The sequence below is a fragment of the Amycolatopsis sp. 3B14 genome, assembly GCF_050958625.1.
Classification (GTDB): domain Bacteria; phylum Actinomycetota; class Actinomycetes; order Mycobacteriales; family Pseudonocardiaceae; genus Amycolatopsis_E; species Amycolatopsis_E thermoflava.
Window position 1 is genome coordinate 1 of record NZ_JBHZEN010000066.1, and the last position, 97,698, is coordinate 97,698.

Here is a 97,698-nt window from a genome sequence, read left to right on the forward strand (position 1 = left end):
TGTCAAGGCGGGAAAGCGTGCCTTGACAACCCCGGTCGGCGACTAAAGATCGGCTGTGGATCGGGGGCGGGGGAGGTCTGGTCGGGTGGTCGGTGCTGTTGCGTTGCCGGCTTGCGGCCGGGCCGAACTGCGCGGGCAATGCTGCGCGGCCGCACTCACCCCCAGGAGAGTGCGGCCGCGCAGTTCCGGAAGGTCTACTTGGTCCAGATCAGCGGGGCGTCGCTGTACTCGTCGTCGTCGAACTCGGCTCCGGCGATCTGCGCGCCGTCCTGCGTGGCGGACAGGTCGCAGGCCTCGTACTTGGCGCCCGCCGTCGTGAAGTCCTTCGGGGCGCCGTCGTCGGTGCAGCTGCCCAGCTCGCCGGTGATCACCACGCCGGTCGGTCCGCCGTCGGCCATGGCGAGGCCGAAGTGCGGTGACGAGGCGAAGGCGTGGTCCGCGCCGTCGACGTTCTCCACGGTGTACCGGATGTAGTACGGCGTCAGCCCCTTGGCGCGGTCGCCGTACTGCTGCTCCATCGCGGCCTTGTCACCGGCCTCGACCGCGGTGACGGTGACCGCCGCGGTGCCCTTGTCCCACGAGATGACCGCGCGGTCGCCGACCTTGAGCTTGGTGCCCGGGGCGGTCTTCTCGGCCGCACCGGCGGGCGCCGCCTGCGCCGACGAGCTCGGCGCCGCCGACGACGACGTAGCCGCCGTGGTGGTGACCGGGCTGCTCGGCTCCTCGTCGCCCCCACCACAGGCCGACAGCGCCAGTACAGCGGCGGCGAGAACGGGCATTGCGACGATACGGGTGCTCTTCATGGAGGGGTGCAACTCTCTTTCCGGTGCGTCGGTCCACTTAGGACGTCTTCAGCGTCTGTTGTGGATCCGACGCACCGGAAAGCGGTTCAGTTCCGTCCGTCCAAGGCGGACGGTTCCGCCCTGCGGTAGCCCTGCGGTTCCTGCTGCCCGCCGGTGACGACCGAACCACCCTGCGTCTCGACCTCGAACGCCGTCTGGTCGGTGACCGGAGCCTTCTCGTCCTTGCGGACGACGCGCTTCGCGCGGTCCGCCTGCACGACCGGCTTCGCGTGCCGGTCCGGAGCCGCGACCACGGGCGTGGGCGCCCGCAGCACGTTCGGAACCTCTCCGGACGGCCCGGCGACGTACTCCTGCGCGGAGTACCGCCCGTCGAACACCGACGTCGTGCTCATCGGCAGGTTCGCGACGAACTCCGACTGCTTCCGGCTGCCGCCCTGCGTCTTCCGGCGCTTGCGATCGGCCATCCACTCGCTGAACGTCTTGCCCGGCGCCTTGCGGTGCGGATTGGACAGCACCGGCGGCGCACCGACACCCGGCGGCAGGCCCTCGCGCGTCCCCGTGGGCGCTTCCTTCGCGCTGCCACCGCGGTTGGTGCGCTTCGGATCGTTGTTCAGCACCGGCGCGGTCGACGGCGGCGGCTGGAACGCGGGCGGCTGCTCGGTCAGGTCGCTCATCAGCGGCGCACCGGGACGGCGCCCCGCCTGCACGGCCTGGCTGTTCGGCGACTGCCCGCCGGGCGGCAGCGGCGGCGCCGACCCGGCGTTCGGGCCCATCGCCGAACCCGCGCCCGGCGGCACCGGCGGCGCCGACTGCATGGCCTGGCGGAACTCCGAACTCGCTTCGAGGCTCAGGTGCTCGTCGAAGGGCAGCGAGGTGGTGAACGTGGGCGCGCCGGGCTGGTTGCCGCCCGGCTCCTTCGCCTGCGGCTGCTGCGGCATCTGACCGCCCGGCGGCGGCGTGATCGTGCCCGGTGGATAGAGGCTGTTGCCCTGCTTGAACGACGGTGGGGTACCCGGACCGGCGCCCGGCGTCGGCGTCGACGTGGTGTTGAGGCCGAGCGTCGACGGGACGTTGTTCGGCGCCTTGCCGGAGAACAGGTTGGGCGTGGTGCCGTTGCCACCGAACGAGGGCGCGGCCGGCGCCTTGCCGCCGGTGAACGCGTTCAGCACCGGCGCCGCACCGCCGGCGAGGCCTAGCAGGGCCGGGTTGATGCCGGGTGCGTTCCCCGGCGGCGTGTTCAGCCCGTCGGGCGGGGTCGGCGCGGCCGGCGGCGGACCGGGTGGCGTCGGCGCCACCGGGGCCGGGCCGGGTGTCGGAGTCGGCGTCTCGGTGGCGTTGAACGCCGGGGTGTCCGTGGGTGCGTTCTTCGCGTTGAAGGCAGGAGAATCACCCGGCGGCTTCGGCGCGTTCTGGGGTGCGGTGGGGGCGTTGTCGGGTGCACCCGGAGCGGTCCCAGGGGGAACACCCGGAGACCCGCCCGGCGGCGTGCCGGGCGCACCGGGCGCGTTGAGCTCCGGTGGGCGCGGCATCCCGGTCGCCTCCGGGTGCAGGATCGCGTTGAGGACCTCGAGCTTCGGCCCGTGCGCGGTCTGCAGCTTGTAGATGTAGGGCGCGTACTGGCCGGCGATCTTCTCCGCGAGGTCGCGGGCCTTCTGGTCGTACTCCTCGGTGACCTTGTTGCCCGCCTCGAGCTTGTCCTGCGCGGTTCCCGGCGCAGGGCCGGCCTTCCAGTCCATGGCCGCACCCCGGCTGTGGGTCGCGTTGTCCATCGCGTCTTTCTTCTCGGCCTTGTACTCGTCGTACAGGGCCTGCATCTGGGCCTGCGCCTCGTACATCGTGTTCGACAGGCCGTAGAGCGCGGTGCTGTTGTGCAGCGCGGCGTCCTGCCACTGCCGCAGGTACCCCAGGGTCATGCCGACCTTGCTGAGGAAGACGTCCTTGGCGCCGGGCGACTTCCAGTGGTCGGCCAGCGTCTGCGTCTGCTCGCGCAGGTTGTCCGCCACGGTCTGGATCATCAGCTCGACGTTGCCCCACTGGCGGGCGCGGTCGGCCGTGGTGCCGGGCTGTTCACCCTTCACCACCGCGAGGAAGAGCGATTCGATGCCGTCACCGGAGAAGTCGTAGTTCTTGCAGACCGCGGGGGGCGCGTCCTGCCCGGTGTCGTAGTAGCCCCCGCCGACGCCCGCGCCGATCTTGCTCAGGTCGTACCCGAAGTAGTCGTCGCCCATGCTCGTCTACCCCCCTGTCGCCGCGCGTCGTGCCTGCTCGAGCTCGTCGTAGTTCTGCCGGTAGTCGGCGCCGCTCGGCAGGTCGTGCTGGGTGCTGACCGACCGCTCGTCGGTCTTGACGGGCACCTTCTCCTCGGTGTTGCCGTCGTGGTCGACGTCGTTGACGTCCTTCTGCATCGACTCGCTGTAGTAGTCGCGGGCGTGCGAGCCGTCCTGGAAGTTGTACGTGACGACGTGCTGGCTCGGCGCCGGGCTGTCGGACTTGACCGGTTTCCCGTTCTTGTCGTAGGTCTGCGACGTCGTGACCTGGTGGACGACGTTGGGGTCGGAGTCGACGTCGTGCTTCGTGGTGCGGCGCGTCTCGCCGACCGGGGCGCCGTTGCTGTAGAGCGTGGTGACCGTCGTGTCCTGGCCCTCGCCCTTGGTCGAGGTGATCATGTACTGCCGGACGCCGTTCTTGTCGTCCAGGTACTCGGTGGTCACGCCGCCGTTGGTCTGCACCGTGCGGGTACCGCCGTCCGCGGTGCGGTAGGTCGTGATCGTCATGTTGCCCACGACGATCTGGTTGATCATCGTGTCCTTGCCCGTCTGGGTCACGCCGGTGCCGGGCGGCGGCGTGAGGTCCTTGGCGATGGTGTGCTTGTCGGTCAGCCAGGCCGGCACGTCGCCCGGCTTCTTGGCGCCGTCCATCTGGAAGGCCCACTCGATCGCGTCGACCATCGCCGCGTTGTTGCCGTCCATCTTCTCGAAGACCTCGCCCATGATCAGGGCGACGGACGCGATCGCGGTGACGTTCTTGTACAGGTCGGGGATGAACATCCCCATCTCCTGCGCGTTGCGGTCGGCGAAGGCCTGCATGTCCAGGCCCGGTTCGAACATCGAGGACATCAGCATGTCCTTGCCGCCGGGGCCCTGCAGCGCCGACTGGGCGGACATCGTGTCGCTGCTCAGGTCCTTGCCGACCTGGGCGATGTTCTTGCCGTAGTTGCGGAAGTTCGTCGGGTCCAGCTCGAGCTCGGCTCCGTTGGCAGCCCAGTCCGGGGTGGGAACGGTGCCCGGTTCGTCCGGTATCGGTGCCACGATGTCCCTCCCAAACGTCGTGAAGCGCAGCTCAGGTGGCGGGGGCCCACCGGGGGTAGGGGTCGGCGGACCCCCGCTTCCCTAACCAACCACCTCGAGTCAACCCCGGTGAATCACTTTCCTCAAGCCTGCGGTGGCAGCTCGGCGAGCTGCACCAGCCGGGCACCCCCGCTGCGGGTGATCAGCCAGCCCCGGCCCGCGGGCAGTTTCTGCGGCCGGATGTTGCCCAGCAGCGGACCCTCCTCGCGGTTGCCCGACATCAGGATCCCCGGCGAGGCGAGGTCCCGGATCCGGGCGATGACCGGGTCGAACATCGCCCGCGCGGCACCACCGCTGCGGCGCGTCACCACCAGGTGCAGGCCGATGTCGCGGCCCTGCGTCATGTACTCCAGCAGCGGCGCGAGCGGGTTGTCGTGCGGGTTCGGCGCGACCAGGTCGTAGTCGTCGACCAGGATGAACAGTTCCGGGCCGCTCCACCAGCTGCGCGAGCGGAGTTGCTCCGGGGTGATGTCACCTCCCGGCAGTCGCTTGACCATGGCGTCAACGGTCAGACGCACCATTTCCTGAACGGTTCCGCTGGAGGTCGCATAACCGATCAAGTACTCGTCCGGGATCAGGCCGAGCAGGCTGCGCCGGAAGTCGATCAGGGCGATCTGCGCCTGGTCGGGCGTGTACCGCGCCATCAGGCTGGTGGCCAGCGCGCGCAGGAAGGTGCTCTTGCCGGACTCGACGTCACCGAACAGCACCAGGTGCGGTTCGGCCGCGAAGTCCAGGCTGACCGGCTGCAGGTCGGCCTCGGAGATGCCGATCGGGATGCCGTGCTCGTCCGGGGCGGGCAGCGCGGTGTAGGGCAGCATCGGCGGGAGCAGCCGGACCCGCGGCGCGGGCTCGCCGGGCCAGGCGCTGTTGACCGACGTCACCAGGTGCGCGATGCCCTCGGCCAGCTCGTCCGCGGTCTCCCGGCCGTCGACCCGCGGGACCGCCGACAGGAAGTGCATGCCGTCCGGCGCGAGGCCGCGGCCGGGCGTCTGCTCCGGCACGCCGGCGGCCTGGCGGCGGCCGATCACCGAGTCCACCGGATCGCCAAGGCGCAGTTCGAGCTTGCTGCCGAACATGTCGCGCAGGTTCATGCGCATGTCCATCCAGCGGTTGGCCGCGGCCACCACGTGCACGCCGAAGGCCAGGCCGCGGTTGACCACCTCGGCGACGTCGGCCTCCAGGTCCTCGAACTCGGCCCGCAGCGTGCCCCAGCCGTCCACGACCAGGAACAGGTCGCCGAAGCGGTCCTCCGGGAAGCGGCCCTCGCGCAGCAGCTTGCGGTAGGTCGTCATGCTGTCGATGCCGTGCTCGGCGAAGCGCTGCTCGCGCTCGGCGATCAGCGTGCGCGCCTCGGCCACGCTGCGGCGCACCCGGTCGATCTCCCGCCGGGTCGCGACCCCGCCGACGTGCGCGAGGTCCCGCAGCGCGGCGAGACCGCCACCGCCGAAGTCGAGGCAGAAGAACTGCACCTCGGCCGGGGTGTGGGTGAGGGCGAGGCTCGCCATCACCGCGCGGACGGCGGTGCTCTTGCCGCTGTGCGGGCCACCGACGATCGCGACGTTGCCGCCCGCGCCGGACAGGTCCAGCCAGCACACGTCGCGGCGCTGGTCGGCGGGCCGGTCGATGATGCCGGCGGCGGCGCGCAGCGCCCCGCGGTGCTCCCGGATCCCGGTGGTCAGCCCGCGTACCGGGTCGGTGACCAGCGGCGCGAGCAGCTGGTCCATGGTGGGCGGTTCCTGCAGCGGCGGCAGCCACACCTGGTGCGCCGCCACGCCCTTGCCTTCGAGTCGCTCGACCAGCACGTCCATCAGCGTCTCGCCGAGCTCGTCGGACTCGGCGGGCTTCGGCTGCTCCAGCGGCTTCTCCGCCAGGCGGGGCCGCAGGTACGCCGTCGAGTAGTCCTGCACCGGGTCGATCTGCCGGCCCTCGTCGTCGGTGTGCTGGACCGTGCCGCGCCGGTGCACGCCGGAGACGTAGGCGGCCTTGAACCGGGTCAGCTCGTCGACACCGGTCTTGAGGAAGCCGTTGCCGGGGGAGCGGGGCAGCTGGAACGCGTCCGGCGTGCCGAGCACGACCCGGCTCTCCATCGCGGAGAACGTCCGCAGCGCTATGCGGTAGGACAGGTGCGAGTCCAGCCCGCGCAGCCTGCCCTCCTCCAGCCGCTGCGACGCGAGCAGCAGGTGAACACCGAGCGAACGGCCGACGCGTCCGATCTGGACGAACATGTCGATGAAGTCCGGCCGCGCGGTCAGCAGCTCGGAGAACTCGTCGACCACGATCAGCAGCGCGGGCAGCGGGTCGAGCGGGGCGCCGGCGGTGCGGGCCTTCTCGTAGTCGCGCTGGGAACCGTAGTTGCCCGCCTTGCGCAGCAGCTCCTGCCTGCGCACCAGCTCGCCGCCGATCGCGTCGAGCATGCGGTCCACCAGGTGCAGCTCGTCGGCCAGGTTGGTGATCACCGCGCTGGTGTGCGGCAGCCGGTCGAGCTTGGTGAACGTGGCGCCACCCTTGAAGTCCACCAGCACGAAGTTCAGGATCTCCGAATCGTGCGTGACGGCCAGCGCCAGCACGAGCGTGCGCAACAGCTCGGATTTGCCGGAGCCGGTGGCGCCGACCAGCAGGCCGTGCGGGCCCATGCCGTCCTGTGCGGACTCCTTGAGGTCCAGCTCCATCGGGCGGCCGTCGGCGGTGATGCCGATCGGGACGCGCAGCCGGTCCCGGTTCGACCGCGCCTCCCAGCTCTTCGCGAGGTCGAACTCGTACGGGTCGCCCAGCCCGAGCAGGTCGGTCAGCTCCAGCGAACCGGACAGCGGCTGCTCGCTCGCGGTCAGCGCGGACAACCGCAGCGGCGCGAGGGTGCGCACGAGACCGCGCATCTCCTCGACGTCCAGGCCGTCGGCGGTGCCGATGTTGCCCGCGCCGTCCATGGTGCGGCTGGTGAGGTTGCCTTCGGGCGAGACGTCGAGGACCAGCGTGGCCGAGTCGAGCAGGCGCGGCGGCTCGCCGGAGAGGTCGATGACCGTGACACCCTCGACGCCGCCCTCGATCATCAGGTGCTCGGACCCGCCGGTGTCGCCGCCGTCGACGAACACCACCACGTGCGTGGAGCCCTCGATCGGCTGCGTGCCCGGGTTGAAGCGCGGCCGGTTGGCGAGCACGTCGTCGAGCATGGCCTCCAGAGCGGTGACGCTCGGCGCGACGAGCCGGATCTGGCCGACCGCGTCGGTCTTGGTCGGATGCAGCGCGTGCGGCAGCCACTTGGCCCAGTCCCACAGCTCACGCTCGCGCACGCAGAACGCGGTCAGCACGTCGCCGGGGGCGTGGAAGGTGCCCAGCTGCGCGACCAGCGCCCGCGCCATCGCGCGCTTGCGGTCGTCGTCGCCGGTCAGGTAGATGCGCGAGAACCCGCGCAGCGCGACCGCGACCGGCAGGTCCGGCACCGTCGAATAGGTGGTGACGAACTTCCGCAGCGCCATCGCGCACAGCGGTTCCAGCTCGTCGATCGGTTTGGTCTCCGGCGGCACCAGGGGCGTGGCCAGCTCCTGCGAGCCGAGCCCGATCCGGATGACCGTGAAGTCCCAGTCGCCGGGACGGCGTTCCCACACGCGCGCGCTCTGGGCCGTCGACCACAGCCGCGACGGGTCCGGGTGGCGGTAGAACATCGCCTTGCGCTGCTGGTCGATCGTGTCCCGCACCTGCGCGCGCAGCTGCGAGAGCCGTCGCATGTACCGGCGGCGGTTGGCGATCATCTCCTGCTTGCTCGCGCCCTGCCCGCCCTGGCTGATGATCTGGAACAGGATCATGCCGAGCACCGCGACGCCGTAGAGACCACCGGCGACGTACATCAGCGGACCGGACCGCCCCGCGCCGATCAGCAGGGCCATGCCGCCGGTGCCGGCGAGCATGGGCAGGATCATCAGCACCCGCGACCAGCTCTTGCCCGCGGGCGGCGGGTTCTCCGGTGGCGGGTCGAGCACCACGTCGCCTGATGGCAGGTCAGGCGCGGGCCGCCGGAGTGGCCGCTTGACTATGATCGTTCCCAAGACCGAAAACCTCCCGAGCGCCCGGGTGCGCCAGCATAGAGCTTTCCGCCAGCCTAGTGTCGCGCTTTAATTGATACTCTCCCAGCCGGTCTCGGGGTCCAATTTGGAGGTAGGGGCAGCATGACGTCGGCGATGGGCACGACCCTCGCGAAGGTGAGCATCACGACCCCGAAACGCGGGATCGACGTCGCGCTCCCGGAGAACGTGCCGGTCGCGGAACTGCTGCCCTACATCTTGCGGCACGCGGGCGAGGACGCGCCGGACACCGGCGAGCAGCACGGCGGATGGTCGCTGCGGCGCCCCACCGGCGAACTGCTCGAAGGCAGGCAGACGCTCGCCGCGCAGCAGGTGCGCGACGGCGAGATCCTGCACCTCGTCCCCGGCCCGGTCGACTGGCCCGAGATCGAGTACGACGACCTGGTCGAGGCCATCGCCAGCGGCGCGCGGCGGTACGGCCGCAGCTGGGGCCGCGCGGCCACCCGGCGCGCCGGGCTGGTCGTCGCCGCGGTGCTGTTGTGCGGCGGCAGTCTGGTCTCGCTGTTGTTCGAACCACCGTGGCTGGACGCGGGCCTGATCATGCTGTCCGCCGCGGTGGTCCTGACCGCGCTGGGCATCGTGGTGGCGCGGGCGGTGCCGGACGCGTACGCGGGGGCGGTGTTCGCCGGATCGGCGCTGCCGTACGCCTTCCTCGGCGGGTACCTGCCGACCGCGCCGGACCACCAGGGGCTGTTCTCGTTCGGTTCGGCGCAGTTGCTGCTGGGGGCCATTTCGCTGCTGGTCTTCGGCATCGTGGGCTACCTCGGCGTGGGCGCGATGAGCCGCGTGTTCGTCGCCGCGATCAGCACCGGGTTCCTCGGCGCGCTGGGGGCGCTGTTCGGCGGGTGGATGGACCCGGACGCGGCCGGCGCGCTGGTCCTGACCATCGCGATCGGCCTGCTGCCCGGGTACCCGTGGCTGTCCCTGCGGCTGGGCCGGGTCCCGCTGCCCGCGCTGCCGCAGCGGTCGGCGGACCTGCTCAAGGACGAACCGCATCCGGCCACCCCGGCCGTGTTCGACGCCGCGGCGCGCGCCGACGAACTGCTCACCGGCTTCCTCACCGGCGCCGCGCTGATCAGCGCGTTCTCGTCGATCTTCCTCGCCGCGCACGGCGGTGGCTCGCGGTTGATCATGCTGATCCTCGCGTGCGCGGCGCTGCTGCTGCGGGCCCGGCTGTTCCCGGTGCCGCGCCAGCGGATCCCGCTGCTGGTCGCCGGGCTGTGGGTGTTCGCGCTGCTGGCCGACTGGTGCTTCGGCACCGCGTCCGGCAACGGCGGGATCGGGCTGTTCCTGCTGGCGCTGGTGGTGATCGCGCTGCTGGTCGCGGCCGCCGGGCTGGTCTACAGCCGCAAGAACCCGTCGCCGTGGTTCGGCCGCATCGCGGACATCGTGGACGTCATGGCTATCGTGGCCCTGATCCCGTTCGCGGGATTCATCACCGGATTCTTCGCATACGTCCAGGGCCTGATGGCCTCGATCGGCTGAGGGATAGGCGTGCCCACTCGTCGCGACCAGCTGCAGGCCTACCAGTTCATGATGCAGCGGGTCACCTCCGCGCTCATCGTGCACGAGACCGATCCGGAGCTGACCCCGTTGCGGCGCGGTGTGGGCGCGGTGTTCGCCGGGGTGATGATCGCGGTGCTGGTCGCCGCGGGCTTCGGCGTTTACGGGGTGTTCACCGGAGTCGGTGGCACGTCCTGGAAAACCGACGGCGCGGTGATCATCGAGCGGGAGACCGGCGCGACGTTCGTGTACTCCTCCGGCGAGCTGCAGCCGACCCTGAACTACGCCTCCGCACGGTTGCTGACCAGCGCGGACAAGGCCGGACCGCACCGCGTGGCCGGCAAGGACCTCGCCGGGCTGCCGCGCAAGCCCGCCGTGGGCATCCCCGGCGCGCCGGCCTCGCTGCCGCCCGCGAACCGCGCGACCGCGACGCCGTGGACGATGTGCTCGGTGCTGGGGCAGAACCTGGCCGGCGCACCGCTGACCACGACGACGTTGATGGTCGGGCAGTCGATGCCGGGCGGCGTCCCGCTCGGGCAGCGCGCGATCCTGGCTCGCGACTCCACGGACGGCACCGTCTACCTGGTGTGGAACAACCACCGCTACCGGATCACCGACGCCGCCGTGATCCGCTCGGTGTTCGGCGCTCAAGCCGGCCCCGTCGAAGCGGGCACCGCCTGGCTGAACGGGCTTCCCGTGGGGCAGGACCTCGGCCGCATCGACGTGCCCGGCCAGGGCGCACCGTCCTCTGTACTCAGTGGTTTCCAGGTCGGCGACGTGGTCTACTACCCGCTGTCCCGCGGCGTGCAGTACTACCTGGTCCGGCAGGAGGGACTGGCCCCGCTGACGGAGTTGCAGGTGCGGATCATCTCCGGCCAGTACTCCGTGCAGCCCAAGGAGATCCCCGCCGCGGCCGCGAACGCGGCGCCGACCAGCAACGCGCTGGTGCCGGCCGAGGGCGAGGCGGCCCCGCCGTCGCTGCCGCCGGAGCTGGCCACCGTACCCGACGAGGGCCGCGCCGCCCTGTGCGCGGAGACGCACGACGCCCGCACCGACCCGGTGATCTCGGTCGGCGGTGACCCGAACGCCATGGCCGCGGCCATCACGACCAGCGTGGAGAGCGGCACCGGCACGAAGCTGGCCGACCGCGTGCTGGTCCCGCCGGGCAGCGTCGCGGTGGTGCGGGTGCTGCCGTCGGCCACGGCGACCACGGGTGCGTACACGCTGGTCACCGACACCGGCCTGCGCTACCCGGTGCCCGACGACAAGGTGCTGGGCCAGCTGGGGTATTCCGCGTCCTCGGCGGTCGACATGCCCGCCGCCCTGGTGCAGCGGATCCCCGAGGGCCCGACGCTGAACCCGTCGGCCGCGATGGTGTCGGCCGTCCCGTAGTCGGCCCGCACTTGGCGTCGGTGAAGATCTGACCAAAAGCCTTGACCAGCGGTTTTGGTCCGTGCGAGGGTGGTACGGGGCGACGGGGGGATGTCAGCCGCCGCGCCTACTCTGCTGATAGATGTCCGCACTGTGTTGGTAGTACGTCTCCGACAATGGGGGTGACAGGCGTGGCCCTGAATCTCGATGAAGACCAAGTGACCCGGTTGAACACACTGCTGCGTGACGCCAAGGACCGCGGCGAGGAGCTCTGCCGGAGCATGCAGTCCGACTACGCGAACGTGGTCGGCGCGAACTGGAAGGGCATCGCCTCGATGGCCGCCCTCGGCAAGTCGGACGAGATGCTGCAGTTCTGGAACAGCCAGCTCGCGCCGATCCTGGACAAGCTGATGACCGGCATCGTCGGTACCCAGAACCTGATGGCCGACCACGAAAGCGACGGCCAGAGCAAGATCAACGCCATCACGCCGGGCATGGGCAACTTCAGCCGCCTGGCCTGACTCGTCGACCACACCGGAAAGGGGTAACGGCATGGTTATTCGCTATGACGACATGGTGGGCCAGACCGGGTCGACGAACGTCACCAAGTCGACCGACCTGGCGGACCTGTTCAACGACTTCATGGCCCAGGCCAAGGGAATCCTCGGCACCGACTGGGAGGGCCAGGCCTCGGCCGCCTTCGAGCAGGCGCACGCCGAATGGAACCAGAAGCTGCTGAGCTACTCGGACACGCACAACCAGGTGGGCCAGACGGTCATGCGCACCGCCGAGGAGGCGTTCGCGAAGGACCAGCAGGCGAGGGGCTTCTTCGTCTGACCTCTCTCGTCACCGCCGGTCCCGGAGCGTGTCCGCGCTCCGGGACCGGCTTGTCTCACGCTCGGAAAAGACCAGGGGAGGAACCGGTTGTGCGAGACCAGGTCAGGACCGCTTGGGGCGGTCGCTGAACAGTTCCACCGGCGGCTCGGGACGTTCGTCCTCGGGCCGGTCCTGGGGAACGGGCGCCAGGCCGTTGCGCCAGCCACGGCGACGGCCGAGCGGTCCGAACACGACGATCGCGGTCACCAGCACCACGAGGGCGAAGCCGCCCGCGGCCAGGCCCAGCGCCCATTCGTCGCTGCGGTTCTCGGCGGCCTGCCGCGCCGCGACCTCCGGATCGACGGTGACCGGGGTGAGCGGGGGCAGCGCCACCGGGTTGCCCGCCACGACGTCGTCGGACACCGCCTGGTACGGGTTGACCACGCCGTAGCCGTAGGACGCGCTGCCGGTGCCCTCCGGCGCCGGGGCCGCGGTGGCGTAAAGGCGTTTCGCGATGTCCTGATTGGACAGCTGCGGCCGGTAGGAGCGGACCAGGGCGACGGTGCCCGCGACGTACGCGGCGGCGTATTCGGTGCCGGCCACGGCGCCGAGGCCGCTGTTCGGGTACGTGGTGACAACGTTGGCACCCGGGGCCACCAGGTCGACCGCCTGCGCCCGGGAATCGTCTGCCACCAGCCCGTTCTCGGCGAGCGAGCCGACGCCGATGACGCCGTCGTAGGCGGCGGGGTACGGGACCAGGCCACCGGGTTCGTTCGGGGCGCGTTCGCCGACCGCGGCGACCACCACGATGTTGCGGGACAGCGCGCGCTGCACGGCTCCCCGCAGGGCCGGGCTGTCCTCGTACGTCACGGTCGGCACGGTGATGATCGTGGCGTTGCGGTCGACCGCCCAGTTGATGCCGTTGGCCAGCGTCTGCGGTGCGACGCTCTCCCGCGGTTCGCGGCCCGACGGGTACTGGTCGCCCACGACCTTCGCCGACAGGATCTGCGCACCGGGTGCCATGCCGTGGAATCCCACGACGGTGGTCGGCAACGCGGCGATGATGCCGCTCACACCGGTGCCGGTGCCGAGGCAGTCCGGGCTGCCGCTGGACTGGCCGGTGTCCGGGGGCGCGAACGTCGCCCGTTCGGCCAGACGGCCGGTGAGCTGCGGGTTGTCCGCGGCGCCGGTGCTGACCACGGCGACGCGCTGGCCCGCGCCGGTGCTCAGCGGCCACACCCGATCGGGTGCCAGGAGCTGCTGGGACCACGGAACGGGAACCACGAGGCTCCCGGATACGACACAGTTCTGCTGGGCCTGCGCGGCCGGCGGCGCCACCGTGACGGCGGCGAGGCCGGCGGCCGCGGTGACCAGTGCCGTGCGGAGGCGCTTCGCGTTCACGGCGGCGATGCTAGCGGAGTGACCGGTGATCATGGCAATGTCGCCACTGTGCCGGATGGACGGAGGTAGTCATGAGTTCCCCTTCGGGCCGCGTGAATCCCGCGCTGATCGGCATGCTCGAACAGATCAAGAAGGCCACCGAGGAGCTGCCGAAGGCCAGCCAGCGGATGATGAAGCTGACCGGTGTCGGCTGGTCGCCGGACAAGCTGGTCAAGGTCGTGGTGGGTCCGCGGGGCCAGCTGGCCGACATCGACATCGACCCGCGTGTGTTCCGCAAGCCCGATGCGGCGGCGCTGCAGGCGGCGATCCTGGCCGCGTCGCGGGAAGCCGTCACGGACGTCAACCAGCAGCGCGAGGAGATCATGGCAGGCCAGTTCCCGGCCGACATGGGCTCGCTGCAGCACGAGATGCGCTCCAACGAGAGCGACACCATCGGCAAACTGATGAACCGACTGGACGCCGACATCTACGCGGAAGGGAAGGAAGACCGGTGAGCTACCTGGAGATCAACACCAGCCCGGCGGAGATCCGTTCGCTCGGTGACCAGATCGCGTTGAACGGCAGCGATCTGGCGAACCTGGCGAGCTCGGCCAACGGCGAGCACGATCAGAAGGTCGGCGGCCCGGACATGGCCGTGTTCGGCAATGACGACCTCGGCAAGCAGTTCAAGCCGACCTACCGCGGCACGCCGGGGTCGACCGGGGTGAAGGGGTTCGACGCGACCAACGCCGGGCAGTTCTTCGCGTCGATGAAGCAGATCGGCGACGAGCTGGGCGACCTCGGCGGCGGTCTGCGCTCGGCCGTCGACGGGCAGATGGGCACCGAGCTCGACAACCTCGCCGCCATCAACAAGATCGACCCGCCCGCCTGATCCGCCGCATCCGTCCGTCCGAGAGGTCCGCCAATGGGAGTGCACCGAACCATCGATGATGGTTTCGCGTACTTCGCGCAGCTGTTGGCGGACTTCGGGGACGCGGCGGACAACTTCATTCGGGAGCTCAACGACTGGGTCGGGTTTCCGGTTGCTGCTCCGATCATCCGGATGGCGATCGACGGGTGGCTCGGCGAGTACCCGGAGGCGCACCCGGACGACGTCCAGCCGCTCGTCGACTTCTGGAGCGCCAAGGGACTGGACCTGGCCGACCTGCAGGAGCAGCTCAGCACGCTCACCGAGATGGTGACGCAGGGCTACCAGGGTGCCGCGCCCGCGCAGTTCGCCGCGGCGTCCACGCAGTTCAGCAAGGTCATCCTCAGCGCGGCCCAGAACGCCATGCAGATGGGGATGGGCGTCGGGCAGTTCCAGACCAGCCTCGCGCTGGCGAAGAACAGCTACGAGGTCATGCTGGTCATGACCGTCACGGAGATCGCCGTCTCACTGGCCGCCGCGGTGCCGAGTCTCGGTGGCAGCCTGGCCGGGATCCCCGGCTCGATCACCGCGACCGGGTTCGCGATCCGCGCGCTCTTGCGCAAGGCGGCCGCGGAGATCGCGGAGATCTCCATCAAGCAGGCGATCAAGAAGTTCTCGATCAAGGGCGCCGGCGCGGCGATCGCGCGGGGCTGGCGGATCTACCTCGCGCACACGGCGGGCCGGATCGGGGCGCGTGAGCTCGAGCGCAGCCTGATGCGGATCATGCCGCAGTTCAAGAACCCGGCCATCCGCAGGGAGATCGCCCAGCAGCTCGCGCGCGGATACGGCGGTCGTGAGACGCTCGAGCGGATCACCCAGCGCGCGGTCCAGAAGGGCGGCCTCACGCCGGAGATGCAGCGCCGGCTCGCGGAGGAGGTCGCCACGCACGTCGCGCGGGGCGGTGCGGGCAAGGTCATCGGTCAGCGGTTGTTCGGCTACGGCGTGCGCAGCGGTCTGATGTACGGCGCGGGCGGCTCCCTCGCCGGCGAAGTCCTGACCGACATCGAGATGGGCGACAAGTACCGGGTCAACTTCACCAACGTCGCCGCGGGTTTCATCGGCGCCTCGCTGGGTGGCGGGCCGCTCGCGCTGGCGGCGGGACTTCCGGCGCACGTCATCCTCGGTGCCGCGGGCGGTGTGATCGGCCAGATCGGGTCGGTGGGTTTCACCGCGGGCATGGACAAGCTGATGAACGCCGAGGGCACGCCGCACGACACCAACGCGCGGAGTGCACGCGGTGGCCAGCAGGCGGGCGAGGATCCGCTCAGCTGGGACAACCTCAAGAAGGCCGCGCTCGGTGGCGCCGTCGGCGGTGTGCAGGAGCTCTACGCGGGCGGCACGTCCATCAAGGAGTTCAACAGCCACTTCTCGATGAACCTGGCCGACCGCAGGCTGCTGACGAACTTTCACGCGGGCAACGACTTCTCGAACTTCATCGGGCAGTCGCCGGGGCAGGTGCCCGCGGGTGTCACGTGGAGCGATGACGGTGCCGCGCCCGCCACCGGGCACTTCGGCGGTGGCGGGACGCAGACCGCGACCGGCGGTGCGACCGGCGGTGCGACCGGCGGGTCGTCGTCGGGTTCCGGAGGCGGGTCGAGCAGCGGTGCGGGGTCGGCGGGCCGGGGCGGCACGCCGTCCGGTGCGGGGGGTTCGCACGGGTCTGGCGGTTCGGGTTCGGGCTCGGGCGCGGGGGACGCGTCGTCGCGCAACGGCCGTACCGCACCGTCCGACGGGGAACGCCGGACGACGCCCGACACCGAGCCGCAGCGAGCGGAGACCCCGGACGGCGAGACCACCCCGGCGCCGGAGGAGCAGCGCCGTGTGGCCACCGCGGGCGGCGACCCGGCCACGGGCGCCCGCGACACCGCGACGCAGCCGAGCCGCACCACGACGCCCGATCCCGAACGGTCCACACCGGACACCGGTCAGGCCGCGAACTCCGGGCGCGCCGAAGGCGATTCCCCCGGAACGTCCACTCCCGACGGTGCGACCCCGGATGCGCCGGCACATCAGGAAGGTGGCGCCACTCATAACCCGGACGCACCCGGAAGTCAGGAGGGTGATGCGCGGAATCCGGATGCCGCGGGGCGTCGGGAGGGTGACAGCCAGAGCCCGGACACTGCGGGGCGTCAGGAGGGTGACACCTCTCAGAACCCGGATGCCACGGGGCGTCAGGAGGGTGACACCTCTCAGAACCCGGATGCCACGGGGCGTCGGGAGGGTGACAGCCAGAGCCCGGACACTGCGGGGCGTCAAGAGGGTGACAGCCGGAACCCCGACGCCACGGGCCGACAGGAGGGCGACACCTCCCAGAACCCGGATTCCGGCACCCGCGACGGGAACCCCGACGACACTGGCCGCACCACCGACACCCGTGAGCACCGGCAGCAGTTCACCCCCGACACGCCGCCGGAGAAGGCCGAGCGCGGGCCGGAGACCGCGACGGCCGTCACCGCTCGCACCCTCGACGCCTTGAACGACGCGGGCTACACCGTTCAGGTGGACCGGGAGACCGGCATGTTCAGCGTCATCTCGCCGGACAACCAGACCGCGGAGTTCTTCCTCACCCTCAACGACGAGCTGCCCGCAGGCGCGATGGAGGTGCGCGGCGACGAGGTCCACGTCTCGAGCCTGGTCTCCGAAAGCATGGCCGAGGTCATGCAGCACAACCAGGCCATGATGGGCCAGGTCCTGGAGCACCTGTTCGCCCGCGCCCCGTTGCCCGACGAGTTCACGCCGTCCCTGGTGTTCACCCACGCGGGCACAGTCGCGGGCACGACGACGCCCCAGCCCGGCACGAGGTGGCACGCGCTGCCCCGCACCGTGCAGGCCGGCCCCGACCGAATGCCCTCGACGCCGAGCGCCCAGGACCTCACCGACGCGATCACCCGCCGCCAACAGTCCACCCCGGACAACGACTACGCGAGCCCGCGCATCGCCACCGCGCTGCACGGCACCCCGGGCGAGGGGCCGTTGGTCGTCCAGTACGGCAACGGCAACCGCGTCCTCGTCCAGGTCCTGCTGGACGACCGCGTCCCCGACAACCACGTGCAGGTCGACGCGGGCACCTGGCAGGTGCGGCCCGACGGCTCCGCGCGGCAGACCGGTGAGGCCACGATCCGGATCGCCCGCGGCGACCTCGACGCGCTGCTGGAAGAGGGTCTGCGCACGGTCGCCGACGGCGTGCCCGGGCGCGACCAGCCGCACCAGGCGGTCAACCACCGCGAGCTCTCGCGCGTGCCGCGCGAGCCGGTCAGCGGCTCGGTCACCGTCACGCAGGACACCACCGCGGACAGCGAAGCGGTCGTGCGCGAGTTCGACTCCTTCGCCCGCGGACTGGGCCGGACCACCGCGCCGCAGGCCGTGCTCACCCCGTCCGCACCGTCGCTCGGTGACGCGATCCCGCTGCAGCGCCTCCCCGAATCCGGCGTACGCCTGCCGCAGCGGGTGGAGTTCCACGACGACGTCGTGCGCCTGGTCTACGACGACGTCACGGTCGACGCCGTGCTGGCGGTCGACTCCGAGCTGGCGGCGGGCGAATACCAGGTGGTCTACCCCCGGTTCACCACCGACGGGGTCCAGGCCGAACCCCTGCAGCTGCGGGTGTCGGACCAGACGCTGAGCGACGGCTTCCAGCGCACGATCGCCGAGCGGGTGAAGTGGCGCCACGTCCTCGGCGAGGTCGGGACGACGCTGCGGGGACTGGGCGACCTGACCGACGGCACGGTGGCCCTCTACCGCGACCGCGGCATCGTCCCGCTCGCCAGGACGGTCATGACGACCGTCCGCGGCGCGCGACTGGTGCCGGACCCGCTCGCGCCGCAGACCGCGGAGGGCGGGCCGCGCCACCTCGCGGTGCGGATGCCCGACGCCACCTCGTTCACCCAGGACACCGGCCGGGTGATGGAGGCGCTCGGGAAGGCAGGCCTGCGCCCCGACACCACCGAACTGCAGTGGGACCACGCGGAATCCGGCGTTCCGACCCGCTGGACCAACCCCGTCACCGGTGAGCAGTTCGTGCTGCGGTTCGGCACACCCGACTCGGTCGCGGCCCGCGCCCACGCCGCGCAACTCGACCCGGACTCCGGGCAGCGGGCCGAGATCCTGCGCGGCGTGCTCGAACCGGACCTGAGCACGATCGAGCTGCCGTCGGCGCAGCGCCCCAACGCCTGGGACCTGGCGGGTGTGGCCGACCACGAACACCGGCCGCCGATCGCCGACCTCGAAGTGTCCGGCGACGTGCTCGACCGCCTCGTGCAGCGGCACGGTCCCGAGGCCACCGACCCCACGCAGATCCGCGTCGCCCGCCGCTGGTTCGACGAGGGCGCGAACCCGCGGCTGGCGCTCGGTGAAGTGGTGCGCGACGTCGTCCGGCGGCCCGATGTCGCGACCTACGACGAGGAGTCCGGGCTGTGGGCGGTCCGCGGTGAGCGCAACGGGCTGACCATCGCCGCGGTGGTCGACGCGGAGGGCCACACCGTCCAGGCCGAGCCGCTGCCGGGACCGAACACCGAAGCCGGGCGGCTGCCCGCGGCCGAAGCCGGGCGCGTGCTCGGGCAGTTCCAGGCCGCGGTCGCCGCCACCGACGGCGCGCAGGTGAGGCCGGCGACGCTCGACGACCTGAGCGGAACCGGGCCGGTCCGCTACACCGTGGACCTGACCGGCGCGACCTCACGCGACGCGCTGCTGACCGAGCTGGCCGACCGGGGCTTCGACCTCACCGGCGCCACCGGCGACCAGGTGGACCTGCGGCACGCCGAGACCGGCCAGGCCGTCCAGGTGCGGCTGCACACCGCCGCGGCCACCACCGGCACCACCACGGCTCCCGACCCCGCACCCGGCACCACGCCGGACCCGGAAACCCGGCCGGACCCGATCGCCGACGCGGTCGGCGAGGTGGCCGGCGCCGCGCTGACCGAGGACGGGGACGGGCGGTACACGATCACCATCCCCGCGGACGACTACCTCGTCGCGGGCCTGAGCGTGGCCGACCAGCTGGATGCCCACGGCCTGACGCTGACCGACGTCGACGGCGCGTTCGGCCGCCGGTCGGCGGCGCAGCTCGGCGGCCGCCAGTGGCACGGCTGGCACACCACGTGGACCACCGCCGACGGCCGGACCGTCGAGATCCACCTGACCACCGAAGAGGGCAGGCAGCACGCCGCGCAGGTGGCCGAGATCGCGCGGCAGCGCGACCAGCTGCGCCGCGGCGACCCCCGCCGGTTCTGGCTGGACTCGCAGCTGCGGCGCCTCACCGACAACCCGCCGGTGCCCGCCGACGCCGCACTGACCCCGGAGGTCCGGCGCACGCTGACCAGCGGCCGCCTGGCGCGCCAGGTCGCCGCCGAACTGAACGTCCCGCGGGTGACGCTGAGCAGGCCCGAGGGTGGCCTGCCGGGCCACCTGGTCGCGCGCACCCCGGACGGCACCGAGGTCGCGGTGGTGCGGACGCACACCGACCTCGGCGCGCTCCGCCGCGAGCTGGCCGGCCTCAGCGTGACGCTGGAGCCGGCCCACGTCGGCGAGCTGGGCGGCACCGGCGCCGCGTTCGCGGTAGTGCCGCTGACCGAGGGCGGCACCGTCGCCGAGGTGACCGCCGCCTTCGCCGACACGGCCCGGCCGAACGGCTGGCACCACCCGGACGTCGCCTTCCGCACGGACCGCCCCGCCGAGGACCGGATCCGGCTCGACCAGGACGTGCTGCACGACCACATCCTGGACGGCACCCGTGGCGGCGGGCATCGCCACGGCACCGGGGTCCCCGGCAAGACCGAGTTCCCCGCCCGGTGGAGCGACGACCGGATCGAGGCGGTCATCCGGCAGACCGCGGCACACCCGACCGCCGTCCAGTGGGACGAGGACCACAACTCCTGGATCGTGACCAGGGAGCACGACGGGGTCGTCGTCGCGGTGGTCGTGCTGCCCGACGGCTGGATCGCCACGAGTTACCCGGAGGAGGGCCGCGGGGTCGTCACCAACCCCCGGCCGGTGACGCCGGAACGGCACGAGATCGCGCCCACTCTGCCCGAGGCCGTGCTCGCCCAGCTGGAGAACCTCCGGCACCCGGACCGCCCGGCGCGGCTGCCCAAGTTCCCCGCCGAGTGGTTCGAACCGGGGCGGCTCGAGACCATCCTGACGCGGATCGTGGCCGAGGGGCTGCAGCCGGACGCGCTCGCCGAGACCCCGCTCGAACCGCTGGGGCGCAAGAAGCAGGACTGGGTCTACGGTGAACACGACGGCGTGCGCGTGCGGGTCGCCATCGACCGGAACAACGTCATCCACAGGGCCGAACCGGTCGTGGAGTCCGCGGATGACCAGCGAGAGGGAAGGAGCCGGGACGGTGCAGCTCTCCGAGGCGGAGATCGCGCAGCGGATGGCGGATCTGCCCGACCGGTTCGCGGACCGGCTGGACGAGCAGGCGCTGACGTCGGTGCGCCGGACGCTGGACGTGGGCGAGTGGCCGATGAGCGTGCAGGCGCTGATCCGGGCACTGCGGAGGCTGGACCGGCCGGTGTCGACGCGGGAACGGGCCGAACTGGCGAGCTACCTGGAGATGTTCGACAGCCCGGACGATCCGGAACCGCTGAGGCGGCGGACGGAACAGGTGAAGCAGGACCTCGCGTCGCTGACGGAACAGCCGAGTCTCGACGCGACGGAAGCGACCGCGCTGGCGAAAACGCTGACGGCGACGTTCGCGCCGCGGATCCCGGAGCCCGATCGCGGGGAACTGATCCAGGAGGACGAACTGGAGAACTGGCCGGATCTGACGCTGGCGACGGTCGAACTGCTGGAGCGGCACGCGATTCCGGTGACCCCGGAGGAACACCGGATGCTGCGGCAGCTGCTGGACGCGATGGATCTGACCAGGCAGGGACTGACGGCGATTCCCGTCCGGTAGCGCGGCCGGACGCGCGCACGACGGTCGACCGGCTGGACGACGCGACGCGCGAGCGAATCCTGCGCTTCGCCGACCACCGGCTCGAGGTGGTCGCGCGCGGCCTGGACGTGACGGTGGACGAAGTGCGCCGCCGCCTCCAGGACCGGATAGCCGACGCGTTCGAACTCACCGACGCGGGCCTGGCGGAGGCGTTCGCCGACGATGCCGCTGCCCACGACCGGCTGGTGTGGTACGTCGGCTCGTCCGGCGTGTACGACTGGGCGACCGGGCGGGTGGGCCTGCGGCCCGGCGAGCCGCTGGGCATCGTCGCGACCGCGCTGGTGAAGGAGGTCATCACCTCCTTCCGCACCCCGCCGCACCTGGCGGCCGCGGCCTTCGACGGCCCGCCCGCCGACCTGATGGTGCAGCGGGAGATCGACGACCACGTGCTGCTGCGGGAGTGGCTGCGCGGGCTCGGCGACCCGCTGCCCGCCGAACTCGCCCAGGCGCGCAGCTGGTCGGAGCGGACGCTGGAAGAGGTGCTGCGGTACCGGTACGAGTCCACTGTGGACCACGTGGACCGGTTCACCGTGTCGATCGAGCGCGGCGAACCGGGTGTGGAGCCCAGCCTGGGGCGCGAGAACGATCCGCGCCTGACGCGGATGGCCGACCCGGACGTCGCCGATGCGGTCGCGAGCAGGCTCGGGGAGCCGGCGGTGACGCTGACCCGCGCCGAGGGTGAGACCACCGGCCGGCTGCCGGCGCACTTCGTGGTGCGGGACGGCGACGGTTCCGACATCGCCGTCGTGCGCGTGCACGACAACGCGGACGCGGCACGCGCCGAGCGGGAAGTGCTGGGCCCCGCCCTGCCGGCGACCATCGTCGACCGGCCCGGTCTGCCCGCCATGACCGTGGCGCCGCTGGCGAACGACGCCGGCGACCCGACTCGGACGGTCGCCGAGGTGATCGAGGCCTTCGCCGACGGTGCGCGGCCGAACGGGTGGGACGCCGTCGCCGGGCACCCCGACTTCCCGCCGCCGCACGAGCTGCAGCTCAACGATGCCAGGGCGGAGCACATCCTGGACAGCGACCCCACCGGTGGCGGCCACCGCCACGGACTGGGCAAGCCGAACAAGGACGAGTTCCCCGAGCGGTGGGGCGACGACGCCGCGGTGCGCGACATCATCGAGCGCATCGCCCGGCACCCGGACCGCGTCCTGTGGGAGAAGGGTCCGAAGACCTGGCGCCTCACCGCGGTGCGCGATGGCGTCGAGATGGTCGTGGTGATCCTGCCCGGGCACGGCATCGGCGTCCTCACCGCACACCCGGAGGGCGGTCGCGGCGTCGTGCGCAACCCGCCGCCCGCCGCGCCGCCGCGTTCGGACACGCCCGCGACCATCAGCGACAAGGTGCTCAAGCGGCTCGAGAGCAAGCACGGCCCGAACAGCCGGGCGCCCGGGGTGGCGAAGTTCCCGGAGAGCTGGTTCAACGAGCCGGGCGGGCTCGGCAGGATCCTGACCGAGTCGGCGGACGAAGCGATCCGGGCGGGACGGATCGAGGAGGTCCCGGAGCGGGCCAAGCTCGATCTGCTGCGCGCGGCCTACGCTGGGGCCGAGGTCGACATCTTCGTCACCAAGCAGAACAAGATCGAGGACGCCTCGCCCCGCCCGGGCGGGCCTGGCGTGGTCGTCAACCCGGAACGCGGAGGTGGCGGTGGCAGTGGCGCTGTCCGAGGAACAAGTGGCGGCACGGATGGCGCGGCTGCCGGAACGGTTCGCGGACCGGTTGGATCCGGCGGACCTGAAGGCAGTGCGCCGCAACCGGGACGAGGGGGAGTGGTTCCTGACGGTGCAGGCGCTGATCGGGTCGCTGAGCCGGCTGGCGAGCCCGGTGTCGACACGGGAGCGGGCCGAACTGGAGACGCTGCTGGAGACGTTCGCGGACGCGGCGCGGGCGACCGGCCTGGGGACGCTGCTGGATCGCGTGACGGGGGAGCTGTCGGCGCTGACCGAGGTGACCAGCCTGGCGGAAGCGCAGATCGAGCCGACGGCGAGGACGCTGCGGCCGACGTTCGAGCAGCGGATCCCGGAGACGGACCGCTGGGAGATGGCGGACGCCGAGGACGAGCGGGACTGGCTGGATCTGACGCAGGCGACAGTGGCGCTGCTGCGACGGCACCGGATCCCGGTGACGGCGGACGAACGCCGGACGCTGTGGCAGCTGCTGGACGCGATGGATCTGCCGAAACAGGGGCTGGCGGAGATTCCGCAGCCCTGACACCGGAGAGCGCGGCTCGGGTCGTCACCGCGCTCGACGACGTCACGCGGCGTGAGCTGGCTGCCTTCGGCAAGGCCGGCGCGCAGGCGATCGCCGATGCTCTGCGCCTGCCGGTGTCCGAAGTGGAGCGCCGCATCGACGCGCTCGCCGAGAGCGCGTTCGCCCTCGGTGGGGATGTGAACGCGAACCTCCCTGGCTACGCGGGCCGGGTCGGGTTGCGCACGGGTGAACCGCTCGCGGTGCTGGCGACCGCCTTCGTCCGGGAAGCGATCGGCGTCCTCAACCCGGTGACGCTCACCGAAGCGGTCACCGGGCTGCGCACGAGCGACCCGAGCCGGCTCACGGAGCTGATCCACGACCTGGTGCGGGCGCGGGAGATCGGCGACCGCCAGGTCCTGCGCGCCTGGATGTCCGCTGTGGACGGTGACGGCCGCGGCCTGCTCGACGGCGTGCGCCGGGCCGAGGAGAACGTGCTCACCGCTCTGGCGCTCACCGGCGCCGGCACCGGGCACGCCGCCGCCCCGTCGCTCGCCCTGCCGTCGTTCCCCGCCGCCGTGGTCACGGTGGCCGACCAGGCCGGGTTCGCCGACTCGCTGGAGGGTGTGTTCGCCCGCGCGGGTGCCGGCGCCGAGCGGATCGCGGACGGCGCGGAGACCACGTGGACGATCACCGACCGCGGCGCCCGGTGGCAGCTCACCGTCCGAGTCGACGCGACGGCCACCGAACCCGGGGTCACGGTTCCCCGGCCCCGCCAGGAAGGCGGCCGCTGGGTGCAGGACCCGGTGCGGGTCGTGCTGCCCGCGGTGCCTGCCGGGCCGGAGTGGCGGGTGCAGGTCGCCGAGGCGCTCGGCGTGCGGTTGCTGGCCACGGTCCCGCTCACGGTCCAGGCCCTGGCTGCCGAGACCGGGGCCGAAGTCGTCCCGGCGCCGGTGGTGGCGGACGCCGGAACGGTGCCTGCGCCCCAGGCGGCCGCGGTACTGGAGGTCCCGGGCCGCGAGATCCGGCTCGACCTCTGGCCGGTACCGCCCGGCCTGGTCACGACCGCGGACCCGGCGCTGGCCGCCGACGCGGTCACCCGCGTGCTGCGGACCCTCGATGCGCGCGAGATCGCCTTCGACGGCACGACGGTGTCGGCGGTGCTGGGCGACTTCCCCGTCGCGGTGCGAGTGGACGCGACGGCCACCGGCGCCCGGGTGGACGCGCCCGCCCTCCGGCTGGCCGACGGCGGGACCGAGCACGCGCGGGACGGTCACTGGACGCAGTCCCGGCCGGTCGAGGTCACGCTGCCCGCGCTGCCCGTCGACCCGTACTGGCGGGCCGAAGTGGTCCGGACCGCTCTGTTCGGCGCCGGGGCGGAGGTCGGCTCGCACTTCGTCGAAGCCACCCGGGAGCTGGGGCGGCAGCTGCAGTCCGAGCTTCCGCCGGTGCGCGAGGTCGCGGCGGACCTGCCGGCCGGGGACGACGTGGAGATCGCCGGGCTGCCGTCGGGCGAGCGGACGGTCGTCGTGCTCGACGGCCCGGAGATGCGCACCCGGCACATCCGCATCGAACCGGACGAGGACCTCACCAGCAACGCTCGCACCATCGCGGACACGCTGCGCGGCATGCTGGCAAGCGAGTCGTGGGCCGGCGACATCCAGCCCGACCCTGGCGGTGACGGCACCACGTGGCTGATGGCCGCCCGTGGTGACGGCCCCGTGCTGCGGTTCCGCGTGCGCGTCGACCCGGACGCGGCGGGCACCGCGAAGGTGGTCCTGCCCGGCCTCGAACTGCGCGCGGACGTGGACGCCGCCCGCGACGCCGAACCGGGATCGCGCCTGGCGGACGGACGCTGGGTGCAGACCGCCCCGGCGGACGTCGTCGTGCCACCGCTGCCGTCCGACCCGGCGGAGCGGAGCCGGGCGCTCGTCGAGCTCGCGCTCGACCTCGGACTGTACGCACCGGCCGCGCTCGACCGGGCCGTGAGCGATCTGCGGGGCGAGTGGGCCGACTGGGAAGCCGTCACGCTGCCGCGGATCGGCAACTTGGTCACCGGCGCTCCCGCGGCGTCGCCCGGTCCGGACATCGCGACCGCCGACCCGCAGGCGAGCCCGGATGCGGCCGGCTGGATCACGCAGGAGGACTTCACCCGCCTGCTGGCCGATGCCGTCGACACCATCGAAACCTCGTGGGAGTTCGCCACGCGGGTCGGCGAGCGGATGCTCGGCCGGACCGACGGGATCCTCACCGACGACGAGGTCCACATGGTCCGCGAGGCGCTCCAGCGCATGCGGAACTACCAGCGCGATCTGGAGGAAGCGGACTTCGACGCGGGCCGCGCGGTGGTCGTCCGGCTGCTCCACGACTCGGTCGTGCGGGTGGCGGAGTGGTTCCACCGGTGGGAGCCGGAACTCACGGCGGGCCGGCCCACCCCGCCGGGATCGTCGATGCTGGAGCACCTCCGGCAGCAGCGCGCGCTGGTCGCCTGGATGGACACGACGGGCGCGCCGCTGGACCGCCGGTTCCTGAACCGGGTCTTCGCGAACGGTGTGCTGGCGCAGGCGCACCTCGCGGCCGCTCTCGGCAGGCAGGTGGGGCCCGAGGACCCTTACCGGTGGGCACCGGTCGCGGCGGAACTCCTGCCCGCCGGGGACGACGCCGCCGTGTTCGACGACGGCGTCACGCTGTGGGACCTGACCGAGCTGGTGGCCGAGGTCAACCAGGCGGGGCAGGGCCTCGGGCTGGTCACCCGCGTCGTGGCCGCGGTGGAGGACACGCTGTCGCTGCCCGGCCTGCCCGACGACGCCCGGCAGTTGCTGGACGACGTCGCCGATCGCGCCCGGGAACTGGCCGACAGCACGCGTGGCGGCGAAGTGCGGCCGGTGGCCGAAGCGCTGGCGGGGTTGCGCGAGGCGCTCACCGAACTTAACCAGCGTCACGGGATCGACGTCTCCGCGCCCAGGTGGAGCACCACGGCCGCCGTGCAGGCCGGCGACGGCCCCCTCCTCCCCGGGCGGCCGCCCAAGCCGCGTGTGGGCGAGGATCTCATGGGCGGTGGCTCCGGCGCCTGGGGCAGCGAACGCCCGACGCTGTGGGGCCGCACCCAGCACCTGCTCGGCTACGGCTTCCTCGTCGGCGGGTACGCGACCGGCAAGCCGACCGCCGCGGCGCTGTTCAAGCACTTCCTCGGCAACACCGGCGAAGACTTCGTCGTCGACACCGACCGCATGATGCGGGACATCCCCGGCTTCCACGCCGACGCCACGCGGCAGGTGCGGCACGAGGCGCTGCGCGCCGCACAGGCGGCCGAAGCCCGCGGTGAGACGGGCCGGTTCGAGTTCACCAGCCGCTGGCAGCGTTTCCACAAGTACCGCGTCAAGGAACAGAACAACGACTGGTTCAACGCCGTCGGCACGTTCTACTACGCCGTCAGCGGTGTCGTGACTGTCTCCCCGCCGTCCGTGCCGGGCGGCAGGCCCCAGGTGTCGGTCGAGTACCAGGTGCACGTCCACGACCGCTACAACTGGCACTACGGGATGATGACCTTCTTCGGGCCGAAGATCATCCCGATCACCCGGGCCAACCCGCACACCGGGATGACCACGGCGTGGCAGGCGCCGGTGACGATCAAACACTCGATCTGGCAGATGCTGCACCGGTCGGGGCTGGCCCAGGAGTTCGACATCGTCGGCTCCACCGGGCGCAAGACGCACACCGGCCCGCTGTCGTCGCTCTACGACCTGGAAGTCCCGCTGGAGCCGGGCACCCGGGGCAACCGCCTGGTCGACGGGCTCACCGGGTTCGACCGGCTGCCCTCGCCGGAGGCCGCGAACCGGCTGGCGGACCAGTGGCTCTACTACACCGCCGCCGAGGATCGCGGTGAGGTCTGGATCCAGTTCGCGCCGGCGCGCGCCGGTCTTGTCCTCAGCACGCCGGACGGGGACAGCGAGCTGAGCTTCGACGCAGAGCAGCGCGCCTACGTCGGTGACGGCATTCGCGTCGAGCTGGTGCCGGACACCCAGGGCGTCCCGGACGCCGTGCTGATCACGCGGGCCGGTGGCGCGCCCGAGAGCCTGGCCTTCGGCGGGATCCTCACCCCGGGCGCGAGCGAGACCGGCGAGCACCCGGCGCGTGTCGCCGAGGAACGGGAGCTGGGCGAGGCCGCCCGCCAGGCGCTGGCGCGGTTCCGGCAGAATCAGCCGACCATCGTGCCCGGCCGGGACGTCGCGCTCTCCACCGAATGGACCGTGACCGGCGAGACCACGACCGGCGCCGTCGAGGCGACGGCCGGGGACCTGCTCGCGGACGGCGTGGCAGGAGTGACCCTGCTCGGCCGGATGGCGGACCCGGCCGGAGCGGGCACGCTCTTCCAGGTCCGGCTGGCCGACGGCACCGAGACCGTGCTGCGTGTCCGCGCCGACGAGGCGTTCCGGCGGGCTTGGCTGCACGTCGCCCCGCTGCGGATCCAGGGCGGGGACATCCGGCAGACGGCTGCGATCGAACTGGTCGTGCCTGCTGTCCCGGCCGACGCCCAGGCCCGCGAGCAGGCGCTGGAACTCGCCCTGCGGCAGGCGGCCGACGTCCTGCCCGGCACGGTCCGGAGCATGACCACGTCGTTCCTGGCGCCGGACGCCGCGCTGGGCCGGCTGGTGCCCGACGGGATCACAGACGAGGACGCGGCCGCGGTTCGGCAGTGGCGCATGGCCGAAGCCCTGCTCGACAGCGAGCGCGGTCTGCCGCGGCCGCGGGACATCGCCGGTGCGCCACTGCCGGCGCGCCTGCGGGAGGGCGCGGTCGAGAACCCGGACGGGACGGAAACCCGTGTCGTGTACCGGAGTCGCGCGCACCAGCAGCCGCCGTTGTTCCACACCACCACGACCGCGCCCGAGGCCGCGAGGGAGGCCGGCGGGATCGGCACTCTCGGCGAGTCGGGCCCGGGCGCGGACGTGGTGAGGGCGCACCAGGACGGTTCCGGCGAGCAGGGGACGCTCTCGTCCGAGGACCTGCGCGCCGCCGCCGGACGGATGCGCGACCACTCCGGCACGGTCTACGTCTACGAGCACCACACGCCCGGTGGCGCCGACATCGACGCGAGCGGCCTGCGCGGCGCGGGCACGGCCGGTGTCCTGCAGACGGGCATCGCCTGGCAGGACGTGACGGGCTGGTGGAGCCACGAGGTCGGCCCGGACGGCCGGGTCGTCGACAGCGCCTGGCACGACAACCCGGACTTCCGGCCGAGGCGGGCGCCCGCCGAGGTGATCGTCGACCGGATCGACGACACCACGCGCGCCGACCTGGCCGAATGGGCCCTGCCGTTCGCGGACGTCGTGGCCGCGGAGCTGGGCGTGTCCCCGGACCTTGTGCGGCAGCGGATCGAGGAGAAGGCACGCACAGCGTTCGAACTGAGCCGGCGTGGCCTCGCCGAGGCGTTCCCCGGCGACAAGGCCGCTCGCGACCGGTTGTCCCCGTACCGCTCGGTGTCCGCGGTCTACGACTGGGCGACCGGGCGGACCGGCGTGCGGCCGGGGCAGCCACTGGCGGTGGCGGGCACGGGGCTGCTGAAGGAGGTCATCACCTCGTTCAGCGACGACCCGGCCGTCGCCGCCGCCGCGTCCGACGGCGACTTCGCGAAGCTGATGCTGGATCGCGAGCGCAGGGACCACCGGATCCTGCTGGCGGCGGTGCGGACCTTCGAGGGCCCGCTGCCCGGGGAACTCGAAGAGGTGCGCGGCTGGACACCGGAGTTGCTGGACGAGGTACTCGGCTGGCGGTATCAGTCCACTGTGGACCACGTCGACCGGTTCACCACCGCGCTGCGCACCGGCCAGCCGGTGGTGGAACCGAGCCTGGGCCGGGACGACCCGGACGAAGTGTGGCTCTTGAACATGGTCGGGGGCGACATCCCCGTCCGCGACGGCGGCCCGGTGCACGTCGCGGCGGAGGTCGGTCCGGACGGCGTGATGGTGACGATCCACCGGTACTACGCCAACGGACAGTCCGATACGGCCGTCGTCGTGCCGAGTGCTTCGCCGGAACAGGTGGCCGAGCAGGTCCGCCTCATCGAGCAGCGGTTCGGCACCGAGCTGCCGCCACGGTTCGCCGCCGCCTCGCCGGTCGTCGAGGCGGAGCACGTCGCCGATGTCCTGAGGTGGTACGGCGTTCCGGACGAGGCGGTCACGGTGACCCAGGAGCGCGACGGCGTCACCGTGACGTTCCACGGCGAGCCCGAGCGCACGGTCCGGATCGAGACCGGGCCGCACGCGCAGGTCCGCAGGCTGGGTGACCTGGGTGACGGCGTCGACCGGATCTCGATATCGGCCGCGACCGACCAGGCGACCCGCGACCGGCAGGTCACGGCCGCCCTGGGACGCTACGCCGACCAGGACCCGCCGCCCCCAGCGACGGCGGAGCCACCTGCGACGCCCCCGTCAACGCCGCCGTCCACAACGGACAGCGGAGCGTCACCCATGGCGCCGGAGACCCCGAGCCGCCCGGCGACTCCGGAAGCCGCTCCGGAGGCCCCAGCGCCTGAGGCCGACGCTTCCGCGCCGGAAGCACTGGCGCCGCAGACGCCCACGCAGGCGCCGGTGGCGCCTCCGCCCGCGCCACAGCCGCCCGCGCCGCAGCCGGCCGCCCCGCCGGCGCCGCAGCCTTCCGCGCCGGCGCCGTCCCCGGCCGCCCGGACCGTACCCGCGCCGGATCCCGCCGCTGTCGCGCACCTGCGCGGCCTCGTCAACACCGCGGTCGACGACGCCGGCCTGAAGGGCCGCGTCAAGCAGATGGCCGTGATCGCAACGGACGACGGTGTCGTGATCACCGTGCTGGACCGGGCGGACCACCAGCACCGGGCCGAGGTTCGGGACACCGACGAGCTCCTGGTGGTGGAGGAAGAGGTAGCCGGCGTCGACCGGTTCGCCGTGCCTGCCCAGGTGCCGGACACCCTCCGCACCCAGCTCATCGCGGGCAGGTTGCGCGTGCTCGCCGCCAAGTGGGCCCTCGACTCCGCCGAGCCGAGGCCGTCCGGACCGCAGCAGGTCCAGGCTCCCGAGCCGGTCGCCGTCCGTCCGCGCCCGGTCCCGACCGTGGAGCCCGTCGCACCGCAGCGGGTCCGCGCCGGGGAGGGCAGCGACCGTCCGATGCGGACGGTCGCCGAGGCCGCCGTGGCCCGAATGGCTGGGCACCCGGTGCGCGTCACCGCGAACCGGGCCGGCGACGGTCCGATCCGGATCGAGGTCGCCTACGGTGACCAGCGGCCGTTCACCGTGACCGTCCGCGAGGGCACCGACGTCTGGCCGTACTTCCAGGACCTCCGCGACGGCGTGCCCCCGCGTGACGACACCTTCGGCGAGAACGGCAACACCTACGACATCCAGCTGCCCGTCGCGGCACTGGGCGACACGCTGCCGACCGTGGTCGCGGAAGCCGTCCTGCAGATCACGCTGTCGCGTTTCCGCCACCAGCTCAACACCCCCGACGCCAGCCGGTTCTCCCACGAACCGGGCGCGGCCATCGCGACCGACGTCGCCACGCGCGGTGTCGCCCGCGCCGCCCTCGGCGACACGGCCCGGGACGTCAACGTCACGCCGGGCCCGGAGGAGGGCGCCGTCGCCGTCCGCGCGACCGACGCCCACGGCAACCCGTACCGGGTCGAATTCCGTACGGTGCAGGGGATCGACGCACCGCGGCTGCGCACGGCGGTCGGCGACCACCGACCGTACGTGGTCGAGGTCCCGCCGGGCACCACCCAGGCCACCCAGGTCCGGATGGTCGCCGACGGGCTCCGCGGCGTCGTCGGCTTCCGGCACGCCGTCCTCGGCCTCGGCGACCCGCCGCCCGCCCGCGGGGAGATCACGCCGGACTCCCAGGCCGACCTGCCCGCGCTCCCGGCCGTCACGGTTCCGGCGCTCGGGTTCACCGCCTACTCCACCGATCTCGCCACGCTGTTCCCGCAGGTGGAGCCGCTGCGCACCACGGCGGACGGGATCGCCGAGGGCGTCGGCGAGCAACGGGCCGCCCGCACCCGGGCGCAGCGGGAGTACGCGGCTGCGCTGGACGCCCTCGAGAACGACGAGGTCTACCTGCCGTGGGTCGCGCAGCGGCTGGGCGAGCTGCTCGACGTGCCGACCAACGACAGCCTGGTCCTGGACGCGCTGGCGTCGGTCTACGACCTGAGCCGCATCGAGGTCGAAGCCCGCGTCATCGAGCCGGCCGCCGCGTTGCAGGGCTCGTTCGTGGTCGAGCCGCCGCCGGAGATCGCGCGCGAGATCATCGGCCAGAACGCCGCGACCACCATCCGGCTCGTGGGCGAGCACCGCGACCGCCTCACGGTCGCCGCCGAGAACGCCGCGAACCGGCTGGCCGAAGCCGAGCAGCGGTGGACCCGTTCCCGCGACAACGCGGTCCGCGAGCTGGAGCGGGCGCGCCAGGACGCGATCGACGACGGCCTCCCCGAACGGACCGCGCGCGACGTGACCTCCCGCGCGCTGGGCCAGATCCTCGACGAGGGCAGGCGCCCCGACTTCAAGGTCCGCGAGTTCACCGACGACCTCGACCGCGCGACCTACGGCGCCCGCGGGCATGACCTCCGCGACCTCGCCGGCGCCCGCCGGGACCTCGTCCGCGCGGTGCGCGAGCACGAACCCGCCCGTCGCGCCGCGGAGAAGCGGTACCGGGTGGCCGCCGCGGACCTGCGGCAGGCGCGGTCGAACCTCAACGCCCGGCGCGGCTGGGTGGGCGCGCTCGTGCGGAGCGAGGGCGGCGACGCCACCGCCGTGCAGACCGTCGCCAACGCGCTGAACCTGCCGGTGAGCTACGTCAGCGCGAGCCGGGCCGCGGAAGCCGCGCTGCCGTTCCAGGGCAACCGGACCGAGCTCCTGCGCCAGGCCGCGTCCCGCGTCCGCGCCGCGCAGGCCCAGCTGGACGCGGCGATCGACGCGTACCTGGCCGCCGAGCAGGCCCGGGACGAAGCGCACGAGACCTACGTCGACGGCCTGCGCGACGCGGTCACCGCGGCCGCCGACGACGGCATCAAACTCGTCGAGATCGCGCACCGCACCGGGCTCACCGACACCGAGATCACCGAGATCACGCGCCGTGTGGTCGCCTCCGGCCGGGCCGAGACCGAATCGCGCTACAGCCTGCCGTTCGTCGACCGCTACATCGAAGGCCGCGGCATGCTGAGCAAGCTCGGCCGCCGCCTCGGCGTCCAGGCGCTGATCGACGTCGATGACCTCCGGGAGAAGGTTGAGGCGATCGACCCCAACGCGCCGGACGCGCTGCAGCAGCTGCTGGACCTCGGCACGTCGCTGGACACCGCGCTCGCGATGTTCACCAACCGGCTGTCCACCCGCGACATCAGCGACGTCCACCACCACCTGCTCAGCTACGCGCTGGACAACCAGTACCTCGGCGCCGGCCGGGAGGCGCCCGCGAGCGAGGAGGAGGTCAGCCAGCTCAAGACCCAGGTCAAGCAGGTGCTGGCCTGGCTGAAGAACGAGCCGAAGGCGAGCCTCGCCGAGCGGCAGCTGCGGTACCGCGCGGCGCGCGGCGACCTCGGCCGGATCCTGTACTCGGCGATCCGCGAACGCGCGTTCGGTCTCGCCGCGGCCAGTGGCGCCACCTACTACGGCCTCATCCACTCGCTGCGCGCCGGCCTGATCGACGAGAAGAGCGTGCTGGAGCTGCAGGGCAAGCTCGCCGACGCGCTGATGTACAAGATGTACAACGAGCTCTCCGACGACGTGAAGTGGCGCGCCGACGTCGGTCTCGTCGGGACTCGCTGGGACATCGCCGGCGCCGAGGGCTACGACCTGACGATGCTGATGGCCGAGTTCGCTTTCCTCGGCGCGGAACAGACCGACGACAAGGAAGCGATCAAGCAGCTCCTCGGTGACGAGGCCAACACCACCTACAACCCGCGGTGGATCAACCAGCTCAAGCTGTCCGTCGCCGCCGCGGTGCAGGTCAAGACCGACCTCGCCGAAGGAAGGCTCACCGGGACCGCGGCCGAGGAGGCCCGCGCCCTCCTCGGCGACCCGGACAGCATGTCCGCCATGGAGCAGACCGCGTACCTGGAACGGCTCGTCGAGAACGGCGAGACGCTGCGGTACCTGCTCCGGTCGGCGGGACATCCGGAGATGGCGGCGAGCCTGCCCGCCGAGGTGCCGGACCCGTTCAACCCGCACCTCGTGGCGAAGCTGCGGGCCAACCGGATGACCGGCCAGACCTTCCTGCTGCACAAGGACAACGGGTTCGCCACCGTCGACCTGAACGGGCTGTTCCGGTCCGGGTCGCCGGACGAGCGCAACCTGATGCCGATGATGGCGCTGATGCGGCACTTCCCCGAGTTCCGCGGCAACCGCATCATCTGGGCGCACCTCGGCGTTGGCAACTGGACGACGCTCACCGCCGAGCACCTGGACATGCTCGAGCGGATGCTGGAGCTGGTGCCGGGCCTGAACTACGACTTCTCGTGGACGCCGCTGGGTCAGTACCTGCGCGACGACCCGGCCGTGTTCGAGCGCTTCGTCGAGTTCGCGGTGAAGCACCAGGACCGCCTGCTGTTCGGTTCCGACGGCATCAGCATGATGCCCAGCACCCAGCTCGACCGGCACTCCACGGAGATGGAGCCGGTCTACCGCGCGATCATGGACCGCTACCCCGACCAGGGCGAGGCGATCGTCGCGAAGATGCGCGGCGGCAACTACGTCCGGGTCATGAACGACGCCGAGCGGGACGCGAGCCAGCGGTTCGTCGACGAGTACTTCTCGCGGCACCACAACACCTGGGTCGAGGTGCTGTCGAACTACCCGAAGCACGTGCTGGACGGCTTCCACGCCAAGGCGAAGTCGTTGGTGGAGAAGGGTTTCGTGCCGCACCCCGACCAGGCGGTCGGTCCCGGTGTGGGCACCGGCGACGACGCGGTGGCCCGCCAGGCCGAGACCGCGGACGACCGCAGCCAGCGGTTCGTCGACGAGTACTACTCCGACCACCGCGACGCGTGGCTCGCCCAGATGGACGGCTCGCCCGCCGAAGTGATCCAGGCCTTCCACGACCGCGCGCAGGAGCTGTGGGACCGGGGCTTCCGGCCGCGGGAGGGCGCGGCCGTCGGACCGGCGGGCACGCGGGACGGGATCTGGCGCGAGAACCAGCAGATCCAGTCGTCGATCACCGCGTACAAGATCGCCTACGGCGACTTCAAGGACCCGGAATCGGCGAAGCAGGTCGTGCGCGACCTCAGCGCGCAGATCCGGCGGAGCGTGTCCGAGCGGTTCGAGAAGTTCCGCAACCGGAAGGGGCTCCAGCCCGCGGAGGAGGACGGCCTCGCGCTCGGGGCGCCGGTCGAAGCGCTGATCGCCGCGCACTACGCGGTGCAGGCCGCCGACGGGCTGACCCGGGAGGAGCAGCAGGAGCTCGTCTCGAAGGTCCTCGAGGACGTCACCGTGACGGAGGAGCAGCGCCTCGAAACCGAGCGGACGAAGAAGGAGCTGCGCAGCTACTGGCGCAAGCGCGGCGTGGTCGGCTGGACCACCACCGCCGCCATCACCGCCGGCGCGGCCACCGCCGTGACGTTCGGCGCGGTGCCCGCGGTGATCGCGGGCGGTGGGGCGACCATCATCGCCGGCGCCGCGTTCGTCACGCGTTCGGTGATCTCCAGCCTGAAGGTCGCGCACACGCAGGAAATCCGGGTCACGACCGAGTCCATGATGGAGCGTGAGCGGATCGACGTGGAAGCCGTCGACCGGCTCATGCGGATGACGCGCCAGCTGATGGTCAACGACATCAGCCCCGGCGGGAAGAAGTTCCGCGAGCGGTTCGCCCACATCGTGGACCGCGTCACGGCGGCGTTCGAGGACCACGTCCGGCAGATGCTGCACGACTACGTCGTGACGGCCTACTTCCGGCTCCCGGAGGGTGTCACCGCGCAGAGCCGCCGCGTCTGGGCGAACATGCTGTTCTCCCGCCTGAAGGATTACGTGAACCGGATCGTGGGCGGCACCGCCGACTCGATCAACCGGATGAACCCGACGGCGGGCTGGTTCGGCCGCGGCACCCACGTGGCGACGGCGGCGACCTGGATCGTGAACGCCCTGAACCAGCTGTACCAGGGCATCGTCGGCGTCGGCCTGGCCGCTTGGGTGTCGTGGGCCTACCTGCCCTCGTCGATCCTGTTCGCGATCACCGCGGTGCCCGGCATCTGGGCGCAGTACGACCCGGTCGCCCGCCCTGGCATGCGCAAGCTGCAGAACCTGCTCGCGTTCCCGTTGCTGACGATCGCGAACGCCGGCCTGACCGTGCAGTACATCGCCGAGGGCCAGTGGCTCAACGCCGTCGTCGGGACGAGCCTCACGGCCGCCACCACGGCCCTGTCCCGCTTCGGGTTCCGCATCGAGCGCAAGGAAGGCCGCGTCGGCGCGAAGCTCGGCCCCGGCGCGATGTTCTTCGCGCAGAGCGCGCTGACGGCGATCGGCGCGTCGATGATCACCACGAACCCGGTGGTGATCGCGGCCACCGGCGTGTTCGCGCTCGCCGGCCCCACGATCTACCTCGCGCGCGGGGCGTGGGCGAGGTTGCGTTCCCTCGACCGGTTCGCGGCGCCGCGGCACAGCCGGTACGAGGGTGGCGCGCCGCAGCGGGCGCAGCGCACGGAGATCGCCTCGGCCGGCCACGGCGACGGCACCCAGCTCGCGTGGGGCCGGGTCCGGCGCGGGCTGGACGCCCTCGACCGCATCGCCCGCCAGCCCGAACTCGCCTCCCCGGCCGAGCGGACCAACCTGGCCACCAGGGTCGCCGAGAACCTGCGGGAAGGTGACCGGGAGAAGCTCGCGGCACACACCCGCCGCGCGCCGGAGCCCGCCGCCGAGGCGCGCGGTGCCGCCCGGACCGCGACCCGCGAGGCCGCTCCGCCGGTCACTGGGGACCCGATGGGCGAGCCGATCCCGGCGCCGCGCACCGCGCGGGACCCGGGCGGCCAGCTGGGGCAGGGGACCGCCTACCACAGTGCGCCGGGGTCCCTCCCGGGCGGCGAGCCCGGACAGCGGCGCTCGGTCGCGCTCGGTGCGGCGTGGAACACCCAGCAGGTCGCCGACCCGCAGGCCGGGTTCCACGACACCGTCGCCGCCTGGATGGCCGACGGCAACCGCCAGGGGACCGAAATCGCCGACGGGGTGTGGTCGTTCACCGGCGCCGACGGCGCCACCGTCACGCTGCGGGTGAGCGTCGTGCCCGGCTCGACGACCCCGCGCCTGTTCGGTCCGGACGCCCAGGGCGTGCCGACGGTGAATTTGCCTCCGATGCCGGACGAGCCGAACCAGCGGTCGCTACGCGTCGGCATTGCGCTCCGGCTGGCGCAGCAGCACCTTCCCGACGTGATGCCAGGGTCCACTGCGGACAGTTCGCCGCTGGGTGTGCTGCGCACCGCGGCGGACGAGGACGCGACCAGGGAACGGCTCGTCGCCGGGTTCAACGATGTGCTGTCCGGTGTGGACTTCGCAGGCGCGGGCGCCTCCGCGACGGCGGCCATGTCCAACGGCGACTACGCCGTCGTGCGCTTCGAGACCTCCGACGGCGGCTCGGTGGTGTACGGCTTCCGGCGCGAAGGCGACGTGCTGACGGCACAGCGCCACATGTCCCGCGGACCGTCCGGCGCCGCCCTCGACGAGTTCCTGCGCGCGCGCTACGCCGGCTGGGGCGTGTCCGCGGTGGACGACGAAGCGACCGGCGACGACCGGGTGCGCCGGGCGCTCGGCGGGGACGGGTGGGCGCCGCGCAGCGGCAAGGACCAGGCGCGGGTCGTGATCGACCACCTCGCCGCGAAAGCCGAAGCCTTGCGCGACGATCTCGCCGGCCTGGACCAGTCGACGGCACTCGGTGCGCGCGGCGCCGTCGAGCGGCTGGTCCGCCGCTACGGCACCACGGACGCCGCGGCGTTGCGGACCCTGCTCGAGGACCAGGCGGCGGCCGTCCAGGACATCGTCGACCGCGCGCGGTCGAACGAGTACGCGAGCGGCGATTACCCGGCGCCGCGGGAGATCGCCGCACTCGGCGCGCCGGGGCACGCCGCGCTGACCGAACCCGGAATCCTCCACCTGCGCCGGGACCTCACCGCGCCGGTGACCGAGGTGGCGTGGCGTCCCGAGGCGGTCACCGGCCTCACCCTGGCTTCGGCGGAGGACCTGCCGCTGCAGCGGCGCGACACCGCCTACGGCGAGATCACCCTCGGCCGGATGCCGCGGCACGAGCGGACCGGCGGCTTCGGGCGGCACGTGCGCGAGGCCAGGGACCTGCTCACCGCCGACGGCAGGCTCGTCGTCCAGGTGCCTGCCGACGCGGCGGAGCACCTGACGGAGTTGAGCGCGGCCCTGCGCACCTGGTTCGCGCGCGTCGAACTGGTGACCCCGCCCGACGGCACGCCGCACTTCGTCGCCCGGATCCCGCGCGGACGGCCGGCGCCGCCCGAACCGCCTGCCGGCACCGTGCTGGTGGCCGGGGACGACATCGCGGCCGCGGTGCCCGCGGGCAGCTTCGGCCACATCCTTTTCGACGGCCTGCCGCCCAGCGCGTTCACCGGCCCGGCGATCGCGGCCGTGGCCAACGCGATGAGCGCACTGCCCGACGGTGGCACCCTGACGATCACGAGCAGCGTCTCGACCGCGCGGCACCTGCCGGACCTGGTGCAGGCGCTCACCGCGGCCGGGGCGACCCGGATCACCGCGAACGGGGACGACGGCGTCGTCATCACGGCGCGCAAGGGTGAGGACGACCCCGCCGCGCTCGCCCGCGTCTACGCCGAAGCAGTGCGCCGCCTGGAAGGAGCCGGCGCTGCGGACGCCGGGGCACCGCCGGAGCTGAGCAGGGCGCTGGCCCACGCACGCGAGCGGGCCGCCGCGTTCGCCGGCGAATCGGAGCCGTTCTGGCGTACCCCCACGGCGCTGGAGCTCGTTCACTGGCGCAACACCGACCTGACCGGTGAGACGATCAGCGGGCTCGTCGACGCGCTGCCGCCGCGGTCGCGAATCCGCATCAGCACTTCGATCACCGCCTCGATGTCCGAGATCGCCCTGTACCTCGAAACGGCCGGGGTGAACGTGACCGAGGCGGTCGGCACGGACCAGATCGTCCTGGGCGGCACCAAACGCGACGATCCGCCCGGTCCGCGCGAACCGGAGTCGCCGCCGCCCCCGCCGCCGCCGGGCGAGCGGCCCCCGGGCATCGCCGGGTTCTTCCCGCACCAGGGGCAGTGGGCGCCGGACATCGCGGAGACCGCACGCGGCTGGTTCTCCCCCATCCACCACCTCAGCCGGGGTGTCGAACTGCGGGACGTCGCGACGGCGCACGCCGACGGCCGGGACACGGTCACGCTGACCTTCACGGTGCGCGTCAGATCCGCGCCGGAGAGCGTTTTCGAGATCCGGCTGCACCGCGAGCCCGACGGCACGCGGTGGGCGGAGCACACCTATCCCGGCGCCGGCGACCCGTACCGGGGAATGGCCTTCGAACGGGCCACGTTCCTGGAGCACGAGGCCTACCGCCCGGCGGGGCTGACCTACGTCACGCACGAGGTGTCCGGGGACCGGGGCGTGGACCTGGCCGTGGCCGGGTACGACTGGCACCCGGTGACCGGCCGCGAGTCCGCGGCCCGCGCGCTGGCCGAACTGCGCGCCCTGCGTGACGCGGCGGTCGCCGCGCTCCGGTACGGCGGGCCGCTCGACCGCGAGATCCGCAACGGCCCGGTTTCCGCGAGGCAGTTGCGGCGCATCGTCGACGAGGCCGACGCCCTCCTCCTCGCCGGCGCGGAGCGTGAGTTCGGTACCCCCGGCTACCCAACACCGCGCCAGATCGTGGACGTCGCAGCGCCCGGTGCGCGGTTGGGCCACGGCGTCGACGTGGTGCCGGGCGAGGACATCCTGCGCGCCATCGGCGATTGGACCGCGTACCGCGACCTGACCACCACCGGCCGTCCGGCCGCGGTCGAGCCCGTGCCGCCGCACCCGGAGCAGCTCGTGCTGGACGCGACGGCCCTCGACCCGCAGGCCGGGCCCGCTCCCGAGGTGCTGTTGCGTGAACTCGCGCGGGACCCGCGCGACGGCGGTGTGGCGGAGGCCCTGCACGCCGCGTGGCGCGCGGTGCGCCACGACGGGCGCGTCGTCGTCGACATCGGGGGTGACGTCGACCGCGACACCGTCCGGCAGGCCGTGCACTGGTACTTCGGCGAGGTCGGCGTCGAGTACGACAGGCAGTGGGGCGGCGGCCGGGTCGTCGGCTGGGCCAAGCGCCCCCGGCCGGTCGACCCCGTCCGCCCGGACGGCCCGCGCGTGATGATCGGCGGCGGCCGGACCGCGCTCGGCGCGGGTGACGTGGCGGTCGGTACCGACGTGGCCGTCACCGATCTGCCGCGCGGCGAGTTCACGTCCGTCCACTTCGACGGCGTTCCGGCCGGCGCCGTCACCGGCCAGGCGATCGGCGCGCTGGCCGACGCCATGGACGCCCTGCCCGAAGGCGGCCACGTCACGATCGAATCCGGCGCGGACCTGGCAGCCCACCTCGGTGATCTGGTCGCGAACGCAGTGGCGCTCGGCGCGACGGAGTTGACGTTCTCCGGGCTCTGGCTCGACACCGTCGCGGCCGACATGGTCAAGGGCCCCTACGACGCGGCCGGCTACGCCCGGGTGTACGCGGAGGCGATCGCCCGCATCGAGGCGGCACTGGAGCGGGGCGACGACGCGCGGTTGCGGGAAATGCTCGAGCACGCCCGCGCCGCGCACGCCCGGCACGCCGCCGATGCCCGCGGGCGTGCCCCCTCGCCGGGCCCGGTCCGGCTGCGGCTGGAGCGCTGGGACCACGAGTCGCTCACCGCGGACGTGGCACGACAGCTCGGGGAGGCCCTGCCGACGGGCTCGTCGCTGGAGATCCGGACCGGGCCCGGCGCCGACACCGCCGCGCTCGCCCGGTCGCTGCGCGCGGCCGGGTTCGCCGTGAACCGCCTGATGGCCTCGTCGGTCACGGCGGTCAACCTGTCCGATCCCGCCGCGCGGCCGTGGGAGGACGGCACCGGCCGGGCCGACGCCGAGGACATCCTGCGGGTGCTCGCCACCCGCCACGCGATCCTGGAGGAGACGCGCGGGCAGCTCCGGGCGGCACTGGCCGAGGGCGACGAGGAGGTCCCGCTGGCGCTGGCGGAGCAGCACCACATGAGTGACGTCCCCGCGTTCGCCGACGCGCTGGATGCGGAGATCGACCGGGCCGGTGCGGTGCTGCGGGCGGCCGGTGCCGGGTTCGGCGCGGCCGGGTTCCCCACCGTCAGTGACATCGCGGCCGTCGGAGCGTCCGGTCTCGACGCTCTCGCCACCGCCGCCGGCGGACGCTACGAGGTGACCACGTCCCCCGCGCCGGGACCGGTGCTTCCGTGGCGTGCCGAGGCGCCGCGCACCCTCGCCGCGGGCGAACCGGGCGGGCTGCCGCTGGTGCGGGATGCCGGCCGGTTCGACGAGGTCGTCCTCCGCGAGATGGTTCGCGACGCGGAAAACGGCGGCGTCACCTCGACGGTGCGGCGCCTGGGGAACCTGCTCTACGCCGACGGCCGTGCCGTGATCGAGGTGCCGCCAGGGGACGGCGAGCTGGCCGAGGAGACCGAGGCCGCGTTGCGCGAGTGGTTCGCCGACGTGGTCGTCACCAGCGATGCCGGCGGGACGCGGCTGGTGGCCACGCACCAGCGCCGGCACGCGGTCACGTTCCCCCCGGAGCCGGGCCCGCGCCTGGTGGTCGGGGGCGGACGAGCGGACGGCATGCCGGCGCTCGGACCGGACGACGTCTCGGTCAACATCGACCCCGGCGCGCGGCCGGACGTGCTCGGCGACCTCGCCACCGTCACGCTGCCGGCAGGCCACTACTCGGAGGTGCTCTTCGAGAACCTGAACGCACCCGCGTTCACCGGGGATTCCATCGGCGCGCTCGCGAACGCCTTCGAGTCGCTGCGCGACGGCGGATGGCTGACCATCGTCACCGGTGGCGCCAAGGGCAAACCGCACCTGGCCGACCTCGTGGAAACACTGATCACCCTCGGCGCCTCGGGCATCACCGTCGACGGCACGAACCGGGTCATCGTGCGCGCGATCAAGGAGAACACCGACGCCGCCGGGCACGCGGCGGTCTACACGGAGGCCATCCGGCGCCTCGAGCAGTCCGCGGACGCCGATCCGGCCAAGCTCGCCCACGCCCGGGCGCGCCTGGCCGCGCACGCCGGGACCACCCACCGCGAGCCGCACGCGCAGGCCGAGGTCCGGCTCCTGCACTGGCGGCCGAGCGAACTCGACGACGAGACGCTGGGCCGGATCGCCGACGTGCTGCCGTCCGGCTCGTTCATCGACATCGTGACCGGGCGCGAGGCGGACGGCGAGCGCATCGCGGAGGTCCTGCGCCGCCACGGCTACGACGCGGGGGCCGAGCCGGAACCCGGTCAGGTGCTGGTGACCGGGCTCAAGGAGCGTGGGAAGGACCTGACCCCGCCTGCCCGGATCGCCGGCGCCGTGCTGCCGGGCGTCCGGGTCGAGGACGCGGCCCCGGACGAGGTGCGGCTGGTGGCCGGGGACCTGCCGGTCGTGGTCACCCGCGTCACCGGGTGGACCACCTCGGGCGAAGTGACCGAAGTGGACGGACGGCCCGCGGCCCGGATCAGGATCGCCGACGGGTCCCCCGTGGACCCCGCCAGGGAGATCGCCTACCACGCGGCGCGGGCCTGGCAGGAGGTGCAGGCCGAGCGCTCCCGGTTGTTCTCCGGTCTGCGGGGGCGCGACCGCGTGCCACTGCCCGCCGACCTCGCCGGGCGGCTGGCGATGCTGGAGGTGATGGCCCACCAGCGGGAGCAGAGCCAGGCCCCGACGACGGCGCTGAGCGAGATGCTGCAGCTGGAGCGGGAGATCCAGCGGGACCTGCCGCCGGGACTCGACTTCGAAGAGGTCAAGGCCGAGCGCCTGAGCACGCGCACGCGGGAGGTCCTCGCCACGCGGCCGTCGCCGGCGCCGCCGCCCGACACCGGACACAACCAGGTCGCGCCGCGCAGCCGCGGTGGCGTCGCGGACGCGTTCACCTTCAACTACCTGGATCCGGTCTGGCAGGGCACGCAGACCCCGCCGGTCACGGCGCGGCCCACCCCGGCGGTGCCCGTCGACCTGGTGCGCGCCGCGGTGACCGCAGGCGACAACGCCTACGGTCTGCTCACCGAGACGGTCAACCTGCCTGCGCTCCACGCGCGGTTCGGGGACAACCTGCCCCAGGCGCTCCAGGTCGCGCTGGCGCACGGCACCGACTACCTCGACCAGGTCGGCGAGCGGTGGAGCACCGGCGACGAGCAAGCCGCCCTGCAGGTGGCGGGCGCACTGCCCGTCAGCAGCCCCGATCCGCGGTCGCTCGCGGACGCGATGCCGTGGTTCGGGTTCCGCCCGGACACCGAGGACGCGTTCCGCGCCTGGCTGCAGCGCGCCGGCATTCCGGCCGATCTGTCCACAACGGACCTGCTGCGCCTGCGGGAGGTCGCCGCGCTCCTGGTGCTGGGCGACCACCTCGTGACCGGGCCGCAGCGGCGCGAGTTCGCCGAGGCGCACCCCACCGTCATCGGCGACGCGTTCCACAGCATCCCCGACGGTGTGCGCGCGGCCGCGCTCCTGCCCGGGGCCGAAACCGACTTCACCACGGCCGCGCGGGCGGAGATCGCCCGGCTGCCGCAGGCCGAGCAGGTCCGGCTCCGCCAGGACGCAGAGGCCCTGCTCGACCGGTTCTTCCGCGGCGAGGACGGCGACGGGCGAGCGCCGGCCGGCGCGGCCGAGCGGATCGGCGCCGCACTGCACGCCCACGGCCCGGACTTCGCCGCGTGGCTGACGGGGCAGATCCCGGGCGCCGCCGTCACCGAGGGCTTCGCGCGGCTCGACATCACCGCCGAGCTCGTCGGGCGGACCGCGGGCGCCCTGTTGCCGCCGGACGGGCGCGCCCGGCTCGTCGAGGACGTCCGGGCCCTGCTCGACCGGTACGTCGACAGCGGGAACGGCGCCGGCCGGATGCCCGCGGGCGTGGCCGGGAACATCGCCGCCGCGCTGCCCGCCCTCGGTCCGGATCTCACCGCGTGGCGGGCCGGGCTGATCTCGGACGCCGCGCTCATGGAGCGCTTCGCCGAGGTCGCCGCCGAGCTGGTCGCGCTGGGCACGCCGCAGCACGACCCGGACACCGCGGACCAGGTGCCGGAACACGACTTCGCCGCCGATCGCGCCGTCCACACCGGACTCGCGGAGCTGGCCAAGCTCGTCGGCGCGCACCAGCGCGGCTGGGCGGCGCTGGCCGAGATCCAGCAGCGGCTCGACGAGGACCCGGCGGCGGCCGAGCAGGCCGAGGAGCTGGCCGAGACCCTCGCCGGGATGATCGAGGTGATCGGGCCGCGGGTCGCCGAGCTGGCGAACCAGGTCGGTGAGCTCCTGCAGCGGCACGAGACCGGCGAGACCCAGCTCGAAACCGCGCTGACGCACCGCTACCGCCGCCTCGCCGGTGTGCTGGAACTGGTGCGGTCGCGCTGGGAGGACCACCAGGTCCAGCTGGCCGAGGCCGACTTCCGGATGACCCGGCTCGCGTTGTGGGCGGAGACGGCCGAACAGGCCCGTGCCGCCGAGGCCGAGGCCCGCGAGAACGGCACGGCGCCCCGCCTGCCCGAGCTGGACGGCGAGGCGATCACCTCCGCCACCGCCGAAAGCTACGTCGAAACCGCCCGCGCCGACCTCGGCCAGGCACTGCGGCGCGCCGACGAGCTGCGCACGCCGTTCGACCTCGCGCTGGCCGAACTGACGCGGGAAGCCGCGTCGCTGGACGAGGTCCACGGGCAGTTCCAGCGGCTCGCCGCGCCGGGCGAGGGCATCGACGCGGCCGACGACGGTCAGCGCCTGTTCCGCGCCAACCCGCTGCGCGGCGACAAGCTCACGACGGCGAACCTGACCGAGCGCGACAAGGCGACAGTGGAGCAGGTGGTGGGCCTGCTCGAAAACCGTGAGCGCGTCGTCGCCACCCTGCCGGGAGCCGGCCGGGAGGGCTGGCGCGCGAACGACTTCGCGGACCTGGCCGACTCGGCGGACCCGGTCGTGCGGCAGGCAGTCGCGGAGCTGACCGCGATCGAGGAGGAGCTGCGGCGCCTGCTCAACGGCACCGCAGACGGGAAGGACCACGGCCTCGGCCTCAACGCCGCCATCCAGCGCAGCCACCAGCGGGCGAAGCTGCTCGAGGACGTCATCCTGACGCACAAGGACTTCCGCGGCCGGGTGCGCGACCCGCGCAGCCTCATGCTGCTGGGCGCCCTGCGGACGGCGGACGAGCACCCCGCGCGCGGTCTCGCCTACCTCTTCGAGGAACTCACCGAGGGCGGGTTCGGCGACAGGAACCGCAAGGGCGTGCTGGACGACCGGCTGTACAGCATCCGGGCCCGCCAGTCGACCGAGTTCGCGATCCAGTCGCTGTACACCCCGGTCGACGAGCAGGAACCGCCGGACGCGGTCGCCGCGGCCGAGCCGACGTTCCACAACGTCGTCAAGATCACCTGGATGTCCGGCACGGACAAGGTGCCTGGCGGCCGGGTGTTCCGGTCCGGCTTCACGCTGCAGGGCAGGGTGGGCCCGTCGCTGGCGCAGATCGAGTCGGGCGACCACCCGCTCGCGGCGGAATTCCGCCTGCGCGCCAAGGCCGACTGGATCGAGGAGCACCACGGCAGGGCCATCGGGACCCAGGCGGACCTGGACGCGTTCATCGCCGAACACGGCAGCGACCCGACCGAGGGCGCCGATCTGCGGATGCCGGCGATGGTGCCGCTCGAATGGGTGGACGGCGGTCAGCTCGTCGTCGCAGTGCGGCCGGACGCCGAACGGGCCGACGTTCGGGCCGACCTTGAGAAGCTGCTGGTGGAGCAGGTAGCCGGGTACCGCTCGCAGCTGCCGACGCTCGGTGTCGAGGCCCGCACCACGCTCCTGGTGCAGATGGGCAGCGCCGCCGGTGTCGCGCTCGGCACGCTCGCGTCGCTGGGCCTCGGGGCAGGCATCAGCAGCACCTACCTCATCGCGCGCGGGGCCTACTTCGCCTGGACCGGTCTGATCGCGCCGGCCGCCTACTACACGTCGATGGGCAAGCAGACCGAGGCGGCCAACGAGATGCGGCGCCTGCGGGCGTTCATCATGCGCGGCGGCATCGGCCCGACCGCGGTCTCGCTGCAGCAGGGCGCGCACGACACCGCCGAGACCCTGCAGCCGCTGGCGGAACTGACGCACAACACGGTTCCGGAGGCGGCCGCGCCCGAGCAGCTGACCGTGCTGTCCGGCGACGAGATGAACGACCTGCAGCAGCGGATGACCCGGATCGGCGCCGAGCTGGCCGAGCAGCTGGCCGCCAAGGCGTTCCCGGAGTCGTTGCTGCACAACGACGGCCTGCGCAAGACGTTCCGTGAGATGACGGAGGTGAGCTGGTCCGACGAGGGCATCGCCGCGAACGACGCGGGCGCCCGGAAGGTGCGCGACGCCGGCACCCTGTCGCTCAAGCTGCCCACCGGTGAGACGCTCAAGGTGTCGCTGGTGACCGGCGGCCTGCCGCGGTCCTACCAGGTCCTCAAGGGCGGCCACGTGCCGACCAGCGAGCAGCGGTACTGGATCGGCGTCTCGCCGAACACCTTCCACGGCGGCGACGACGCGATCCGCGCGGCGATCTCGGAGCAGTTGGTCGACGTCGTCACCAAGGGCACACAGCTGTGGATCCAGCCCACGCTCGGATCGCTGGCGCGGGAGAACTTCACCACCTTGCCGGTCGAGGGCGTGATCACCACCGCGTTCAACGTCAGCGCGGGCAGCCTGGAACTGATCGGCCCGCTGGTGGTAGGCAGCGCCGGCTCCCGCTTCGGGTTCATGTCCTCGCGCTACCTGAACTTCAGGTACAACGCGCTGGCCCGCAAGCTGTGGGAGGACGCGGTCCGGGAGCGCCAGGGTTTCCAGGCCCTGATCGGCGCGACCGCCCGGATCGGCATGGCCGGCACGTCGCTGCGGCTCATGGGCGCCGCGGACGCGGTGAGCAAGGGGGTCGCGGCCGAGATCGAGCGGCACCTGCCCGCCCGCCCCGACCGCGAGATGGCGCCGGACGACCCGGCCGAGATGCTGGTGCGCGCCGCCGACGAAATGGTGGCCAGGGCGGAGGTATTCGCCGGGGTGAAGGCGGCCCGCCTGCTCACGGCCGAGGAGGTGGCCGCCGACGCGGCGAAGGCCGACTACGAGGCCAAGAAGAAGGCCGTCGTGGCGGCGAAGAAGAAGGTCGACAAGGCGGCCGAGGAGCTGAAGAAGGCCCGCAAGAAGGGCGCGGCGGCGGACGAGATCGCCGCGCTGACCAACGAGCTCACGCAGGCCCGTGCCGACGTCCGGACCGCCGAGGAAGCCGTGCCCGCCGCGAAGCGGAAGGCCGACGAGGCCGAGGCCGTCGCGAAGCCGGTCGCCAAGCGCAAGGACGACGGCGAGGAGCTCACTGTCGACGAGATCGCCAGGGCGATCGACGAGGGCAACGGCCTGACCGTGCGGATCCAGGCCGAGCCGCGGCTGCGGACCCCGAAGATCCCGGGCGAGCTGCGGATCAAGCTCGGCCTCGCCGACGAGCTGCCCGGCACGATCTCCCCGATGACGACCCACCTCGCGGTGTACAAGCGCGGCAACACCGACGTCCGCGAGTTCGTCACCCTGCTGCCGTCCCAGTGGGCCACCGACGACGCACGGATCTCGATCGACGACCTCAAGATGTGGATGCACCGGCACGTCGACGACGTCATCGAGCGCGAGCAGTTCATGCACCGCAGGGAGATCCGCCAGCTGGCGATCGCGGCGTTCGGCAAGGCCGTCGGCAGCGGTGCCGTGAGCGCGGCCGTCAGCCTCCAGCAGGGCAACACGGCCGCGGCAGGCCAGTCCGCGACCGAGGCGAGCCAGCGGACGCTGGACGGCGCCATGCGGATGGTCACCGCGCGCAACGGCATCGAACGGCTTTCCGCGCGCCTGCAGAAGGAACTGAGCACCCAGGCGGCGACCGCACGGGCCATGGACGACTGGGCCTTCGCGCTCGCCACGGACATCCGCCGCGCGGACAGCCTGCTGCGCGAGAAACTCGCCGAGTACGCGGACGACCCGGTCCTGGGTGCGAAGGCGCGCGAGATCCTGGGCCGCCGTGGTCCGGAACTGCCGGAGCCGGGGACGCTGTTCGCGGACCTCGACCGCATGCGCGAAAGCGGCGAGATGGTCCAGCGCATCAAGCACCTGGCGAAGGTCCTGCGCTACGGCAACGGCGAACTCGTGCTGCACATCGACAAGGTCCGCCGCCCCGGACCCAAGGAGCTGTGGGCCAAGATCCGCGGCATGCACCGGCAGCAGCTGATCTTCCGGTTCGTGAGCGGGATCCCCGGCGAGCCGACCCGGGTGCTGGCCAGTGCCATCGACTCGCACTTCCTCGTCGTCGGCGAGAACGCCGAGGAGGCGCTGGACCGCATCGCCCGCGTCGTGGCGGTCTACCACCACGGCCCGACCGGTGTCCCCGGCGCGATGGACCTCATGCTCAACGAGCTGGGGCCGGGCAACGTCGGCAGCCTGGTCAACCGCGGCGTCACCGAGGTGCTGCGGCCGCCGCCGGAACCGGCGAAGCCCGGCGATCCGCCACCGCCCGACCCGAGTGTGCGCAACATGGTCATGCAGGTCGCCTCGGGCGTGGTGTCGACGCTGGTCAACGTGATCTCGGCGAGCTGGTTCCGGCGCGGCGACTTCCTCAAGAGCGAGCAGTTCCGCTGGCGCTATTCCTACGACGGCGCGGTCATGTCGGAGGACCGCGACCAGCTGGCCCAGTTCTTCGCGCGCAAGGCCGCCGACTACAGCCGCGGGCAGATGCTCGACCTGCTGGAGTTCGCCGAGGCGGCGCAGTGGTACGACCCCAAGACGATCGAGATCCTGCGCGAGGTGCTGGCCCCGGAGACGAAGTCGGCCACCGAGGTGTTCGTGCACCACGGCGTCCGCGCCGACCAGATGCCGGACAAGTGGACGTGGGACGACCTCGACCGCCACGTGCGTGAAAACCAGTCGCCGGCGCTGGCCCGTGCCGAGGCCGAGGACCTGCTGGCGCACATCGAACAGGAGATGCAGGACCTGGGCGTCCACCCGGCCGATCGCGACGACGAGCACCAGGAACTGCGGGAGCAGTGGGGCCAGACCGTGATCGCGCTGGCGCGCAACCAGCCGGGCGCCGAGGGGAACTACAACAACAACGTGCTCCTCGACACCGCCTTCGGGCTGGTCAACGTGCGCATGCCGATCGAGGGCGCGTCCTATGTGGACCTCCGGATCTGGCACGAGGCGGATCTGCTGCAGAAGTTGCGCCCGACAGCGGCGAACCCGACCACGCTGCTGACGAACGTGTCCGAGATGTGGCAATCGCTCGGCGGCAACCAGGTGCAGACGTTCGAGAACGGGTTCATCCTGCTCGAGGGCGAGGAGGTTCCGGACGACACCATCGGCGACGTCGTGCGGCTGTTCGCCGAGGCCGCCCAGATCTCGGCGGCCGAGTTGCCCGCCGTGCCGGACGGCTGGCCCACGTCCGGCGAGACCGCGGCTTTCGCCCGGCGGCTTTCCGACCTGACCGAGGTCGTGCACCAGCATGCCGTCGACGAACACCGGGACCTGCTGCAGGCCTTCGGGGTGCCGGACGATCCGCTGCACGGAGTGCGGGAGAGCTGGCACGAGCTGACCCGCCGTCCGTTCGGGCTGCTGCACATGGACCTGCACCGCCGTAACATCGTCGTCCGCGAGGACGGCACGAGCTTCCTGGACTGGGAGCTGGCGCTTTACGGCGACCCGGTCGCCGACCTCGCCTCGCATCTGCACCTCATGCACTACACGGAGGCCGAGGAGGCGCGGCTCGTCGAGCGCTGGGCCGCCGGGATGCCCGCCGGCGCGATCGCGGGCTGGGAGGAGGACCTACCGCGGTACCGCGAGTTCTTCCAGATCAAGTCCGCGCTGGTGGACTCCGTGCGGTTCACGGAGGCCTACGCCGACCCGTCGGTCACGGACGAGCGCCGCGCGGCGCTGGTCGCCGAGCTGACGGCCAAGCTGAACCGGGCGCACGAGCTGTGGGGCACCGGCCGCATCCTGTCCGAGCGGGACGTGCGCGCCGCGATCGAGGAACACCTCGGCGAGGGGACCGATCCCGGAACCACGGCTCCCGCGCTGCCGCCGGGGCCGCTCGAACCGTCGGCCGACACCGCCCGCTGGGCGGCGGTTCGGGCCGACCTGGACGCTACCGGTGTGACGATCCATGTCGTCACCGACACCGAGCTGCTCCGGATGATGCGGGAGGAGGGCCACCGGGGACTGACGCCCACCCACCTGGGCGGCCGCGAGATCTGGCTGGCCCCCGAGGCGTTCGAGTCGATCGACACCCTCGTCCGCGTGCTGGGCCACGAGCTCGCGCACTCCGGCCAGCTGAAGCTGGGCATCCGCCCGGTCCGCTCCATCGTGGACCAGCTCGAAGCGAACGCCGAAGCCCACGGCGACGCGGCGGTGGACCGCCTGCACGGTCGCGGCTCACGCCCGCCGGTCGTGGAACCGGACCAGCTCCCGGACACCGACCCCGGCGAAGAGGTCGTCGAGTACCTCTTCCACACCGAAGGAGGCGCGAGTGACGACGTTCCGGGTGACCAAAGTGGACGACCTGGTGGCCTTCCCGGGAATCCGGGTGATGGGCCGGGAGGACGGGGAGCCGATCGAACCGGGGACAACCCTGACCGACTCGGGAACTGGGCGCGCCTGGGAGGTGCTGTCGGTGGAGTTTCCATCCCCCTTGGCGCGCAGGGAGGGGTGGTCGGTGCTCCTGGTCCGACGGACCGGGGAACCGGCTCCGCTCGTCGGGGCGACGCTGAGCAGCGCCTGACCGACCGGCGCGAGGCGTTCCTCGCACTGGAGACGCTCCGCAACGCGGTTCCTGACCTCGGCGTGCGGCCCTGGGGGAACCACGGGCAGTACGACATCCACCTCGGCGAGGTGCCTGTCAAGATCGAGTTCACCGGCGAACCGCCGCTGGACAGCCCGGTCGCCGGAAATCCGAAGAAGAACCCGAGCATCCTGGTGCGCCTGCCATCGGCTGCTCCACGCGACACGGCCGTGCGGCTCCTGGCCGAGCAGCTCGGCCGCGCCCGGCACGAACTGGCCGAGGCGAACCGGCCGTGGCGCCCGCTGCGTGGCAGGCGCGAGGACCCGGCCGCGATCGACGCGCCGCTCGCCGGGCGTCTGCTCGCCCTCGACGCGGTCGCACGGCAGGAGGCCGAGGCGGCCGGCCGGGCGGGGCACGGGTTCCGGACGACCGCGGTCGCGGACCTGGCGACCGAGATCGCGGCCGCACTGCCGCCCGGCCGTGACTGGAACCTCATCGCGCAGGCCCACCTGCACCCGCTGACCCAGGCGTTGCTCACCGGGCCCGGGCAGGAGCGCCACCCCGAGCTGCCACGGCGCTTGGCCCCCGCCGAGGTCGCGGGTGTCGCGCTCGTCCCGGCGCACCGGACCCGCCCGGCCGAACTGACGCCCGCCACGGATGCGGACGTCGCGATCGCGCGCGCCGCCCTCAGCAGGGGCGGTTCCGTGGACGGCCGTGACGAACCGGCCGGGCTCTCCAGCCTGGACCGGGCCGTGCTGCTGCTCGCCGGTTCGGCCCCCGGCCAGGCGGACCTCGCCGAGGCCGCGATGGTGCTGCACGATTACTGGGCCGGCGCCGGGATCGACGTCGCGGCGCGGACAGCCACAACCGGCACCGTCGACGTGGGCCGGATCGAGGACCGGGGCGGGCGTTTTCAGCGCGTGCTCACCCTGGAGGGGATGTCCGGGAGCAGCCGCACCTCGGCGATCGACCTGCAGCACCGGATCCTGGCGGACGTGCTCCGCCGGGAAGGCGGACGCGGGTTCGCCTACCTGGTCCTGCACCGCGAATCCGGCGCCCCCTACGTCACCGCGATCGCGAACGAGGACGACCGGGTGCGGTTCCTCGACCCGGTTCGGGGGCGTTCGGACGAAAGGCCGCCCGCGTACGGCGACGAGGACGGCGTGGTGGCGATCGACGTGGTCATCTACAGCGCGAGCGGCCCGCGGCCGGTCAACGGGTACGCGACGTCGGAGATCAGCGCCCGCCCGCCGACCCAGCGCTACCTCGACGAACTGCCGCAGCGCGGGTACGACGACTGGCTCGCCCGCCGGCTGCGGCTGGAGCGGCAGGTCGGCTCGGCGCCCTCCGAGGCGGTCCGCCTGCCCTACGCCCGGCTGTTCGACGGGCGCGCGATGCTGCAGATGCACGCGCTCGCCGACGTGCTCGGCACCGAGGGCCCCGCGTTGGAGCGCGCCGTGCGGGGCTTCCAGGCCGCGGCCGACCGCCGTGGCCTCACCCTGGACGACGTGCTCGCCGAACAGTGGGAGGCCGAGCTGGGCTCCCTCGATATCGGGCGCCTGTACGACGCGTTCGCGCCGCCCGTGGACGAGGGCAGGACGTTGTGGCCGACGCAGGAGCAGCTGCGCCCCCTCGCCGAGGCGCACCCGGCGCTCGCCGAGCTGGTCCGCGACCAGGGCCTGCCGCGCACCGCCAGTGGCGTGGTCGAACTCGGGGTGTACCAGCCGCGTGCCGCCCGCGACGCCGTCGCGGCGCTGACCGCCACCGAACCCGCGGCGGCGCGGGAGGAGTTCGTCCGGAACAACCCGGCGGACCCGGTCCTGCTGGACCTGCTCGACGACCACGCGTTCGTCCACAACGCGGACAAGACCGGGGTCGTGCTGGTGCACCAGGCGTTCGCCGACGTGCTCGACGCCGCCGGCGTCTCCCGTGCGGACCCGCGTCACCCGGCCAACCCGGCACGGCTCGTGCACCGACCGGCGCTGCAAGGCGAGGACACCTCGGCGCGGACCTGGGCCGCGAGCACCCGCCCGGTCTTCGACGACGTCGACCCGCACGCGGCCAGGCCGGACCAGATGCGCAGCCGGGTCGCCTACCAGGTGTTGCGGGCGGTCGCCGCGGTGCGGCCGGAGCACGTGCGCGGTGATCTCGTCAGCGAGATCCCCAGCAGCGGCGACCACGTCGTCCGCTCGCGCCGGGTGTCGCGGGGCGGCGGCGCGGTCGTGCCGGGCGCCGAGGTCGTCCACGTGGTGCCGAACGAGTTCCTGGTGCCGTTCGCGCCTGGCACGCCGGAGAGCCCGCGCTGGATGCTCGCCGCGGAAAGCGCGTTCGCCGCCCGCGGTCTGCTGGACGTCGGCGCGGCCGGCAGCGCCGAGCACGTCGCGCGCCTCCTCGCGGCGGCCGGGAACCTGCCGGTGGCGGTCCGGCGGCTGCCCGGGCCCGCCCGCGCGGCCGACGCACTTGAGCAGTTGCTGCCGCGGCTCGCCGACGCGCGAGTCCCGGTGATGGCGTCGGTGCGCGGTGGCGAGTACGTGCCGGCCACACCGGTGCGGGTCGACGGCGAGATCAGGGTCGACGTCCCCGGCCGCGGGGAGCCGCTGTCGATCACCGAGTTCGCGGCGCTGCTCAACCCGGGTGACCCGCTCGTGCACGGGGTGGTGGCGGACGCCGCCGCCGAACTCGACGCGCTCCTCGCCGCCGCGGACGGAGAGGCCGCGTCGCCGTTCGAAACCGACCGCGCGGAAGTGCTCGCCGCGTTGCGCACGCTCGCCGACGTCGTGCCCGAGCTGACCATCCGGACGGTGGACGGCACACCGCAGGTGGACCTCGCGGGCGCCCCGGTCACCGTCGACTACACCGACCGCGCGCAGCACACCGGCCTCCGCCCGGTGGTCGCGTTCGCCGACACCGGACACGGCCAGGTGATCAAGCTCGAGCTGCACCTGGGCACCCCGCGAGAGCAGGCCGCGCGTGAACTCGCCGGCCAGCTCGGCCGTGCCCGGCACGAGCGGAACCAGGAGTCACGGCTGCAGCGCCTGCGGCGCGGTCAGCTGCGCGGCCCGGACCCCGCGACCGCTGTCGACGCCGCGCTGGCCGGGCGCCTGCTCACCCTCGACGTCATCGCCGCGCAGGAGGCCGCCGCCCTCATCGAGGGGAACGCGGCACGCGCCGGCGAGGTGCTGGCCGAGGCCCGCGCCCTCGAGATGGACCTGCCCGCGGGCCGGGACTTCGACCGCATCGCGGAAGCGCACCTGCGCCCGCTGACCCGAGCGATGATCGCCGAGGGCCACCACCGCCGCGACCTCGCGGCCCGCGAGGCCCTGCTCGGCGAGCTGCCCGCCGACCAGCGGCAGGAACTCCCCGAGGAGCAGTGGCGCGCCAACAACCTGGTCACCGGCGCGGTCCGGCCCGCGGCGCCGACGGGGGAGCAGCCCTTCGCACCCGCCCGGGTCACCCGGGTGCTCGGTGAACGCGGGGCCCTGGTGCCCGCTCCCGAGTCGCAGTTCGCCGTGGCGGCGGAGGCGCTGCGCACGGCGCCGTTGCCGGGCGTGGACGACCTCGTCCGCGCCGCCCGGCTGCTCGCGCCGTGGCACGCCGACCCGGCGGGAGCGCTCGCCGACGCCGACGCGGCGATGGTCCTGCACGACTACTGGATCCGCGACCGCTCGCACCTCATGCAGGTCGACGCCGCGGCCCGGCGCACGGTCGACGGTTTCACCGACGGCGACCTCACCCGGCCCCGTGGCGGTGAACGCGACGGCCTGGGGCGCATCGCCGACCGCGGCGGGCGGTTCCAGCGCCTCGTCGACACCCGCGGCGAGCGGCCCGAGGACGCGGCCGCCGCGATCGACCGCGCGTACCGCGACCTGGCGACCACGCTGGCGCACACCACGGGCAGGGCGTTCGCCTACGTCGTGCTGCACCGGGAAGGGCGTGACCCCTACGTCACCGCCGTCGCGAGCGAGAACGCCGGGCCGCTGGTCCACCTCGACCCGGCGCGCGGCGAGACCGCATCCGAACCGCTGTACCGCCATGTGGACGGCGTGTACGCCATCGACGTCATCGTCCACAACGGCGGGACGATGGAGGCGCCCGCGGTGGTGATCGACGGCAGGCCGCAGTCGCCGGTCAACACGCGGACTCCCACGGGGACCTACCTCGACGCGATGTCCGCCGAGGAGCGGGGGGAGTGGGCCGCGCGCGCCGACCGGTACCGGCAGGCGGAGCTGGACGGGCAGAACGTGCTCGACCCGCCGGCGTCCTTCCCGCCGGAGGCCGCCGCGGTCTACTACTCGCTCGCGGCCGACCGCCCCGCCCGGCTCGAACTGCGGGCGATGGCCGACGTGATCGACGCGGCCGGGCACCCCGAGGTGTTCGTGCGGGCGATCCAGCACCTGCGGAACCTGGCGGAGAAGTGGGAGCACCGCTCCCTCGGCGCGCTGCTCACGCAGCGGTGGGAGACCGGCCTCGGCACGCTGCCCACGACCATCGATCCGGCCGCGCCCCGGCACTACGACGACGCGACGATGTCGGACTACGACTGGATCCGGCGCGTGCTCAAGGAGATCGACAAGAAGAACCTCACACCCGACCAGCTGAGCCGCCTCACCGAGACCCAGCCGCTGCTGGCCTCGCTGCTGAACTCGGTCCACGACCCGGCGGGCACCCCCGGCGAGGTCGCGCCCTACGACCAGCCCGACGGTCTGCGCAGGCCCGCCTCCGCCGACCTCGCCGACCTGGAGAAGGCCATGCTCGGCAAGGGCGAGGCGCCGGCCAGGCAGCAGGCGCCGAAGGTGTGGCAGAAGTTCCTGTGGCGGCCGGGCACCTCGTCGTTCGAGGTGTTCCTCGCGGTGCGCTCGATCTTCCAGCTCGGCATCCCGAAACTCCCCGCGCTCGTGGCCTTCCGCGGGATCCGGGACGGCGAACCGTTCGGCTCGGAACTCGGCGCGGCCGGGCGCGAGGAGCTGGTCACCGGGGGGCGGTTCCGGGCCTACACCTCCGACGCGGCCGCGCGCGGCTACACACTCGTGGAGGCCGCGTTGCAGGACCGGCCCGGCGCGATCGCGCACATCGTCCACCGGCTCGACGACGACCCGGATGGTCCGCACGCCGCGGTCGTCGCGGTCAACCACCGCGGGACCATCCACTGGCTCACCGACGAGGTGATCAGCGGCAGGCAGCCCCGGATCCGGCGGCTGACCGCGGGCGAGATCGCCGGCCGGATCGGCGACGGGGTCGTGGACGCGGTGAACCTCGTCGACGACCTCACCCTGGGGTACTACCTGCTGCCCTACACGCGCCCCGCCCTCGTGGAGAAGGTGCTGTTCTGGAAGAAGGACCGGACGCCGGGGCCCGGCCTTCGCGCGCCGTACGGGATCGACGTCCTGGTGCTCGACGGGGAGGGCAGGCCGGTGCCGCTGCCCGGGACGAAGCCGAGCCCGCTCAGCCAGCTGCCGCCGACCGCCGAGTACGTCCGCGCCGCCGCCGACGACGAGGCTCACGAGTGGATCGAGCTCGCCCGGTCGCTCGCCACTACCGGGGCGGACCCGTCGGCGTTGCCCGACGCTGTGCGGAGCACCTACGACGCGATGACAGACCCGCGCGCCCGGTGGCAACTCCTCGCGTCGCACTTCGTGAACCGCGGTGACGAGGCGCTGCTGCGGCGCGGACTGGCCAACCGCGAAGCCCTCGCCATCCAGGAACACCCGGACCTGGAGCCGGCGGCCGCGCTCGAGCGCGCACTCGCGGCGGACTGGGACCGGGGCCTGGGGGCGTTCGTCGCGGATGCCCGCCCCGAACCCGAGCTGGACGTCACGTCCCCGTGGCCGGCCGGTGAGCCGCTGCGCCCCGCGGAGGACGTGCTGGCCGCGCTCGACGCGCAGGCCCCCGTCCTGGCCCGCCTGGTCCGCGCGCACGGCCTGCCACGCACTTCCGGCGGCGTCGTCGACCTCTCCCGGTACGAGCCGCTCGCGGCGCGGGGCCGGGTCCCGGCGGTCGACCTGCTCGTGCGGGGTGACCCGGCCACGCGGCTGGCCGCCGACCGCGCCGAGGCCAGGGCCGTGTTCTTGCGGGAACACGGCGACGACCCCGCGATGACGGCCCTGCTGGCCGACCACGAGTTCTTCTACCGGGCCGACCGGACCGGCATGGTGCTCGTGCACCGCGCCTTCGCCGAGCTGGCCGACTCGGTCCTCCCGCGCGAGGACCCGCGGCACCCCGCCAACCCGTACCCGGTGGTGCACCGGCGCGAGGCCTGGGGCGAGGACACCAGCGACCGGGCGTGGGCCCCGGTCGACCGGCCCGTGTTCGAGACGCTGGACCCGCAGCAGCTGAGCTCCGGCCAGATGCGGTCCCCGACAGCCTTCGAGGTGCTGCGCGCGGTGGCGGCGGCGCAGCCCGGACTGGTTTCGAACCTGGTGACCGAGCTGCCCACCGGCGACCACCTGGTCCGGCTGTCCTCGCCCTCCGGGGTCCGCGAACTGGTCGTGCCGAACGAGTTCCTGCTGCCCACCCGCCCGGAGGCGCAGCGGAGCCCGCGGTGGATGCTCGCGGTGGAGAGTGCCCTGATCGCGGAAGGTCTCGTGCACACCAGGTACCTGGCGGAGCCGGGCGAGGTCGCGGCGGTGCTGGCGGCGGTGACCGGTCTCCCGGTCCGGCAGGCTGTCGCCGGCGAGGCGGACGCCACCGCGTTCCTCGAGGACCTGCTTCCCCGGCTCGCGGACGCCGGGATGCCGTTGCTGGCTTCGATGCCGGAGATCCAGTCCGGGGTCTTCCGCGCCGTGACGCCGGTTCGTGCCGAGAACGGCGAGATCCGTCTGCGGATCCCGGGCCTGACCGTGGAACCCACCATCCTGGTGTTCGCGCACGCCCTGCTCGAGAGAGGTTCGCCGCTGATCTACGGCGAACCGCCGGCGTCCCCGGCGGACGGGGTCGCCGAGCTCGACGACCAGCTCGGCGCACTCGCCCTCCGGCGCGCCGTTGGCCAGCTGCGCGGCGAGTACGCGACCGCCGGCCGGGGCCCGCTCACGCGGGTGGACGTGCCGGAAACGGCGGGGACCCTGACCCAGATCCACCGCGACCGCGACGGGCGCTACGTGGTGGTGGAGGGGGCCGGCCCGGTGGCCGCGGCCGAATCCGCCGTCGGCGACCCCCGGCGGCACGTGCTCGCCGCACTCGACGTGATGGCCGCCGAGGGCGGCGGCGCCAAGGCCCCCCATCTGCCCGCGATCCGCGCCCAGCTGGGCAGCGGCGAGCTGCGGTACTTCCGGGTCACGGCCGAGCTGGACGTCACCGGGCTGTCCCGCCTGACCCCCGACGAGCTGGACCGCCTCGGCGCCGAGGACCTGTTCACCGGGTACACCCGCCACGAGCTGGACCTGAGCGGGCCGGGTGCGGCGGACCGGCTGCTCCGGCTCGAAGACGGCGGCACCAAGCCGCGACCCTGGCCAGCGGAGCGGCTCGACCCGCGGTTCGACTACTGGGAGAGCGGCAAGCTCAAGGTGACGGCGGACAACGTCCGCCTTGTCGCCGAGAAGTACGGGATCCAGGTCCACCCGAAGGCCAAGGTCGTCGTCAACAAGGCCAAGCGCGGCATGTACGGCGAGACACTGCTGGCCGGGCGCGGGGCGCGGGTCGAGATCACGCCGCAGGCGTTCGTCAACGAGGAGATCCTGGCCCGCACTCTGTACCATGAGCTCGTCCATGTGGCGCAGATGGAACGCAAGGGCTGGCGTCGCCAGGAGACGGCCGCGGAATGGCAGGCGTGGGAGGACGAGGCGCACGCCGCCGACAAGCGGTGGTGGCAGGACCACCCCCTCAACCAGGAACGGAACGGCTGATGGCGGGCGAGCAGCGTGCTTCCTACGCCGACTGGCAGCGCGCCTACGGTGACTACTACGAGGCGCTGCCCGGGCGGCTCGACCTGGCGTGCCCGAACTGCGGGCACCACGAGCTGCGGCTGGTGTTCGTGGCCGACGAGGACGACCGGATCGGGTACGCCCAGTTCTCCTGCGGCTTCTGCCGCTTCGGCATCCACGTCTCGCGCACCTGGGTGCCCGAGGGGGTGGAGTTCGAGCCGATCTCGACCCCGGCCCCGCTGCTGCGGGAACGGCTGCCAGACTTCACGCTCGTGCACCCGCCGGCCGCCGCGAACGACGACGATATCGAAGAAGTCCGGTTCTGACCGGCGATCGACCAAGAGGAAGTGTCTGGAGTGGACTTTCAGTGGCGCCCGTCCAACGAGGTCGAGAGCGACATGCTGGCCGCGCTGCAGGAGAGCGACAGCCGGAGCTTCGCGCAGTTGCTGCGCGAAGCTCCGCTGTACGTGCCGGCCACCCCGGAACCGGGTGATCCGTGGCCGGTGAGCCTGCCGATGCCCGAAGGCAACCACGTCATCGTGTTCACCTCCGAGGAATCGCTGGACTGGGCGCTCGGCGGCGTCGTCGACAGCTGGCGGCGGACCGACATCGCTGGCCTGCGGGAGATCCACCCCGACCACGCCCAGCTCGTCGTCAACCCCGGCGTCCCGATCGGCGTGTACCTCGTCCTCGGGGAGGTCGACGACCTGGCCGAGGGGCGGCAGGAGCTGGTCCCGGTCGAGGACGTGCAGAACGCGATGGTCGACGAGGTGCTCGCCGAGGTGCGGCGGCTGGCGCTGGCGGAGCTGGGTGGCGACGAGGAGGCCGCGGCGGCGCTGCAGCCGTCCAACCAGCTGGAGGAACGGCTCCGCGACGCGGTGGCGGAACTGGACTTCGACGCCTTCCTGCTCGCGCTCATCGGTTCCGATGTCGTGGTGCCCACCGCGGCGCCGGTCGCGGACCCGTCGCTGATCGAGAACGGCGAGTTCCCGTGGCGCGTCCTCGGCGACGACGAAACGCCCGTGGTGCCGGTGTTCAGCTCCGAGGGCGTCCTGGACGTCGTCGCTCCCGGCGGCGGCCCGCGCACCGTGGTGTCCTTTTTGGACGTGCTGGTGAACTGGCCGGGTGACGACCACGTGCTGTGCTTCAACCCGGGCACGAGCATGGAGCTGACGCTGCCCGGCAGCAGCGTGCCCGAACTGGTGTCGGCCATCGCGGAAGCGGCCGCGGCGGGCGGCCCGGTGGAGGGGCAGCCGGGCAACGGCAGCACGCCCGGGGTCTGAGCGTGGGCAACCGGCTGAGGCGGATCCTCGCCGACCCGGCCGAGATCGACCTGCGGTACTCCGGCGACGACCTCCGGTTGCTGCGGCGCGCGAGCGAGTCCGAACGCGACCGGCTCCGCGAGGTGGCGCGCGACGGGGCACCGGAGTCCCGGGTCCCGGCGACGCTCGCGCTGGCGCGGCTCGGAGGCGCGCGCAAGGCGCTGGCCGCGACCCTGGCCGACGACGCGTGCACCGGCCTGCTCGCCGACGGGATCGGGGCGCTGGGCGAGAGCTACCCCGAGTACGCCGACCTCGTGGCGCCGTGGGCGGCGCGGGTGCTCGGCGCGATCGGGCTTCCCCTGCGCGACAGCGTGTCCCCGGAGTTGCGCGGGCTGGCGTCGGCCTGCGGTGAGCTGCGGATCGCCGAGGCGGGCCCGGTCCTGCTGCGAATCTCGCGGGCCGCGGACGAGCCGTCCTACCGGGAGAAGTGGCCGCTGGACAGCGTGCACTTCCTCGCCGCGGCGGCGAAGGTGTGGCCCGTCGCTGAGGTCTCGGAGGAGATCACGGACCGGTTCGGGCCCAACCCGGACGACTCCGACAGCCACGTCGTCGAAGCCATCGGGGCGCTCGCCGCGCGTGGCGAACCGGAGGTCGCCGAGTTGCCGCCAGTGCCTCCACGAACAAGGAACGTGTGCGTGTTTTCCTCGTGACTCTCCATCAGCTTTTCGGCGCACCACCGCAGCGCCCACGCGGGCCGGACGGCGCGTCGCTGCTCGGATGGGTCGTGGACCAGTCGCCGTTTCCAGGACCGTTCCCCTGGGCGGCGAGTTACCGCGACGAGGCCGTGGCCCGGATCGACGCGACCGCGGGGCCCGGGCAGATCGCCGCCGAGATGGTCGCACTCGGACTGATCTCCCGTGCGACCGCTGAGGAGTACCTCGGGAACGGACCCGGCGAGACCGTGCCAGCACGACTCGTGCGGGACCTGTTCGAGGCCGAGGGTGTGCTGGTGGAGTTCGACCCGAAGAGCTACACGGTCCCTCCCGCCTACGGCGACCTGGCAAACCGCTTCGCCACCGTGGCCGGCACGAGCTGCGAGAACCTCGAACTGAGCGACGACTTCGAACTGTCCTTCGTCCACAACGGACAGCGGCACGAGTTCACCCCCGACGACCAGGGCAAGTACTTCGACCTGCTCACGGTCGACGAGATCGCCGGCGCACTGAGCCCGCCCGGTCCGCGGCGCTTCGTCCCGCTCGGCGAGGAGGCTTACGTCCTGGTGGATCCGCGGGCGCTCGATCAGCTGGTGAAGACCTTCGCGATCGAGGCCTAGACGAGTGATGCGTAACTCGGTCAGTGGTCGTAGGCGGTCAGGGATCGGGTGGTGGGCTGGCTGGTGGCGCGGTTGTGCCAGATGGTGGCGGTGAGGGCCAGGAGGGGTTGGCGATGCGGACGCCGACGCCTTCGATGGTGCTGGCGGATGGACTTGAGCAGTGGTTCGCCGGAGTGGGGCCGCGCCGGTGGACGCCAGGACCGCCGCCTGGTTCCCCGCCGGCCGGGGCGGCCCGCGCCGACCCGGCCGTCCGGACACTCAGCCCGTGCCGCGCACCGCTTCCAGCAGGTCGTCCAGCGTGAGGGTGCGCAGGTCGTCCCGGGTGGGGCGGTGTCCCAGCGACCGCAGACGCGTGGACTGGGCCTTGCGCATCCGCTCCAGCAGCTTGCGCGCCTCGCGCGCGTTACCGAAGTTCTGGTCCCGCTCCATCTGCGCGAACCACTCCAGCAGCGCCACGTCGAGATCCTCGCCCAGCAGGTAGTCGTCGCTGCGGGCCATGTGCAGGCTGATCGACACCAGTTCCTCGGGGCTGTAGTTCTCGAAGACCAGCGTCTTGTTGAACCGCGACGCCAGACCGGGGTTGGCGTCCATGAACTTGGCCATCTCGTTGGTGTACCCGGCGACGATCACGGCGACCTCGTCGCGGTGGTCTTCCATCAGCTTCACCAGCGTGTCGATGGCTTCCTGGCCGAAGTCGGCGCCGCTGCCGCTGGAGCGGGACAGCGTGTACGCCTCGTCGATGAACAGCACGCCACCGCGCGCTTCCTCGAACGCCGACGCCGCCTTCTCCGCGGTGTGCCCGATGTACTGGCCGACCAGATCCCGCCGCGAGACTTCCTTGAACCGCCCGTTCGGCAGGATCCCCAGGGCCTTCAGCAGTTGGCCGTAGATGCGCGCGACCGTCGTCTTACCGGTGCCGGGCGCGCCGGCGAACACGAGGTGATTGCTGACCGTGCCGACGGACAGGCCCTCGCTGCGGCGCCACTCGTTGACCTGGATCTCGTCGATCAGACCGCGCACCTCGGCCTTGACGCTCGCCAGGCCGATCATGCCGTCCAGCTCGCCGAGCAGTTTGTCGACCGTCTCCAGGTCCTGGTGGTTGCCGGTGGTCGCGACCGCGCCGACCGGGACCTTGCCGCGCGACGGGTCCCCCTCACGGATCTCGGCGCGCGCGCCGTCGGCGAGGTGGATGCCCGGCACCGCGGTGTTCTCCACGCGGCAGTCCTCGATCACGCCGCCGCAGCCGCGGCCCACGCTGATCCCGACGCCCTGCGTGTCGTGCACCCAGCAGGTGCTGATCGTCGGCGAGCTCTGGTCGGCCACCGCGATCCCGGCGTCGCCGGTCTGCGAGACGTCGCACCGATCCAGGCTCGAGTCGCCGGCCTGGTACATGTACACGCCGCGGAACCCGCACCCGGCGATCGTCGTGTGCTGCACCTTGATGCGCGCGCCGAGCCGCACGATGACCCCGTCGTCGGCGATTTCGCGGATCTCACAGCGGTCGATGGTGCCGTCGGACTCCTCCACCACGATCCCGTACTGCGATCCGGTGATGTGGCTGTTGCGGATCTCGATGCGGTCGGCGCCCGCGACGTCGATTCCCGGCGCGAACCGGGCCGTCGCCGTGCACTCGACGATCTTCACCTGGCCGCCGCGCACGCGGACCGCGGAGTGCTCCTCGGACGTGAGCTTCAGCCCGATCAGCTCGACCCGCGCGTCGGTCACGGACACCACCGGCTGGTCCGGGAACGGCGAGCTGATCGTGACGCTGCCGGACTCGCGCGCGGACAGCGTGACGTGCTGACGTGTGATCGAGATCGGCTCGGGGTAGTCACCGGGCGCGATCGAGATGACCGCCCCGTCGTCGGCCGCTTCGAGCGCGTCGCGGATGGTGGGCAGGGCGCCGCGCTGGTCCGGGGCGACGAAGAGGGTGCGTGGCATGGCTTCCGTGGTTCGGCCGACTAGGGTTTGCAGGACAAAAGGTACCGCAGAGAGGCAAGCACGCGTGGAACCTTCCTGGCAGCCGGGCAATGACCTCGAGCACGCACTGATGACGGCGATCGAGGACGGGGACCCGCGGCGGTACGCGCGGCTGGTCCTGGACGCGACCTTCTACGTCCCGGTGCTCCCCGATCCGGGCACCGCCGAGCGGGACGAGGTGACACGTCAACTCGGCCTGACCGAGCACGACATCCTGGTCTTCACCTCGCCCGCCGCGCTCGGGCGGTTCCTCGGGCCGGTCGCGCGCGGCCACGTCACCGCGACGTTCGCCGAGTTGACCGCGAACGTGCGCGAGGAGGACGAGGCCCGCTTCATCATCGACCCCGGCCTGCCGATCACGGCCGTCCTGCCGCCCGCCGTGGTGCCCGAACTGGCCGAGGGGCGGCAGGCGACCGCGCCGGTGTCGGAGCTGCGCGACGTCGTCCGGGACGAAGTGCGCCGCCTCGTCCCGTTGCTGGCGCTCGCGGAATTCGCCGGTGAGGCGGAACCGCGGACCGACCTGCCACCGTCCAACGCTCTGGAGAACGCGCTGGCCGCGGCGCTGGCGGAGCGGAACGAGGACGCGTACATGCAGGCGCTGATAAGCGGTGAGGTGGTGGTCCCGACCACGGGACCGGTGCCGGTCAACGACCTGCCGGGCATCCCGCCGCTGCCGTGGCAGCTGGCAGGCACCGACGAGATCCCGGTGATCACGGTGTTCTCGTCGGTGGCGATGCTCGAAGCGGTCGCAGGCAAAGAGCAGCACCACACGACGGACCTGCTGTTCAACGTGTTCGCCCGGTGGCCGGACGAGCGGCACGTGCTGTGCTTCAACCCGGGCGCCGACACCCAGCTGGTGCTGTCCGGGCAGGCGGTGCTGGAGATCACCGACCTGATCGCGGCGGACCTGGCCGACTCCTAGCGGCCCGTTCCCCGGTTGCCGTCCCGCACGCGGAAAGGTGAGAACGAACTGTGCCCGCGACCCCGTCCCGCCCGGTGCGGTACCGGCTGCTGGGCCCGATCGAGGTGTCGGGGCCGGACGGGCCGGTGCGGCTGGGCGGGCCGAAGCAGCGCTCGGTGCTCGCGGCGCTGCTGCTCAACGCCGGGCGCGTGGTGCCGGACGAGCAGCTGTTCGCCCTGGTCTGGGGCGCCGCGCCGCCGGCGACGGTGCGTGGCCAGGTGCAGGTGTACGTCTCCGAGCTGCGCAAGCTGATCGGTGCCGACGTGATCAGCAGGCGCGCGCCGGGGTACGTGATCGAGGTCGGGCCGGGTGAGCTGGACCTGCACGAGTTCGACGACGCCGTCGCCAGGGCGCGCGCGGACCTCGACGCCGGCCGTGTCGGGGAGGCGGCCCGGCGGTTGCGCGCGGCGCTCGACCTGTGGCAGGGGCCGGCGCTGGGCGGGGTCACCCAGTCGCTGCTCGACCGGGAAGGCCCGCCGCTCGCGGAGAAGCGGCTGAGCGCGCTGGAGGACTACTTCGACGCCGAACTCGCCGCCGGGCGGCACCGGTCGGTGGTCACCGGGCTGCGGCAGGAGGCCGATGACAACCCGTTCCGGGAACGCCTGCAGGCCCTGCTGATGCTCGCGTTGCACCGCTGCGGCCGCACGCCCGAGGCGTTGGAGGTCTACACCGCGGTCCGGTCGCGGCTCATCGACGAACTCGGCGTCGAGCCGGGGCCGCTGCTGCGGGACACGCAGGTGCGGCTGCTGCGCGACGAGCCCGAGGAGGGGCCGGTGCCGCGCCAGTTGCCCGGTGACGTGCCGCAGTTCGCCGGGCGGATGCGCGACCTCGCGCGGCTGGACGCGTTGCTGCCGCTGGACGGCAGTGGTGACCGGCCGTCGGTGTCGGTGGCGGTCGTCAGCGGCGGCGCGGGTGTCGGCAAGTCGGCTTTCGCGGTGCACTGGGCGCACCGGGTGCGGGAGCGGTTCCCGGACGGGCAGCTGTACGTCAACCTGCGCGGCTTCGATCCCGGCGCGTGCGCGATGAGCCCGGCGGAGGCGGTGCGGCGGTTCCTCGACGCGCTCGCTGTTCCGGCGCAACGGATCCCGGTGAGCGTGGAGGCGCAGGTGAGCCTCTACCGCAGTCTGCTGGCGGACAAGCGGGTGCTGGTGGTGCTGGACAACGCGCGCGACGCCGAGCAGGTGCGGCCGCTGCTGCCCGGCGCGCCCGGCAGTTTCACGCTGGTGACGAGCCGGAACCAGCTGGCCGGGCTGGTAGCGGTCGAGGGCGCGGCGCCGGTGAGCCTGGACCTGCTGTCCGACGCGGAGGCGCGCGAACTGCTCGCGCGGCGGCTCGGGGCGGACCGGGTGGCGGCGGAGCCGGAGGCGGTCGCCTCGATCAACACGTTGTGCGCGCGGCTGCCGCTGGCGCTGGCGATCGTTGCCGCGCGGGCGGCGACGAACCCGGGGTTCACGCTGGGCGAGCTGGCCGCCGAGTTGTGCGCCGCGCGCGGCAGACTGGACGCTTTCGAGGGCGACGACGCGAGTTCCGACGTGCGCGCGGTGTTCTCGTGGTCGTACCACACGATCAGCGCGGACGCGGCCCGGCTGTTCCGGTTCCTCGGCCTGCACCCCGGGCCGCACGTGACCGTCGCCGCGGCCGCGAGCCTGCTTGGGGTGTCCCGGGTGCGGCCGCTGCTGGCCGAGCTGACGCGCGCGCACCTGGTCGCCGAGCGCGCCCCCGGGCGGTACGCGTTCCACGACCTGCTGCGGGCGTACGCGATCGAGCTGACGCATGAGGAGGACGCGGAGGCGGAGCGGACCGCGGCGGTGCGGCGGATGTTCGACCACTACGTGCACACGGCGCACGCGGGCGCGGCGACGTTGAGCCCGCAACGCGAGCCGCTGTCGCTGGACCCGCCGGCGCCGGCTGTGGTGGTGGAGCCGCCCGCGGACGCCGGCGCCTGGTTCGCCGCCGAGCACCCGGTGCTGGTGGCGGCGATCGACCGCGCGGCCGCGTCCGGGTTCGACACGCACGCGTGGCAGCTGGCGTGCGCGTTGAGCCACACGTTCGTGCGGCAGGGCAGGCACTGGCTGGGGGAGCCGCGGACGTACGAGGTGGCGCTGGAGGCGGCCGCGCGGCTCGGGGACCCGGTCGCGCTGGCGCACAGCCACCGGGGGCTCGCGGTCATCCTGACGGCGCTGGGGCGGGACGAGGAGGCGCGGGCGCAGCTGGATCGGGCGCTGGACCTGTTCGAGGAGCTGGGGGACCTGGGGTACCAGGCCGACGTGCGGCAGGGGCTCACGTGGGTGTGCGACCGGCTCGGGGATTACGCCGAGGAGTTCCACCACGCGCGGCGGGCGCTGGAGTTGTTCCAGGCGGCGGGGAACCGGTACGGGGCGGCCAGCGCGCTGAACAACATGGGCTGGAGCTGTGCCCGGCTGGGGGACTACGAGCAGGCGCTGGCGCACTGCAAGGAGTCGATCGCGGTGCAGGCCGAGCTGGGGAACCTGGTCGGTGAGGCCAACGCGTGGGACAGCGTCGGGTACGCGCAGCAGTCGCTGGGAAACCTGGACGAGGCGGTGCGCTGCTACGAGACCGCCGTGGGGCTCTACCGGCGCCACGGAAGCCGCTACTACGAAAGCCGAACCTTGGACCGCCTCGGCGACGCACACCTGGCGCGGGGCGATTCGGCCGCGGCTCAACGCGCCTGGCGGGCCGCGCTGGAGTTGCTGGAGGAGCTGGGGTCGCCGGACGGAGGCCAGATCCGCGCGAAGCTGGACAGCGTCTCGGAGTGGTCGGCGTAACTGCCGCGGTGGCTGGTTCGGTGGCTGGGGTTTCTGCTGTGGTTGCCGTGCGGCGGCTGGGTGGTTGCGGTGGCTGGAACGGCTGGGTGGTTGGGGTGGCTGGAACGGCTGGGTGGCTGCGGCGGCTGGCGGGGCGGGGCGGATGCCCGCTCCGATGAATGGCCCGTTCATCGTCGCGCGGGTGGCGCTGTCGTGCGCCGGTGGAGGGGCCAGCCGTGCTGTGAAGCGATGAATGGTCCGTTCATCGTCGCGCGGGTGGCGCTGTCGTGCGCCGGTGGGGGGACCAGCGGTGCTGTGAAGCGATGAATGGTCCTTTTGTCGCCGCGCGAGCGGCACGTCCGTGCGCCGGTGAGGGAGCCACTCGCGCTGGGAAGGAATCACTCGCGTCGAGAAGGGATGAACGGTCCGTTCATCGCTGCGCGGGTGGCGCTGTCGTGCGCCGGTGAAGGGACCAGCCGTGCTGTGAAGCGTGAACGGTCCGTTTCATCGCCGCGCGAGTGGCCTCCTCGTGCACCGCTGAGGGAGCCACTGCCGCCGGGAAGGGATGAACGGTCCGTTCATGGCCGCGTGAGTGGCGCTGTCGTGCGCCGGTGAAGGGACCAGCCGTGCTGTGAAGCGTGAACGGTCCGTTTCATCGCCGCGCGAGTGGCCTCCTCGTGCACCGGTGAGGGAGCCACTGCCGCCGGGAAGGGATGAACGGTCCGTTCATGGCCGCGTGAGTGGCGCTGTCGTGCACCGGTGAGGGAGCCACCCACGCCGGGAAGGGATGAATGGTCCGTTCATCGCCACACGAGCCGGCCCCAACGCCCCACGAGCCACCGCGACCCAGTCCAGCCACCGAGCCCACCACCCCCGCCCCAACTCATGATCACCCTCCGCAACCGCCCCTCACCGCCCGCACTCACCAGGCAACACCTGCGTTAACTCCAAGCGACCAACGCGCCCACCACCTCCCTTCGAAGCATTTTCGAAGCGGAGTTTGTAACTCTGTCGGAGTAACGCGGGAACGGCTTGGCGCATCACTGCGTCCCAGGCTGCGAACGACGAGATCGGGGCGGTGAACGAATGAGCGACGGTTCGCGGAGCCGCTTGGGCGCGCTGGTCCAGGGCTTCCGCCGGCGCGCGGGCCTCACCCAGCGGGAGGTCGCCGACCTGGCGGGGCTCAGCGTGGCGGGCCTGCGTGACGTCGAGCAGGGACGTGTCACCCGGCCGCGCGTGTCCACTCTGCGCAAGTTGGGCGACGTGCTGGGCCTGTCCCGTGTGGAGCTGGGCGAGCTGCTTCGCGAGGCGGGCAGCGAGCAGGCCACCGGCGGCGGGCTGCGGGTCGAGGTTCTCGGGCCGCTGCGGGTCATCGCGGACGGCGAACCGGTCGATCCGGGCTCGGAAACCCAGCGCACCCTCCTCGCGCTCCTCGCGCTGTCTCCGAACGCCCCCGTGGGCCGGGACGCGCTCGTCGAAGCCGTCTGGGGCGACCAGCCCGAGCACGGCACCGTGGACCTCCTGCAGTCCCGCATCTCCCGCCTGCGCCGCCGCCTGCAGGGGGACCCGGAGAACGGCTTCATCGTCTCCGCGCGCGGCGGCTACCAGCTCAAGGTCGCCGAGGGGCAGCACGACCTGCTCCTCTTCCGCCAGCTCGTCGCCCGCGCGCGGCATGTCCGCGAGGAGGGCGAACTCGCCGAAGCGTGCGGTCTCTTCGCCGAAGCCGTCGGTCTCTGGCGGGGCGAACCGCTCGAAGGGCTGAGCGCACTGGACTCCCACCCGATCGTCGTCGCGCTCGTGCGCGAGTACCGGGCCGTCGTCGTCGAGTACGCGGGCGCCGCCTCGGATCTCGGGCGCTACCAGGAGGTTCTGCCGCTCCTGCAGCGCGTCGCCGAGGCCGATCCGCTCCACGAGGCCGTCCACGCGCGCCTCATGATCGCCCTCGCCGGCAGTGGCCAGCAGGCCGCCGCGCTCGACGTGTTCGACACCCTGCGCCGCCGCCTCGCGGGCGAACTCGGCGCGGACCCCGGGCCGGAACTGGCCACCGCCTACCAGCGCGTCCTGCGCCAGGAGGTCGCGCGGCCGGAGTTCGCCCCGGTCAGCGCCCACCGCCAGCTGCCGCTCGACACCGCCGACTTCAGCGGCCGCGAAGCGGAGCTGACCACCCTGCGCGACGGGCTCCGCGCGATCGACGGCGGCACCGCGGTCGGCATCGCGCTCATCGAGGGCATGGCCGGCGTCGGCAAGACCCGCCTCGCCGTGCACGTCGCGCACCAGCTGCTCGCCGAGGGCCGCTACGGCGACTGCCAGCTCTACGTCGACCTGCGCGGCCACTCCGACCAGCCGCCCGCAGACCCGGCCGCGGTGCTCGCGTCGTTCCTGCGCCTGCTCGGCGTCCCCGGCGACCAGATCCCGCCGAGCCTCGACGAGCGCGCCTCCCTGTACCGCGACCGCGTCTACGGCCGGGATGTGCTGGTGCTGCTGGACAACGCGGCCAGCGAGGACCAGATCCTGCCGCTGCTGCCTGCCGGGCCGACGAACCTCGTCCTGGTCACCAGCCGCCGCGCGCTCGCCCTCGACGGCGCCCGCACCCTGCCGCTGGACGTCTTCACCCCGGCCGAGGCCCGCGAACTGCTCGTCCGCGTCGTCGGCGCCAAGCGGGTGGAGAGCGAACCCGAGGCCGCCCGCCGGGTGGGCGAACTGTGCGGCTGGCTGCCGATGGCCGTCGCGCTCGCCGCCCGTCGCCTCCAGTCCCGTCCTACGTGGACAGTCGCCGACCTCGCCGCCCGGCTGGCCGAAACCGGTGACCGCATCGACGAACTGGCCGCGGGCAGCCGGAGGCTGCGCGCGGTGTTCGAACTGTCCTATCAGGCGCTCGCAGCCGAGGAGCAGCGCCTGTTCCGCCTGCTGGGCCTGCACCCCGGCGCGGACTTCACCCCCGAGTCGGTCGGCGCGCTCGCCGGGCTCACCCCGTCCCGGGCGCGGTGGCTGCTCGACCGTCTCGTGGACGAGAACCTGGTCACCGTCGTCACCCGCGACCGGTACCGGCTGCACAACCTGCTCGCCGAGTACGCGCGCGGCCTTGCCCGCGACAACGAGCCGGAGCCGGCCCGGCGCGCCGCGATCACCCGCGTGCTCGACTTCTACCTGCACACCGCCGCCCGCGCCACGCAGCTGATCTACCCGGCCAAGCACATCCCGCTGACCGGCGCCGCGCCCGCGCACGGCCCGGTGCTGCCCGACCGCGAGGCGGCGAAGCGGTGGCTGGAGGCCGAGCGCCCGTGCCTGATCGCCGCCGTCAGCCTGGCCGCCGAGCAGGGCTGGCCGACGCACGCCTGGCAGCTGACCCGCTGCCTGCGCGCGTACCTGTACCTCTACGGCTACAGCCACGACCACGACTGGGTGCACACGCACGAGGCCGCGCTGGCGGCCGCGACCGCGGCGCAGGACCGGGTCGGTGAGGCGCATACCCGCTCCGACCTCGCGGCCGCGTACCTGCACCACGGCCGCGCCGCCGACGCGCGTGAGCAGTTCCTGCGCGCGATCGACCTGCACCGCGCGAACGGCGAGCGCGAACTGGAAGCCACCTCGCTGACCGCGCTGGCCGTGCTCTGCCACCGCGTCGGTGAGTTCCCCGAGGCGCTGCGGCTGTTCCGCACGGCCGGTGTCCGTTGCGCCGGGGACGCCCGGCTGGAAAGCGTTGTCGCCGCGAACCTCGGCGCCACGCTGGCCACGCTCGGCCGGCTCGACGAGGCCGTCGACCAGTACCGGCACGCGCTGGTGCTGTCCCGGCAGGCCGGCGACCCGGACGGGGAGAGCGGCGCGCTGGCCGACCTCGGCGACGCGTGGCGGCGGCTGGGCAGGCACCGCGAGGCGATCGAGCACCTGAAGGAAGCCGTCGACCTCGCCGAGGCGCACGGCCTGGAGCCGCGGATCGCCTACGCGCGGCATCGGCTCGGCAACACCTACCGGCAGACCGGCCGGTTCGACGACGCGCTCGGCAACCTCAACGAGGCGCTGCGGATCGTCCGCACGGTCAGCGGACCGGCGACCGAGAGCGAAGTGCTCATCGACTTCGGCGGGGTGCACCGCGACATCGGCGACCTGCTCACCGCCGCGGACCTGATCGAGGCCGGGTTGCGGGCGGCGATCAACCGGGGCGAGCGCTACCAGCAGGCGCGGGCGCTCAACGAACTGGCCGAACTGCACCGCTGCGCCGCGCGAGCCGGCCTGGCACAGGACTACTGGCGCCGCGCCTACGCCCTGTTCGACGAGCTGGGCGCGCCGGAAGCGGCCGAGCTGCGCGACTTCACCGGAGACCGCTGGCCCGTGACGTCCGTGGCCTGACCCCGAACTCCCGGGCCGGCCATCGCCTGGCCCGGGACCAGCGGACACGCCGAGGCGCCGCCTCGCCTCGGCGTGTCCGCCACCCACCGCTCAGATGAGCCCGTTGCGTAGCGCGTAGGACACGGCGTGCGTGCGGTTGCGCAGCCCCAGCCTGCTGGTGAGGCTGTGCAGTATGTTCTTGACCGTGCGCTCCGAATAGGACATTTCCGCGGCGATCTCGGCCGTGTCCTGGCCGTCGGCGAGGCGGCGCAGCACCTCGGTCTCGCGGCGGGACAACCCGTTCAGCATCAGCTCGCGCGGCGCCAGCACCTCGCGCTGCAGGCGGGCCAGCCCGTGCAGCACCTGGCCCAGCTGCTCGGCAGGCAGGTGGCCGTGGCCCTGGTGCGCGTCGGCGATCGCGCGCAACAGCCGGGCGGTCGTGGCCTCCGCGCGCGGGAGCAACACCACCAGGCCGTTCTCGATCGCGGTCCACAGTTCCGCCGGGCGGGGCGCGTCGGTGATCAGCACCAGCCGCGCGTTCGTCGGGGCGTCGGCCACCAGTTCGGGCAGGCCGGCCACCGACTCGGTCATCGCGACCACGACGTCCGCCGACGCGGGCGTCCCGTTGACCACGTGGATGCCGGGTTTGCCCTGGATCTCGCTGAGCAGGCCGGCGCGCAGGAACACGTCGTCGGCCAGTACCGCGACGCGGACCACCGCGCGGTCGGCCGCCGGGACGGCGTGCAGGCGGGCGGCGGGCCTGCCGCCGGGGACATCCCGCATAGCGGTGCTGTACGGCATAGGGCCACCTAACCGTACCGATACAGGCGGAACCAGGCGGAAGCACCGGCAGGTTTCGGCGCTCGCAGTTCTGCCGGTTTAATGGGTGGCGGTGAGCGAGACAGTGGACATAGGGTCGCCGGGGGAGGATCCGACCTTCGGTGAACTGCTGCTACGCCATCGCCGCTCGGCCCGGCTCACGCAGGCCGACCTCGCGCAGGCCTCCGGGGTCAGCGTGCGGGCCCTGTCCGACCTGGAGCGCGGCCGCGCCCGCGCCGCGCAGCGCCGCTCCACCGAAGCCCTCGCCGACGCGCTCGGGCTGACCGGCGGCAACCGCGAAGACTTCCTGGCCGCGGCCCGCGACGGCCGTCGCCGCAGGTCCAGACCAGTCGTGCCGTTCGCGGGGCCGCCGCCGGCCGCGGTGCCGGACCTGGTGGGCCGCGGCCACGAGCTGGACACGTTGCGCCGAGCGGCGGCCGACGCGCTCACCATCCCGAGCGGCGTGGTCGTGTCGCTCGTCGGGCACCCGGGCGTCGGCAAGACTGCGCTGGCCCGCACGGCCGCGCACCTGCTGGCGGCCGAGTTCCCGGACGGTTTTCTGTCGGTCGACCTGCGCGGCATGGACGACCAGCCGGTCACCCCGCGCGCCGCACTGGACGTCCTGTTGCGTGGTCTGAACGTCCCTGCGGCGGAGATCCCGGCCGCGGTCGCCGAGCAGTCGGCGTTGTTCCGGTCGCTGCTGGCCGGTCGCCGGGTCCTGGTGCTGCTGGACAACGCGGCCGACGAGGCCCAGGTCCGCCCGCTGCTGGCGGCCGCGACCGGATGCCTGACGCTCATCACCTGCCGCCGCGCGCTGGCCGGGTTGGAGTCGGCGCGCTGGCTGTGGCTGCGGCCGTTGGAGACCGCGGACGCCTCCGCGCTGGTCGCGGCGATCGCGGGGCCGGACCGGGTGCGGGCCGAGCCGGCCGCGGCGGGGGAGCTGGCCGAGCTGTGCGGGAACCTGCCGCTCGCCGTGCGGATCGCGGGGAACCGGCTGGCGACCAGGCCGCACTGGACGATCGCCTACCTGGTCGACCAGTTGCGTGACGAGAGCACGCGGCTGGCCGCGTTGTCGGCGGGGGACCTGCGGGTGCGGTCGGCGTTCGAGATGTCGCACCGCCGGTTGTCCCCGGCGGCGCGGCTGGTGTTCCGCCGCCTGGCGGTGATCCCGGGCCCGGATTTCGGCGCCGACCTGGCGACCGTCGCCACCGGCATGGCGACCCCGGACGTGCGGGCCCACATCGACGAGCTGGTCGACGCGAACCTGCTGCAGGAGGGCAGCGTGCCCGGGCGCTACACCTTCCACGACCTGATCCGCCTGTTCGCGCGGGAGCGGCTGGCCGTCGAGGAGGATGCCGGCGAGACGTCGGCCGCGACGTGCTCGGTGCTGGACCACCTGCTGGACACCGGGATCGAGGCCGGGCGGCTGTTCTACCCGGACGCGCTGCGGGATTCGCTGGAGGCGAGCCGGTTCGCGACGCGTGAGGAGGCCGCGGCCTGGCTCGACACGGAGGCGGCGAACTGGCTCGCCGCGCAACGGGCCGCGCTCGCACACGGCAAGCACCGGCAGGTGGTGGACCTGGCCAGAGCCTTGCACTGGTTCTCGGACGGCCGGATCCAGCAGCTGCCGTGGGACGAGGTGTTCGCGCTCGGCGTGGACGCGGCGCGGGCGCTGGGCAGCCGCGCGGACGAGGCGGTGTTGCTGAACTTCCTCGGCTGGGCGAGGTACTACTGCCTCGGCGACAACGAAGGTGGCCGCGCCGCGCACGAGGAGGCGCTGGCGATCGCGACCGAGATCGGCGACCGGCGCGAGCAGACGTGGGCGCTCGGGTATCTCGGTTCGGTGCTGCTGCGGCTGGGGCGGCCGGAGGAGGCGCTGGACCACGTCGAGCGGTCGGTCGGCTTGGCGGACATGGATTTCTGGATGGGGCAGGGGTCGATCCGCAACGTGCTGGGGAAGGTGTTGTGCGCGGTCGGCCGTCCCGGCGAGGCGCTGCTGGTGCACCGCGAGGTGCTCGCCGACACCGAACGCTACCGGGACGACGCGAACCCGTTCACGTACCGGTTCTTCCGCGCGCTGACGTTCCAGTTGCTCGGCAGGGCGCTGACGGAGACCGGTGACTGGCCGGGTGGCGCCGAGGCGTTCCGGACCGCGCGGAGGTTGTTCGACGAGGGCGGTTTCCCCGTGCCGGGCGGCGAATGCGCCGTCCAGGAGGGCGCGGCGTGGCGGGAAGCCGGGCGGCTGGGCCTGGCGGAAGACTGCCTGCAGGCGGCGCTCCAGGTGTTCACGCAGGTGCTGACGCGCTGGCAGCGGGCGCAGGCGCTCGCGGAGCTGGCGCTGGTGCTGGAAGCGACCGGACGAGGCCCACTGGCGGCCGAACACCGCCGCGAGGCGCTGGCGGTGTGCGAGGACCTGGGCACTGAGGCGGCGGCGGATCTGGCGAAGCGTTTGTTGTCGGGGCTGGGGTGAGGTGGCGCTGGTGTTGCGGCGGTGGCGAGGTCGGTTGGCGGGCGTGCGCCGTCGGTAGGCGCTGGTGGTGTGAGGATTTGGGTACCCCGGCAGCCGCGGATCCGGGGAGGCGTTTGTGGTCCGGGCTGGGGTGAGGTGGCGCTGTTGCGGCGGGGGCGAGGTCAGTTGGCGGGCGTGCGCCGTCGGTAGGCGGTGGCGGTGTGCGCCGACCTGGGCGCCAGGCAAGGGGCGGATCCGGGGAAGCTTTTGCTGTCGGGCTGGGGTGAGTTGGCGCTGGTGTTGCGGCGGGGGCGAGGTCGGTTGGCGGGCGTGCGCCGTCGGCAGGCGCGGGCGGTGGGCGGTGGGTGTGGCCGGGCAGGGTTGACCGTCCGATAGGGCATGGCGGCGTTCGGTCGCTGGCGCAGCGGTACGTCTTCGGGTTTCACTGAGCGTGATTTCGGCGGGAACGATCAGTACAGGGAGCGCGGACGTGGGCGAGCAGGACGCTCAGAACTGGGCCGCGCGCAGCCATCACGAACTGTATGAGACGGTGCACGCCGCCGGCCCCGCCGCAGAGGCCGCCCGCGCCGCAATGCCGGAACCGGCGCCGTTCGACCTGGACGAGACCCTGGAGCGCCTGTTCGCCCGCGGCGGGATCGCCACTCTCTACGAAGCCGCCGACGACCTACGTCCCGCCGCCGAGCACGCGTGGCGAGCGCACAACCAAGCGGTGTCGGTGATGGCCGCGTTCGCTTCCGGGGCGGCGGAGGCAGGTGCGTCGCTCCCGCAGCAGACCGAAGCGCCCAGGAGTTCCGGTGGTTCCCGGCCATCGCCGCCGATGGATGTCGGCGCAGGGCACCAGGTGCCGCGAGGGTCTGCTTCCCCCGGAGCGGCGTCGGCCTTGGCGGATGGTTTACGGCGGAGTGATCCCGCGGTTCCGTCCGCTTCGCGCGGGGCGGTCGCGGTGTTGCCGGAAACTGACTCCTGGCGGAGCGTGTCTGCTTCGCCCGAAGCGGTATCGGGGTTGCGGGACAAGGACTCCGGCCGGAGCGAGCTCTTGGCTTCGCCCGCGTCGGCCGGGGTGGTATCGGGGGCGCGGGACAATGAATTCCGGCGGAGTGATCCGCCGGCTTCGCTTGCGTCCAGTTCTCCGGCAGCGGTTTCGGCGTGGCGGGACAGTGACTTCCGGCGGGTGGTTCCGCCCGCTCCCTCCGCTTCTCCCGGAGCGGCGTCGGCCTTGGCGGATGATTTCCGGCCGAGTGATCCATTGGTTCCGTCCGCATCTGCTTCGGCCGGTGCGGCATCGCCCTTGCGGCGTAAGGATCCCCGGCCCGGTGATTTGCCCCGGCCAGCAGCTTCTGCTTCCTCCGCGGCGGCATCGGCGTTGCGGGGCAATGACTTCCGGCGGAGTGATCCGCCGGTTCCGCCCGCGTCCGCGATCAGCGGCGCCGCGGGCGGCGCCACCCACCGGCCGGGTGTGACGAACTCGCCCCGGCCGCCCGGCACGCGCACCACCGGCCCGGCGATCCCGGGTTCCGGCGGTGTTGGCTCGTTGTGCCCCGGCGCCGCCGGTTTCGGCGGCGCCGGGAGCCCGGGTAGCGGTGGCGGCGCGTTCGCCGTCCGGTTCGGCGAGGCGGCGGGGCCCGGCGCAGGCGGCCGGGTCCCCGCCGCGTGGCCGGCATGACCCCCCGAAGACCCGACTTCGTCCTGTCCGCACCCGAGTTCGACCTGCTCTGGGGCGACCTCGACCTGCCGCCCGTGCCGTATCCGCTGCGAGTGCCCAGCGTCGGCCGCACGTTCACAGTCCGGGCCCGGCTCACCGATGAGGTGTACCGGTCGTGCGCGGAACGCGGCCTGGCGTCCGGTCGTCGGCTCGATCCCCGGTTGGAAACGCTGCTCGCCCTGCTGGCCGGTCCGGAGGTGTCGATCGACGCCGTCGGGCACATCGGGTACCCGGTCCGCGCCCTCGCCGCGGCAGCGGGCCGGACCGGGGTGCTGGCCGTGCTCGCCGGTGGCGAGATCTGGCTGACCGAGATCCCGCCCGCCGCGCTGGTTCCGGAGATCGTCGCGGTGTTCCCGCCCGGCGCACCCGGCGCGCCGGTGGATCCGTTCGCAGTGGACGCTCTGGCCGGAAGCCGTTCCAGCGGCGGGCAGATCGGCGTGCACGCCGGTACACGATCGTCCACTGTGGTCACCTGGTTCGACTCGTCACGCGGCCGGTACCTGGTTTCTCGTGACGGCGACGGCATCACCGTCACCCCCACCGACGACGCCCGTCTAGCCCGTCGTGTGAGCGCGCTGTTGACGAGCACCGCGGAGATACATACTGTAGGTATGTAACTGTTCGCGACGTTGCGAGGTGTCCATGGGCCAGTCGGGGCCGAGTGCCACGGGCCGGATCGAGGTCGCGGCCGAACCGGCGCGCGTGTACGACCTGGTGAGCGATCCCGGCGTGCTCGCCGAGCTGGCCGAGGAGTACAGCGGGTTCCGATGGCTACGCGGCGTGACCGGCGCCCGGGTCGGCGCGCGGTTCCGCGGGATCAACCGCCGTGGAGTGCGGTTGTGGAGCACCGTCAGCACGATCACCGACGCCGACGCGGGGAAGCGGTTCGCCTTCGAGGTGCGTTCGCTGGGCATCCCGGTTTCCCGGTGGCAGTACGACATCGAGCCCGCCGGCGACGGCTGTGTGGTGACCGAAAGCACATGGGACAAGCGGCCGGGCTGGTTCCGCGCGCCGAGTTCACTGGTGACCGGCGTGTGGCAGCGCGAGGACAAGAACCGCGCCAACATCGCCGCGACGCTCCAGCGCCTGAAGACCCGCGCCGAACACGCCTGAGCATGGCGCGATGAACCCGGCGGCGCGGCGCCGGTTCGGCTTGGTCACAGGTCACGTCGTCTGACCTGCGGCGGGTCAGTGGCTGAGCCACTCGGCCGGCGGGAATCCGCGTGCGGTGGCCAGGCCGGGTCGAGCAGTGCAGGTCGTCGAGGGTGGTTGGGCCGCTCGGTGACGGACGTCTGGGCGAGTGGCTGGGCCAGTTGGTCAGTGAGGGAGCCGGGCCCGGCGAGTGGCTGGGTCAGTTGGCTGGGGGTGGATGAGTGGCTGAGCCGGTTGGCCGGGGGAAAGCTGGGCGGGTGGCTGGGCCAGTTGGCCGGAGGGGAAGCCGGGCGGGTGGCTGGGCCACTTGGCCGGGGGAAAGCTGGGCGGGTGGCTGGGCCGGTTGGTCGGGGGGAAAGCCGGGCGAGTGGCTGAGCCGGTTGGCCGGAGGGGAAGCCGCGCGAGTGGCTGGGCCAGTTGGCTGGAGGGAAAGCTGGGCGGGTGGCTGGGCCACTTGGCCGGGGGGAAAGCCAGGCGAGTGGCTGGGCCGGTTGGCTGGCGGGGAAGCCGGGTGAGTGGCTGGGCCAGTTCGCCGGAGGGGAAGCCGCGCGAGTGGCTGGGCACTTGGCCAGCGAGAAAGCTGGGGAATGGCTGAGCCAGTTAGCCAGTTAACCCGAACCGGAGAGGCGTCCACGCGGGGCGGCCCGCTCAGCGGTAGACCACTAGTGCGCCCCGATTCTTGCGTAGCGTCACGTCGGGCGGGACCTCGGTCAGCTCGCCGTCCACCGCGAGGCGCAGACTGCCTCCCGGGGCGCTGATCTTCAGTTGCGGCGCCGCGGGCCGGTCCTGGTATGGCGTGCACCAGCGCAGCGTTCCGGTCAGCACCGCCAGCACCACCCGCGTCCGCGCGAACGGGCTTTCCGCGTACACCACGCGGATGTCGAGCAGCCCGTCGTGCAGGCTGGGGCGGTACGTGGGCGCGAAACCGCGCGGCCGGTACGCACCGTTGCCCGCGAAGATCATCCACACCCGGCGCCGCTCGTCGTTGACCACCAGCTCTTGCGGCTTCGCCCGGCGCAGGACGTGCACCAGCCCGACCAGCACCGCGGGCCACTTCCCGATCCGCTTCTCCCACTTCTCCCGGTAGCGGACCAGATCGGTGTACAGACCGGTGCTGCAGGTGTTGACGAACACCTGGCTGTCCGCCACCCCGAGGTCGATCCGCACCGCGGAACCGGCGCGCAGCGCGGTGATCGCATCGTCCGGGGTCTCCACGCCGAGGTCGCGCGCGAAGTGGTTGAGGGTGCCCGCCGGGACGACGAGCAGCGGGACGTCGTGCTGGGCGGCGACCCGCGCCGCGACGTTGATCGTGCCGTCCCCGCCGGCGACGCCCAGCACGCGGCAGGTCCGGGCGGCCTCGGTCATCGCCTCGGTCAGGTCCTCGCCGTCGGCAGGCTCGACGATCTTGGCCTGCGGCAGTTCCGCCGCGACCTGCTCCAGGATCGCCGCGCCGGCGCTGCCCGCGGACGAGTTGGCCACCAGGACCAACCCCTCGCCCGTGGGCAGGGCGGGCGCCGGGCACCGTTCGGCGTCCGACGGGCCGGCCGGGGTGCGTGGCCACCACGACAACGTGACCAGGCCCGCGGTCAGGCCGATACCGATCCCGGCGAGCACGTCGGACGGGTAGTGGGCGCCGGTGACCACGCGGGAAGTGGCCACCCCGGCGGCGAGGGCCCCGACCGGCACGCCGAGCGCGGGCCACTCCAGCGCGGCCCCGGCGGCGAAAGCGGCCGCGGACGCGGAGTGCCCGGACGGGAACGACGTCGTCCACGGCGCGCGCCGCAACTGCCGGACCGGCGGGATGGCGACCGTCGACGGGCGGGTGCGGCGGATGATCCGCTTGCTCAGGCCGTTGGCCGTCGCGCTCGCGATGCCCAGCGCCAGCATTCCGCGCAGGGCGGCGCGGCGCGCGCGGCGGTTGCGGGTCGCGGCGAGCGTGCCGCTGACCGCCCACCACAGGCCGCCGTAGTTGGCCGCGCGGCCGAGGCGGGGCAGCACCCGGTCCAGGAGCGCGGAATCGGTCGCCGCCACCCGCGCGAACACCTGCCGGTCCACCCGGGACACCCATCGCCGCATGCCGGCAGTCTAGGCGCGCTCCGCGCTTGCTTCCGGGCACAGCGAGGAGTACACCGGTTCTATGACAGCTGTCATGACGGTGACCGAGCTGGACGGCACGTCCTCGGCGGAGGTCGCCGAACTCGTCCTGGCCTGCTCCGCGGTGACTCTCCGGAATCGCTTCCTGATGCCGGGGCAGCCGGATCCGCGGGACGTCCTCGTCCGCTACCGGCGCTACCTCCTCGCCGGGCCGCCGCACGGGGTGGCGCTGGTCGCGTTCAGCGGGCGGTCGCCTGCCGGGCTGCTGAACCTGGTGGCGGACGAGGCGCGGGTCGCGGAACTCGGCATCGTGGTCGCCGACCCGTGGCAGCGGCAGGGGATCGCGACGGCGATGGCTTCGTGGTTGCGGACTTCGGGCCGGTGGGAGGGGTGGACCGTGCGGGCGGTGACGCACGCGGACAATGTGGCGGCGAAGGCTTTGTTGCGGGGTCAGGGTTTCCGGCTGCTCGGCGGGGCCGATCGCGGCGAGTACCACTACGAGTTGACGATGCCGGGACCGGTGTGGGAGGTGGCGAGGTGACGCGCGGGCCGCGGGAGCGGATGGTCTACAGCGCAGCGCAGCTGATCCGGACGCAGGGGGTGAGCGGCACCGGGATGCGCGAAGTGGTGGAGCACGCGTCGGCGCCGCGGGGATCCCTGCAGCACTACTTCCCGGGCGGCAAGGACCAGCTGGTGCGCGAGGCGCTGGCGTGGTCCGGCGACTTCGCGGCGCGGCGGGTCAAGCGGTACGCCGAGGCCGCGCCGACTCCGGCCGGGTTGTTCGCCGGGATGGTGGCGCAGTGGCGGGACCAGTTCCGCGAGGAGGGTTTCGCGGCGGGCTGCCCGCTCGTCGCGGCGACGGCGGATGTGGTGGCGGGCAACGAGAACCTGCGGCAGGCCGTGTGTGCGGGGTTCGAGACGTGGCTGCGGCCGGTGGCGGACAGCCTGCGCGAGATGGGCGTGCCGGAGGCGCGCTGCCGGTCGCTCGCGATGGTGATGATCAGCGCGCTCGAAGGGGCGATCGTGATGGCGCGGGCGCAGGAGGATGTGGCGCCGTTGGATGCGGTGGTGGCCGAGCTGGGGCCGATGCTCGACGCGGCGCGGGTTTGACGGCGGGTGGGCGTTTGGTCGGGACGGCGCGGGCGGGCGTGGCAGCTGGGTGGGAGTGCTTGGACGGTGGTTGTGATGGCGGGCGCAGGGGTTTGGCGCCGTCGGATGCGGGGCCGGTGATGCGGGTGTGCGTTTCGTTGGACGCCGACGGGTGGGCGGACCTGGCGCGCCGCGCCTGAGGGGGAGTGTCCGTTCCGTTCAAGACCGCCGCCGCGGGCGGACCTTAGCGTCCACCGCATGCGTATCGGAATCGGACTTCCCGCCGCTGTGCCTGGGGCGGACTTCACCTCGATCGGGGACTGGGCCGCGGAGTGCGAGCGCCTCGGGTTCGCCTCGCTGGGCGTGATCGACCGGCTCGTCTACGACAACCTCGATCCGCTCGTCGCGTTGGCTGCCGCGGCCGCGCGCACCACAAGGATCGAGCTGCTGACCACCGTGCTCAACGCCGGCTACCGCCGCAACCCCGTGCTCCTCGCCAAGCAGATCGGCTCCCTGGAACGGCTTTCCGGCGGCCGGCTCACCGTCGGGCTCGGGATGGGCGGCTGGCCGGAGGACTACGCGGCCAGCGACGTCCCGATGACCCGCCGCGGTGCCGCGTTCGAGGACACCCTCGCGACCATGCGCGCGGTCTGGCGCGGCGAGACGCACGGCGCCTCCGGACCGGTCCCGGCATTGCCGGACGGGCGTCCAGGCCTCCTGCTGGCCGGGCTCACCCCGGCCGGCTTCGCCCGCGCCGCCAGGTTGTCCGACGGCTGGGTGGCGCCCTCCTTCGGCCTGCCGGTCCTCCAACAAGGCGTGGCGGCCGTCCGCGCGATCTCGCCGCGGGCGCGGATCGTCGTCGAGCGGTACTTCTGCTTCGGGCCGGACGCCGAGCGCCGCGCGGACGACTACATCGCCCACTACTACGGGCCCGCCTATGCCGACCAGGTGCGGCCGGACGTCCTCACCGACCGCGGCCACCTGCACAAGGAGATCACCCGCCTCGCCGAGGCCGGCGCCGACGACCTCGTGCTGCTGCCCTGCACGGCCGAACCGGAGCAGATCGGGCTGCTCGCCGCGCGGCTGCCCACTGTGGACGAACACGGCACTGTCGGGTGAAAACCCCGCCACGGCGTTTGCCGTGTGCCCGCACCAGGGAACCACCGGCACGAGTATCCGGAGTGGACCCACCGGGGTGCACCGGAGAGGAGGCTCACCGTGAGTGGATGGGTGAGGGTGCCCGAGGTGCGCGACGAGCCAGGAGGGCTGAACGGGACGTTCGTCCTCGCCCGGCCACGGTCCGGCACCGTGGGCGAGACCCAGCGCGTGGCCCACGTCTTCCCGTTGCCGGCCGAGCGGCCCGGTGTGCTGGTCGCCTACTGCGGCTTCGAAGGTCGCCGCGGCGAGCTGGACCTGCTGGACCGCCCGGTGGGCATGCCGTGCGAGCGCTGTCTGGTCGTCGCGGCCCGGCGCGCCGGGGCCGGATCGATCCCCAGCCAGCGCCGCAACTGACCGGACACCCGTCCGTCGCAAAACCCCTGCGAATACCTCCTTGACTGGATCTCGCTCCCAAACTTAAAGTACGGTCGTCCACAAAGTTTGACGACGGGGGCAGCCATGACGACCGACGTGCTCACTGGATCACTGCGCGGCGCGCCCTGGCGGCGGCTCGCCGTGCTGGGCGACAGCGTCGCCGAGGGGCTGGGCGACCCGGTCGACGGCTACCCGCCGCCGCCGTGGGCCGACCGGCTCGCCGACCTGCTGCGCGAACAGCAGCCCGGCCTGGCCTACGCCAACCTCGGCGTGCGCGACCTGCGTGCCGCCCAGGTCCGGGACACCCAGCTCGCCGCTGCCCTGGACTTCCGGCCGGACCTGGCCGTGGTCGCGGCCGGTGGCAACGACATGCTGCGCCGCTCGTTCGACCCCGTCGCGGTCGAGGAAACGCTTTCCGAGATCGTCTCCGCCCTGCGCGCGGCCGGCGCCGCCGTGGTGGTCATGGGCCTGTTCGACATCTCGCGGTCCCCGCTCGCCGACGACGACCGGCGCGACGGGCTCCGCGTGCGGCTGGGCCGGCTCGCGCGGCTCACCCGCCGCGTCGCCGACCGCCACGGCGCCTGGTACATCGACCTCGGCGACCACCCGGCCTCCGCGGACGCGGGGATCTACAGCGCCGACCGGTTGCACGTCAACGCCCGCGGCCACGCGATCGTCGTCACCGAAACCGTCCGCAGGCTCGCCGCGGAGCTGTCGTGCTGACGCGGCGGCAGGTCGTCCAGGGCGCCACCGGCCAATACGACCGGTTCGCCGAACTCGTCGAGTCGGTGACCGACGGCTGGGACACGCCCACCCGGTGCACGAAGTGGCGGGTGCGGGACGTCGCCGCGCACGTGGTCGGCAACGCCGTGGACACCGCGGCGGGCACCATCGGCACACGCACCCCCGACGAGCAGGCCGTCGCCCTCGCGCACCACGAGCCCGCCGAACTGGCCGCGATGCTCCGCGAAGCCAACGCGAAACTCCGGGCCGCACTGTCCACACTCGACGATCAGCGGTGGGCGAAGCCGAGCGGCGTGCCGGGCCGGACGGTCGGCAACGGTGTCCTGACCCTGTGGTACGACGCCTACGTCCACGGCGACGACATCCGCGCCGCGCTCGGCCGCGAGCCCGAACGGGGCAGCGGGCTGACCGCCGCCGTGCACTGGGTCGCGGAATCCCTGCGCCAGAAGGGCTGGGGACCCGCGCGCCTGGAACTGCGCGGCTTCGGCCCGGTCGACATCGGCAGCGGGGGAGACACCGTCGAGGCCGACGCGCTGGAGTTCGTGCTCACGGCCTCCGGCAGGCGCGACCCGGCCGCGCTCGGCCTCGGTGGCGACGTCAACGTCTACTCACGCTGACCACTTCTGGGCCGCGGCGTAGGCGAGCTTGTCCGGGTTGACGACCGTGTGCAGCGCGAGCACGCCGTCCCCGCCCGGTTCGAGCAGCACGATTCCGAACAGCTCGCCGTGCAGGTGCAGCGCGAGGCCGGGCGAGCCGTTGATCGAGCGCACCGAGAGCTCGATGTCGGCCGCGCGCGGGTCGCGGTGCAGACCGGCGACGTACCGGGCGACGCGGTCGCGGCCGAGGATCGGGCGGCGGGCGGCGGTGACCTTGCCGCCCCCGTCCGCCCAGGACACGACCTCGTCGGCGAACATCCGTTCCAGGGCGGCCACATCGCCCTTGACGGTGGCGTCGAGGAACCGCTCCACGATGGCGCGGCGCTGCTCGGTCGTCGCGGTGAAGCGTTTGCGCCCGTCGCCGACGTGCTGCCGCGCGCGGCGGTACAGCTGGCGGACGTGGGATTCGTCGAGGTCGAGGATCTCGCCGATCTCGCGGTGGCTGTGGCCGAACGCCTCCCGCAGCACGAACGCCGCGCGTTCCGGCGGGGTCAGCCGTTCCAGCAGGAAAAGCAGCCCCATCGACAGCGAGTCGCGCTGCTCGGCGGTCTCCAGCGGGCCCAGCTCGCCGTGCTCGGTGAACACCGGCTCCGGCAGCCACGGGCCGGTGTAGAGCTCGCGCCGCGCCCGCGCCGAGGTGAGGCGGGTCAGGCAGAGGTTCGTGACGACCTTCGTCAGCCACGCCTCCGGCACCTCGACGCCGTCGCTGGCGTCCCAGCGGAGGTAGGCCTCCTGCACGACGTCCTCGGCCTCGGACGCCTCGCCGAGCAGCCGGTAGGCCAGGCCGAGCAGGCGCGGGCGGTTGGCTTCGAAACGGGCGAGGCGGTCCACGCCTCCCAGGATGCCAGCTACCGGCCCTGCTGCGGATCGAAATCGTCGTGCTCGTCACCCGAGGACGTGCCCTGCTCGCCCCGCAGCACCTCCTGCTCCTCCGGGGAGGAGTCCTCGGCGCCGGGCAGGTCCTCGCGGGCGTCGTCGTGCTTGCGTTCCATGCGCCCGGGCTACCCGGCCGCCGGCCGCCGAAACGGGTCAGGCCGGCGGTTCGGTGGTGCGGTAGATGGTGGTCAGCCACACGTCCAGCAGCACGTCGACCACGTTCGCCTCCAGTACGGCCGGGTCGTCGCCCGCGAAGGTCGCGTACAGGACACGTTCGTTCATCAGGTTCAGCGCGATCGCCAGCTCCCGCGCCGGCCGGCCCGCGGGGGCCGCGCCGCGCGCCCGCTCGGCCTCGATGGCCTCCGCGGTACGGCTGACCCAGGTCCCCATCATCCCCGCCCACAGCTCCCGCACCTCGGCGTTGGTGTGCCGGGCCTCCGCCGCGGCGAGCGCGACGGAGCGGTGGGCGCGGAACGTCGTGTAGATGGCGTCCAGGCACTGCCGCCAGCGCTCCGCGGGAGTCGGGCCGGGGTTGTCGAACACCGCCGACGACGCCCGGTCGGCCTCCTCGGTGACCCGGTCCAGCAGCGTGAGCAGCACCGCGTCCTTGGAGCGGAAGTAGAAGTAGAACGTCGGCCGGGAAATGCCCGCGCCGCGCGCGAGGTCGTCGATCGAGATGTCGCTCAGCGGCCGGTCCGCCAGCAGGCGCTCGGCGGTGGCCAGGATCGCCAGCTCCCGCTCGTCACCGCTGGGCCGGGGCGCGCGCCGGCCGCGTGCCGGACGGTTGCGGACGGCGGGTTCGGTGGCCATGTGGCCACCGTATCAGGTGCCCAACCCCTTGTCGGCGATCTCGACGGAGTGTTGACCATATCGACATACCGTTGGTACGTTGCGGTGGCAGACGCCTGAGGAACGGGGAAGCGATGACGCTGGAACACGTCGACGTCCTGATCGTCGGTGCCGGGCTGTCCGGGATCGGTGCCGCCAGCCACCTGCAGGCCGAGTGCCCCGGACGCACGTACGCGATCTTCGAGTCGCGCGGCGCGATCGGCGGCACCTGGGACCTGTTCCGCTACCCGGGCGTCCGCTCCGACTCGGACATGTTCACCCTGGGCTACTCGTTCGAGCCCTGGACCGACGCGAAGGCGATCGCGGACGGCCCGTCCATCCGCGAGTACGTGCGCACCACCGCGCGCAAGCGCGGCATCGACCGCAAGATCCGGTTCCACCACCGCGTGGTGCGGGCGGAGTGGTCCTCCGCCCAGGCACTGTGGACGGTCGAGGCGGAGCGCACCGACACCGGCGAACGCGTGCGGATCACCTGCGACTTCCTGTTCGTCAACTCCGGGTACTACCGCTACGACCAGGGCTACGCGCCGGAGTTCCCCGGCCAGGACGAGTTCGCCGGCACCGTCGTGCACCCGCAGCACTGGCCGGAGGACCTGGACTACACCGGCAAGCGCGTCGTCGTGATCGGCAGCGGCGCCACGGCCGTGACGCTGCTGCCCGCGATGGCAGGCGACGCGGCGCACGTGACGATGCTGCAGCGCTCGCCCAGTTACGTGCTGTCGCTGCCGGGCACCGACCCGGTCGCCGACAAGCTGCGCGGCGTGCTGCCGCCCAAGGTGGCCTATCCGATCGTGCGGTGGAAGAACGTGCTGTCCGCCATGCTGTTTTTCCAGCTCAGCCGCCGCATCCCGGCGTTCGTGCGGAAGTTCCTGCGCAAGGCGGCGTCCGCGCAGCTGCCGCGCGGGTTCGAGGTGGACCGGCACTTCAACCCCAGCTACGACCCGTGGGACCAGCGGGTGTGCTTCGTGCCGGACGGGGACCTGTTCAAGGCCGTCCGCAGCGGCAAGGCCGACATCGTCACCGACACCATCGAGCGGTTCACCGCGGAGGGCGTCCGGCTGACCTCGGGCCGGGTACTGGAGGCCGACATCATCGTCACGGCCACCGGCCTGAACCTGCTGCCGTTCGGCGGGCTGGACCTGGTGGTCGACGGCGAGCCGGTGGAGATCGGCGAACGCCTGGCGTACAAGGGCATGATGCTCTCCGGCGTGCCGAACTACGCGTTCACCATCGGCTACACGAACGCCTCGTGGACGCTGAAGGCCGACCTCGTCGCCGGGTACGTGTGCCGCCTGCTCAACCACCTCGACGAGCACGGCTACACCACCTGCACCCCGGTGGCGCCGCCGTCGGTCACCGCGACCGAGCCGCTCATCGACCTCAAGTCCGGGTACGTGCTGCGCAGCATCGACAAGCTGCCCAAGCAGGGCCCGGCCGCGCCGTGGCGGCTGTTCCAGAACTACCCGCGCGACGTCATGCTGATGCGGCACGGGTCGCTGACGGACGACGCAATGCGGTTCGCCCGCACCGCCAAGCAGGCGAAGGAGCGGGTGGCCTGATGCGCGACTACGTGTTCGACGGCGGCACGGCCGTGGTGACCGGGGCGGCCAGCGGGATCGGCGAGGCGCTCGCGCACGCCCTGGCCGCGCGGGGCTCGAACCTGGTGCTGCTGGACCGCGACGCCGACCGGCTGGCCGCGGTGGCCAAGGCCGTGGGGGCCGGAGTGGACGTCTCCACCCAGGTGGCCGACCTGGCCTCGGCGGAGGAGACGGCCGCGGCCGCCGAGCGGGTGCTGGCCGAGAACCCGCGGCTGACGTTGCTGATCAACAACGCCGGTGTCGCGCTGGGCGGCCGGTTCGACCAGCTGACGCTGGAGGAGTTCGGCTGGGTCGTGGACGTCAACTTCCGCGCCCCGGTCCAGCTGACGCACGCGCTGTTGCCCGCGCTCAAGGCCGCGCCCGGCTCGCACATCGCCAACGTGTCCAGCCTGTTCGGGCTGATCGCGCCCCCGGGGCAGTCGGCGTACGCGGCGAGCAAGTTCGCGATCCGCGGCTTCACCGAGGCGATCCGGCACGAGCTGGCCGGCCAGGTCGGCGTCACGTCGGTGCACCCGGGCGGCATCCGCACCCGGATCGCGGAGTCCGCGCGCGTCGGCAGCGGCGTGCCCGGCGGGATGGACACGCGGCAGTGGGAACGCGTGCTGCGGATGGACCCGGCGAAGGCCGCGGCGGTCATCGTGGACGCGATCGAGCACCGCAAGCCGCGCGTGCTGATCGGCTGGGACGCGAAGATCCCCGACCTGCTGGTGCGGCTGCTGCCCGGCGCACACAGCCGGCTGCTGGGCAGGTTGCGCTGACCGTGGACTTCGTGGACGTGCGCGGGCGGCGGGCCCGCTACCGCGTGGACGGCGACGGGCCGCCGGTCCTGCTGCTGCACGGGATCGGCCGGAGCCTGCGGGACTGGTCCGAGCAGCAGGACCTGCTCGCCGCCGCGCACCGCACCTACAGCGTCGACCTCGCCGGCTTCGGGATGTCGGAACCGTTGCCGGGCAAGCACACGCTCGCCGCGCTGGCCGGGTTCGCGGCGGACTTCCTGGACGCGGTGGGGGAGACGCGGCCGGTGCACGTGGCCGGGAACTCGCTCGGCGGCGCGGTCGCGATGCGGTTGTCGGTCGACGCGCCGGAGCGGGTGCGCAGCCTGGTGCTGGTGAACAGCGCGGGGTTCGGCCGCGAGGTGACGATCGCGTTGCGGCTGCTGGCGTTGCGGCCGTTGGGGAAGCTGCTGCTGCGCCCGAGCGTGGCCGGGGCCGTGCGGACCGAGCGGGCGTTGTTCCACGACCGCAAGTTCGCGACGCGGGAGCGGGTCGAGCACGCGCTGGAGATCGCCCGGCAGCCGCACGCGGCGCGGGTGATGCTGGAGACGGCGCGCGGGCTCGGCGGTTTCCGCGGCGTGCGGGAGGACTGGCGGGCCGAGCTGGTCCAGGCGGTAGCCGCGCGGGCCCTGCCGACGCTCGTCGTGTGGGGCGACCGCGACCTCATCCTGCCCGCCCTGCACCTCGACGCCGCCCGGCGCGCGTTGCCGCACGCGCAGACGCGGCTGTTCACCGACACCGGGCACATGCCGCAGATCGAGCGGGCCGCGGAGTTCCAGGACCTGGTGACGCGCTTCTGGGCGGAGCAGGTCAGCCCCAGGTGAGCGGGTCGAGGTGGAGGTAGAACCGCAGCCGGGCGGGATCGGGCGCGGCGCCGTACCGCTCGGCGAACTCCGCGTCCGCGGCCTTCGCCCGTTCCTCGTCCGGCCAGGTTTCCCTGGCGTTGGCCAGCAGCAGCGCGAGGTCGGCGTGGCGGTCGGCCCGGCCGAGGCGGCCTAGATCGACGAAGCCCGACACCTCGTGCGTCGCGGGGTCGACGACGATGTTGGGCAGGCAGAGGTCGCCGTGGCAGACCACGGTGTCGGTGGCCTCCTCGGCGCGGCGCTGCTCGACCTGCGGCACGAGACGCGCCAGCAGCTCCGCGGGCGGGGTGTCCTGCTGCTCGACGGGCAGGAACTCCGGGTTCACCGCACCGCGGGCGACGACGTCCCGCGCCACGGCGACCATCGCGTCCAGGTCGCGGCTGAACGGGCAGTCGTCCGCGGGCAGGTCGTGCAGCCGGCGCACCGCGTCCGCGATGTGCGGCCAGGCGCGGCCGAGGTCGTCCGCGGACAGCCGGTCGGCGGGCACACCGGGAACGGTGCTGGTCACCAGGCAGGCGCCGGTTTCGCCCGAGTGCCAGTCGAGCACCCGTGGTCCCGGCACGCCCTGCCCGGCGAGCCAGGCGATCCGGTCGCGTTCGTGCCGGAGCCCGGGCGCGTCCGCGGGCGCCACGTGCTTGGCGTAGCGGTCGCCGCCGGCGCTGTGGAACACCGCGGCGCCCGACTCGCCGCCGCTGACCGGACGCCAGCCGGGGTGATCGTGCATGGCGTCAGGTTATCGATTCAGGACCAGGGCGTGACCGGCCGCGGCACCCGCTCCCCGTCCAGCGTCACGTCCACCCGCTCGTCGAAGAAGGCCACGTGCCCGGCGAGCTGCACGGCGTCCGGGAGCGGGCTTTCGTACGCCCACGCGAGGTCCGGGTGCGTCCGGTCGCCGACCTCGGCCGACCAGTACCGCGCCCGCCCCTTGTAGGCGCACGTGGTCTCGCGGGCGGACTCCCGCAGCCTGCTGAAGTCCACATCGGACGGTGGCAGGTACAGTCGCGGCGGCAGGGACGTCTCGAACACCAGCAGCGGCGACTTCGTGTCCGCCAGCGGCACCCCGTCGACCTCCACCCGCACGTGCCGCGAGCTGCGCCGCACGTCGACGCGGTGGAACGGGTCGCGCGGGTGGGACACGATCGTCTCGTCCTCTTCCAGCCACTCGTCGAACGCGTCGAAGTCGGCGATCACGTACTCCGCGAGGTCCGGGTCGTCCGGCCGGAACCCGGCGCCCTCCAGGACCACGCCGTCCATGCTCAGCGTGAGCGGCGTGCCCGTGGTGGTGTGCGCGGCGAACCCGGTGCTCGGGTCCAGCACACCCGTGTTGGGCCCGAGCGACACCGGGTGCCGCTCCACGTCGGACGGCGGGGCGGGCGTGAGCGAGGCGTGGACGTCGGCCGCCGGGAAGGCGTACTGCGGCACCACCCGCCGCGGCTCCCACACCAGGGCCGCCCGGCGGGAGTCGGCGAACACCTTCCCGCCGGCGACCGCCCGCACCCGCTTGCGCGTCGGCTCGAACCGCAGTTCGGGCAGCTCCCGCGCCTGACGAAGGCTCAGCTGCAGCGCCATCGCCCCACTGTCCGCCCCGCCGGCCCGCGCGTCAACGCCGCAGCGCTTTGCGCGCCAGCCAGTTGCCGAGGAACTGCGCGCCCTGCACCAGCACGATGATCGTCACGACCGCCAGCCACGTCACCACCCAGTCGAACCGGTGGTAGCCGTAGGTGATGGCGAAGTCGCCGAGCCCGCCGCCGCCGACCGCGCCCGCCACCGCCGTCATGTCGACGATCGCGACGAACACGAACGTGTAGCCCAGCACCAGCGGCCCGAGCGCCTCCGGCACCAGCAGCGTGAGGATGATCCGCAGCGGGCTCGCGCCCATCGCCCGCGCCGCCTCGATCACGCCGGGGTCGATGGTGACCAGGTTCTGCTCGACGATCCGGGATATCCCGAACGTCGCCGCGAACACCAGCGCGAACGTCGCCGCCGCGGTGCCCAGCTGGGTGCCGACGACGGAGATCGTCACCGGCCCGATCGCGGTGATGAAGATGATGAACGGGATCGGCCGGATGATGTTGACCAGCACGTTGAGCACGGTGAACACGAACCGGTTCGCCAGCAGCCCGCCCGCGCGCGTGGTGTAGAGCAGGATGCCCAGCACCAGGCCGAGCACGCCGCCGACGACCAGCGTCACCACGGCCATGCCCAGCGTCTGCGCGATCGCCTCCCAGAACACCGGGCCCAGGGTCTCCCAGTCGAGGCTCATGCCGCGATCTCCTCGATCTCGGTGGTGGCGCGCAGGTCCGCGATCAGCGCGTCCACGTCGGCGTCGGCGCCGATCAGTTCGAGCGTCAGACCGCCGAACGACCGGCCGGACAACGCCGTGATGCCGCCGTAGACGATCTCGAACCGCACGTTGTGCTTGCCGACCGCGTCGGACAGCACCGCGCCCAGTCTGCCGTCGTCGTGCACCTTCGCCGACACCAGCCGCCCGCCGTGCCGCGCCCGGATGCGGTCCAGGTCCGCGCCGTCCGGGGTGTCCCGCACGACCGACCCGACGAACCGCTGCGCCGTGCGCGTCTTCGGTGACGAGAACACCTCGAACACGCTGCCCTGCTCGATCACCCGGCCGGAGTCCAGCACCGCGACCCGGTCGGCGATCTCACGCACCACCTCCATCTCGTGGGTGATCACCACGATCGTCACGCCCAGTTCGGTGTTGACCCGCTTGAGCAGCCGCAGCACCTCGCCGGTGGTCTCCGGGTCGAGCGCGCTGGTGGACTCGTCGGCGAGCAGGATCTTCGGGTTCGTGGCCAGCGCGCGGGCGATCCCCACGCGCTGCTTCTGCCCGCCGGAGAGCTGGTCCGGGTAGTGCCACGCCTTGTCGGTGATGCCGACGAACTTCAGCAGCTCGGCCACCCGCGCCTTCCGGCGCGCCTTGTCCCACCCGGCGATCTTCAGCGGGTAGGCCACGTTGCCGAACACCGTGCGCGAGCGGAACAGGTTGAACTGCTGGAAGATCATGCCGATCCCGGCCCGCACTTCACGCAGCTCCCGCTCGCGCAGCTTCGTCAGGTCCACGCCGTCGACGAGGACCCGCCCGGAGGTGACCGGTTCGAGTGCGTTGATCAGCCGGACCAGCGTGCTCTTGCCCGCGCCGGAGTAGCCGATGATGCCGAAGACCTCGCCCGCGCCGATGGTCAGGTCGACATCCGCCAGCGCGGTGACGTCACCGAACCGCTTGGTGACGCCCTGGAACTCGATGAGCGCGTTCACTTCTTCGCGGCCCGCACGGTCTGCTCGAGTCGGTCCAGGATCGCCTGCAGGTCGGCGTTGGGACGCTCGACCAGCACGGCGGTGTTCTTCGACTCGGCCTTCACCTCGCCGGCCACCCGCGGATCGCGGTAGAGCTGGGCGAGCTTGAGGTAGGTCGGGTTGTCCTTGTCCTGCGCGCGGGTGACGAAGGTGTTGATGTAGGGCTCGGCGGACGGGTTGGCCGGGTCGTCGTTGAACAGCGCCTTCGACGGGTCGAGGTTCGCGTCCAGGGCGAAGTTGTTGTTGACGATCGCGCCGTCGACCGACGGGAGCGCGGCCACGGTCTGCGAGGCGTCCACCGGTGTCACGGTCACCTTCGACGCGGCCTGGTCGATCTCGGCCGGGGTGGACAGCACGTTCCCGCCGCCGCGCAGCGAGATCAGGCCGGCCGACTGGAGCACGAGCAGGGCGCGCGCCTGGTTGGTCGGGTCGTTCGGGATCGCGATCTGACCGCCCTGCGGGATGTCGGCGACGGTGGCGTGCTTGCGCGAGTAGAGGCTCAGCGGCACCACGTAGGTCGAGCCGATCGGGGTGAGGTCCTGGTTCGCGCTGACGTTGTAGTTGGCGAGGAACAGCAGGTGCTGGAACAGGTTCACGTCCAGCTGGCCCTGCGCGAGCGCCGGGTTGGCCTGGGTGTAGTCGGAGAAGTTGACCAGCTCCAGGTCGATGCCGTTGTCGGCGGCGATCTGCCGGAAGGTCTTCCAGTAGTCGGAGCTCGCGTCGGTCACGCCGATCTTCACGGTGGTGTGACCGGCGGAGGTGCCGGAGTCCGACGTCGCGTTGACGACGATCAGGACCACGGCGACGAGGACGACGACCACGGCGAGGATGACGCCGACCAGCGGGCCGCGCTTCCGGCGCGGCTTCTCGGGGAGGATGGCGTCGTCAGGGGTGTTTTCGGACATGGCGCCATCCTGCCGACGATCACCGGGATGGGGGACAGCTGTCCCGCATGGTGATCGGCGGCAGGATGGATTTGCCTTCGATCGTCCGGTTGTGCTAGTGGATCACCCGCGGTAGCGGCCCTGGGTCTGGACGTTCAGCTCGTCCATCCGGACCGACTTCGCGCTCGCCGTGCGCGGGTCGTGCAGCGCGAACACGTCCAGCCCCTTCTGGATGTCGGAGGAGTAGATGTGGCCGTTGTAGTAGTAGGCCGACCACGACCCGCCGACGATCAGCTGCTCGGTGGACAGCGGTCCGCGCTCCCAGTACGCCAGCTCCTTCGGGTGGGCGGAGTCGGTGAAGTCCCACACCGAGATCCCGCCCTGGTACCAGGCCTGCACCATGATGTCGCGGCCCTTGACCGGGATCAGCGAGCCGTTGTGCGCCACGCAGTTCTCGGTGGCCGCCTGCTCGCGCGGGATCTTGAAGTAGCTCGCGAAGCGCAGGCTGCGGTCGTCGCCGCGGCCGGTGATGTCGTAGATCGCGTCCGCGCCGCGGACCGCTCCGATCGCCGCGGTGCACGCGGGCTGGCCGCCGCCGCCCAGCTCGTCGGTGAAGACGACCTTGGTGCCGTCGTTGTTGAACGTCGCCGAGTGCCAGAACGCGAAGTTGTTGTCGTCCTGGACCTGCTCGATGATGCGCGGGTGCTCCCGGTCGGAGATGTCGAACAGCACGCCGTCACCCATGCACGCGCCCGCCGCCAGGTCCTTGTCCGGGTAGGCGGTGATGTCGTGGCAGCCGGAGGTGGCGGTGACGTAGTGGTTCGGGAAGGTGCCGGGGATGCCGGGGTTGCCGCCCTCCGGGCCGAAGACCACCGGCTCGTTGACGACGGACGCGGCGGCCGGGTTGCGCACCGGGACCTTGACCACGGAGATCAGGTCGTGCGGGGGCTGGCAGTCCGGGAACTCCGGGCGCGGGCTGTAGGAGGAGACGTAGAGGTAGACGTCCTTGCCGTTCTTGCCCGGCACCAGCGTGTGGGTGTGCGAACCGCACTTCGTCTCGACCGCGGCCACGTACTTCGGGTTGGCCAGATCGCTGATGTCGAAGATCTTGATGCCCTCCCACGAGTTCTGGTTCGTGGCGGGCTGGCTGGCGCTGGCGCAGGAGTTGTCGCTGCGTGAGGAGTCGGTGGACAGGAACAGCAGGTCGCCGGACACCGACACGTCGTTCTGCGAGCCGGGGCAGAGGACCTGGCTGACGATCTTCGGCTTGCTGGGCTGCTTGATGTCGTAGATCGTGAAACCGTTGTAGTTGCCGACGATCGCGTGGTCGTCGGTGAACGCGATGTCGGTGCCGAAGGCGTCCACGTTGTCGAACGGGGCCTGCTTCGGGATGTTCGCCAGGTGCTGGATGTTGCGGGACTGGCTGACCTCGTCGACCCCCGGGATGCCGGGAGCGGCCGACGCCGGCGCGGCGCCGAGTGTGGTCAGCGACAGGGCGATCGCGCCAGTGAGCGCGAAGAGCCGGCGTCTGCGTTGCGTCCCCGGAGCCACGTGGCCAACCCCTTTCGTTCGGAAGAAATACGAAGTATGCCCGGATTCGTCGTTGGGCGGACACGGCCGAAAGTAGGCTTTTTCCTGGGGTACGGTCGCGGGGACGGACGAGTGCGAGGAGGCCTGGGTGCGGGGGTTCGTCGTGGGAACGCTGCTGGCCGCGGCGGTGCTGGCGTCGGCGTGCTCGGCCGAGCCGGAGGCGCCGCCGGTCGTGGTGCCGGGCGCGCCGGGGGAGCCGGCCCGCACGCTGCCTGCGGACGAGGCGAGCTCGGCGGTGCCGGCCAACCGGCACAACGACGCCGACGTGTCGTACGCGCAGCGGATGATCATGCACCACCAGCAGGCGATCCGGATGGGCGAGCTGGCGCCGGCGCGGGCCGCGCGGGAGGACGTGAAGGGCCTGGCGGCCCGCATCACCGCGACGCAGGCGCCGGAGATCACGTCGATGACGGCGTGGCTGCGGCAGCGGGGGCTCGAGGTGCCGGGGGAGCACGCCGGCCACCACGGCTCGCACGCCGAGCTCGGGCCCATGCCGGGGATGGCGACCGAGGAGCAGCTCGCCGCGCTGGCGGCCGCGACGGGCCCGGAGTTCGACCGGATGTTCCTGCAGCTGATGACAGCGCACCACGAGGGCGCGATCACCATGGCGACGGAGGTGCTGGGCGCCGGGGCGGACGTATTCGTGGAGGAAATGGCGACCGACGTGATCGCCTCGCAGAGCGACGAGGTGACGCGAATGCGCTCGATGGCCGGCTGATTCGATTCCCCCAGCGGGGCGGGGGACCGGGCTTCGCCGCCCTCGCCGCTGCCGGCCTCGGCTCGCCCGCCGCCGCCCGCCGCCGCCCGCCGCCCGCCGGCGGTGGCGGCGGGGGTGAAGTGACCGCCGGCGGCGGCGGTGAAGTGGCCCGGGAGAGGTCGGGCCTGCCAACGCCGCCCGGGCACGCCGCTGCGGCCGCCGGGCCCGCCGGGCCCGCCGGGTCCGCGGGGTCGGCTGGGGCGGCGGGTCCGTCGGGCGTTGGGTCCGCTGGGGGGCGTGTCGCCTCTGGCGGGGTGGCCGGGTGAGGTCGGGTGTGCCGGCTGTGGCCGGTCACGCCGCCGTGGCCGCGGGGTCTGTCGGGGCGCTGGGTTCCCTGGGGGTCGTGTCGCCTCTGGCGGGGCGGTTGGGGTGTGCCGGCCGTGGCCGGCCTCGCCGCTGCCCGCCGGCGGCGGCCGCTCCGCCGGCGGCGGGGAGGTGGCCCGGGTGAGGTCGGGCCTGCCATCGCCGCCCGGGCACGCCGCTGCGGCCGCGGGGTCCGCCGGCGCGCCGGGTCGGCCGGGGTTCCGGGTCCGCTGCGGGTCGTGTCGCCTCTGGTGGGGTTGCCGAGGACCGCCGCCACAGGCGGTGCGAGCATTCCGGCCGAGTGTTGGCCGTTCCGGGCAGTGTGTTGGCTGTCGGGGGTGGCGTGCTGCCTGCCCGCGGGCAGTGTGTTGGCCGTTGCCGGCGGCGGGTTGGCTGATGCGGCCATCGTGCCGGCCCTCCGGGGCTGTGCGACGTGCGGGCCAGTCACCCGCCGGTCGCACTTCGAGGGTGATTCCTCCTCTCCGTGGTGCGGCGCGCGCCGCCGAGGAGGATGGTGGGGTTCATGGCGGAGCCGAACGTTACGGGGTGGGCCGCGGCCGGCGGCGTCCTCATCCTGGCGATCATCGCGTCCGCTGCCCTCGGTGACGCGTGGTACTTCTTGGCCGGCGTGATGGCGGGCCTCGGTCTGCTGGCGGGCATGCGGTCGAGCACGCCCTCGAACTGAGGCGGGTTCAGCCGGGCATGCGTCGAACTGACGCGGGGCCAGCTGGGCATGCCTCGAACTGGGGCGCCCTCACCCGAGCGTCTCCCGGAGGCGGTTGAGCGCCCGGTGCTGCACCACGCGCACCTGGTTCACCGACAGCCCCAGCGCGGCGGCGGTCTCCTCCGCCGTCAGGCCTGCCGCCACACGCAGCAGCACGATCTCCCGCTCCACGCCGGGCAGCGCCAGCACCGGTGAATCGGCCTCGGGGAAGCGGGCACCGGCCACAGTCTGCGCCGTCAGTTCGTACACGAGCGCGGGGAACGAGCCCGTCCAACCGGGCAGCGCGTGCAGGATCGCCAGGCACGCCTCGTGCGCCACCTCGTCCGCGCCCCGGCTCAGCCGCGCCCGGCAGTACCGCACGACGACCGGCGTCACCGCGGCGACCAGCTCCCCGATCGCCCCCGTCTCGCCACCGGCGGCGGCCGCCACCAGGTCCGCGCCGGGCAGTCGCGCGCTCATCACATCCTGCGCCGCCATCGCGCTCCCCCTCCTCGACAACTCCCACGCGCGAACCGCCCGCCCGGTTGCCTCCGCGGCTAAGGTGATCATCATGCGGCTCGCAGTGGCGGTCATCGCGGCGGTTCTGGCCCTCGGCGCGGCTCCGGCGGCCGCCGCGCCCCGGCCGCTCACCGTCGCCAGCTACAACATCCACGCGGGCGCCGGGCAGGACGGCGTCTTCGACCTCGCCCGCACCGCTGCCGCGATCCGCGACCTGCACGCGGACGTCGTGGGGCTCCAGGAGGTCGACGTCCACTGGGACGCGCGCAGCGACTACCGCGACGAGGCTGCCGAACTCGCGCGCGCCCTGAAGATGCACGTGTTCTTCGCGCCGATCTACGACCTCGACCCGCCCGCGCCCGGTGCGCCGCGCCGCCAGTACGGCGTCGCCGTGCTGAGCCGCTTCCCGATCGTCGCCGCGCGGAACCTCGAGATCACCCGGTTGTCCACGCTCACCCCGGACGCCACCCCCGCCCCCGCGCCGGGGTTCGCGGAGGTCACCGTCGCCGCCCACGGCGGGCCGGTCCGCGTCTACACCACCCACCTGGACTACCGCGCCGACCCGTCCGTGCGGCAGGCGCAGGTCGCCGACATGCTCGCCGTCCTCGGCCGGCTGCCCGGCCCGGAGATCCTCACCGGCGACTTCAACGCCGAACCGGCCGCACCCGAACTCGCTCCACTGTGGACGGAACTGCGCGACGCGGACCCGCGCGCCGGGACCTACCCGGCCGCGGAACCGGTGAAGCGCATCGACTTCGTGACCGCGTCCCCGCACTTCGGGATCCGGGCCGCCCGCGCGGTGGCGACGACGGCTTCCGACCACTGGCCGGTGGTCGCGGAGCTGGAACGGGCCCGGCCGTCGTAGGGACTGCTCATGCGTGCAGGAGGTGCGGCAGGACGGCGGGGTCGTTCAGCGCCGTCACGTAGAGGGCTGGCCTGCCGGAAACCGCCCACCGCAGCGGGGTGCGGCCGGGCCATGCGTTGTCCGTCACCACGGCCACTGACAGTCCGCCGCCTGCGCCGCCGTCGGGATCCGGGCCGCCCGCGCGGTGGCGGCGACGGCCTCCGACCATCGGCCGGTGGTCGCGGAGCTGGAACGGACCCGGCCGGTCTCGTCGTAGCGCACAGCGGTCACGGGGAGTTCACTCGCGGGCACATGTCGCCCCGACCATCGACAGCTCGGCCGCTTGCGCCGCCGACGACGGCTTCCGACCACTGGCCGGTGGTCGCGGAGCTGGAACGGGCCCGGCCGTCGTAGGGACTGGTCATGCGTGCAGGAGGTGCGGCAGGACGGCGGGGTCGTTCAGCGCCGTCACGTAGAGCGCGGGCCTGCCGGAAACCGGCCAGCGCAGCGGGGTGCGGCCGGGCCATGCGTTGTCCGTCGCCACGGCCACTGACAGTCCGGCCGCTCTGCGCGGCCGTCGGGATCCGGGCCGCCCGCGCGTTGGCGGCGACGGCTTCCGACCACCGGCCGGTGGTCGCGGAGCTGGACCGGACCTGGCCGTCGTAGGGACTGCTCATGCGTGCAGGAGGTGCGGCAGGACGGCGGGGTCGTTCAGCGCCGTCACGTAGAGCGCGGGCCTGCCGGAAACCGGCCAGCGCAGCGGGGTGCGGCCGGGC

General features: G+C 72.9%; 49 protein-coding genes. 29 read left to right on the forward strand and 20 right to left on the reverse strand.

Going from position 1 to position 97,698, the window contains the following annotated elements:
• Nucleotides 1-194 precede the first annotated feature (194 nt).
• From ACCP09_RS32440 to eccCa, 4 genes are all read right to left on the reverse strand, one after another.
• Entirely contained in the window at nt 195-803 is a 609-nt protein-coding gene (locus ACCP09_RS32440) for a hypothetical protein (RefSeq protein WP_433752555.1), read from the reverse strand.
• 86 nt (nt 804-889) lie between these two features.
• Nucleotides 890-3,031, reverse strand: coding sequence for a hypothetical protein (locus tag ACCP09_RS32445; RefSeq protein ID WP_433752557.1), 2,142 nt, complete (start codon nt 3,029-3,031; stop codon nt 890-892).
• Between the two features lie 6 nt (nt 3,032-3,037).
• Nucleotides 3,038-4,111 carry a hypothetical protein gene (locus ACCP09_RS32450; RefSeq protein WP_123683207.1) on the reverse strand — a complete coding sequence of 358 codons (1,074 nt, stop codon included), beginning with the start codon at nt 4,109-4,111 and terminating at the stop codon, nt 3,038-3,040.
• A gap of 122 nt (nt 4,112-4,233) precedes the next feature.
• On the reverse strand, nt 4,234-8,190 hold the full coding sequence (gene eccCa, locus ACCP09_RS32455; protein WP_378336985.1) for a type VII secretion protein EccCa: 3,957 nt from the start codon (nt 8,188-8,190) through the stop codon (nt 4,234-4,236).
• A gap of 120 nt (nt 8,191-8,310) precedes the next feature.
• Between eccCa and eccD the strand changes: the two genes are divergently transcribed.
• From eccD to ACCP09_RS32475, 4 genes are all read left to right on the forward strand, one after another.
• The gene (eccD, locus tag ACCP09_RS32460) at nt 8,311-9,711 is read left to right on the forward strand and encodes a type VII secretion integral membrane protein EccD (RefSeq protein ID WP_378336987.1); all 1,401 of its coding nucleotides are present in this window, start codon (nt 8,311-8,313) and stop codon (nt 9,709-9,711) included.
• 9 nt (nt 9,712-9,720) lie between these two features.
• The gene (gene eccB, locus ACCP09_RS32465) at nt 9,721-11,121 is read left to right on the forward strand and encodes a type VII secretion protein EccB (protein ID WP_123683204.1); all 1,401 of its coding nucleotides are present in this window, start codon (nt 9,721-9,723) and stop codon (nt 11,119-11,121) included.
• A 197-nt stretch (nt 11,122-11,318) separates the two neighbouring features.
• Complete coding sequence (locus ACCP09_RS32470; RefSeq protein WP_123683203.1) at nt 11,319-11,621, forward strand: hypothetical protein; 303 nt, start codon at nt 11,319-11,321, stop codon at nt 11,619-11,621.
• 31 nt (nt 11,622-11,652) lie between these two features.
• Nucleotides 11,653-11,937, forward strand: a complete 285-nt coding sequence (locus ACCP09_RS32475; protein ID WP_231960615.1) for a WXG100 family type VII secretion target — start codon at nt 11,653-11,655, stop codon at nt 11,935-11,937.
• Nucleotides 11,938-12,039: 102 nt separating this feature from the next.
• Here the strand turns inward: ACCP09_RS32475 and ACCP09_RS32480 are convergent, their stop codons facing one another.
• The gene (locus ACCP09_RS32480) at nt 12,040-13,317 is read right to left on the reverse strand and encodes a S8 family serine peptidase (protein ID WP_378336990.1); all 1,278 of its coding nucleotides are present in this window, start codon (nt 13,315-13,317) and stop codon (nt 12,040-12,042) included.
• Nucleotides 13,318-13,388: 71 nt separating this feature from the next.
• On the opposite strand from ACCP09_RS32480, the gene ACCP09_RS32485 reads away from it, so the two are divergent.
• The 7 genes from ACCP09_RS32485 (at nt 13,389) to ACCP09_RS32515 (ending at nt 60,760) form a co-directional block, all read left to right on the forward strand.
• Complete coding sequence (locus ACCP09_RS32485) at nt 13,389-13,811, forward strand: YbaB/EbfC family nucleoid-associated protein (protein ID WP_231960613.1); 423 nt, start codon at nt 13,389-13,391, stop codon at nt 13,809-13,811.
• Nucleotides 13,808-14,188 (forward strand): hypothetical protein, encoded by a 381-nt coding sequence (locus tag ACCP09_RS32490; protein ID WP_123683199.1) that lies wholly within the window; start codon nt 13,808-13,810, stop codon nt 14,186-14,188. The genes ACCP09_RS32485 and ACCP09_RS32490 overlap by 4 nt, the downstream gene beginning before the upstream one ends.
• A gap of 33 nt (nt 14,189-14,221) precedes the next feature.
• Nucleotides 14,222-58,147 carry an EndoU domain-containing protein gene (locus ACCP09_RS32495; RefSeq protein WP_433752562.1) on the forward strand — a complete coding sequence of 14,642 codons (43,926 nt, stop codon included), beginning with the start codon at nt 14,222-14,224 and terminating at the stop codon, nt 58,145-58,147.
• On the forward strand, nt 58,147-58,491 hold the full coding sequence (locus ACCP09_RS32500; protein WP_123683197.1) for a hypothetical protein: 345 nt from the start codon (nt 58,147-58,149) through the stop codon (nt 58,489-58,491). Before ACCP09_RS32495 ends, ACCP09_RS32500 begins: the two co-directional genes overlap by 1 nt.
• Nucleotides 58,492-58,521: 30 nt before the next feature.
• Complete coding sequence (locus tag ACCP09_RS32505) at nt 58,522-59,448, forward strand: SseB family protein (protein ID WP_433752564.1); 927 nt, start codon at nt 58,522-58,524, stop codon at nt 59,446-59,448.
• 2 nt (nt 59,449-59,450) lie between these two features.
• Complete coding sequence (locus ACCP09_RS32510) at nt 59,451-60,137, forward strand: hypothetical protein (protein WP_378336832.1); 687 nt, start codon at nt 59,451-59,453, stop codon at nt 60,135-60,137.
• Between the two features lie 74 nt (nt 60,138-60,211).
• Entirely contained in the window at nt 60,212-60,760 is a 549-nt protein-coding gene (locus ACCP09_RS32515; protein ID WP_433752566.1) for a hypothetical protein, read from the forward strand.
• Between the two features lie 258 nt (nt 60,761-61,018).
• Here ACCP09_RS32515 and ACCP09_RS32520 read toward each other — a convergent pair whose 3' ends face one another.
• Nucleotides 61,019-62,701 carry a right-handed parallel beta-helix repeat-containing protein gene (locus tag ACCP09_RS32520; protein ID WP_378336835.1) on the reverse strand — a complete coding sequence of 561 codons (1,683 nt, stop codon included), beginning with the start codon at nt 62,699-62,701 and terminating at the stop codon, nt 61,019-61,021.
• Here ACCP09_RS32520 and ACCP09_RS32525 point away from each other — a divergent pair.
• The 3 genes from ACCP09_RS32525 to ACCP09_RS32535 all read left to right on the forward strand — a co-directional run bounded on the left by ACCP09_RS32525 (nt 62,700) and on the right by ACCP09_RS32535 (nt 70,813).
• Nucleotides 62,700-63,662, forward strand: a complete 963-nt coding sequence (locus ACCP09_RS32525) for an SseB family protein (RefSeq protein ID WP_378363793.1) — start codon at nt 62,700-62,702, stop codon at nt 63,660-63,662. The two genes, ACCP09_RS32520 and ACCP09_RS32525, sit on opposite strands and share 2 nt — an antisense overlap.
• A gap of 50 nt (nt 63,663-63,712) precedes the next feature.
• On the forward strand, nt 63,713-66,487 hold the full coding sequence (locus tag ACCP09_RS32530) for a BTAD domain-containing putative transcriptional regulator (RefSeq protein WP_433752569.1): 2,775 nt from the start codon (nt 63,713-63,715) through the stop codon (nt 66,485-66,487).
• Between the two features lie 1,065 nt (nt 66,488-67,552).
• A complete protein-coding gene (locus tag ACCP09_RS32535) occupies nt 67,553-70,813 on the forward strand; it encodes a BTAD domain-containing putative transcriptional regulator (RefSeq protein ID WP_433752571.1) in 3,261 nt (1,086 codons plus the stop codon).
• Nucleotides 70,814-70,903: 90 nt separating this feature from the next.
• On the opposite strand, the gene ACCP09_RS32540 is transcribed toward ACCP09_RS32535, so the two are convergent.
• Nucleotides 70,904-71,593 (reverse strand): helix-turn-helix transcriptional regulator, encoded by a 690-nt coding sequence (locus ACCP09_RS32540; RefSeq protein WP_231960612.1) that lies wholly within the window; start codon nt 71,591-71,593, stop codon nt 70,904-70,906.
• Nucleotides 71,594-71,678: 85 nt separating this feature from the next.
• Here ACCP09_RS32540 and ACCP09_RS32545 point away from each other — a divergent pair, with 85 nt between their 5' ends.
• The 3 genes from ACCP09_RS32545 (at nt 71,679) to ACCP09_RS32555 (ending at nt 76,896) form a co-directional block, all read left to right on the forward strand.
• Complete coding sequence (locus ACCP09_RS32545; RefSeq protein ID WP_433752573.1) at nt 71,679-74,081, forward strand: ATP-binding protein; 2,403 nt, start codon at nt 71,679-71,681, stop codon at nt 74,079-74,081.
• 1,659 nt (nt 74,082-75,740) lie between these two features.
• Nucleotides 75,741-76,400: an ESX secretion-associated protein EspG gene (locus ACCP09_RS32550; protein WP_378365978.1), complete on the forward strand. Its 660-nt coding sequence runs from the start codon at nt 75,741-75,743 to the stop codon at nt 76,398-76,400.
• A gap of 25 nt (nt 76,401-76,425) precedes the next feature.
• Nucleotides 76,426-76,896, forward strand: coding sequence for an SRPBCC family protein (locus ACCP09_RS32555; protein ID WP_037322581.1), 471 nt, complete (start codon nt 76,426-76,428; stop codon nt 76,894-76,896).
• A 687-nt stretch (nt 76,897-77,583) separates the two neighbouring features.
• Here ACCP09_RS32555 and ACCP09_RS32560 read toward each other — a convergent pair.
• Nucleotides 77,584-79,011 carry a bifunctional phosphatase PAP2/diacylglycerol kinase family protein gene (locus ACCP09_RS32560; protein WP_433752576.1) on the reverse strand — a complete coding sequence of 476 codons (1,428 nt, stop codon included), beginning with the start codon at nt 79,009-79,011 and terminating at the stop codon, nt 77,584-77,586.
• A 61-nt stretch (nt 79,012-79,072) separates the two neighbouring features.
• On the opposite strand from ACCP09_RS32560, the gene ACCP09_RS32565 reads away from it, so the two are divergent.
• From ACCP09_RS32565 to ACCP09_RS32590, 6 genes are all read left to right on the forward strand, one after another.
• The gene (locus ACCP09_RS32565) at nt 79,073-79,570 is read left to right on the forward strand and encodes a GNAT family N-acetyltransferase (RefSeq protein WP_228684836.1); all 498 of its coding nucleotides are present in this window, start codon (nt 79,073-79,075) and stop codon (nt 79,568-79,570) included.
• Nucleotides 79,567-80,139 carry an LmrA/YxaF family transcription factor gene (locus ACCP09_RS32570; RefSeq protein ID WP_433752578.1) on the forward strand — a complete coding sequence of 191 codons (573 nt, stop codon included), beginning with the start codon at nt 79,567-79,569 and terminating at the stop codon, nt 80,137-80,139. The genes ACCP09_RS32565 and ACCP09_RS32570 overlap by 4 nt, the downstream gene beginning before the upstream one ends.
• Before the next feature lie 237 nt (nt 80,140-80,376).
• Nucleotides 80,377-81,237: an LLM class flavin-dependent oxidoreductase gene (locus tag ACCP09_RS32575; RefSeq protein ID WP_433752580.1), complete on the forward strand. Its 861-nt coding sequence runs from the start codon at nt 80,377-80,379 to the stop codon at nt 81,235-81,237.
• 99 nt (nt 81,238-81,336) lie between these two features.
• Nucleotides 81,337-81,630 (forward strand): hypothetical protein, encoded by a 294-nt coding sequence (locus ACCP09_RS32580; RefSeq protein WP_400981488.1) that lies wholly within the window; start codon nt 81,337-81,339, stop codon nt 81,628-81,630.
• Between the two features lie 105 nt (nt 81,631-81,735).
• Entirely contained in the window at nt 81,736-82,374 is a 639-nt protein-coding gene (locus tag ACCP09_RS32585) for an SGNH/GDSL hydrolase family protein (protein WP_027931405.1), read from the forward strand.
• On the forward strand, nt 82,368-83,012 hold the full coding sequence (locus tag ACCP09_RS32590; RefSeq protein ID WP_433752582.1) for a maleylpyruvate isomerase family mycothiol-dependent enzyme: 645 nt from the start codon (nt 82,368-82,370) through the stop codon (nt 83,010-83,012). Before ACCP09_RS32585 ends, ACCP09_RS32590 begins: the two co-directional genes overlap by 7 nt.
• Here the strand turns inward: ACCP09_RS32590 and sigJ are convergent.
• From sigJ to ACCP09_RS32605, 3 genes are read right to left on the reverse strand one after another with little or no spacing between them, the layout of a single operon-like run.
• The gene (sigJ, locus tag ACCP09_RS32595; protein WP_431904087.1) at nt 83,004-83,882 is read right to left on the reverse strand and encodes an RNA polymerase sigma factor SigJ; all 879 of its coding nucleotides are present in this window, start codon (nt 83,880-83,882) and stop codon (nt 83,004-83,006) included. The two genes, ACCP09_RS32590 and sigJ, sit on opposite strands and share 9 nt — an antisense overlap.
• Before the next feature lie 17 nt (nt 83,883-83,899).
• Nucleotides 83,900-84,043: a hypothetical protein gene (locus ACCP09_RS32600; protein WP_167344599.1), complete on the reverse strand. Its 144-nt coding sequence runs from the start codon at nt 84,041-84,043 to the stop codon at nt 83,900-83,902.
• A gap of 37 nt (nt 84,044-84,080) precedes the next feature.
• Nucleotides 84,081-84,737, reverse strand: a complete 657-nt coding sequence (locus ACCP09_RS32605; RefSeq protein ID WP_017981417.1) for a TetR/AcrR family transcriptional regulator — start codon at nt 84,735-84,737, stop codon at nt 84,081-84,083.
• Nucleotides 84,738-84,850: 113 nt separating this feature from the next.
• Here ACCP09_RS32605 and ACCP09_RS32610 point away from each other — a divergent pair, with 113 nt between their 5' ends.
• Genes ACCP09_RS32610 through ACCP09_RS32620 form a run of 3 tightly spaced genes read left to right on the forward strand, consistent with a single transcriptional unit; the run spans nt 84,851 to nt 87,971 of the window.
• Nucleotides 84,851-86,335 (forward strand): flavin-containing monooxygenase, encoded by a 1,485-nt coding sequence (locus tag ACCP09_RS32610; protein ID WP_400981501.1) that lies wholly within the window; start codon nt 84,851-84,853, stop codon nt 86,333-86,335.
• Nucleotides 86,335-87,132 carry an SDR family NAD(P)-dependent oxidoreductase gene (locus ACCP09_RS32615; protein ID WP_123683180.1) on the forward strand — a complete coding sequence of 266 codons (798 nt, stop codon included), beginning with the start codon at nt 86,335-86,337 and terminating at the stop codon, nt 87,130-87,132. Before ACCP09_RS32610 ends, ACCP09_RS32615 begins: the two co-directional genes overlap by 1 nt.
• Before the next feature lie 2 nt (nt 87,133-87,134).
• Entirely contained in the window at nt 87,135-87,971 is an 837-nt protein-coding gene (locus ACCP09_RS32620; protein WP_433752587.1) for an alpha/beta fold hydrolase, read from the forward strand.
• Here ACCP09_RS32620 and ACCP09_RS32625 read toward each other — a convergent pair.
• The 6 genes from ACCP09_RS32625 to ACCP09_RS32650 all read right to left on the reverse strand — a co-directional run bounded on the left by ACCP09_RS32625 (nt 87,958) and on the right by ACCP09_RS32650 (nt 93,757).
• Complete coding sequence (locus ACCP09_RS32625; protein WP_400981508.1) at nt 87,958-88,734, reverse strand: APH(3'') family aminoglycoside O-phosphotransferase; 777 nt, start codon at nt 88,732-88,734, stop codon at nt 87,958-87,960. The genes ACCP09_RS32620 and ACCP09_RS32625 overlap by 14 nt on opposite strands.
• A gap of 17 nt (nt 88,735-88,751) precedes the next feature.
• Nucleotides 88,752-89,579, reverse strand: coding sequence for a DUF427 domain-containing protein (locus ACCP09_RS32630; RefSeq protein ID WP_433752589.1), 828 nt, complete (start codon nt 89,577-89,579; stop codon nt 88,752-88,754).
• 31 nt (nt 89,580-89,610) lie between these two features.
• A complete protein-coding gene (locus ACCP09_RS32635) occupies nt 89,611-90,273 on the reverse strand; it encodes a methionine ABC transporter permease (RefSeq protein ID WP_431904070.1) in 663 nt (220 codons plus the stop codon).
• Complete coding sequence (locus tag ACCP09_RS32640; protein WP_433752592.1) at nt 90,270-91,283, reverse strand: methionine ABC transporter ATP-binding protein; 1,014 nt, start codon at nt 91,281-91,283, stop codon at nt 90,270-90,272. The genes ACCP09_RS32635 and ACCP09_RS32640 overlap by 4 nt, the downstream gene beginning before the upstream one ends.
• On the reverse strand, nt 91,280-92,227 hold the full coding sequence (locus ACCP09_RS32645) for a MetQ/NlpA family ABC transporter substrate-binding protein (RefSeq protein WP_433752594.1): 948 nt from the start codon (nt 92,225-92,227) through the stop codon (nt 91,280-91,282). Before ACCP09_RS32645 ends, ACCP09_RS32640 begins: the two co-directional genes overlap by 4 nt.
• A gap of 102 nt (nt 92,228-92,329) precedes the next feature.
• Nucleotides 92,330-93,757: an LVIVD repeat-containing protein gene (locus tag ACCP09_RS32650; RefSeq protein WP_433752596.1), complete on the reverse strand. Its 1,428-nt coding sequence runs from the start codon at nt 93,755-93,757 to the stop codon at nt 92,330-92,332.
• A gap of 127 nt (nt 93,758-93,884) precedes the next feature.
• On the opposite strand from ACCP09_RS32650, the gene ACCP09_RS32655 reads away from it, so the two are divergent.
• Together ACCP09_RS32655 and ACCP09_RS32660 are read left to right on the forward strand one after the other, a co-directional pair.
• Nucleotides 93,885-94,514 (forward strand): DUF305 domain-containing protein, encoded by a 630-nt coding sequence (locus tag ACCP09_RS32655; protein ID WP_433752598.1) that lies wholly within the window; start codon nt 93,885-93,887, stop codon nt 94,512-94,514.
• A gap of 865 nt (nt 94,515-95,379) precedes the next feature.
• Nucleotides 95,380-95,541 (forward strand): hypothetical protein, encoded by a 162-nt coding sequence (locus tag ACCP09_RS32660; RefSeq protein ID WP_020418839.1) that lies wholly within the window; start codon nt 95,380-95,382, stop codon nt 95,539-95,541.
• A gap of 69 nt (nt 95,542-95,610) precedes the next feature.
• Here the strand turns inward: ACCP09_RS32660 and ACCP09_RS32665 are convergent, their stop codons facing one another.
• A complete protein-coding gene (locus ACCP09_RS32665) occupies nt 95,611-96,057 on the reverse strand; it encodes a sigma factor-like helix-turn-helix DNA-binding protein (protein WP_433752599.1) in 447 nt (148 codons plus the stop codon).
• A gap of 64 nt (nt 96,058-96,121) precedes the next feature.
• Between ACCP09_RS32665 and ACCP09_RS32670 the strand changes: the two genes are divergently transcribed.
• A complete protein-coding gene (locus tag ACCP09_RS32670) occupies nt 96,122-96,943 on the forward strand; it encodes an endonuclease/exonuclease/phosphatase family protein (protein ID WP_433752601.1) in 822 nt (273 codons plus the stop codon).
• 123 nt (nt 96,944-97,066) lie between these two features.
• On the opposite strand, the gene ACCP09_RS32675 is transcribed toward ACCP09_RS32670, so the two are convergent.
• A complete protein-coding gene (locus ACCP09_RS32675) occupies nt 97,067-97,213 on the reverse strand; it encodes a hypothetical protein (protein ID WP_433752603.1) in 147 nt (48 codons plus the stop codon).
• Nucleotides 97,214-97,343: 130 nt separating this feature from the next.
• Entirely contained in the window at nt 97,344-97,466 is a 123-nt protein-coding gene (locus tag ACCP09_RS32680; protein ID WP_433752605.1) for a hypothetical protein, read from the reverse strand.
• Nucleotides 97,467-97,698 lie beyond the last annotated feature (232 nt).

Bases quoted from the DNA above. Each gene is read 5' to 3' on its own strand.
- ACCP09_RS32440 (WP_433752555.1), bottom strand. From the start codon at position 803: ATGAAGAGCACCCGTATCGTCGCAATGCCCGTTCTCGCCGCCGCTGTA.
- ACCP09_RS32445 (WP_433752557.1), bottom strand. From the start codon at position 3,031: ATGGGCGACGACTACTTCGGGTACGACCTGAGCAAGATCGGCGCGGGC.
- eccD (WP_378336987.1), top strand. From the start codon at position 8,311: ATGACGTCGGCGATGGGCACGACCCTCGCGAAGGTGAGCATCACGACC.
- ACCP09_RS32475 (WP_231960615.1), top strand. From the start codon at position 11,653: ATGGTTATTCGCTATGACGACATGGTGGGCCAGACCGGGTCGACGAAC.
- ACCP09_RS32485 (WP_231960613.1), top strand. From the start codon at position 13,389: ATGAGTTCCCCTTCGGGCCGCGTGAATCCCGCGCTGATCGGCATGCTC.
- ACCP09_RS32495 (WP_433752562.1), top strand. From the start codon at position 14,222: ATGGGAGTGCACCGAACCATCGATGATGGTTTCGCGTACTTCGCGCAG.
- ACCP09_RS32500 (WP_123683197.1), top strand. From the start codon at position 58,147: ATGGCGGGCGAGCAGCGTGCTTCCTACGCCGACTGGCAGCGCGCCTAC.
- ACCP09_RS32525 (WP_378363793.1), top strand. From the start codon at position 62,700: ATGGCTTCCGTGGTTCGGCCGACTAGGGTTTGCAGGACAAAAGGTACC.
- ACCP09_RS32520 (WP_378336835.1), bottom strand. From the start codon at position 62,701: ATGCCACGCACCCTCTTCGTCGCCCCGGACCAGCGCGGCGCCCTGCCC.
- ACCP09_RS32535 (WP_433752571.1), top strand. From the start codon at position 67,553: ATGAGCGACGGTTCGCGGAGCCGCTTGGGCGCGCTGGTCCAGGGCTTC.
- ACCP09_RS32540 (WP_231960612.1), bottom strand. From the start codon at position 71,593: ATGCCGTACAGCACCGCTATGCGGGATGTCCCCGGCGGCAGGCCCGCC.
- ACCP09_RS32550 (WP_378365978.1), top strand. From the start codon at position 75,741: ATGACCCCCCGAAGACCCGACTTCGTCCTGTCCGCACCCGAGTTCGAC.
- ACCP09_RS32555 (WP_037322581.1), top strand. From the start codon at position 76,426: ATGGGCCAGTCGGGGCCGAGTGCCACGGGCCGGATCGAGGTCGCGGCC.
- ACCP09_RS32560 (WP_433752576.1), bottom strand. From the start codon at position 79,011: ATGCGGCGATGGGTGTCCCGGGTGGACCGGCAGGTGTTCGCGCGGGTG.
- ACCP09_RS32565 (WP_228684836.1), top strand. From the start codon at position 79,073: ATGACAGCTGTCATGACGGTGACCGAGCTGGACGGCACGTCCTCGGCG.
- ACCP09_RS32575 (WP_433752580.1), top strand. From the start codon at position 80,377: ATGCGTATCGGAATCGGACTTCCCGCCGCTGTGCCTGGGGCGGACTTC.
- ACCP09_RS32585 (WP_027931405.1), top strand. From the start codon at position 81,736: ATGACGACCGACGTGCTCACTGGATCACTGCGCGGCGCGCCCTGGCGG.
- ACCP09_RS32600 (WP_167344599.1), bottom strand. From the start codon at position 84,043: ATGGAACGCAAGCACGACGACGCCCGCGAGGACCTGCCCGGCGCCGAG.
- ACCP09_RS32605 (WP_017981417.1), bottom strand. From the start codon at position 84,737: ATGGCCACCGAACCCGCCGTCCGCAACCGTCCGGCACGCGGCCGGCGC.
- ACCP09_RS32610 (WP_400981501.1), top strand. From the start codon at position 84,851: ATGACGCTGGAACACGTCGACGTCCTGATCGTCGGTGCCGGGCTGTCC.
- ACCP09_RS32615 (WP_123683180.1), top strand. From the start codon at position 86,335: ATGCGCGACTACGTGTTCGACGGCGGCACGGCCGTGGTGACCGGGGCG.
- ACCP09_RS32625 (WP_400981508.1), bottom strand. From the start codon at position 88,734: ATGCACGATCACCCCGGCTGGCGTCCGGTCAGCGGCGGCGAGTCGGGC.
- ACCP09_RS32630 (WP_433752589.1), bottom strand. From the start codon at position 89,579: ATGGCGCTGCAGCTGAGCCTTCGTCAGGCGCGGGAGCTGCCCGAACTG.
- ACCP09_RS32635 (WP_431904070.1), bottom strand. From the start codon at position 90,273: ATGAGCCTCGACTGGGAGACCCTGGGCCCGGTGTTCTGGGAGGCGATC.
- ACCP09_RS32645 (WP_433752594.1), bottom strand. From the start codon at position 92,227: ATGTCCGAAAACACCCCTGACGACGCCATCCTCCCCGAGAAGCCGCGC.
- ACCP09_RS32660 (WP_020418839.1), top strand. From the start codon at position 95,380: ATGGCGGAGCCGAACGTTACGGGGTGGGCCGCGGCCGGCGGCGTCCTC.
- ACCP09_RS32665 (WP_433752599.1), bottom strand. From the start codon at position 96,057: ATGGCGGCGCAGGATGTGATGAGCGCGCGACTGCCCGGCGCGGACCTG.